Genomic DNA, 91,027 nt, shown 5'->3' on the forward strand with positions numbered 1-91,027 from the left:
GACCAGTTAAGAGAGCAAGAGTCCACTGAACTGGTCTGCTCCGCTTTTGGTATTTCCACGTCCTGTTTCTATGAGTACAAGGCCCGAAAACGTAGTGTCAATCCTGAGCGACTAAAACTCCGAAGTGAGCTTCGTCGCCTATTCAAGGCGAGCCGTGGTTCTGCAGGGAGTCGTTCGCTAAAGTCAATGATGCAGGAGCTGGGGTATCAGGTTGGTCGTTTCAAAGTGCGTAGCCTGATGAAAGAGGCAGGATTGTTGTCTAAGCAACCTGGCTCTCATTCTTATAAATCAGCGCAGATGGAACGACCGGATATCCCGAATCGACTAGAAAGGGAGTTCGACGTTGTCGAACCTAATAAAGTCTGGTGCGGGGATATCACATATATCTGGGCTGGCAGTCGTTGGCACTACTTGGCTGCTGTTATCGACCTTCATACCCGGCGAGTCATAGGTTGGGCGATGTCAGAAAAGCCAGATGCAGACTTGGTTGTGAAAGCCCTAGATATGGCTTACCAGCAACGAGGATGCCCTCGTGGAGTCATGTTTCACTCAGACCAAGGTAGCCAATATGCGAGCCGGAAGTTCAGACAACGGCTATGGCGTTATCAGATAACACAGAGTATGAGTCGCCGTGGCAACTGTTGGGATAATGCGCCAATGGAGCGCTTGTTCCGGAGCTTAAAGACAGAATGGATCCCATCAACAGGCTACATGACTGCTCGAGAAGCGAGACGAGACGTGGGTCTGTTTTTGATGGATTACTACAACTGGCAGCGCCCGCATCAGCACAATGATGGGGTGCCGCCCGCTAAAGCCGAGAATCGGCCTAACAAAGTGTCCGGATTTAGTTGACCACTACAATCCAGCACCAATCAGCATGTCCGGTTGTGCTTCGCGAAGCAGGCGAATAGCCTCTGCTGCTGCATCAGAGCGGAAGGTGATTTCTGCTGCTGGAAGGCCGTTTTCAGCTAACACCTTACCAATTGGGATGATGTCTTCAGCTTTGTCGATTGTGATAACAGGGATGACTTTTAGTGCTTTTAGTTGTTCGTTAATTGTAGACATGATAAATCCTTAGAAATTAATTCTATTTTTGAAGTCACAACATCAGTGGCTGATTTGGGAATGATTGCGCCACGGTGTTGGATTACCACGCCGGCAAGTACATTGCCGCGTTGGCATGATTGTTCTAGGGAGCCTCCTGCTAAGTAGCAAGAGAGGAAACCACCGTTAAATGAGTCACCCGCTGATGTGGTATCGATGACAGTTTCGACTGGTATCGTCGGCACTGTGTAACTGTTGTCATGGCTAGTGTCACCAACAAGACAGCCCTTCTCACCCAGTTTGACCACAACCTTGGTGATTCCAAGGTTATGCAGGCGAGTCAATGTATCTTCAGCTGTTTTATCACCCCAGATCAGCTGTTCATCATCAAAAGTTACCAGCGCTAAATCTGTGGTTTGATACATTGCTTCGTAGTGTTCTTTGACCGTTCTTAGCTTGTCATTTGGCCATAGAGCTGGACGATAATTGCTGTCGAATGATACTTCTACGCCTTGACTGCGAAGATCAGCAAGCAGAGTGACTAGCTTGCTGCGGTCTTCATCAGGCAAAATCGCTAGGCTGATACCACTAACAAACACAATATCCATCTTCGTTAGAGATTGTTTAATACGGTTGAAGTTTGGATGTTGCAGTAGGTAGCGCGCAGGCGATTGGTTACGCCAGTACAAGAACGTGCGCTCGCCTTGGTCATCTAACTGAATGAGGTAAACGCCCGGGGTACGTTTTTCGTCATGCAGTACAAGGTCGGTGTTTATGCCTTCTTGCTGCCAACGAGTAATCATACCTTCACTCAACGGATCTGCGCCGATTGCCGAAACATAAGAAACGGTAATAGCTTGTTCTTTAGTATTGAGTTCACAACCGCGGCTTAGGTAAACCGCAGCGTTAAGTGTATCCCCACCAAAGGTTTGGTGCATTGCGCCGAACGGTTTGCCGTTGAGCTCAATCATGCACTCTCCAATTATTGCGATATTTTTCATAACCAGTTCTTACGCGAAGTAGCGTTTAGCATTGTTAAAGCAAATATCTTCAACCATTGGACCAAGCAGTGATATGTCATTGGGTACTTCACCTTTATCTGCCCAGCGGCCGATCATGTCACATAGGATGCGACGGAAGTACTCGTGACGGGTGTACGATAGGAAGCTGCGTGAATCCGTAAGCATACCAACGAACTGACTTAGTAGACCGAGTTGAGAAAGCTGTTCCATTTGACGCTGCATGCCGTCTTTCTGATCGTTGAACCACCAACCTGAACCGAACTGAATCTTGCCTGCGATACCACCACCTTGGAAGTTACCCATCATCGTCGCCATCATTTCATTATCACGAGGGTTTAGGCAGTAAAGAATGGTCTTTGGCAGCTCGTTGGTATTTTCCATATCATCTAACAGGTGTGCTAGCTCGAATGCGAAAGTACGATCGCTGATGGAGTCAAAGCCAGCGTCTGCGCCTAGTAGATTGAACATACGAGTGTTGTTGTTACGCTGCGCACCAATATGTAGCTGCATTACCCAGCCCAGTTTGGCATAGCGCTTGCCCAGCCATACTTGCACAGCGGTAGAGAACTGTGCACATTCTGTTTCGCTAAGTACTTCACCGTTTAATCGACGAGTAATCAGGCTATCAAGCGTTTTTTCTGATGGAATTTCGGCATAACGAACCACCTCAATACCGTGGTCAGCTGCACGACAGCCGTGAGCGTCAAAGTGAGCTAGGCGGTTATCGAGAGCATGAAGTAGAGCATTAAAGCTCGTGATCTCAATATCAGCAGCTTGACCCAGCAGAGTCATGTAGTCAGCAAAACCATCCAACTCAATCTTGAAGGCTTTGTCTGGACGCCAGCTCGGTAGTACTTCAACATCAAAGCTCTCATCTGCGGCAATGGCAGCATGATGTTCTAATGTGTCGATAGGATCATCGGTCGTTCCCGCCATCACTACGTTCATCTGTTTCATGATGCCGCGTGCAGAAAATTCAGGTGTTTGTAACAGCTCGTTGCATTCATGCCAAATGCTATCGGCTGTTTCCGCGTTAAGCAGCTTGTTTGTGATGCCGAATGGACGGCGAAGCTCAAGGTGAGTCCAGTGGAATAATGGGTTACCTAACGTCATAGGAACCGTTTTTGCCCACGCTTGGAACTTATCATACTCGCTTGCATCACCCGTAATTAGGCGCTCTTCAATGCCCGCAGAACGCATGCCACGCCACTTGTAGTGATCGCCTTCAAGCCAAATTTGACTCATGTTTTCAAACTGGCGGTTCTGTGCAACCTCTGCCGGATTCAGGTGACAGTGGTAATCAAAAATAGGTTTGTCAGCTGCGTGCTCATGGTAGAGACGGCGCGCCGTCTCATTGCTTAATAGGAAGTCATCACATAGAAAGTTTTTCATGTTTGTTTCCTTTTAAAGCGCAGCAACAGTCGCTCGTGCACCATTCTCGATAAGAGATTGGTACGCAGAGCTTACTGCATTGATAACTTGAGGATTTTGGCCGATTTCTGGAGCGAAGACGGCTTCGATAGACAAGAGCGCCGGAACGACAGAAACATTCTGACCATGCTCGTCACATACTGCTTTCAGCTGCTCTGCCATAGGGTCACGAACATCAATCTCGTTACCTTGCTCATCAACTGCTGAAACATAACGCATCCAACCTGCGATACCAGCCGCAAGCCATTTGAAGTCTGAACCTTGCTCTAGGTGGAAGCGCAAGCTGCCGCCCATACGCTGAGGGATCTTCTGACTGCCATCCATCGCAATTTGCCATGTTTTGTGCTTCAAGCTTGGGTTAGTAAAGCGGTCGATCAGTTGCTTCGCATAGCCTTCTAGGTCTGTACCTTCTGGCATGCTTAGCGATGGTGCTTGCGCTTGCGTCATCATGTCGAATGCTGCCTTGCGATAACCCTCGTCTGCCATGGTATCTGAAATGTGTGCGTAGCTGCCCAAGTAACCTAGGTAAGCTAGAAAAGAGTGGCTTCCGTTTAACATACGTAGTTTCATCTCTTCGTATGGCACGACGTCAGCAACAAATTCTGCACCAGCGATATTCCAGTCTGGACGTCCTGTAACGAAATTGTCTTCGATCACCCATTGACGGAATGGCTCACAGGCGATGCCACATGGGTCTTGCACACCAAGCAGTTCGGTAATTTCGTTCAGTGTTTCTTCTGTTGCTGCAGGAACGATGCGGTCAACCATGGTGCATGGGAAAGTCACATTTGCTTCAATCCATGCACCTAACTCAGCATCAAGCAGTTTGGAAAACTCAAGAATTGCCGCTTTTGCTACGTGACCGTTCTCTTGCACGTTGTCGCAAGACATCACCGTGAATGGTGCTAGACCACGCTCACGACGCACTTTTAGAGCCTGAACAATGTAACCTAGAGCCGATTTGGGCTGAGTAGGGTTTTGTAGGTCTGCAACAACGAGCGGGTTGTTCTTGTCTAATCGGCCCGTTGCTGGATCTGCACAGTAGCCTTTTTCAGTGATGGTCATAGACACGATAGCCACTTGCGGTTCTGCCATCTTTTCGATGACGGCATTGATGCCGTCAAAGCTCGGATGAAGAGACTCGTTGACTGAACCAATCACTTTTACGTCTGTTGATTCAGCACCTTTCTCTGCCACGGTGTAAAGATGGTTTTGCTCGCGTAAGGACTTAATGAGCTCCTCACCACCGAATAGGTTTACTTCACAAATGCCCCAATCACTGTCCGATTTACGAGCGACTTCGTCAGTGAACAGACCTTGGTGGGCGCGATGAAACGCGCCAAAACCAAGGTGAACGATTCGAGATTTTAGTTTTGAACGATCGTAAGTTGGTTGGGTTACCGCTTCGTTCAATGGTTGATTGCTAATGTTCGTCATGAATCTGTTCCTTAATTCGCAGCTGTTAGTGGGAAAGTGGCACCGTTATGGTAAGTTTCGCCGTTGATAATTAGCTGACGAGTTTCACCTTGAGGTAGGTTTAGCGTCAGTGCATCGTAAGCGGGTTTGAAATCGCCAGTGCGAGCGATGCTTAGTTCAATTGTGTTGTTGTTACATGTCATTTCTATGTCTAACGTGATGTGCTCACCAGATTGGTAACTATTGGTCTCGCCATCATCATCGAATAGGCTGCAAGTGCTGCAACCCACGCCTTGAATTGGGTAGATATTCAAACCACGGCGGTTATCTTTCTTCGCATCGACGTTAGCTATACGTTCACTGGTTGGGATGATAGAGCCTGCACGAGCAAGCAGTGGGATACGCTCTAGTGGTGCATCAATTGTGACTGTGCTACCAGAGCTGTACCATTGCCCTGTGTAGTAGTCGTACCAACCGTTTTGGTTGTTTGGCAAGTAAACCTCACGCTCGCGCTGACCTTCTTCAACAACTGAAGCAACCAGTAGATCTTTACCTAATAGGTAATCATCATTCTCTGCAAATGTGTTTACGTCGTGCTCATGGTCAAGGAACGTTGGACGAAGTATTGGCTCGTCGTGTGCGTGCGCTTGGTAGAGTGAGTCGTAGATGTATGGCAATAACTGGTAACGGATCTTCATGGCATCACGAATGATTGGTGTGACCGTTGGATGCATCCATGGTTCATTAACGCTGCCGTCATCATTCCAAGAGTGGATGGTGAAGCGAGGGTTCATTACCCCATTTTGTACCCAGCGAGAGAACAGTTCTGGATCCGGTTTTTCACCTGAGAAGCCACCTACATCGTGACCAAGGTTGTACAGACCAGATAGGCTCATACCTAGACCCATCTTGATGTTGTACTTCAAGCTCGTCCAGTTGGTGCGGTTGTCACCACTCCAAGTTTGAACGTAACGGTTCATGCCTGGGCAGCCTGAACGAGAGATTAGGTAGGGACGAATCTCTGGTGCGTACTCAACTTGTGCTTCGTACGATGCACGCATCATCAATAGTGGTTGTAGCGGGCGGATTAAGCTTACAGGGATCTCTTTACCAAAACCGAAGCAGCGAGCGCCTTTGTCCCAGATCTCATATTCGTTGTTATCGTTCCACGTTGAATCGATACCCTTATCTAGTAGCTGCTCTTTAACGTTGTCTTGCCACCATTTCACTGTTTCAGGGTTAGTGAAGTCGAGATGTGAGCCGTCTGAATCCCAGAATACGGAGTTTTCAGGTTGGTCGTACTCAGAATCCTTGATGAAAAGACCTTTCTCTTTCACTTCTTCAAAGCGAGGGTGGCTGTGAAGTAGGCAAGGCTTGATGTTTGCTGCTAGCTTCAAGCCGTTGTTATGGAAGTGATCCGCCATTGCATTTGGGTTTGGCACCTTGTCGTAGTTCCAGTTGAATACATAACGTAGGTCGCCAATCGATGTGTAACCTGAAGATAGTTGGAATGAGTCACATGGAATGCCGTGATCTTCACATTGGTCAACAAAACCCTCTAGTAGTTCTTGAGAGTTTGGTGCATCAGTGTAATGCATAGTTGAACCGCTGTAGCCTAGGCTCCATTTAGGGCCAAATGCGGTGCCACCCGTAAGGCGAACAAACTGCTTAGTCACGCTCTTAATGCTGTCGCCATACATGAAGTACAAGTCAAGATCGCCGTCTTCAGCACGATAGCTACGGTATTTGATGTGGTAGTTATCAAGCTCGTTGCCTAGGTCAAACCAGCAGCTTGCAAGGTTGTCGTAGAACACACCAAAAGAAGCTGCGCTCTCATCGGTGTTTGTCTTGGTGATGTAGAAAGGAACGTGTTTGTATAGTGGGTCAGTCTTGCTTGCATCGTAGCCCATTGCATCTAGGTTACGCATCTCGAAGCGGCGGCCTTCACGGTTCAGGTTGCCTGTTTTTTCACCCAGACCGTAGTAGTATTCGTCGTCGCCTCGGTTCATGAAGTGGCTGATGTCAGGCTCGGTTACACCAAGTTGATAAGCGCCCGTCTTACGGTCCTTCGTTAGCGGTAACCACTCTCCGTTTACCTTGTGTTCCCATTCCATCCATAGTGGTTGGTTTAGCGTAAGACGCAGCTCTTCTGTCTCAACAACCAATATTTCTTCATTATGAGTTAACTCAAAACTTGGTAGTGAGAAACCCTCAGTGGACATGCGGTCGCGACCTTCCCATGGAACATCTTGACCGTCTGGAGCAATCATCCAAGTGCGGTCTAGGCGTAGTTCATTTTTACGCTTGATGAGGACACGGATCAGGTTTGTTTCAAGCACGAATAGGTGCAGTGCGTGCTTTTCATCAACGTTTAGGATGATTTCGTTATTGTTCTGCTGATTGAAGGTCCAGTTTCTTAGGCTTTTCATTGTGAATTCCTGTCGAATGAGAGCTCGATATGAGGACTCTCTGTTTTATTTATTGAGTAACGTTATGTCTGCTAGGCGATTAGTAGCCCAGGAATAGCTGAGGTAGTGTCAGGCTGATTTGTGGGATGAAAGTCACCAGCATCAGCGCTAGTACCAATACCGCGTAGAAAGGCAGTAGAGGCTTGATAACTTTGTCGATCTTCACCTTGGCAACAGAACAGCCGATAAATAGTGCTGAGCCTACTGGTGGAGTACAGATACCGATTGCTAGGTTGAATGTCATCATGATACCGAAGTGCACAGGGTCCATACCTAGGTCCATTGCGATTGGCAAGAAGATAGGTGTGAAGATCAGTAGTGCAGGGGTCATATCCATGAAGATACCAACCACAAGAAGAATGATGTTGATGATCAGCAGAATGATGATTGGGTTTTCAGAGACAGCTAGTAGCGCATCACTGATCATGTATGGGATATCAGCGTTCGCCATTGCCCAAGACATGCCCATTGATGCGCCAATCAGCAATAGAACGATAGAAGTGGTTACCACAGACTCTAGGATGATAGATGGTAGCTGCTTAATCGAGACTTCACGGTAGAACACCACCGCCAGTAGCAAGGTGTAAACCACGGCAATTGCCGACGCTTCTGTTGCTGTAAAGATACCACCAATGATACCGCCCATGATGACGACGATTAAGCTCAGGCTTGGCAGTGCATCCCAAGTTTTCTTTAGAACTTCAGAGCCACTTGGCTTAGGAGAAACAGGGTAGCCTCGACGTTTTGCAATGATGCCCGCAACGATCATAAGGCTTAAACCCATGAGTAGGCCAGGGATGTAACCACCAAGGAAAAGAGCCCCGATTGATGTACCGCCAGAGATTAGCGAGTAAACGATGAAAGTGTTACTAGGTGGGATAAGCAAGCCTGTAGGACAAGAAGTAATGTTTACCGCTGCAGAGTAAGACTCGTCATAGCCTTCTTTTTTCTGTAGTGGCGCCATTGTGCCACCCACGGCTGCTGCAGAAGCGACTGCAGAACCAGAAATCGCACCAAACATCATGTTGGCCAGGACGTTTACGTGTGCAAGTGAGCCCGGCAGACGACCCCCCAGTACTTTAGCGAACTCAATTAGACGAAGTGCAATACCGCCTTGGTTCATGATATTACCCGCAAGAATAAAGAACGGGATTGCTAATAGTGCGAAGCTGTCTAGGCCAGAAGCCATTTTTTGTGAAATTACGGCGATCGCTGCATCAAATGGCAGAGAAAGCATAATAGTAAGTAGGGATGCGATACCAATCGAAAATGAAATTGGTACACCTAACCCTAGAAAGAGGAAGAAACTACCAAATAGTACAATAATGACTTGCCATTCCACGGTGATATTCCTTATTTATTATTCTTAGGATTAAGCTGGATTTTCTAAATTAGAAAGGTTGTCCATGATGTCTTTGATTAAATAAATCATCATGAAGACACCACTTAATGGAATAGCGGCATATATAAAGCCCATCTCTATTCCAAGAGCAGGTGAAACTTGACCGGTTGCGAGAGTTTTGAGCATTAATTTTCCGCCACCGTAAGTCAGAATAACTGAAGCGAAAACCATGCTAATGACATTGATGACTAGCCTTAGTTTTTCGTGTTTTGCCTTGTCGTGTTCCATCTTCATGGCAAGCAAGTCAATCGCTAGGTGACGCTTTTGACCTAGGGTATAAGCTGCGCCCATTAGACCTACCCAGATAAACAGAAAGCGGGCGACTTCATCGGTTATGGTGCTCGGAATATTGAGTACGTAACGAGAAAAGACCTGCCAAACAACACAAGCAACCAAAACACTACTCAGAGAGATACAGAATAAAGAAAGCACTTTATTCATTATCGTAATGAGCTTATTCATAAAGTCTCCTAGGTGACGAAAAATAAAGTTCGTCATGAGTGATATATAAAAGGGAATAATTCTTTAAGTTGAGCGGATTTAAACACAGACTTGTCAATTGGCACGTGATAGGAGTCACAGAAATATTGGTCAGGCCAATTTAATCGGTGAAAGTGTGGCATTGGTCAACCAATTGGTAATGTAGCCTTGAGAATTGAACAGAATTGGTTCAAATTGGATGGGTACTCAATAATAACTCGGCACTGATTAAAATTGGTTAACCGAGACTTACCAATTACTTGAAACAAATCATGGAGAACGAATATGCGTTGGAATAAGAAAGTATTAAGCACTGCGATGACTTGCGCACTAGCAGCGTCAACCAGCTTTGCAGCATCAGCAGCAACTACGCTTAAACTTAGCCACAACCAAGATCGTAACCACCCTGTACACAAGTCAATGCAATACATGGCTGACCAAGTAAAAGAATACACAGATGGCGAAGTTCGCATCCGTATTTACCCGAACGGTCAACTAGGTACTCAGCGTGAATCAATGGAGCTACTGCAAAATGGTGCTCTACACATTGCTAAATCTAACGCTAGTGAAATGGAGTCATTCGAACCTGCTTACGGCGCATTCAATATCCCTTACATCTTCCGCGACCGTGACCACTACTACCGTGCGATGACTGGCGAAGTTGGTGAGCAAATTCTAGCGGCATCTTACGACAAAGGCTTTGTAGGTCTAACTTACTACGATGCAGGCGCACGTAGCTTCTACGCAAACAAAGAAATTAAATCTCCAGAAGATCTAAAAGGTCTGAAGATTCGTGTTCAACCAAGCCCAACAGCGGTTGAGATGATTAAGTTGATGGGTGGTGCACCAACGCCTCTAGCATACGGTGAGCTATACACTGCACTACAACAAGGTGTTGTAGATGGTGCAGAAAACAACCCAACGGCGCTAACTAACTCTCGTCACGGTGAAGTATCGAAAGTGTACAGCCAAGATGAGCATACAATGATCCCTGACGTACTGGTTATCAGTTCTAAAGTTTGGGATGACCTAGGTGATGAATACCAACAAGCTCTGAAGAAAGCAGCGAAAGAGTCAATGATGTACCACAAAGACCTATGGACAGAAATGACGGACAAAGCGGTTAAGAAAGCTCAGAAATCAATGGACGTTAAGTTCGTTGCTGTTGAAAAACAACCATTTGTTGACGCAGTGAAACCAATGCACGATACAGCATTAGAAAACCCAGCAATTGCTGAGTACGTTCGTGGCATCGACGCACTAGCACAATAATTACAGAGATTAACGAAAGAGCGCAGAGATGCGCTCTTTTTGTTGGGAGCAATTAAGATGTTAGAACGTTCTGAGTTGGCTGAAAACGCAATTAACTGTCTGCACGATGAGCAATATGATGTGCCTTTCAACCTACAAAATCTAAATCATAACAATATGTTATTCATGGGCGACCGTGAAACAGAGTCATTAAATGGTCACTGGAACTTTGCGGTAGACCTATTGGATACAGGCTTGCGCCAGCGTTGGTACGAAATGACACCAATGCCAGCGGAAGAGCGCACCGAACCATGGGATTATGACCCTTACGTTGGCGAAACGACGCCGGTTCCCTCTAACTGGCAGATGCAAAAAGAGAAGTGGTATTTCTTTGAAGGCAGCGCTTGGTATACCAAAGCTTGGGACTACAACGAAAAAGAACAAGATGAACGTATATTCTTGCGTGTGGGTGCAGCTCAATATGACTGTAAGGTATTCTTAAATGGAGAGTTTATTGGTAACCACTATGGTGGCTCTACGCCGTTCTTCGCAGAGTTTACCGGTAAACTTCAGCCTGGTCGTAACTGGATTATGTGTTGTGTAAACAATACTCGTACTCTTGATAGAGTCCCAATGCGTAACACAGATTGGTTTAACTATGGTGGTATCTACCGAGATATTGAGATTGTACGAACGCCAACAGACGTACTGCGTGATCTTCACGTCTACCTCGTCCCTAACGGTGAGTATAACCAGATCCATGTTGATATTGAGGTTGAGGGGGAGCAAGCAGAGGTTGAGTTTGCGATAGATGAGCTTGGTATTAAGCAAGTGCTTACTGTAGACAATGGCAAGGCAAGCGCAGATATCATGGTATCTCCAGAGCTATGGTCTCTAGAAAGTCCGAAACTTTACGATATTACAGCGTGTTACGGAAAAGACAGTGTGAGTGATCGCGTTGGTTTCCGTCAAGTAGAAGTCATCGGCACCGATATTTACGTCAATGGTCTTAACACCTTCCTTCGCGGTATCAGTGTGCATGAGGATGATAAGACTCTGGGTAAAGTTGTGACCCCAGAGGACTTGAAGCGTCGTTTCCTGCATGCCAAAGAATTGAACTGCAACTACATGCGCTTTGCACACTATACCCACCATGAATTGGCAACCAAGATGGCCGACGAGATGGGGTTCTTGATTTGGGCTGAGATCCCAGTGTACTGGGCGATTGATTTTGAAAACTCAGCAACGTACGACGATGCTGAAAATCAACTACTTGAGATGATTAAGCGTGACAGAAACCGCGCAAGTATTATTATGTGGTCGGTAGGTAACGAAAACGCTGACACAGATGCGCGCCTTAACTTCATGTCGAACTTGGTTAAAGTAGCGCGTGAAAACGACCCATGTCGCTTAGTTTCAGCAGCCTGTTTGGTCAACCACGCTAAGAACAAGATTGAAGATCGCCTCGCTGAACACCTTGATGTTATTGGTATCAACGAATACTACGGTTGGTATGAAGAGGTGTTTGATGAGTTGATCGAGATTGGTGAGAACTCGAACCCTGGTAAGCCAGTGGTGATCTCAGAAACTGGTGCCGATGGCTTTATTGGAGAAGGTGCTCCGAAAACGGGGTTCTTCAGTGAAGCCTATATGGCTGAGGTGTACCAAAAGCAGATTGAATACCTGCAGCGTTTGGACTATATCAAGGGAATATCGCCATGGATCATGTACGAGTTCCGTGTTGAGCGACGCCAAAACATGTTCCAGCTTGGCTGGAATCGTAAAGGCCTTATCTCGAATGATAAGTTCACTAAGAAGACCTCTTTTTACCTATTGGCGGACTTCTATAAAAAGCTAATGCAAGAGCGATAAGACCTACCTCACAATTGGTCAACCAATTGGTTGACCAATTAAAATTCGCTGTTAAGATAAACTCAAACCTAAACAAAGATGTACTCATGAATATTGCAATCTCAACACCAAAACGCCTATATCAAGAAATCGGTCTTGCGCTGCATGAACGAATCAGGTCGGGTGAGTTTAAAGTGGGAGATCGCTTACCACCAGAACGCGATATTGCAGAAGAGATGAATGTCAGCCGTTCAGTGGTTCGTGAAGCCATAATCATGCTTGAAATACAAGGTTTAGTAGAGGTCCGTAAAGGTTCAGGAGTCTATGTTCTTAATGACTCAGCCGTAAGCACGCTTGGTGGTCCTGAAGAGACCAGCAGCCGTAAATCTTCAGATATCGGTCCTTTTGAGTTGCTCCAGGCTCGTCAAGTTTTAGAAAGTCAGATAGCTAGTTTTGCAGCACAGAATGTCACCAAGAATGATATTTCTAAACTTCGTGAAGCTTTGGATACAGAGCGCAAGCAATTAGAAACAGGTTTTGGTGATTATGATGGCGATGAGATGTTCCATCTTACGATCGCCGAAGCATCGCAAAATAGTGTATTAAGCGATATCGTCCAAGATCTTTGGGCTCGTAGAGACGAAAGTTCAATGTGGCGCCAACTACATGCGAGAATTACTGATATCAATTATAGGAAAGCTTGGTTAGAGGATCATGAGGTTATTTTGAGAGCATTACAACGGCGTGATCCTGAAGGTGCACGTAAAGCTATGTGGCAGCACCTTGAAAATGTAAAGCAAACATTATTTGAATTATCAGATGTAGATGATCCTCAATTCGATGGATTTCTATTTCGATAAAACTACAATTTACTTAAATCACATCAACACTTAACTAAGTATTGGGTTTGGAGGCTACTAAATTAATCTCCAAGTTCAGTAGTGTCTAAAAGTAGGTAGATAAATATGGAACAGACTTGGCGTTGGTATGGGCCAAATGACCCAGTATCTTTAGATGATATAAAACAAGCAGGCGCAACTGGTATTGTTAATGCCCTTCATCATATTCCAAATGGTGAAGTTTGGAGTAAAGAAGAAATTAAAAATCGTAAGGAACTTATCGAAGCGAAGGGGTTTGTTTGGTCTGTTGTAGAAAGTGTTCCTGTACATGAAGAAATTAAAACTCGATCGGGTAACTATGCTCAGTGGATAGAAAACTATAAGAATACGCTTATTAATCTAGCAGAGTGCGGTATTGATACGGTCTGTTATAATTTCATGCCCGTATTAGATTGGACACGTACTGATCTAGAGTACGAACTCGAGGATGGTTCAAAAGCGCTACGGTTCGATCAAATAGAGTTTGCAGCTTTTGACCTGTATATTCTCAAGCGTCCAGGCGCTGATTCTGAATACACAAAGAACGAAAAAGATGAAGCTCGTTGTCGTTATGAGGCCATGACTCAGAATGAAATTGAGAAGCTGACAGCAAATATTATCGCTGGTCTACCTGGGGCAGAAGAAGGCTACACTTTAGAAGAGTTTCAAACACGTTTAGATACCTATAAAGGTATTGATAAAGCCAAGTTGCGTGAGCATATGGTGTTGTTCCTCAATGAGTTGATGCCTGTATGTGAACAGTATGGGCTTAAGCTTGCCGTACACCCTGATGACCCGCCTCGACCAATTTTGGGGTTACCTCGTATCGTTTCTACAATTGAAGATATTGACGCGTTAACTAAAGCGGTACCAAGCCAAATGAACGGTATTACGATGTGCACAGGTTCATACGGTGTGCGCGGAGACAATGATCTAGTTAATATGATAGAAACCTATGGTGATCGTATATACTTTACTCATCTACGTTCAACTCAGCGTGAAGAAAACCCATTAAGTTTCCATGAAGCTGCTCACTTAGAAGGTGATGTTGATATGTATAATGTGATTAATGCTTTATTGAAGGAGGAGTACCGTCGTAAATGCGCGGGTGAAACACGTTTAATCCCTATGCGCCCAGACCATGGTCACCAAATGATAGATGATTTAAAAAAGAAAACTAATCCTGGTTACTCATGTATAGGCCGTCTAAAAGGTCTGGCGGAAATACGTGGTGTTGAGCTGGCGCTATCAAGAGCTTTCTATAGCTAATAGCATCAGATTTACATTTAACAGTTAAAAATCTGTGTAAGTCTATTTTCATATTGTATGAAAAAGCCGCTCTCAATCATATTGGAGTCGGCTTTCATAGTTTTGTTATATCAGCCTACACTAAAGTGCGTTATGTGTCGCATCAACCAGACCGTCTAGCCAATCCTGATGACCATTGGATAGTAAGCTAGGTCTTAGCTTTCAGGTAAATAAGGCGTTATCGCAGTTTGATGAGTCGGTAAGACTAATGAGAGAATTACGAGGAAAAATCACCTAACAGGGCACATGGATTCCCCGGATGTCAATTCTGTCTAAACTCAATCGCCACTACACTCAAATAATTCTTAAAGAAGCAATTGATAAAATGGTTTGTCAGATAAAGTTCACATTAGGCCACTAGAGATTTAGGCCCTAAGTAGAATTTGCTAGACTTAGGTAAAGAGCGCATCATGGTGGACGAATGAACTACTTTGCAGAGGACCCCTTCTAGGTTATGTAAACCAGGAGGGTAAATGAAACAACTTAAGCAACAGTACAGAAGTCATGCCAAAGCGCAAAGGGATTATCTATGGGATGTGTATCCTAGCGTACGTAGTGGAACTCACAAGCATTTTTCAACCAAGCAGGAGAAGAGCTACTATTTCCTCCACAAAGTTGAGTGTCGTGAATATCCCATCAAACTACGAGCAGCTAGAGGAAGATCACTGGCTAACCCGTGGGACGACTACCCTGCACACGTATATGACGTTGCTAAGTGTTGGAAGCATAATTCGAAAAGGCGTCACCAATACTACAAATAAGCATCATCAAGCCTCGCCGATGCGAGGCTTATTTGCGCTCCATCAGTTTGTTCACTAAGGCCCCATTTGGTGTTAACGTAATTAGGCAGTGACAAGTCAGTACCACTGGAATCACCTTACGTTTATACTTGACTTCCAGCAGAGAGGCCGTGACAGAAAACTCCCAAAGCTATTCATAAAACGCTCGTTTCCTTCTGCGGTGAGTATCATGATCAATAATATCCTGGGCAAATAACTTGAACAGATTATTACAATAACAGTTGAATCCTTCATCACTAATCTTATGAAGGTGAAGAATGTAGTTCCTGTCAATTACTATTTTGCACCGTTATTGTCAGCATCATGAGGATTTATCATCATTATCCCCATCATGTGAAATAAGTGAATGAGTAGGTGAGAAGAGCTTTTCGCTTGTTCCGTTTTATTCAAGCGTGTTCTAGGATGTACTAGTTCCAGTCTGACAGAGCCTTGTGATCGTTTACTTCGGCCAACGGAGCGTCGTTCGCAATATGTTGTAATGCTTTTAAGGGCATTGCACCAATCGGATTTTCGTTCGCTAGTGTTTGTGAATTGCGTGGCGGCTCGCCAGTGAGACTTTGGTATAAATAGGTGTGTTGCTTCAAGGAAAGTTATCAGCTGATCTGGTGAGTTAAAGTGAATACCAGAGCGTGAGACACTCACATGATGTAAAGCATAGATGGTCGCGTTTACGATGGCCTGTTGGTTGCGGCTATAGTGATGTTTCAGGTCTCTGATGTACTGATTCTGTGTCTTAATTTCAATAGCTGTCTTGAGCGGAGCAGGGAGGAGTTTCGTAACCCGAGCCGAAGAAAAGTGGCGAGAGTACCGTTGACCAGATGACTCAACAAAAATCTCTTTAATAACCTTCGCATTTGCTATCCACTTTCTCAGTGTGTTCTCCGATATTTGTAGTCTCGAGCAGATATCTTCGTCGTTAAAGCCTTGTTGGTGAAGCTCCAACGCGCGGTAGCAGATTGGTAATGAGATGATTTCTTTGTCTTCGTCGACCTCGATGCTTGGAATTATGCCTTTTTCAATATTGGCTGGTAATAATTCAACAGAGAGACTTTTCATCAGATAGGGGAGAGGGTTTTCTTCTGCTCGTTCTTTGACTCTGACTTTTTTCGGTAGCATGCCGACGAGGCTCATCCCAGCTTTGGACATGGAAAAGTTTGCTTTCTTGAGTTTTTGAGCAACGATCCAGTCTGAAAAATGGAAGTAGTGCTCAAACGTCATGCTGGGGGATTCATGACCAGCCATAGAGGCGATGCTATCATACCCGTTCATTGAGGATTGTCCCCAAATGAGTCTCTTAATACTATCCGTCTGCTTTTTACCATAAGGTGATAGTTGTTGTGGTAACTGGTTTGTGCTATCCATTTCTAGCATAAGCTGAAATCGACTCAGACAGCTATGGCGCAGGTGGTGAAATACGAAATAGTCTAACTGGGTCAAAGCCTTCAATAACTCACCAATAAATATCGATATTCTAATGGCCTCAAGGGGAAGCTTGGGGTCTGCGCCAATCGAAAAGAACGGGTGCTTTTTCCCAAGCCCTTGCTGTTGTTTGAGGCCTTCGTAACGTTTGAGAATGTCAGCTTCATGCGTAAGTAGTAACGGTTTAACGGGCACTTTTCTTAAGCTTGATGCGGTTTTATTTTTCCCAAGGTGCGTATCCCGAACGGATATCCAACCAATATTGGAGGGCTCAATGTCTTTCATCCGTAACTTGATCAACTCGCCCAGCCTTAGTCCACATCGATACGAAATAATGCACATCGACTGAAGACAAAGTTGGTCAGCTTCATTGAGACCTTTCGCCGATGAAATACTGTTAAGAAGGGCGGTAAAAAGTGCTTCATCAACAAACGCCGCTCGAGTGTGTGATTGTGTCGGGTCGGTGTGTAAGTAGTTGCTCGAGATAGCGGGAAGGACACCGTGTTCAACAGCGAAAGCGTGCAAGTCTTGGAGCCGTCCAGCAAAGTATAGTTTCGACTTATTGGTCGTATGACTGTCGATGACTTGTTGATAGAGGTGTTCTAGTTCGTCACCTTTTAACTCGTGGAGTGGATATGTCTCGCACAAGAACAGCCACTTCCGCGTCATCCTTGAATGGTAGGCTTTTAACGTGCTAACACCACAAGTCTGTAGTTTGTGGCGATACCATTGCACCAAAATTCTTTGATGAATGCAGCCTGTGCGCGATTGCTGCGACAATAACTTGTCTAGATCAGCTTTGAGTGCATTTTTGTTTTGGGGTCGGGCAACTTTGGGGCAGAAACACTCTTTAAGTGAGTCCATCAAATCGCTACTGTTGGGATGCCTACGTCTCGAGTGATGAACAGCCTCTCGGTTAGTGGTTACTGGAGAGCGATTGTACTCAACATCGCATACTGGAAAAACTTGTGGGTGACTTAAGCGCGCAAGGTTGCTGGTAGGGATCCCGTAAGACTTTGTTTTACCGATCATGTATTCAATAAGCGCTTGGCTGATTGATAACCCGTTCTCATTTTCTGCTACATAAACTGAAGTTTGGCAAAGTTGACTGAAAGTCAGAGGGCAGTGGCGCCCTACAAGCAAAGTAACAAGTTCGTTCTCATTCTTAGGCGGATCCCAACGCTTACGTCTCCATCTCCGCCATAGACGTAACAACCCGAGTGTGATTGGATGAAGGTAACAGTGAAACTGGGTAATGGATTTGCCTTCGGCAGTGAGGTTTGTATTGAACTTGGCGGACTCAATGTTAATGCTAATAAACGGTGATGACTCCCAGCAACAAACTTGTATCTCTGACGTGGCAACGAGTTGCTGAAATGCATCAACGACATCTGGGTTGGCATGACCACTGTGGTAAATGAAGGAAAGGATGAGATGACGAAATGCTTGTTCTTTTGATTGTGCAGTGTGCGCGCATAAGTCATCGAAATACCAACTTTGGTAGAACGCATAGCCTTGCCATGCCAGTTGCATCCAAGACAGAGTGCGAAGCGGTTTGGGTGATTTTTGAGTGACAATGTAACTTGGTGGGTTGACGGTCCAGTGGTAGTGTTTTCTGTAGTCTAGGACATTTTTGACGCCCAAGTTGAAAGCCCGTCGATAATCTCTGAACTGCCCAAATGTATTGGTTATCTCATCGATGAACTGTCCCCATTTCTTCCAAAAACTCTCTTGTTGAGGGATATGTTCGGGGTTAGGGAAGTACTTGGAGAACACTTGCCGTGCTTTTTTGTCGACTCGCTCTATTTGATTAAGCCGATTTTTATGGCGCGCTTCTATACCAATATCACTCATACGCACTCCTCACACCAATATCGACCAAATGCGCGTTAATTAACGTCGATACAAGACGCATGTCTTGACGTGAAAGCGCACTGTATTCATGAAAGCTGCGTTTTGAATGATTCATGTGTCCCATCCAGGCGTTGATAATTGGGGCGTCGACGTTATTGGCAGTTAACAGAGATCGTATATGGTGTCTCGACCAATTTGCTTGCAAAGGGAGGATAGGGTCAATAAACAGCGAGTAGTTTGATGGCGTACAGGGCATCAGTTGATGCTCCTTTACATAGAAAAACAGGTGATTCTCGCCAGAAAGGACGCCCTGATACTCACGTGATAGCTCAGGGTTGATATTGGCGAGTCGTAAGCCTCTATCTGAACAGTATTTTAGGTAGTCATTCAGTATGTTGACTGCAATTTGGGGGAGTTTGACGACGCGGCTATTATCTCCAACCCCTGATTCTTTGTCTGAGATCCAATAGTCTCCTGTTTGTAAGGAGAGATGAGTGATTTTACCAAACCAACCTGTCACCGGACGATATCCCGAGCCAATCGCCAGCACTAACTGAGTGTAGATAGTGATGTAGTTATGAAATTGCTGTGAATGTTGGTCTGTCGAGCTGAGTTTATCCTGTAATTTGGAAACCAGTGAGGACAAAACATTCACCTCCAAATAAAGTGGTGAACCAAGTGTCAGGGGGAGTGGGTCTTCATCGAACTCGGTAAACACTGAAGAGGTAGACGTTAAGTGAGAGAGAAAATCCAAATAACGGTAGTAGGTGCTCAGAAGTAACTCACTGGACAGTTGAACGTAGAAAAGAGCCGGGACAGTGTTAATTGGAGATCCGCTCAGCAACGCAATGATCGTCGAGTCGATATTTTCATGAGAAAGTTTTTGTTTGAGGTAGGACGACACTTTTCTGAGTGTCAGGCTCGTTTGTTTTTGTTCGTTGATCTTTTGAAGTATCGCTTTGAGCTGTTGCTCTTCTACGTTTCTAAACTTGAGGTTACTAAGCTGTCCGCAGACAATTTGAGGCAAAGGTAACCAAAACTCGTTCGATACGCCAACAAGTAACGGCTGCACCTCAGTACGCTGTGTTTGGGAAGGGAGGCGGTGCTTTCTGTAAAAGCCGACCATACGATTGTTTGCTGATCGCCTACATTTTAATTTTTCTATTTGGTCATATGTATCCCCAGTGATAAGCATGAGAAGTAGAAGTTTAGCCGCCATCAAATCGGGTGATTGTGTTTTGATTTGTGCGACACAAAAGCCAGTCAGCGAGCCTATTTCGTAGTTGGTTGCACTGTCAATATCACAAGCTAGGTACAACTCACGTTTTTCTATTCGAGCTTGGATAGCGCGCGCGTGCAACGCCCCCGTTGCATAACTGTGCTTAGTGTGACTGTACGCGCTGACAATACTCATTGTTCGACTGCGCTCACCGTGATGGTCTTCCTTTTGCCAACTATGACCGCCAGACTTGGGCGTTTCGCTAAACTGTTTCAATTCAAAAACAGTATCTCCAGCCTCTTCGTCAAGAGTTTTGAGCTCACCTGGCTCCAAACGCCCACTTTTTTTGAACTCACTACTGGTCACTGTACGGGTATAACCTTCAGCATTTTTTAAAGTGGATTCGTAAGGACGACGATAGGTATTGAGCTGGCTCACCACTTGACTGGGTGGCCTTGGTTCATTCTCTTCGTCAACAAGAACATTAAATGCTTTCACGAGCCGCGGTAGATTTAGCTGATTGATGTCAGGAAGATAAGCTGCCATGCTTTCTCTTTGTCCATTAGAGAACAGCCTCACGTCATCACAGATTGCTTTGATTTTTGGCTGGTGTGTGCCTAAAAACGAAAGGCGCGCAACACACAAAAAGGTGAGTGCTTTGTATTGGTCAAATTTTTTGTGGTCATAGGATGTAAGCAATAGATCTGATGCTAAGAAAGCGGGCAGAAAATGAACACCAAGCTTCTTATTTTTAGAAATAGACTCAACGACATCATGGAGTCTCTGGTGGTGGTTGCTAATGATGTGTTTCTGGGCTTCGCTAATAAGAAACGTCACTTCAGAAAACTCACTTTTGTATTCACTCCTGATCACGGCGCAAAGCCGAATCACTTCTGAAGCAATGAGAGAGTTTTGCTCTCGCTGAAATGGAAACAACTGCCGAAGGAATCGTTCGATATTTTTCTGCTTAAACCGCTCTCTTATCTCTTCAAACATCTTGTTTTCTCTCTCTTAAGAGTTGTTCGAAGATAGACAGTTCTTTTGGAGGCGTTGTTAATTGTGCGCTCGCCTTTGCATTCTGCTGGGCTAGTGTACTTCTTGAAGAATGAATAATGCCGGCCAACTGCCTTTGGCTGAGCTTATTCGTGTCGAATATCATTTTCAGGATAGGTTTTGGAGTGCACTGATTGAGTGCTCGACGGAAGTCTTCCGCTGAACTGCTGTCGATGGAAGAGAGCAGGGAACGAAGTACAGAAATCCACGCTCGTCGCTCTATATCTTTGTCACTTATCTCGTCGAGAATAATTACATTACAGTCTGCAAGAGAGAGAGTTGCAAGTGAAAAACTGAATGACTCAAAACCAGAAATTATAGCAATTTTGTTTTTTGATGACTTAACGGCATTGAGCATCAGGCCGTAATTAATGTCTGCTAATGCTGAGCGAGAAATGGTCGTTTTATCTGCCCAGAACTTTCGAGAGTGATAGAAAGTAAATGCTGAGAGAGCAGCAGGATGAATCGAAAATTCTAATCGATTTTTCGAACGATTCGATAAAATATGCGGCATTTCAAACATCCATTGAAGTCAGTTTTTGTACAATAACTGTACATCTGCTGAGGCTCAAAATTAAGAAAAGCGGCAAAAAATGTTGAAAAATGGGAGCAATATCTTATGGGGGATTGACAATTTAACTAATTGAAACTAGGAAGTTTTATTGGTTTTAAAGGAGTAAAGATTTGAGTGGGTGTAATACTTCCAAGCTGATGATGCGGGTTCGATTCCCGCAGTACGCTCCAATCATTCCTAAACAATATTTTTATCCTAACCTATTGAATATTAAACGCTTTATAGCGTGTTTTTTCATGTCTGAAATTCAAGATCGGGACGTTGCCTATTATGTCGGTGGCTTAATTTGGTGTCCCCCCTATTGCGAATAGGTCTTAGGTGTCGTTAAAGGTACTATAACCTCACTTTCTTCAGCCCAGCATTGCTTAAATTTATCGATAGGGTAGAAATCATCCCCTCGGCGTAAATTGAAAGCGTCGAGAAACATGTTGGCCATCGGCAAGCTACTATTCATACTGGATCAAGTTGAGTGGTAAGGACGTATGGCTAGAGTGTTGCGATAGCGCACCTCACACCTTTGTTGGATATTATTAGCTAAAGAGAAATTATGACCAAGATCTATTTCGTATGCGGTTTTATCGGCTCAGGTAAAACGACTTACTCCAAGGAACTAGCAAAAAAGTATGGGGCTTTTCGTTTCTCCATAGATGAATGGATGATTCCTTTATATGGTCAGCATATGGAGCGTGAACTCTTCGACAGTCGTTTAGCTGCGCTTCAAGACTTGTTTAAAGATTCTGCTCTTCAGCTTTTTACTCTCGGTGTACCAGCTATTTTCGATTTTGGTTTCTGGCGCAAATTGGATCGAGATACTTTTATTCGCTGGGCATCAGAAAAGGGGATTGAGAGTGAAGTGCATTACCTTGACGTACCTTTTGAAGTATGTCGGCAAAGGGCGCTTTTACGCAATTCAAACTTGGATGCCAAGTCGTATGACTTGACACCTGAAATGTTGGAGTTGTTCTGGTCTTGGTTTGAAATACCACTATCGGATGAAAATGTTGTTTGGGTTTATCGGGATACTCAATCATGCATGGAATAAGTCGTTAAACAGTGACCGGATTTTCAATGCACCCATGTAGGGCTTATGCACCAATATGATCTCATTTAGAGAGGTTGAGTGAAGTTAATCGATTTTAAGTTGTTGATTTTATGTGTCTTAATGGTTGGCATGAGTTTTGTAATACTCGATATCAGTTCACAAGAGCGCATAGTTAGCGGTTAATGTTGTCTGGCTAACATACAATTTGGAAAATAGACATCTAGGGTTCCGGCTGTTGAAACAGTGTCTGGGTCAAGAGTTGTCAACCTCGTAAGAGGTCACACGGAGGGATAGAAGCCCGGGAGATTGAACCAAACTTATTGGTTGCGTCTCTTGTGTTGATATTCAGTGACCTCATGGAGGAGATTCAAATGAAAGCTCAAATCAAAAAAAGCCTACTCGCATCGGTTGTCGGCACTTCGCTACTGGCATCCGCTTTTTCACCTATCGCAGTCGCTCAAGAGAAAGAGAAATTTACGCTGGCTTGGTCCATCTACGTTGGTTGGATGCCTTGGGATTATGCCGATCATGCTGGGATCATAGACAAATGGGCAGACAAATATGGCATTGACATCGATGTCGTGCAGGTGAACGACTATATAGAGTCGATCAACCAGTTCACGACAGGTCAGTTCGATGCCACTGTGATGACCAATATGGATGCATTAACGATTCCCGCTGCAAGTGGTGTGGACTCTACTGCTCTTGTGGTCGGTGATTTTTCCAATGGGAATGACGGTATTGTCCTTAAAGGGGACAAGCAACTTGAAGACCTAAAAGGCCAATCGATCAATCTTGTCGAGTTGAGTGTGTCCCACTACTTGATGGCTCGTGCATTAGAAAGTGTCGGCTTGAGTGAGCGTGATGTGAAAGTGGTGAACACCTCTGACGCTGATCTTGTTGCTGCGTTTAGCACAAGTGAAGTGACATCGGTTGTGACTTGGAACCCCCTTCTTAGCGAAATTACTTCTCAGCCAGACACCTCTTTTGTTTTCGACTCATCTGATATTCCTGGCGAAATCATTGATCTACTCGTCGTCAATACAGAGACGCTACAAAGTAACCCCGCATTAGGTAAAGCATTAACGGGCGCATGGTATGAGATCATGTCAATCATGCAATCACCTGAACAGGGCGATGAAGCCAAATCATATATGGCGCAAGCGTCAGGGACAGATCTTGATGGCTACAAGTCTCAACTCCAAGCGACCAACATGTTCTACTCAGCAGATGAGGCGGTCAGCTTTACGCAAAGCCCTAAACTGGCAGAAACGATGCAAAAAGTCAGTGAGTTTTCGTTTGAACATGGATTACTTGGCGAAGGTGCGCCTGATGCGGGCTTCATTGGTGTAGAAACACCAACGGGTGTGTTCGGTGACCCTAGCAACGTCAAGCTCCGATTTACTTCTGAATACATGCAGATGGCAGCGGACAACACGCTGTAACCTCACCATTCGGTCGTTGTAATTGGAGTCATTATGACCAAAGTAATTAACCGTCACCCGTCTAAACTTGGGCGGGTTTTGCTCGGCGTGATGCCTTTTCTTATCCTGCTTGCCGTCTATGTGACGGCATCGGATGCAAGATTGGCGGCGAACTCCGCAGACAAATTGCTGCCAGCCTTCAGCAGTTTTGCTGATGCAATCGATAGAATGGCATTTACCCCAAGTCGAAGAACGGGCGAATACCTGATGTGGACGGACACCTTTGCAAGCCTAGCACGGCTGGGTTGGGGGATTGGTCTCAGTGCCCTTATTGGTCTGTCATTGGGCATTGCGACCGGGATCATTCCTTTAATGCGCGCGTCGTTATCACCGGTGATCACGGCCGTATCACTGATACCACCTATGGCGATTTTGCCGATTTTGTTTATTTCATTCGGAGTGGGTGAATTGTCCAAGGTTGTGTTGATTGTCATCGGCGTGTGTCCAATCATCATTAGGGACATTCAACTTCGCGTGCAAAGCTTGCCGGATGAACAGCTCATAAAGGCTCAGACTTTAGGTGCGAACAGTTGGCAAATTATCGTACGAGTGATCCTTCCGCAGATTATGCCCAAACTGATTGAAGCGGTTCGCCTAACCTTGGGTAGCGCATGGCTGTTTCTGATTGCTGCCGAAGCGATAGTCGCTACCGAAGGTTTGGGCTATCGTATCTTCTTAGTACGCCGTTATCTATCGATGGATGTGATTCTGCCGTACGTGTTGTGGATTACTCTCTTAGCTTACAGCATGGACTGGTTGCTGCGTCTAGCATCAAAAAAACTCAGCCCTTGGTATCACCAGTCACAAGGAGAGAGCCATGGTTAACTCCACTACGAACAAAGAAAACACCCCTCCGATCATTCAAGTCAAACAGGTTTGGAAAGAGTATGGCGACAACATCGTTTTAGAGCGTTTAAACCTTAGCGTTCATGAAGGGGATTTTGTCAGTATTGTAGGCGCCTCTGGGTGCGGTAAAACCACATTCCTCAATATGTTGCTCGGTACCGAAACACCCTCAAGAGGACAATTACTATTGGATGGCGAACCTTTGACTCAAGAACCTGGAGTCGAACGAGGCATCGTGTTCCAAAAGTACTCTGTATTCCCACACTTAACAGCACTTGAGAATGTCATGCTCGGTTATGAGTTTGAGTCGAATAGTCTTTCTAGCCGCACGCTGGGACGACTGTTTGGCGCGAAGAAGCAGCAGGCCAAAGAGCAGGCATTAAAGATGCTCGAGCAGGTTGGCCTTGTAGCGGCTCAAGATAAATACCCGCATGAGCTATCGGGTGGTATGAGGCAGCGACTCTCCATCGCTCAGGCGCTGATAAAAAGACCAAGAATTCTGTTGTTGGATGAACCGTTTGGCGCGCTGGATCCGGGGATTCGAAAAGATATGCATGTGTTAGTGAAGTCGCTGTGGAAAGAGCAAAATTTAACGGTGTTCATGATCACGCACGACCTGAGTGAAGGCTTCCATCTGGGCAACCGTTTATGGGTGTTTGATCATACTCGTCATGATGAGCAAGCGCCGGAGCGTTTTGGCGCGCAGGTGACATTTGATATCTCAACCGAGCAGTTGGACAACACGCCGCCAGACCAACTTTTTTCCAAAATTGCATAAGGAATAAAATATGTCAGCAAAACAGGATGTGATTTTTTCAGACACTCTGCCAGGGGCCGCGCATTGGTCAATGGTGGTACCCAAAGGGCGAACCGTACGCTTCATAGATATCGAGGGTGGTGCGAATTTGAGTGTGCTGTTCTACAACCCGGCTAATCTACTTGAGCGCTACAATGCGCCCGATACCTTGAAATGCCAACATACGTTTAAGTTAACCCAAGGCCACTGCTTGTACTCTGATATGGGACGCATCTTCTGCTCGATCGTGCGCGATGATACTGGCTGGATTGATACCGTGTGTGGGGTCAGCAACAAACAAAAAGTGGCAGAAAAATGGGGTGAACGGGACTACCAAGCCCAACGCAATCAGTGGAAGCAAAATGGTTATGATGCGCTGTTGGTCGAGGTGGCTAAATACGGTTTAGGTAAGCGTGATTTGGCTGCGAACTTAAATCTATTTAGCAAAGTCGCCACCGATGAGGAGGGTAATCTTAACTACGACCCACAACACAGCAAGGCGGGCGATAGCATTGAGCTGCGATTTGAAATGGATACGTTGGTTGTGATGACCACTTGTCCACATCCACTTAATCCATCAAAAACCTACCCATACCAGCCCGTTGAGGTTTCAGTATGGGAATCTGAGCCAATGCGAGATGACGATAGCTGTCTCACTCATCGGGAAGAGAACGAGCGAGGCTTTGAAAATAACCGCCGCTATGCAGCAACGGCGAATCGAACGTTTGAACCATCAGCCACCCGCCAATGTTGCTAAAGGAGCGAAACATGATTGTAGAGAGCCAATTACCACTTAATGAAGCCCTATATCGTGACACCGTGTCAGCGGGTGATTACTACATGAAAGTCGTCAAAAAAGGGCAGACTGTGCGCATTCTTGATATTGAAGGTAACCAAGCCGCAGATACACTGTTTTACAACGCCAATGATCCTTCAGAGCGTTACAGCGCGATGGATACGATTCGAGAGCAGGGCAATGTTTATCTAACCGCAGGCACGAAGATTTTATCTGATCAAGGCAACGTAATGCTTGAGATAGTGGCGGATACCTGTGGTCGACACGATACCTTGGGCGGCGCATGTGCGACTGAGAGCAACACTGTACGCTACTCGATAGACAAAAAGTGTATGCATGCTTGTCGTGATAGCTGGTTACTGGCGGTGGCTGAAAATGAGCAGTTTGGTATGTCGAAGCGCGACATCACCCATAATATTAACTTTTTTATGAATGTCCCCGTTACAGCCGAAGGCGGTCTGACTTTTGCCGACGGTATCAGTGGTGCAGGTAAATACGTGGAGCTTAAAGCTCACATGAACGTCATTGTGTTGATGTCAAACTGCCCACAATTGAACAATCCATGTAATGCCTACAATCCCACCCCCGTTGAGGTCATTATCTGGGAATAAAGGTTTTGGCGATAACGTCAGCAAGCACGCTGTCGAACATGAGCAAGGGACGACCCTAACGAATGCTCTTTGTTGTTCCGGGACGACCCGGATTTTAGGGACGAAATTATGTTTAGTAAGGTATTGATTGCTAACCGTGGAGCCATTGCCTGTCGAGTTATCCGCACGTTAAAACACCTCAATATTGGCAGCGTTGCGATTTACAGCGAAGCCGATTCACACAGTCTCCATGTCGTCGGTGCTGATGAAGCGTTCTCTCTAGGACAAGGGGGCGCGACCGAGACCTACCTTGACCAAGATAAAATACTCTCCATCGCTAAAGAGTCGGGCGCGCAAGCGATTCATCCTGGCTACGGTTTCCTGAGTGAAAATCCAGAGTTCGTTGAACGCTGCGAACAAGAAGGATTGGTCTTTTTAGGGCCCACAGCAGAGCAAATGCGTGCGTTCGGACTGAAACACTCTGCACGCCACCTTGCCACCCAAGCCGATGTGCCACTTCTCCCTGGTACGGGGTTGCTTAACGACAAGCAGCAAGCACTGCGTGAAGCGGAGAACATTGGTTACCCAGTGATGCTCAAAAGCACGGCAGGTGGTGGTGGTATCGGCATGCAGTGTTGTTTCACAAGCCAAGAGTTGGATGAGGCTTACGACAGCGTTAAACGATTGAGTGAGAACAATTTCAGCAACAGTGGCGTGTTCATCGAGAAGTTTATACAACAAGCACGGCATATCGAAGTCCAGATTTTTGGCGATGGGCAGGGTCATGTCGTTGCCTTGGGCGAGCGGGACTGCTCGGCGCAGCGCCGTAACCAAAAAGTCATTGAGGAAACCCCCGCGCCTAACCTCGACGATGAAACTCGATCTAAGCTACAAGAGACCGCAGTGAAGTTGGCCGCTCAGGTGAATTACCGAAATGCAGGAACGGTGGAGTTTGTATTGGATCAGCAAACACAAGCCTTCTACTTCCTTGAAGTCAACACGCGTCTTCAGGTTGAACATGGTGTCACAGAAGAAGTGTTTGGTGTGGACCTTGTCGAGTGGATGGTTCACCAAGGGGCAGAGCAACTCGAGTTAACAACGCTGGGCGCGCACCTCAAATCACAAGGCCATGCGATTCAGGTTCGTCTCTATGCGGAAGATGCCAACAAGAACTTTCAACCTTGTGCCGGTCTATTGAGCCATGTTGAGTGGGCAGAGCAAGAGAATTTGCGCATTGAACACTGGATTGAAGCGGGCGTCGAAGTATCACCATTTTTTGACCCTATGCTGGCGAAAGTGATCGTTCATGCTGCCGATAGAGACACGGCTCTGGCTGAACTTAAACAAAGCTTAGACAAAAGTACTATTTACGGAATAGAGCACAACAAAGCGTACTTGAGCCAGCTCTTAGCGAGCGAACGGGTTAAGAAAGGCGAGGTGCTGACTCAATCTCTTAATAGCTTTGAGTTCAAGCCCAATACCTTTGATGTGATCAGCGGAGGTACCCAAACCACCATTCAAGACTACCCAGCACGAACAGGCTACTGGGACATTGGCGTGCCGCCTTCAGGTCCGATGGATAGCTTGAGCTTCCGTTTAGGCAATAGACTGCTGGGGAATGATGAATCCAGTGCCGGTCTGGAAATGATTGTTTCTGGTCCAACGTTAAAATTTAACCAAGACACTCGTATAGCTCTAACGGGTGCAACGATTCAAGCGACGCTTGATGATCAAACAGTTGCGATGAATGCGGCCATCGGCATCAAAGCAGGACAAACGCTCAAACTCGGTAAAATACTCGATGGCGCTCGCACTTATCTCGCTGTTCAGGGGGGCATTGATTGTCCTCAATATCTAGGTAGCCGTTCAACCTTCACTTTAGGTCAATTTGGGGGCCATGCTGGGCGCGCATTGCTAGCGGGCGATGTGTTGCACATTCATCCCGTCGTTCAAGCGGGTGGCGCTGAAATTGGCTCACTTCCTCAGCCGATTTTCAACGGCGAGTGGCAGATTCGAGTGATCTATGGGCCGCACGGTGCGCCTGATTTTTTCACTCAGGAAGATATCGATACATTTTTTGATGCGCAGTGGAAAGTGCACTTTAACTCGAGCCGAACCGGTGTACGCTTAATTGGACCGAAACCAAATTGGGCGCGGGCTGACGGTGGCGAAGCGGGCCTTCATCCCTCTAACATTCACGATAATGCGTATGCGGTTGGTACCATCGATTTCACGGGTGACATGCCGGTCATCTTAGGGCCGGATGGGCCGAGCTTGGGAGGGTTCGTTTGCCCTGCCACCATCATCAAAGCCGATCTATGGAAAATGGGACAGCTCAAAGCAGGGGATAAGATTCGATTTATTCCGGTTACGGTAGAAAACGCCGAGTTAGCCGAGCGCGCGCAGCTGGCTCAAATTGAAGTCGGCGCTATTGATGAAATGGCGCTGCCAAGAGCAGATCTCGGCTCGCCCGTCATTAAAACAATACCAGCCAGTCAATATGGAGAACAGGTGGTATATCGACCCAGTGGCGAGGATTACCTGCTGGTGGAATATGGACCACAAAGACTCGATATTCGTCTGCGATTTCGAGTTCATGCTTTGATGCTGAAGCTTCAAGAGCGGCGGTTGCTAGGTGTAGAAGAACTGACTCCGGGGATACGTTCCCTGCAAATTCACTACGATAACCTTATGTTGCCAAGAGCGCAGTTGCTTGAAGAGCTAGAAAAAATTGAAGCAACGCTGGATAACATCGATGATCTCGCTGTCCCTGCTCGCGTAGTGCATTTGCCACTCTCTTGGGATGATGAAGCCACTCGGCTGGCGATACGTAAATACGATGAGATCGTACGTAAAGACGCACCTTGGTGCCCAGACAACATTGAGTTTATTCGCCGCATCAACGGGCTTGATTCAGTCGAGGACGTTAAGCGCATTGTGTTCGATGCCAGCTACTTAGTGATGGGCTTAGGGGATGTGTATCTTGGCGCGCCGGTCGCAACACCAATGGATCCTCGTCACCGCTTGGTCACGACTAAATATAATCCAGCACGTACTTGGACGCCTGAAAACGCGGTAGGCATTGGTGGCGCCTATTTGTGTGTCTACGGCATGGAAGGCCCCGGGGGGTATCAATTTGTCGGTCGCACTTTGCAAATGTGGAATCGCTATCGTCAAACAGAAGCCTTTACCAAGCCTTGGCTATTGCGCTTTTTTGACCAGATTAGGTTCTATGAAGTGAGTGCACAAGAGCTATTGGATATCCGTGAAAAGCATCCTTTAGGTCATTACCCAATCAAAATTGAACAGACAGAGTTTTCACTCGCGGACTATCAATCCACTCTTGATGACCATGCCGATGAAATAAAGCAAAGCAAAGCACGCCAGCAACAAGCATTTGAACAAGAGCGCCAACGCTGGGAAGAGTCTGGACAAGCGAATTTTGTCGCCACTGAAATTGAGCAGTCGAATGTACACACTGAGCTTGCAGAGGGACAAGAAGCCATTGAGAGTCATGTTGCTGGCAACATCTGGCAAGTGCTTGTTAAGCCTGGCCAAACGGTAAAAGAGAACGACGTCGTGATGATACTAGAAGCGATGAAGATGGAGCTTGAGGTGACCGCGAGTGTCTCTGGTGTGATTGACTCGATATGCCACGAGGCGGGCGCACAAGTCCATGCGGGTGAGCCACTGCTTGTCGTCAACACCTGCAAGGCATGATTCGGTTTTTGAGGATAGAAAAGATGACAGATTCAAATACAAGGTGTCAGGCAATGGAAGAACCAACAACGATCGGCCGCTTACTTGAAGCATACCGTAATGGTGATATAGAGGTAGAGATGTTTTTGCGCAGCAAACTGGCGCAAGTGAGAGCGGATCAATCCAATGCCTGGGTGTCAGTGATTTCTGACCAGCAACTGGGGGAGTATCTCGCTCAACTTTCAGGGCAAGAGATTGACCAGCTACCTCTGTTTGGTGTTCCTTTTGCGATCAAAGATAATATCGATTTGCAGGGTTTAGACACCACCGCGGGTTGCGAGGCATACCGCTATCAACCAACGGAGTCGGCTTACGTTGTTCAGCAGTTGATAAAAGCAGGTGCAGTCCCCTTAGGTAAGACGAGCCTTGACCAGTTCGCCACTGGCTTAGTGGGTACACGCAGCCCTTGGGGAGCAGTGAAAAATAGCTTTGATCCTAAACACATCTCAGGCGGTTCGAGCTCTGGCAGTGCGGTTGCGGTTGCGAGCAACCAAGTTTACTTTGCATTGGGTACCGATACCGCGGGTTCAGGACGTGTCCCGGCAGCATTTAACAACCTTTATGGCCTCAAACCGAGCAGAGGGGTGTTGAGCTGCAGTGGCGTTGTTCCGGCCTGCCGTACACTAGATTGCGTGACGTTTTTTACCAAGTGTGCTGAAGACTTAAGCACCCTCTACCAAGTTGGCGCAAGCTACGATGAGAGCGACTGTTATGCGCGCCATGCCCTTAAACAAGGACAAAACACAACGACGCAATTTTCAGGATTGAGGGTCGGAGTTCCAGGTGAAGAGCAGCTTAAATTCTTTGGTAATGAAGAATACCATCAGCTCTATGCTCAGTCGGTTGCTCGCTTAGAGTCTTTGGGCGCGCAGATTATTCCTTTCGATTTGTCACCCTTCTTAGAGGCCGCCAATCTTCTTTACCAAGGTCCTTGGGTTGCGGAGCGATACGCCGCGATTGAATCCTTCTTCAACGATAATCAAGAACAGTGTTTAGAGGTGATTCAAACGATTGTCGGTGGAGCGAAACAACTATCGGCTGCGGATACGTTTAAAGCCATGTATCTACTGCAAGCATTTAAGGTTCAGTGCGATAAATTGATGGAAAATGTGGATGTTGTGCTAACCCCTACCGCCGGCACGATTTACACCATTGATGAGGTGAACAATAACCCAATCGGGCTCAATTCAAACCTTGGTTACTACACCAATTTCATGAACTTACTCGACTACAGTGCGATCGCAATGCCAGCAGGTTTCACCGACGCCGGACTCCCGTTTGGCGTAACTCTGTTTGCCCAAGCATTTCATGACGAAGCCTTGATTACGTTAGCGACCGAGTGGCAGAGAACAATGAACTTACCACTAGGGGCGACCGAAATAGAATTAGAGAGTTGCGAGAGTGTGGACCTATTGGTTTGTGGTGCACACATGAAAGATTTAGCGCTCAATCATCAACTGATTGAGTTAGGTGCGAACTTTAAACGGCGAACCACGACATCTGAACACTATTCTCTTTATTGCTTAGCCGGCGGGCCCCCACTGAGACCGGGCTTAGTGCGTCATTCAAACCAAGGGCAAAAGATTGAAGTTGAAATTTGGCGCGTGCCGAAAAAGCAGCTTGGTTCCCTTTTGATGCTCATTCCCCATCCATTGGGGTTGGGCCGCGTTGAGATTGATTCTGGTGACTGGGTTACAGGGTTCATATGTGAAGGGATTGGCATTGAAGGGGCTACCGACATTACCCAGACTGGAGGGTGGCGGTATTATCTGCAAGAGTTATCTGAACGCTGCTAAAATATGTTTATAACCCCCCATGCCAACATCATGTGGCATAGGGGGTTACAAATTGATGAGAAGGCGTGAATGGACATCAGTATGATCTACGTGCTGACCTATTCAGCCTGCTCACGATTTATCGATGGATCAAGAATCCACTCAGCGCTGTCGTTGAGCACGTCCATTTTTGTAATTTTACCCTTCCTGACTTCAAATCTATCTGTGTAGCGATTGCCATCGAAATGGCGTCCATCTGGCCACTGACCATACAAAAAACCTGTTGAATACACGACGCAGTGGCCCTCTTTTTCCATTGCATCGTATTGCTGAATGTTCTTTTTCACCCATTGGTATCGTTGTTGGTTAAAAGCCGTGATGGCGTGGGTATCCTCCATTTCTCTTCGACCTGTAAAAGTGATTTTAACGTCAGGGTCCATAAACGTCGCGGCCGTCTCCGGATCTGGCTTCATTGATGCTTCTAAAAATTGTTGGACGATGTCTACAGCATTCTCTAGTTCACTCATCGATTCATTTCCTTATGTGGTTTGATTTGGTGCAAAAATGTTAATTTTTGTGCCTTTTTTGTGCAAAGTGCGCCTCTAATCGGCTGAAAACCGCACTTTTTCGTATGGCACCTAAATTGCTAGCAATTATTGTGCAATAGCTAGCAATCAATAAAAAGAGGGATCTTATGAAACATTCAATTATCAAAAAATGGGTCAGACAGGGACTTGGGATAAGCGCTTTGGCCGCTGCGTCTTTGACGGCGTTTTCAACCATTGCGCAGGAGCCGATTAAAGTGGGATTAGTTGCTGCTCTATCAGGCCAGTCGGCGAAATCAGGAGAGGCGATCACTCGTGGGTTAGAAATTGCGATTGATGAGATAAACGAAGGTGGCGGCGTATTAGGTCGACCACTTGAACTGGTGCGACGTGACGATGAAAGCAACCCATCAAAAGGGCTGTTAGCGGCACGCGAGTTGATTCAAAAAGAAGAGGTCGCGGTGTTATTTGGTGGTTTAGACACGCCCGTTTCGCTTGCGATTGTACCTGTCGCCAACCGAATGAAAATGCCCTTCATGGGGGTGTGGGCCGCGGGTACACCCATTACCAAAAATGGCGCTAAGGAGAACTATGTGTTTCGTGTCTCAGCGGTGGATGAGGTGGTCGACGAAGCGCTGGTTCAGTATGCCATCGATAAGTATGCGATGAAAAAGCCAGGCATGTTGCTGATAAACAACCCTTGGGGTGAGTCGAACGAAACAGGTTTTCGCCAAGCTCTCAATAGTCGTGGCATAGAACACACCGGTATTGAGCGTATTGAATCTGGTGACGTTGACTTAGTCCCACAATTGACCCGTTTAAAAGAGAAAGGGACGGACACGCTATTAATGGTAGCGAACGTCGCGCCTTCTGCTCAGGTGGTCAAATCACTTGAACGTATGGGCTGGGATGTCCCTGTAGTCTCCCACTGGGGACCGGCGGGTGGACGTTTCGGTGAGCTAGCTGGTCCAACGGCCGATCGAGTGCACTTTATTCAGACGTTTACCTTTACGGATACCACAACCGGAAAAGGCGGCGAGGTATTTGGCAAGTTGCAAGCGAAATTCCCAGAGATACAAAGTGTTGCCGATGTGACTCCAGCCGTTGGCATTGCCAATGCGTATGACGCGATGCATTTAACGGCGCTCGCAATCAAGAATGCTGGATCTACGGAGGGGAGCGCGATTCGTGAAGGGTACTACCGCATTGATGACTATCAAGGGCTGATCAAGGATTTCAAGCGTCCGTTTACAGAAACACAGCATGATGCGATCGGCCCCAATGACTACGTGTTCACACACTTTGTGAATAACCAAATCGTTCCAGTTCAGTAACGATCGGTTTGGGTTATTCATCCATCACCATGTAAAGGAGAGCGTAGCGCCATGTTAACCGCCGCGATCATAACAGGCCTTGGTCTGGGGAGCATGTATGCTCTCCTTGCTTTGGGTTTCCATATTACCTTTATCGTCAGTAAGACGGTGAATTTTTCTCAGGGCAGCGCGATGATGCTTGGTGCTGTGCTGGCTTACACATTATGTATCACATGGGGTATGCCGTATTGGGTTGCTTTTTCTATCACACTGCTTTTAAGCGCATTATATGGACTGGTCATCGAGCGGTTCTTAGTGCGTCCGTTTGCCAGCAAAGGCTCCGATGCGTGGCTTATGGCGACAGTGGCTGGGGGGATATTGATGGACAACGCGGTTCTGTTCAGTTTCGGCAAAGAGCCAAGGCAGTTCACCAACACGTTCGCGACGACAAGTCTTGAGCTATTTGGTAGCGGTGTTTATGTACTGCAAGTCATGATCCCGGTTGTCGGGGTGGTCATTGCAGGTTTACTTGTCTTGGTCGTAAGGCATACCCAACTTGGTAAGGTGCTGCAGGCGAGCGTTCAAAACCCCAATTCAGCGCAGTTAATGGGGATTAATGTTAGTCGCGTGGTCGCCGTCAGTTTTGCTGTCTCTACGGTACTTGCGGCAATTGCAGGCATTCTCATCGCGCCGCTCTATGCCGTGCATTCGGACATGGGAACATTGTTTGGCTTGAAGGCGTTTGCTGTTGCTATCCTTGGCGGGATCGCGAGTGCCTCCGGCGTATTCAGCGCAGGGCTTATTTTTGGTTTAGTTGAAGCGATTGTCACCGTCTATTTTGGCTCTGCATTTACACAAATTATTACCTTTACTCTGGTCATTATAGCTTTGGCTGTGAAGCCGAATGGCCTGTTTGTTAAAGGTCAGGAGGTGAAGGTATGAGCGCTATCAATACCAAGTCTTGGTTATGGGTGGCGCTGTTCACCCTAGTAGGGGCGATATTGTGTTTCCTACTCGACAGTTATTCTCTGCTGGTTTTTACCCTATGCGTGTTAACGGCTATCGTCGGAATCGGGCTCAACATATTAATGGGGATGAGTGGTCAGATAAGCTTCGGTCACATTGCGTTCTACGCCATCGGTGCTTACGTGAGCGCACTATTATTACTCAATGATGTGCCGTTTGTGCTCGCCTTAGCTGCGGCATGTTTAGTGTGCGCAGCCATAGGAGCATTACTCGCCATTCCAGCAATGCGGGTTACTGGCCCTTACTTGGCAATGGTGACGATCGCTTTTGCCTTTGTGGTTCATCATGGTTTGATGGAGTGGAAGAGCCTCACTGGAGGCGCCAACGGATTGATGGGTATCATGATGCCGCAATTCGGAGAGATGGAACCTGAACGTCTACTTGCCTTGAGCAGCACTGCTATTTTGGGCTTAGGGTTACTCACCTATCAGCTGTTTTATTTCAGTGGTTGGGGCAAAGCGATGCGCGCGGTCAAGTCCAGCCCTATTGCCGCGAGATCGCTAGGATTTAACCCAGTACAGACGCAAACGCTCGCGTTTTCTTTGTCTGCGGCATTTGCTGGTATCGCTGGGGCGATGATCCCTCCGCTAATGATGTACATCAGCCCAAGTGCATTTCCGTTTACCCAGTCAATTTTGTTCGTTCTCGTCGTTATTTTGGGGGGAGTCGGCACGCTATGGGGGCCGGTCATTGGCGCTACTGTGGTCGTGTTATTGCCTGAACTCCTAGCGCCTCTGGCCGAATATCGCCTGCTGATATTCGCTGTTTTGCTATTGGTGGTTCTATGGGTGGCGCCAAGAGGTTTGATTGGAGAAGCCGCAGCGAAATTTCGTCGTTCATTCACCCAACTTCCGCCTAATTCTGTCAATCGTCATCTTATCGCGACGTTTTATGATCGTGCTGACAACGGGTTGAACGCGCTCAAAGTCAATAATATCGGTATCACGTTTGGTGGCGTGGTTGCGGCCAAAGCGGTGAGTTTTGACGCGCAGTTAGGCAAAGTGACGAGCATCATCGGTCCTAATGGCGCGGGCAAAACCACCGTGCTCAATATGATCAGTGGTTTTTATACGCCCGATCAAGGCAGTGTGATGTTGAATGAAGAGGTTGCGGGACTTCCTGCACACCGCATTGCCCGAAGTGGTGTTGCCCGCACCTATCAAACCACACAACTGTTTGAGGATATGTCGGTCATTGAAAACCTGCTTGCTGCAATGCAGCAAGGTACACTCGGTCACCCGTTTTATGCGGAGGGATCCGGTCAAAGAGATCTGGCGTTAAACCTATTGGCTTTGGTGGGCTATCGTGGCTCTATCCACACACCAGCGGAAGACTTGCCGCATGTTGATCGACGCTTGGTCGAGATTGCGCGTGCGTTGGCGACATGCCCGTGGGTGATACTGCTGGATGAACCTGCAGCTGGGCTGAGTAGAGAAGACACCGATCAGCTTGCTCAATTAATTAAGTCGATTGCAGGCTTTGGTATTGCGGTCATCTTGGTTGAGCATGATATGAAATTGGTGATGGGTGTCAGTGATGACATATTAGTACTGGATGCAGGAACGCCCATTGCCTTCGGCAAACCTCAACAGATACAACAAGATCCCAAAGTCATCGCCGCTTATCTTGGCGCAACCAGTTATACCGCACCGCCGCGTGAAAACAGATGGAAAGCGGAAAAAGAAGCCGTGTTGTTTACCAAGCAATTAACGATAGATTACGGTGCCTCACCGGTTGTGCACGAAGTGGACATTGAAGTGAACCCAGGTGAGTGTGTCGCCATCTTGGGCGCCAATGGCGCTGGAAAGAGCAGCATTTTACAAAGCCTCGCTGGTTTGAAAAAACCGCGCAGCGGTACGATTGGTCTTGACGATGCTTATATCCATCACCTCGATGCGAGTCAAATAGCGAAACGCGGATTGGCTTTGGTACCCGAAGGTCGTCAGTTATTTGGTGAGCTCTCCGTCAGAGATAATTTGTTAATGGGAGCACACAGCCGTCTAGATGAAGTGGATAAAGAGTCAGAAATTGAGGCTATTTTGGCGCGATTCCCTCGTCTTCGCGATCGTATCGACAGTCAGGCGGGCCTTCTATCCGGAGGTGAGCAGCAGATGGTGGCGGTAGGCAGGGCATTAATGGCGAAGCCACACATTTTGTTGTTGGATGAACCGTCACTTGGGCTCGCACCTTCGATGATCGCTGAGCTCTATGATGCGCTCGCGCAGCTCAGAGATGACGGCGTGACCATCTTACTGGTTGATCAGATGGCGAACCTTGCCTTGCAGATAGCCGATCGCGCGTACCTGCTTGAAACGGGCACCATTGTACAAACCGGCAGTTCGGAACAGCTACGATCAGATTCTGAGCTAGAAAAAGCGTATTTAGGAGTAAGCTCATGATAGCCGATACTGTAGTGACCAATTGCCGCTTGGACGGCGAGCCACAACTTAACTGCGCATTTATCAACGAGGGGGTGTTTGTTGGCTTTAAACGGCAAGTTGAACTTGAACCCAGTGAACTGAGGGGTAGGAAAGAGATAGACGCACAAGGCAGGTTGATGCTACCCGGTCTGGTAGAAACCCATGTACATCTTGATAAAGCATGCACGGTATCTCGGTGTGCCTTGCAAAAAGGCACACTGCAAGAAGCGATTGAACAGACCTCACGGCTAAAAGCGGAGTTCACTTATCAAGACATCTATCAGCGCGGGAAACAGATACTAGAGAAGGCCATCAAGCATGGTACCAGTTATATGCGTACGCATGTAGAGATTGATCCTGTGATAGGGTTGGTTGGTTTTCAGGCAATCTCAGCGCTCAAAAAAGAGTATGCCTGGGCGATAACGCTGGAGTTGTGCGTCTTTCCGCAAGAAGGCCTTCACAATAACCCGGGAACGTACGAATTACTGGCTGACGCACTCGATCAAGGGGCGGATCTGTTGGGGGGGTGCCCTTATACCGATAGTGAACCAGAGCAGCAGGTAAGGGTGCTGTTTTCTTTGGCCAAGCAATACGATGTGGATATTGATTTTCACCTTGATTTTGACCTTGATACATCCACCATGACATTGCCGTTTGTCATCGAGATGACGCAGGCATTTGATTATCAGGGACGGGTTACCGTTGGGCATGTGACAAAACTATCGGCGCTGCCATCACAAGCGCTCGCGCCCATAGCAGCACAAATGGCTATGGCAGGTGTTCATTTGACGGCGCTGCCGAGCACCGATCTTTTTCTCAACGGTCGTGATTTTGATTGTCTGATACCGAGAGGGGTGGCGCCGCTCAAGCCGATGAGTCAGCGCGGGGTGTGCTGCTCAATATCGAGCAACAACATTGAGAATCCATTTACACCTTATGGCGACGCGTCTCAAATCAGGATGGCGAATCTGTATGCCAACATTGCCCATTTGGCGACAAAAACAGAGTTAGCGCAGTGTTTTGATTGGGTTTGTACGGATTCAGCAAGGCTCATGAAAATTGTTCAGCATGGCATAGGGGTCGGAAAGGCGGCGGACGCGGTGTTTTTTGATGCGTTAGACAAAGCCGATATCGTCGCGAAGATAGCGCTCCCCACTATGGGTATCAAGCGCGGAAACGTCACCTTTACCAGGCCAGAAGTGCAGTTGCATCAATTGGAAAAGGCGCAATAAACGCTGGCTTGACGTCAGTATAGCTTGGGCGTAAGGCTCAGAGAACGAGAAAGAATAAGTGGTAAGCACAATACTGATATCAAAGGTTGAGTGCTTCACTCAAATCGAGTTCTTGCTCTTTGTGACGGCTTAAGTCGAGCTCAGCCTCAAGATGGTCGAGGTGGGCTAACATCACAGAGACGGCAAGGCTTGTGTCGCCAGACTTTAATGCCTCTATAAGCTGCAGGTGTTCATCATGCTGGCAGGTGGGAACGTCGTTACGCTGGTAGAGTGCGACGATTAACGAGCTGCGTACCATCAGGTTGTCAAACATCTCCATCAATACCGTATTACCACAGAGTCGCGCTAAGAGACGATGAAAGTCACACAGCGCGTCGACAATTTCTCGTCGATCATCGGTATGTACAGCAGCATGCTCACGCTCAATGTGTGCAAGAATCTCATGCCAATGGTCGGCCATCAGTTCGGATGAAATACCTTCTACGATACCTCTTTCAATCACCCGACGAGCCGCAAATACTTCTTTAGCTTCGGCTTCACTAGGTTTGGCCACCATCGCGCCACGGTTGGGCTCTATCTTAACGATGTGTTGCAGGGCCAAGCGTTGTAGCGCCGTTTGTACATGGTTACGGTTGGCTTGAAGTGCGGAGACAATTTGCGCTTCAACCAAACGCTGTCCCGGTTTTAGTTTGTGTTGCGCGACAGCAGTTGATAGCGCCGCCATAATTCTCTGCACTTCCTTTTGTTTATGCGTCGATGTGGTGGAACGCGACGTAACCATGTTTTTCAAGCCTTTGTAACCTATTCACTATCGTTAAGTCTAACTCTGTTTTCCCGCTAGTGACAACGTTATACCTTGTTTATATTGTTGATTTTCATCATCGACGACCAGTAAGTCAGTCGTTTTATTTATCGCACTGCTATTCTCACCATGAAACTTTTTCATGTTTAAAGTGAAGTAATACCAATATTCTTCAACTCGTGAACTCCGTATAACTGGCGTTAGGCTTTGACCCACCCAGCAGAGCCTAAATCGTCAGCGTTTTCTTAGGAAATAGGATAATTACAATGAATAACGAGTTCACTTTTAGGATTAAAAGCCTGCGTTTTGATGAGCATTATCAGCCGTCAGACAACACGCGTATTACCACCAACTTTGCAAACTTGGCACGGGGCGAGCAGCGTCAAGAGAACCTGCGAGCGGCGCTGCGAATGATGGACAATCGCTTTAATTCGCTTGCCCATTGGGACAATCCTACTGGTGATCGTTACGCATTGGAGTTGGACATCATCTCCGTCGAGATTGCGTTGGACGGGCAAAGTGACGCTTTTCCCTCGATAGAAGTCCTGCAAACGCATATTTTGGATCGTAAAAACAATCAACGCATTGAAGGTATCGTGGGGAATAACTTCTCTTCCTATGTGCGCGATTACGATTTTAGTGTCTTACTGCTTGAGCATAATAAGCAGACGAGCCAGTTTAGTGTGCCGCCAAAATTTGGTGAGCTGCATGGTCAACTGTTCCAGTCTTTTGTTCGCTCCGCGACATATCACCAATCGTTTAACAAGCGTCCGGTGATTTGCCTCAGTGTTTCTGACAACAAAATCTATCGCCGCACCAGCAATCAACACCCGGTGCTCGGTGTTGAGTATCTGCCGAATGAATCGTCGCTTACTGAGCAGTATTTCAAAAAGATGGGCTTAGACGTACGTTACTTTATGCCGCCGAACTGCGTCGCGCCCCTGGCTTTCTACTTCTTTGGCGACTTACTCAATGATTACACCAATCTTGAACTCATTAGCACGATCAGCACGATGGAGACCTTTCAAAAGATTTATCGCCCAGAGATCTACAACGCTAACGCAGCCGCGGGCGCGGTGTATCAGCCAAAATTGAACAATCTCGATCACTCTCTGACACAAATCGTCTATGACCGAGAAGAACGCAGCCAATTGGCAGTAGAGCAAGGGAAATTTGCACAAACGCACTTTATTCAACCGTATCAAGCGCGACTTGATCAGTGGTCAGAAAGCTACGCGTAACCATGATGAAAATACTGTGAAGGAACAATCGATGAAAACATTACTACCGACATCAACTGCGGGAAGCTTACCTAAACCGTCATGGCTTGCCGAGCCGGAGACACTCTGGTCCCCGTGGAAGTTAGAAGGGGAAGCGCTGCAAGATGGAAAACGCGATGCTCTGCGTGTTGCCTTGCAAGAGCAGCAATTCGCGGGCGTTACTATCGTCAGTGACGGCGAGCAAACGCGCCAGCACTTTGTCACTACATTCATTGAGCATTTGGGTGGGGTGGATTTCGACAATCGTCAAACCGTGACCATTCGTAATCGTTATGAAGCAAGCGTGCCAACCGTGGTTGGCCCGGTAAGTCGCATCAAACCCGTGTTTGTCGAGGACGCGAAATTTTTGCGCCAGCAAACTGACCAACCCATCAAGTGGGCACTGCCTGGGCCGATGACCATGATCGATACCTTGTATGATGCGCACTACAAAAGCCGTGAGAAATTGGCGTGGGAGTTTGCCAAGATCCTCAATCAAGAAGCAAAAGAGCTTGAAGCGGCAGGTGTCGATATCATCCAGTTTGATGAACCCGCGTTTAATGTGTTCTTCGATGACGTGAACGACTGGGGAATCGCCTGCTTAGAACGTGCGATTGAAGGGCTTAAATGTGAAACCGCGGTGCACATCTGCTATGGCTACGGTATCAAAGCCAACACTGACTGGAAAAAAACGTTGGGCAGCGAGTGGCGCCAGTATGAGGCCGTGTTCCCTAAGTTGCAGCAATCAAACATCGATATTATCTCACTGGAGTGCCACAACTCACGTGTGCCGATTGAGTTGTTATCATTGATTCGAGGCAAAAAAGTGATGGTGGGCGCTATTGATGTCGCCACTCATGACATTGAAACGCCAGAAGCGGTCGCAAGTACGCTCAGAGAAGCGCTCAAATATGTCGATGCCGATAAGCTGTACCCTTGTACCAACTGCGGCATGGCACCTTTGCCTCGCGAGGTCTCTGCTGCCAAGCTCAAAGCATTGAGTGACGGCGCCAAAATAGTCCGAGACGAGTTAGTCGCATCGGCGTAACGCATTGTTGAGCTCGGATTGTATGCGCTGGGTTTGACAGCCTCACCACTGAGGTCTATATTCAGCGCGTTATTTCACCTAAAGCGAGGACACAAGATGATTGTAATGATGAACAGCAACTGGGCAGTGAAAGGGTAAACCGCCAAATCGCTCTTTGTGGATAATCCACAGTCCCCCTTCTTTGCCCGGTATCGCCGGGGTCAACTCTATCCGAATTAGACCCTAATGCTCTATGTATTAAGGCGCATTGTTGCGTCTGGGATAATTCAATCATGAATACAAAATTTTCTTTTTTAACCGCGGCCAACAAAAAGCCGAATTTGCTTAAACGTCTCGGTTGGAAGCCATTTTTTCAGCAGCAGATCTCATTAGACGATTACGATGACACCCGCTGGGCTCGCGTCATCGCACATCATCGCAGTGGTTACGTGGTGCTAAGCCAACAAAGTGACGGCTATCAAGAGCATCATTTACCGATCACCCGTTCATTGCCAGCGATGACCGTTGGCGATTGGCTAGTGTTGGATGGTCAGCAACAGTTCTCGTCGCTACTTGAACGCCGAAGCCTGTTTAGCCGAAAAGCCGCAGGGACAAAGGTCGAACAGCAACTGATTGCCGCCAATGTGGACACCGTATTTATCGTCTGTTCGCTTAACTATGATTTCAACCTAAGCCGCATTGAGCGCTACCTTGCCCTTGTTAATGAAGCCAAGGTTGAGCCCGTAGTCGTGCTGACTAAAGCCGATTTGTGCGAGGATGAAGCGGCGCTGCGCCAACAGGTGCAGCAATTGGATCCATTTCTCATGGTTGAGAGTGTCAATGCACTTGACGCCAACAGCGTAAGTCGCTTGATGAGCTGGTGCGGCGAAGGCCAAACGGTGGCGTTTATCGGATCGTCTGGGGTGGGGAAATCCACGCTCGTCAATACCTTGCTAGGTGAGCACGAGCAAGCGACCGGTGGTATCCGAGAGGATGACAGCAAGGGTAGGCACACCACCACTTCGCGCTCTATTCACTTTCTGCCTTCGGGCGCGGTTTTGCTCGATACGCCGGGAATGCGAGAAATTCAACTAGCGGACTGTGAAGATGGCGTGAGTGAGACTTTTGCAGACGTAGCGAGCTTGGCTAAAGCGTGCCGCTTTGGTGATTGTCAGCATCAAAGTGAGCCGGGCTGCGCCGTGCAGCAAGCTATCGCCAATGGCGAGTTAGATGAACGCCGTTTTAACAACTACCAAAAGCTCTTACGTGAGCAGGCCCATAACGGCGCCACGCTTGCGCAGCAACGCGCGAAAAGTAAACAATTTGGCAAAATGGTGCGACGGGTAATGGGAGAAAAGCAAAAACGCAGAAACGGGGTGTAATCTCGATAAGCATCAAGGAGGCGAAATGCCTCCTTGAAATTAGGCAGCGGCCGTTTCATGCTGGTCGTATCGTTATTAAATGGTGATTACACTAAGTTATCACCTCAACTCTATATTGGTGTTATCCATGAAATCTTCACTTGGCTTCTTTCTTTTCAGCAGCGCGTTTTATGTCAGCGCTGATGTGACATTACCGCCGTTTGAGATTAATGACTCAACGTGGCGTGAAAAAGTGTTTTCTGGCAATACTCAATATCAGCCAATGCTAGGTGGTTCAGTGCTGCAAGCAGTCAGTGAAGAGAGTGCGTCTGGCTGGGTAATCGCTAAGCGTGTTGATCTTTTGCAGACACCGATGATCCATTGGCGATGGAAAGTGGACCAAGCACTCACCAGATTAGACGAGCGCAGCAAACAAGGGGATGATTATGCCGCGCGGATTTATCTTGTGATGGAAAAGGGCTTGATGGGACTAAGCTCACAAGCGCTCAACTACGTTTGGTCGAGCTCACAAAGTGAAGGCACTTCTTGGGATAATGCTTATGCAGGTGAAAGGGTCAAAATGTTAGCGGTGAAAGACCACGAGGCAAAACTTGGCTTATGGCATGATGAAAAGCGTAACGTTTATCAAGACTTCATCACCTACTTTGGCGACAAGGGTAGTGATATCGATAACGCCCGCGCGTACCAGTATATTGATGTCATTGCTATTATGACCGATACGGACAATAGTGGCGAGCAAGCCCATGCGTTCTATGGTGAAATAAGGTTTACAGAACAGTGAGTGATGTTTGTCACCATGGAATTTTAGTGATGAATGTTTTTGGGGTTTTATGAGTGATGGATGTCGAATAGAATCGGTTGTTCATAAACGACGAACCTCAGATCTCCCATTTGACCCCAGATGGGTAATCTCCATAATTGACCGAGTAGTGCTATGACTTTTTCTCCTATCAAAACTGCTGTAGTGGGCTACGGCTTTTCTGCAAAAACCTTCCACATCCCGTTTATTACCAGCTTAGAAGCCTTTGATTTTGTTGCTGTCAGCACCAGTAAGGCGGAGGTGGCCCAAGATTGGCCAAACGTCCAGCACTTTACAGACGCCGTGGCGATGCTTACTCAATCTGACGCTGAACTGGTGATTATTACCGCGCCCAACAGTGAACACTTTCCGTTAGCGAAATTAGCATTGGAAAAGGGGAAGCACGTCATCATTGAGAAGCCGTTTGTGACGAATGTGCAAGATGGTCAGGCGTTGATTGATTTGGCGAAACAAAATCAGTGTCTACTCAGTGTTTACCACAATCGACGTTGGGATGGAGACTTTTTAACCGTTAAATCCCTTATTGAAGAGGGCAGAGTGGGTGACGTTAAACATTTCGAGTCTCACTTTGACCGATTCAGACCCGAAGTGCGCGTTCGCTGGCGTGAACAGGCAACCGATGGCGGCGGTATTTTATTCGATCTTGGCTCGCATCTTATCGATCAAGCGCTTGAACTGTTTGGCTTACCAGAGGCGATCAGTGCTCATTGCAAAATGCTACGTCCATCGAGCACCACGGTGGATTACTTCAACGTTATGCTTCATTACCCCAACCGATTAGCAGTACTTCATGGCGATATGTTCAGTGCGGGCCCCAACCATCGTTTTAGCGTTAAGGGCACACAGGGCAGCTATGAAAAATACGGTCTTGATCCGCAGGAGTCTCAGCTAATTTCAGGAATGACACCTTTAGACCTAAGCTGGGGCCAAGAAAGTGAGGCGCACTTTGGGCGTTTTTATCACGGTGAAGGCTCTGAGCGCATTGACACTTTTTCGGGTCAATACCAAACCTATTTTGAGCAAATGGCCAGCGCCATTCGACACAACACGCCAGTCCCCGTCACGCCCGAACAAGCGCTAGTGACGATTCGCCTGATTGAATTAGCGATGCAGAGCAGTCGCTTAGGGCAAACATTAGCACTGGAAGGTGAATGGGAGTGGAATCAATGACTCAAGCGTCAATAGAGGTATTGTTAGAGCAAGAAGCTGAACTTCAGTTTGAACGCTTTAACAATGAGACAGCATGGGAGCTGGGGCTGGCGTTAAAACAGCGTGCCGAAGCGCAGTCGGCGGCTGTGCTGGTTGAAGTGTATGCATTTGAACAGGTCATCTTTCAGTTCGCCATGCCCGGAACCACAGCCGACAATCTAGACTGGGCGATGCGCAAACGCCGCTCTGTGATGCGATTTGGCCACAGCTCCTATTACTTAGGTCAGTACAATGCGCAAAAGCAGCGAGATTTTGAACGCCAAACGCACCTAGATGCGACTCAGTACTGTGCGCATGGTGGGTCATTCCCGATTCGAATTCGAGGTTGTGGCCTTGTAGGTGCCATCACGGTCTCGGGGTTACCTCAAGCTGTCGATCATCAGTTAGTGATTGAGGTGTTGAGTGACTATTTTGCGAATTGTTCAAGAGTCACCTAAATCTAGGTGACCTAAATCTGATGGCGAACAGTCTTGTGCTAGGGCGTTGGGATGCCCAGTTCAGCGCGCATTTGATCAATAATACGCATGTGCTCTAGCGTTGATGAGAGAGGGTGAATCTCACTAAATACTTGGCCACTGCGAATGCATGCCATGGCTTCACGAATCTGGTATTCAAACCCACCGCCGTGATGGGTGACCTGAAAGGTTTCAGGGGCGTTATAGTCAGCGTAGAGCGTGGCAGATTGGGCACCAAAGAAAGGAGCATCAATGACAATGCGTCCATGAGTGCCTGAAATTTGCATCACCATTGGCTCATCCACATGGAAGCTACAATGAAAGGTGGCATGTCGGCCGTCACCATAATCTAAAAGTGCATTAACCGTTTCTTCCACCCCTGTTTGCCCGACATCGCCGCTCAGTTTCCAGTCACACGGCGCTTGACCAAATAGGAGGTTCGATAGCGCGATATTGTAAATGCCAATGTCGTGCAGCGCTCCACCTCCAAGCAAGGGATCAAATAAACGATCATTTGGGTCAACATCCACCTTAAAACAAAAGCTCGAGTGAACCTGTTTCACTTCGCCAATTTGCGCCAACCATGTGTTCATATTTCGCCAAACAGGGAGAAATTTCGACCACAGCGCCTCCATGATGAAAGTGGACTGTTCTAAAGCGAGGCTCGCCAACGCTTGTGATTGCGCGGCATTCATCGTCAATGGCTTTTCACATAACACCGGTTTTCGGGCCAACAAGCATTGTTTTGCTAGCTCAAAGTGAAACGCATGAGGTGTGGCGATGTAGATGGCATCGATGTCGGGGTCGCGAATTAACTCGGCGTAATCCAAATATATGCAATCGATTCCATACTGATCAGCGAACGCCGTTGCGCGCTGTTTATCTCGACTGGCGACGGCTGTGATACAGGCATCGTCGACAACACTGATCCCTTTGGCAAAGTTATGCGCGATGCGACCCGGCGCAATCACGCCCCATTTCATGACGGGTTGAGTGTGGGTGGCTGACATGAGTTCTCCTTTCTCTTTGCAGTCTGCACTATAGCGTATTAATTAGGCAGCTCATGCGAACACAAACGAGAGTGTGAGCACTCTCAACTGCTTACCTTACTCGGTGACCATTTCTGGTGCAGGTTTCATGGTGGCCTCATCACTCACGGAAGTGGTCGTCTGATTGCTGAGGTGATAAATCATCGCAGGTAAGTCATTACGATAGAAGCTGGCAGTATAAGCACTGTTCGCTTTAGGCAGTGAAGCGGCAAATCGCTCAAGATCAGCACTCAGCATGTCCAGTGATGTCTCTTGGGCCGCATCAATTCGCTCATCAATCGTCTTGACCAAGTTGTTTAACGTCTCTTGGTATTGCTCAACCGTGTGACTGTTGACCGGTTGAAAAACGAAGAACAGGTTGGCTAAACGGAGCACGGCCATTTCTGTTTCTGGCGTTAGGGCATCAAGGGCACAAAAGCGTTCTATGTGGCCTTTGAATGTCTGTTTAATGCGTTTGGAGCGCAGCAATAGCGTCTGCTTTGCGTCTTGGCGACTTTTTCTACGTACAGATTCGGAGTGATAGTAGTGCGCCAGCAGCGCGGTAAGGACGATAGCCAACAAAATAACAAGGGTGAGTAACATAAAAAAGGAAAGGCAAGGATAACGTGGTAAAACAATGCATTAGTTTATATATCAATAGCGTTGAAAAGCAAAGGGTTTGATGGTGCAAACCCATTGCGTGTAATGGTTTGTGTGAGGACGGCGTTTTAGAGAAAACAGATCTCCGACGCTATTACCCGACTAATCCCAGATGGGTGCTAACCCATCTGGGTCGACTTCACGCCCATTTCTTTCTAATGCGTCGATGCGTGCCATATTATCATCACTCAGTGTTAGCTTTTGCGCCTCAAGGTTGCTGGCTAAGTTATCGCGCTTGGTCGATGAAGGGATCACAGCGTAGCCTTTGTTTAGCGCCCAAGCGAGTGTAACTTGCGCTGGGGTTGCGTTGCACTCAACCGCGATCTGTTTGATGACCTCATCGTGAAGCACTTTGCCGTAGGCGAGCGTCATGTATGACGTCACCTGAATCCCTTGCTGTTGCATGAATTCAACCAGTTTGTTGTTTTGCAAATAAGGGCTCAGTTCAATTTGGTTAGTGGCAATGTGATCGACACCGACGATATCAATCGCTTGCTGAAGCAGGTCGATATTGAAGTTCGACACGCCAATCTGTTTTGTCAGACCAAGCGTCTTTGCTTCCATCAGCGCCTTCATGTACTCCTCGATATTCTTGTCTGTCCCCGGCCAATGAATCAGAGTGAGGTCGACGTAATCCGTGTTGAGTTTCTTAAGGCTCTCTCGAAGGCTAGCAATAAGTGATGCCTCGCTCATGTTATCCACCCAAATCTTGGTGGTAACAAATAGCGATTCACGAGGCAGATTATTTGCCGCGATCACCTCTCCAATATCCGCTTCATTGCCATAGATTTGCGCAGTATCAATGGCGCGATAGCCCAAGTCGAGCGCGTGTTTGACCGATTGTTTTACTGTGTCTCCTGTCAGACGAAATGTGCCGACACCGAAAGTGGGAACTGCCATATGAACTCCTATTTTTAAAGGAAGGGTTTGTGTGCTGACTAATGTACGGTGTCTATTTCTTGCAGTATAGTTAACAAAAAGAAAATCTAATTTGATAATTTGTAAACAATGAAAGCGACCCTCGATGAGATGAAGACGTTTGTGACTGTAGTGGATGTGGGTTCGATCAGCGATGCTGCACAAGTATTGTCGGTGACGGTCTCTGCTGTCAGTCGCACCGTATCGCGCTTAGAAACGAAACTCGACACGACGCTGCTTAATCGTACAACGCGAAAGCTAGATGTGACGAGTGAAGGGACGATCTACCTAGCCAAAGTTCGGCAAATCTTGGATGCGGTAGAAGCGGCGGAAGCGCAGCTGACCAGCCAAAAAACACAACCATCAGGATTGTTGAGAATCAATGCCGCGACCCCGTTTTGTTTGCATGTGCTGACTCCATTAATTGCTCGCTATCAGCAAACGTATCCTGATGTGGAGATTGAGTTAAATTCCAATGAAGAGAACATCGATCTGGTCGGCAAAAAGACCGACATTGCGTTTCGGATCGGCGAACTAAGAGATTCAACGCTCAGAGCCACGTTTATTGGCCATAGCCGTATACGCATTCTCGCCAGTCCTGCGTATATTGAAGCACAAGGCAAACCTAACTGTGTTCAAGATCTGCTGTCGCACAAATTGCTGGGCTTTAGCCGCCCGGAGTCGCTAAAAGATTGGCCATTGCTTGATGACAGTAACAAGCTCATCAAGATCACGAGTAATCTACGTTCGGACAACGGGGAAACGATTCGTGCCTTAGCACTGCACGGTGCTGGGATCGCGTGCTTGTCAGACTTCATGACTTATCAAGATAGGCAGAGTGGTGCCCTCACTGAATTGCTTACAGATGCTTCACAAGACATTCGTCAGCCCATTCACGCTGTCTATTACCGTAACTCTGCTACGTCACGACGCATCAGTTCTTTTATTGATTTCGTCAAGAAAGAAGTGACAGTGCAAGAGGGACGTTTTTTGTAATGCCGATGCCTACTCGCACCATCAATCACAAGGACAAATAATGCTGGAACTAGGAATGAACCGAGAGCAATGGATGATCAGTGCTATCTTACTAGGTACGGTGTGCCTGTTTTTGCTCAGACGGTGGCGACACGATATGGTGGCTTGTGTAGGTAACGAAACAAAAAAGGGGAGCCATTCGCTCCCCAAGACAGTGTTGACGTGGTGGAATAAAAACTTAGGCCGTAGCGAACTTGTAGGTGCGGTAACCACCGAGTAGGTTGCGCGCCTTAAAGCCGTTGTTGACCAATTGACGGTAGGCCACGTTACCGCGTAACCCTACTTGACAGTAGATGACGATCTCTTTGTCTTTGGGTAGCTCATTCATGCGGTGACGCAACTGGTCGACAGGGATGTTAATCGCACCATCGATGTAACCGACTGATTCCAACTCACCTGGGTTACGCACGTCAAGCAAGACTTGGTCCTCTGTGAGGTTGTCGATTTCATCAAAGTGAATCGCTTTGCTGTCGCCTTTGATTAGGTTGTTGGCAACAAACGCGGCTTGGTTGATGACGTCTTTTGCCGAGCCGTACGGTGGGGCGTAAGTTAATTCAAGGTGCTGCAACTGATCGACAGTCATACCTGCGCGCTGAGCTACCGCCATCACGTCAATGCGTTTATCGACGCCATCTTTACCGACCGCTTGTGCGCCCAAAATCTTGCCAGAGGTTGGGTCAAACAGCATTTTAAACGACACAATTTCCGCGCCCGGGTAGTAGCTCGCATGGCTCGCGGTGTGGACATACACTTTTTCATAGGCGATGCCTGCGCGTTTTAGCTGCTTCTCATTCTTACCGGTAGAGGCGACGGCGAGATCGAAAATCTTACAGATCGCAGTGCCCTGTGTGCCTTGATACTGTTCACTGCGGCCAAGCATATTGTCTGCCGCCATGCGGCCTTGACGGTTGGCAGGTCCTGCAAGTGGGACCAATGTCTGCTCACCGGTCACGAAGTCTTTCTCTTCGACCGCATCACCGACGGCGTAGATGCTAGGATCGCTGGTTTGCATCGCTTCATTGGTGTAAATGCCGCCAAGGGCGCCAATTTGTAGACCCGCTTCTTGTGCGAGCTTGGTTTCTGGGCGCACACCGATAGCCATAATAAGAATGTCAGTGGTGAGCGATTCGCCATTGTTGAGTGACAGTTTCAACTCACCTTCGATGTGTTGATGTTCGACATCCTCACCCGAAGCGATACTTGCCATGTGAACATTGGGTACATATTCGACGGCGCTTAACGCAACACCCAATTTGAGATCGATGCTGCGCTGGCGAATTTCCGCGTGCGCTAAGCCTGCCATTTCACGATCGACGGGCGTCATCACTTGATCGGCCATTTCGATGAGGGTGGTTTTGATGCCGAGCTGGTGGAAGGCTTCCATCATTTCAAGACCAATAAATCCACCGCCCACGACAGTGGCGTGTTCTGGTTTGTTCATCTGAATCGTTTTGATGATGCGATCCATGTCTGGAATGTTGCGCAGTGAATGCGTCAGAGGATTCTTGATACCAGGGATCGGTGGCACAACCGGACCTGCACCTGGGCTTAGTAGCAGAAAGTCATAAGACTCTTGGTATTCAGTGCCATCAAGCAGATTTTTTACCGTGATGGATTTGTCTTCGCGATTAATGCGCACCACTTCATTCATCACGCGGACATCGACGTTAAATCGTGCAAGGAAGCTCTCCGGAGTTTGTAACAGGAGCTTACTGCGGTCGGTAATGTCGCCGCCGATGTGGTAAGGCAAGCCGCAGTTGGCAAACGAAACAAACTCACCACGTTCAAACATGATGATTTGAGCATCCTCGCTAAGGCGACGAGCACGAGCAGCCGCAGATGCACCACCTGCAACACCGCCTACGATAACAATTTTAGTCATGGGTGACTCCGATTAGTGAAAACCAAGTTTTTTCAAAAAGAAAGCGGCAGGGCACAAACCTGTAAACGCGCTTTGAATCAAGTTAACGCCAACAAACACAGTTAGCCAAACAAAGTGGCTACTGACGGTGAAGGTCAGGACCACCGAGAGCAGAACCATACTGCCTGCCAGTACACGAATAGCATTTTCTAACGTCATGATCGTTCTCCCTTCGAATCATTTTCGTGATGAAACCCTCGTACTATAGAACTCTAAATTAGAAAAGTCTAATGTTTATTTACCTAATTGCAAAAATGCTAAATTAGTATTGACTAAATTAGGTTAGAGTTTATTATCAAGCCATTCGTTAGAGAGCATTCCATTGCAAAATAATAGGTGTGTCATGAGTGAACAAACATTGAATCTAAGCCAAATGCAACAAAATGCGGTTGAGGCTTCTGAGCTACTCAAGGTCATGGCTCACCCAGAGCGTTTGATGGTCTTATGTCAATTGACGCAAGGCGAAGTCGGCGTTGGGGCGTTGCAAGAAGGGTCGGCACTGAGTCAATCCGCCTTCTCTCAACATCTTACTGTGCTGCGTAAGCACGGGTTAATACAGGCGCGTAAAGAGTCCCAACAGGTGTTCTACTCCTTGGCAGATGCGCGAGTGATTCAACTTATTCAGAGTTTAGAGACGATTTTTTGCGCTCGATAACACAGGGTAAACCCAACATTAATATATACAACATTTAGAGGTAAATATGGCGTTCACAGTTCCTTGGGAATCGTTAGCAGGAGGCATGTTACTTGGGGTTTCAGCCACGATTTTGTTGCTGATTAACGGAAAAATCGCGGGCATTAGCGGCATCATGACGGGGCTACTTACGCCGAAATCGAACGATTTTTCTTGGCGATTGCTTTTCGCGGTGGGCATGGTCTCGGGCGGTATTCTTGCAGCCTTGCTGTTTGTTGACGATGTGGTGACGGTCTATTCAACCAGTGCGACAGGATTGGCGCTCGCCGGTTTGCTTGTTGGAGTGGGTACACGCCTTGGCAACGGTTGCACCAGTGGGCACGGTATTTGTGGCCTTGGCCGTTTGTCTAAGCGTTCAATGGTCGCGACTGGCGTCTTTATGGGCGTGGCAGCGCTGACGGTATTTGTTCGATTCCACCTTGTATAACCCTAGGATCTTCTCATGAATAAAGTTGTTTTTCGTTTAACGTCACTGTTGGCAGGCGTGTTATTTGGCATGGGAATGGTGGTGTCGGGTATGGCAGACCCAAACAAAGTTCTGGGCTTTTTGGACATCGCGGGTCAGTGGGATCCAAGTTTGATGTTTGTGATGGGCGGCGCCTTGTTGGTGTTTATGCCGAGCTATTTTTTGTTGATTAAACCCAAGAAAAAGCCGCTCGCGGCACAGACCTTTTGCCTAGCAAAAAGTAAGCAGATTGATGGTCGATTGTTAAGCGGCGCTGCGCTGTTTGGCGTGGGTTGGGGGCTAGCCGGCGTTTGCCCAGGACCTGCAATGGCCAGTCTTGGTTTAGGTAACGTGGGCGTGTGGATCTTTTTTGCCAGCATGATGGTTGGTCTAGGGGCCACTAACCTAATGATTTGTTTTAAAAACAGCCGCAAGTCACAGTCTCAACTTGCTTAAGTTTTACACTGATACATAACCCCTCAAAAAAAGGAGCGGCGATCATGAAAAGGACATTTCAACTCTCTGTAGTCACGTCTGCACTGGCCGTGAGCCTGATGGGCTTTTCTTATGTGAGCATGGCTAACCAGAATGACACCTTGTACACGGTCACACGCGCTCCGATGGCGCAGAGTGTCCATTTAGATGGCGTGATTCAACCCTTCAATCAAGGAACCGTCGCCGCTCAGACGTCTGGGCGAGTTGTTAGCCTGCACGTTGATGTCAATGATGTCGTTAAACAAGGGCAAGTGTTGCTTGAAATCAGCGCGGTGCAACAATCGGCCTCGCTCGATGCCGCCAATGCACAACTGGCTAGTGCGATTGCGCTTAATCGTGAGGCGCAAGCTCAGGTTGCCCGGTATCGTCAACTCTTCCCGAAAGGGGCGATTTCTCAAGATCAAATGGACAGAGCAGAAGCGCGTGCGCGCAGCACTGCGGCGTCAGTGAAAGCGGCGCAAGCAAGTGTCGCTCAGGCAAAAGAGTCCCTTGGCTACACCAGTATTCAAGCGCCTTATGACGGCGTGGTCACAGCGCGTCATGTCGAACTGGGTGAAACCGTTGCGCCAGGGTCGCCACTACTCAGTGGCTTCTCTTTAGATCGCCTGCGCGTTGAAACGCAAATTCCTCAGCGCTATCAACCGCTTGTTAAGGATGTCTCTCAATTTGATGTGATGGCACCCAATGGCGAGCGCGTCGCGCCCACCTCCTATAACTTGTTCAGCTATGCCGACACCACGTCTCACACCTTCAAAATTCGTTTGGATTTACCCGACAGCAAAGATTTGCCTGCTAATGCGAGCGCCTTGGTGCCGGGCATGTGGGTGAAAACTGAGTTTCGCTTCGGTGAACGCGTGATACAAATGATTCCCAATGAGGCGGTAATACGCCGAGGCGAGTTAAGTGCGGTTTACCGTCAAAGTGAGAACGGACCGGTACTTAACCCAGTGCGTTTAGGTCAACAAGTGGGTGAGTACGTTGAGGTGCTGTCTGGGTTGGAAGAGGGAGACGCGATCTACGCGACCCTGCCAACATTAAGCCAGCAGCAATAAGGGCAGGGGGAAAGTCGCATGGAACATAAGCTAGGGATCTCAGGCCGTATTGCCGCAGCATTTCAAAACTCAGCCATGACGCCATTGTTGGCGTTGGTGGGCTTATTGATGGGCCTGTTTGCGGTTATCATCACTCCCAAAGAAGAAGAGCCGCAAATCGATGTCACCTTCGCGGATGTGTATATTCCCTTCCCCGGCGCAACGCCCGCAGAAGTGGAGAGCCTAGTCACCACACCCGCAGAACAGATCATTTCTGAAATTCAGGGTATTGATAAAATCTACTCCTTCTCGCAGCCCGATGGCGCGATGATCGTCGCGATCTTTGATGTTGGCGTCAGCCGTAATGACGCTGTGGTACGCATTTATAATAAACTCTATTCCAATAAAGATTGGATGCCGCAGGGCGTGGGTGTCGGTGAGCCCGTCATTAAACCCAAAGGGATTGAGGATGTGCCGATCGTCAGTATCACCTTATCCAGCCCATCGGCGCAGCTTGATCAGCAGCAGTTAACTCAGGTAGCACACGGCTTAGAAACTGAGCTTAAACGCATTGAAGGGACACGAGACATCTATACAGTTGGCATTCACGAGACCATTGTTGACGTGCGTTTAGACCCTGTAAAGATGAACAGTTTTAATATCACCTTGGATCAGCTCAATCAGCATTTGCCCGCCGCGAATCAAAGCTCACCCATGCTGAGCTTAACCCATGAAAACCAACAGTTTCCAGTCCAAGTCGGCCAGTTTCTTTCACGCGTTGAAGAGGTGAAACAGCTAGTGGTCGGGTTGTATAACCAAACCCCCGTCTATTTAGAAGATATTGCTACGGTTAGCTTAGGCACTAACACGCCGACGCAGCAGGTGTGGACGAGCTCAAAAGAGGGCTTGCATCCCGCAGTCACGCTCGCGGTGGCAAAAAAAAGCGGTGAGAATGCAGTCAACGTCGCGAAAGCCGTTGAAGCGCGTTTAGACGCACTTAAGAATCAACTGATTCCCGAAGGCATTAAGGTTGAAATAACACGTGACTACGGTAAAACCGCGGCGGACAAAAGCAATACGTTGATTGGCAAACTGGCGTTCGCCACGGCGGCGGTGGTGATTCTGGTCTTGCTGACCATGGGTTGGCGTGAAGCTATCGTGGTCGGAATCGCCATTGTGGTGACCTTGATGATCACGTTGTTTGCGTCTTGGGCTTGGGGATTTACCCTCAATCGCGTGTCACTGTTCGCCCTGATATTCTCAATCGGTATTTTGGTCGATGACGCGATTGTGGTGGTGGAAAACATTCACCGCCATATGTCGATGGGCAAAAAATCACTCGATGAATTGATCCCCGTCGCCGTCGATGAAGTCGGTGGACCGACCATCTTAGCAACCTTAACCGTGATCGCGGCATTGCTGCCGATGGCGTTTGTGAGCGGATTGATGGGGCCATACATGAGCCCAATTCCAATCAATGCGTCTATGGGGATGTTGATTTCACTGGCGGTCGCCTTTGTGCTCTCACCTTGGCTAGCGCATCATCTACTCAAACACGCCCATCACGAAGACGCTACCGGTGCGAGCTCATCACTGTTTCATCGCATTATGGCCCCTTTTGTCACCGCCAGAGCACAGCGTCGCAATCGTTGGTTGTTATTGTTGGCGATATTGGCGCTGATTGCTGGTTCGGTACTGCTGCCAGTGGTGCAATCGGTGGTGTTGAAGATGCTGCCTTTTGACAACAAATCCGAGTTTCAAGTAGTGCTGGATATGCCAGAGGGTGAGCCGCTAGAGCGGACGCAGCGCGTACTGTTTGAACTTGGACAAGCGCTCGATGAGGTGCCTGAAGTCACTGGCTATCAAGTCTATGCGGGTACGGCGGCGCCTATCAACTTTAATGGCTTGGTTCGTCACTACTTTATGCGCAATCAACCGAATCAAGGCGATATTCAAGTGAATTTGGTGGATAGGAAAGATCGTGACCGAGATAGCCACACCATTGCTGGTGAGGTGCGCCCAGTGCTCAATGAGATTGCATCGCGCTTTGGGGGCAAAGTTAAAGTGGTTGAAGTGCCGCCGGGGCCACCGGTTTGGTCACCGATATTGGCAGAAGTCTACGCGCCAACCGATGCCATGCGTCATCAAGCCGCACAGCAGATACGAGCAATTTTCCGTGAGACAGAGGACATCGTTGATGTTGACATGTATCTGCCCGAACATCACCAAAAATGGCAGGTGGCGATTGATCGAAGTAAGGCCGCGCATTATCAAGTGCCGTATGCGTCGATAGTCGATGCGCTGGCAACGGCGGTGGGTGGCAAGCCTGTGACTTATCTGCACAGCGAGCACAGTAAATACCCAGTGCCCATTATGATTCAAGCCAGTGAAGAGGCTAAAGTGCGCTTAGAGCAAGTGCTGAACATGAAGGTCGGCAGCCAAAATGGTCAAGCGTTTCCGCTCTCGGATCTCGTGAGCGTCAACGTGTTGCCAATGGAAGCCTATATAGTACGAAAAAACATGGTGCCTATGGTGATGGTGGTCGCCGATATGGCTGGCGAGTTGGATAGCCCGCTGTACGGCATGTTCGACTTAGTCGGTAAGTTGGATGAGGCGATGACCCTAGAGCAATACTACGTCGCGCAACCTGATGGACTTAATGGCGTGTCAGTGCGTTGGGATGGCGAGTGGACCATTACCTACGAAACCTTCCGCGATATGGGCATTGCTTATGGTGTTGGTATGATTCTGATCTACTTATTGGTAGTGGCGCAGTTTAAATCCTATTTGGTACCGCTGATCATTATGGCGCCGATTCCACTGACCATCATCGGTGTGATGCCAGGTCATGCATTGCTCGGCGCGCAATTTACCGCGACCTCTATGATTGGCATGATTGCGCTAGCAGGCATCATCGTACGTAATTCGATACTCTTGGTGGACTTTATTAATCAACAGGTCGAAGAGGGCGTTGAGTTTGCAGAAGCGGTGATTCAATCGGCGGCGGTTCGCGCTAAACCCATCATGTTAACCGCACTGGCTGCGATGATTGGCGCGGTGTTCATTCTCGATGACCCGATTTTTAATGGTCTCGCCATTAGTTTGATTTTCGGGATCTTCGTTTCTACCATCTTAACGTTGTTGGTGATCCCCGTGCTGTACTACGTTGCGATGAAACATCGCTTTGCTCGCTAACGACTATTTAAAGCCAAGGGGATAACCAAAATTAGTCGATAATGCGAGTGACCATCGGACAATGATCGCTAAGACGATATTGGAAGAGGTCACTCGTTTTATAGGTGACTTGATAAGGCATGGCCAGAGTAAGCGATGGGCTGGCGATGACATGGTCAATTAGGCTGCGAAACTTATGGGTTTTATTCGTTTGTTTGTTAGAGCGCACGACGCATTGCGCTGCGGTACGATCGCTCGCCAATTGCGCTTTGGTGCCCTCTGTCAAGGTGCGCCAAAGCCAGTCGCCTTTAAACGCTAGATTATGGTTAAAGTCGCCCATGATGAGGTAAGCCTCTTGGTTTGCTTCACGTTCACTGATCCACGCGTTTAAGCTCTCACCTTGAGTGTAAAGAAGGCGACAATCTCGATTATCACGATACGCGCCGCTGCAACCGGCTTTTAAATGCACCGAAAGAAGGTGCAGGGGTTGATGGCCTTGCGGGTTAAGCACCAGATAAGCGGCAAAGCGCAGTCGGCTGCGAGCTTGGTCCACCAGTATGATGTCGTCACGTTGAACGACCTCTATACCCGCTCTCACCGCAAACCCTGTATATTGGTTAATCGCACCAAACTGGGCGTCTTGATGGCGCTCTAACGAGCGATCCGACAACCAGATTTGATAGCCCGAACCCACAACGCTGCGCAGCGCTTGTTCATCATTGACCTCTTGAAAGGCGAGCACGTCGGGATCGATTTGGGCAAAATAACGACCTAAAGCGTCGAAATCTTGCGCAGAACGCAGTGACGCTTCAAAGCGATCGCTAGGGTCAGAGCTAAGCCACTCAATATTCCAACTGGCTAACGTCAGAGCATGACTTGAGCCGATGGAACCAACCAAGGCGACAAGTAGCACGTAAGCTCTGAGTGAGAGAAAAGAGGCGGTCCAATCGCGCATTGTTAGCGTCACCCTATCCATGAATTTGACTCATCCTTTATCCTATAAGTGCTCTGAAAATTGCAAGCGAATTTATCTCAAATCTGAATGTTTTCATCGTTTCCTTCCTAATTTTGATCGGTGCCACTAGAACGCTTTGATCTTACGCTAGGGGCGTTTTTTATTGATCAAAATCAATACTTTCATGGTGCCTATCTCGTTAAATACGCCACAATATATAGTATTGATCGAATAGAAATTAACCCTATACAGTGTGTTTGTGGATAACTCTGTGAGTATGCTGGGTAAGGAGAAAAGGTGAAACCAATCGTAATCAAACGGGATGGCTCAAGAGCGCCATTTAGCCGAGATCGTATACAAGCCGCAGTGGAAGCCGCCGCCGATACCGTTGATAAAGAAATTGCCATCTACGCACTCAATGTCGCGTTAGCGATCGAGCTGCAATTATGCGATCACGATGAAGTCCACATCCATGAAATCCAAACCCTAGTTGAAAACGAGTTGATGCAGGGGCCGTATAAGTCACTCGCGCGTGCTTACATTGAGTACCGCCATGACCGTGACATCGCGCGTGAAAAACAAAGTGCACTGACGCGTGAAATTGAAGGTCTGATTGAAGAGAGCAATGTTGATCTCATCAACGAAAACGCCAACAAAGATGGCAAGGTGATCCCAACTCAGCGCGATCTTTTGGCAGGCATTGTTGCGAAGCACTACGCGAAAACCCACATTTTACCCCGTGATGTTGTTCAAGCTCATGAATCGGGCGACATTCACTACCACGATTTAGATTACGCGCCGTTCTTCCCAATGTTCAACTGCATGCTAATTGACCTGCAAGGCATGCTGACCCACGGTTTTAAAATGGGTAACGCAGAGATTGATACACCGAAATCGATCTCGACGGCGACCGCAGTTACGGCGCAAATCATCGCGCAGGTTGCCAGTCATATCTATGGCGGCACTACCATCAACCGTATTGATGAGGTGCTCGAACCGTATGTGATGACGAGTTATGACAAGCACCTAGAGATCGCCAAAGAGTGGGATATTCATGATCCTGAGGCGTTTGCGCGTGCGCGCACTGAAAAAGAGTGTTACGACGCTTTCCAATCGTTGGAATATGAAGTGAACACCCTGCACACCGCTAATGGTCAAACGCCGTTTGTCACCTTTGGTTTTGGTTTAGGCACCAGTTGGGGCTCACGCCTTATCCAACAATCCATCTTGAAGAATCGCATTGCTGGTTTGGGCAAAAACCGCAAAACAGCGGTGTTCCCCAAATTGGTATTTGGCATTAAAGACGGTCTAAACCACAAAGCGGGCGATCCGAACTACGACATCAAGCAATTGGCGTTGGAATGTGCATCGAAGCGTATGTACCCCGACATCTTGAACTACGAAAAAGTTGTCGAAGTGACAGGGTCATTTAAAACGCCGATGGGTTGTCGTAGCTTCTTGGGCACCTATGAAGAAAATGGCGAGCTGATTCATGAAGGGCGCAATAACTTGGGGGTTGTGAGCCTCAACTTGCCACGCATCGCTATTCAAGCGGGCGGCGATGAGAGCAAATTCTACCAACTGCTGGATGCCAAGCTGAAACTGGCACGCCGTGCGTTGGAAACACGCATCTCACGTTTAGAGAATGTCAAAGCGCGCGTCGCACCTATCCTCTACATGGAAGGGGCATGTGGCATCCGACTAGGTGCCGATGAGCCAATTGCGAACATCTTCAAAAACGGCCGTGCCTCGATTTCACTTGGTTACATTGGTATCCACGAGACAGTGAACGCGCTCTTTGGCCATCAAACCCATGTTTACGATAACAGTGAACTGCGTGAAAAAGCGCTTAACATCATTAAGCATCTCAGACAAGCAGTGAATCAGTGGACACAAGAGTCTGGCTACGGTTACAGCTTATACGGCACACCTAGTGAAAACTTGTGCAGCCGTTTCTGCCGAATCGATACCAAAGAGTACGGTGTGATTGAAGGGGTGACGGATAAAGGCTACTACACCAATAGCTTCCACCTTGATGTGGAGAAGAAGGTTAACCCGTACGATAAAATTGATTTTGAAATGCCATACCCTGAAATCTCAAGCGGTGGATTCATCTGTTACGGTGAGTTCCCGAATATGCAGCGCAACGTCGAAGCGCTCGAAAACGTCTGGGATTACAGCTACAGCCGCGTGCCTTACTACGGCACCAACACGCCGATTGATGAGTGTTATGAGTGTGGCTACAACGGTGAGTTCGACTGTACCAGCAAAGGCTTTACCTGCCCAAGCTGTGGCAACCACGACTCGACCAAAGTGTCAGTGACGCGCCGCGTGTGTGGTTATCTTGGTAGCCCAGACGCCAGACCTTTCAACTTCGGCAAGCAAGAAGAAGTAAAACGACGCGTTAAGCATCTGTAAGTGGTCACCTAGACAAGCTAATAAGTAGCCAGTTTGACTGGCTTCTTTTGTCCTCTGCTTTGTTTCGTGTTTAGTTAGCGGCTTTTGTTTTGGAAAGAGCGATGAATTATCACCAATATTACCCCATCGATGTGGTTAATGGCCCTGGCACCCGATGCACCTTGTTTGTCTCAGGTTGCGTGCATCAGTGTCGAGGCTGCTACAATCAGTCTACTCAGCGTTTGGACTCAGGAGTGTTGTTCACTCAAGAAGCGGAAGATAGAATCATCGCTGATCTTAACGATCCACGTATCAAGCGCCGTGGGTTATCGCTGTCCGGTGGGGATCCGCTCCACCCTGCTAACGTGCCGCACATCCTTAAGTTGGTTAAACGCGTACGCGCCGAATGCCCGGGAAAAGACATCTGGGTCTGGACGGGGTATACCCTAGCAGAGCTTGATGATGCGCAGCGTGAAGTGACGCAGTACATTGATACCTTAATCGATGGCAAATTCATTCAAGAGCAGCGCGATCTTAATCTTGAATGGCGAGGTAGCGCGAATCAAATCATCCACACGTTCAAATTGCAGTAATACCTTGGGGTAGGGCTCATTGTTAACTGTATGTGAAAATTTACAAAAGCAATCGATGAAATTGAACTCTCGCTCACAAAATAGTTTCTAGAAAGTAGGATTAAATGATAAGTTGTCAGCCATCTTGAATTTCAAAGGGTTGTGACTTTCATGTTTTCTCAATTACCAGCACCTATGCTGGATCCGATTCTTTCTCTCTCTGTTGCGTACCGCAACGATCCTCGTGATGAAAAAGTAGACCTTGGCATTGGTGTTTATAAAAACAGCGCAGGTGAAACCCCTGTAATGCAAGCCATTAAACAAGCCCAAGATATTGTCGTCGCGACGCAAACCACCAAATCTTACGTTGGCCTTGCGGGCTGTGAGCAGTTTAACCAGTCGATGATTGATCTGCTGTTGACGGGCACATCGGCAATGGATCGCGTGTCTGCTATTCAAACCCCAGGTGCGAGCGGTGCTCTGCGTATGCTGGGTGACCTGATGAAGGTGGCGCAGCCAAATACAACAATATGGATTTCTGATCCAAGTTATGTGAATCACAAACCTGTGATGGAAGCGGCGGGGCTGAAAGTACGTCACTACCGCTATTTTAGCCGTGACACTAAGCAAGTCGACGTTGATGCGATGATGGCGGATCTGCGCACCGCTGGAAAAGATGACGTCGTGTTATTGCACGGCTGTTGCCATAACCCAACGGGTGCTGACATCGATTTTGACGCATGGCAGGCCATCACCCAGCTGTCGCAGAAAAATGGTTTTACCCCGTTTGTCGATATCGCTTATCAAGGTTTTGGCGATGGGTTAGAGGAAGACGCGAAAGGTCTTCGCTACATGGCAGACAACGTGGAAGAGATGTTGATCACCACGTCATGCTCGAAAAACTTTGGCCTATACCGTGAGCGCACGGGAGCGGCGATTGTGGTTGCAAACACTAAGCAGGAAGCGGACAACGCCAAAGGCAAGTTGATGACCCTCGCGCGTTCCACTTACACCATGCCGCCTGATCATGGCGCGGCGCTAGTGAAAACCATTTTGGGCAGTGACGCGCTGACCCAAGTCTGGAAACAAGAGCTGTCACAGATGCAACAACGTTTGGTTAGCCTACGCAAAGCATTGTGTGATGAACTGAAAAATAGCCACGGAACATCACAATTCGACTTTATTCAGAGCCACAAAGGCATGTTCACTGTGCTAGGCTTTAGCCAAGAGCAAATGACGCAACTTCGTGAAGAATATGGCATTTATGGCGTAGGCGATGGTCGAATTAACATTGCCGGTTTGACGGAAAAAGACATCCCATACGTTGCCAACGCTATCGTTCGTGTCGCGTAAAGACATCTGCGTATTGAAAACTCGCGAGTGCCGCTCAAGATGAGCGGCCATGTTGACAAGATTAGGTGGTCCAATGAATAAAACATGGAAAATCGTCCTGCCGTTACTATTGAGTGGTGGATTGGTGGCGTGTTCAACGACGGGTGAATCAGTGGTTGAGCCTGAGCAAACGCCACAAACGCAGGAGCCGGAAGTGACAACGCCAGAGGTGACGTCACCAGACACCTCGGAGCCAGAGCCGACTGCACCACAAGAGCCTGAGGTCAAACCTGAGCCTAAACCGGAAAAACCAGTGGCACCTAAGCCGACAGAATCGCCGAAGAAAACGGCGGATGGTAAGTTGATGCTTGGTGAACAAGAGTGGGTGTATGTGCCCGGACTAGAAGCGAGCTTTAAAGCGCGTATCGATACTGGGGCGACAACGTCATCAATCAGTGCGGTAGAGGTGTTGCCGTTTGAGCGTGACGGAAAGGATTGGGTCAAGTTCAAAATTGAACACGAGGGTGTAAAAAGCAAAGAAATCGCTTTGCCTGTTCAGCGCTGGGTGAAAATTCGCCAATCCACTTCTGAAGAGTCTGAAAAGCGCGCAGTGGTTGAGGGTTGGATTCAAATCGGTGATGTGAAGGAAAAAACAGAGTTCACATTAGCCGACAGAACGCACTTGACCTACCCAATACTTCTTGGTCGTAGCTTCTTTAAAGACATTGCCGTTGTTGATGTCAGCCGTACGTTTATTCAAGACAAACACAAGTAAGACGCTCTGTTTGTCAGCTGAAAAAAAAAAGCCGCTTAGCGGCTTTTTTATGGATTATCACAAGAAACTCGGTTAGATGACCTTGCCTTAGTCAATGGCCAGCAATTCAACGTCAAAAATGAGTGTCGCTGCGGGTGGGATAGGGCCAGTGCCGCTTTTTCCGTACGCTAATGTGCTTGGAATAAACAGTCTTACTTTGTCACCGACGTTCATGTAAGTCAGTCCTTCTTGCCACCCTTTGATCACTTGACCAAGTTTAAAGCTGATAGGCTCTCCACGCTCGACAGAGCTGTCGAATACCGTGCCGTCAATCAAGCTACCGTGGTAGTGCACTTTTACTGTGCTTGCCATCGTAGGGAATACCGTCCCTTCACCTTTCGTGAGTACTTGGTATTGAAGGCCACTGTCGGTGGTGATAACGCCTTCCTTTTGGCCATTATCAGCCAAAAATGCCTCACCAGCAGCAAGGTTAGCTTCGGCCGCTTTGCCGTTCGTCCAAGTACGATAGACGAAAAACACAGCGAGAACCACGATAACGATAGGAATGATAATTTTAGACATAATAACGTCCTGTCAGAGTTAAGGTTGAGCAAGTAAGAATTGGATCGTATTGGCAATGTCGGCAATATCGCTGTGCGCAGAGGTAAGGATGCGATACTTGCCTTTGACGATGAACATTGGCACCGCATTGATCTGCCCTTGAGTCGTCATCTCATGCGCGCGTTCAATCTTTTTAAACAGCTGACTTTGCTGATCATTATCGAGATTGTAAGGGCTGGTTAAGTTGCGAGTTTCAAACGCAGCATCAATCGCTTGCTTCTTGTCATCTAACGATGCGCCGTCCCCCATTTGCGCAGCGGCAAACAGTTCCGTCATCATTGCGTGATCCGGTGTATGACCAAGCTGCATTTGCGCGGAGTAGTAAATCATCGCTCCCACTTGTGCGCTTTCATTGAACGTGACGTGGACCTTGCCAAACGACTGGCCGACCAATTGTTCAAGTTCAGGTAGCGCCTCTTCCATTTTACGGCAGTGACTACAATGTAGAGAGAACACTTCAATAACGGGTTCCACTCGGAAGGTGGAGAGGTTAACGGGGAGTGGTTCGTAGTGTTTGCCTTCGGTGGGCTCGGTTGACTCACTGCATCCGGCTAAGCCAAATGTCAGTATGACGAGTGTCAGAGTAAGGAGTTTGTTCATTATGACTATCTCTGTATGCGCAGGCTTATCGTTTAACGTGACACCAACTCGATTTAACTCATTGGTTTATCATTGAATTCGCGCTGAGCGTGGAATGTGTTTCGATTCTACTATCGATAAGCCTTGATTCACAAGCTAAGTAGGTGGACGAGCAACCACCCTTAAAGTCTATAGGGTGGTAAGAAATATGCGTTTGGTCACGAGAGAAGCGCTAAAGTTCGCGCAAAATGGTCGATATAAAGAGAGTGTTGAGAAGTAACGAGTGATGACGACCATGACAAAATACATTTTGCCTCTACTGTTACTCCTGTCTGGATGCAGTGCCTCTATTCCCAAGGAGTTTGCTCGACTAGGCGGAGATATGTTGGATACCGCTCCGCAAAGCGACTCTGAATTGCGTTATCCAGATTGGGGTAATGCGCCGATGTTATCATCAAACGCTGGTGTACAAGGCCCGATGGGGCAACAGCGCACTCAAAGCTATGGGGACTTACAGAGCTTTTTAGTCAGCAATGGTGTCGATTACGAAATTCTTCCGGGGAATCATGTGATGGTCAAACTTAAAGATACGATCAAGTTCCGCACTGGCTCATCGAACTTATCACCGGATTCTTTATATTGGGTCGATATGGTGGGGCGTTACTTATCGAAACAACCCGACATCGACATCGTGATTGACGGGCACGCCGATAGTACAGGCAATGCGTCTTTCAATGATCAACTCTCCGTCAAGCGAGCACAAGCCGTAAAAGCGCAACTGGCGCGCAACAACGTATCCATGAACTCTATTTTCACGCGCGGCTATGGAGAACATGTGCCAGCCTGTAGTAATAACACCCCGTCTGGCAAAGCCTGCAATCGACGAGTGGAAGTGCTCTTTATCGTTTCAAATAACTAGCGGGTGATCCCCACCACACGTTATCTCACACTGACCAACCATGAGCCTGACGTTTGTCAGGCTTTTTGTTCGTTCGAAAGTTCTACTTAGGCCTCAGAGTTGCAACTGTGGCTTGCTCTCCGCGATTTCAGCAACAATCTGGCGAAAACTTTCTAACATTTTGTGTTCGAACGCTCATTTGTGGCGGTCGATGCTTTTCTGTGTTCTTGCTTTGTGCACAATGACCTCATAAGACAAAAAGAAAGTAAAGGACCCTACTATGACGGAGCAAAAGTACATCGTCGCTCTCGATCAAGGCACGACGAGCTCAAGAACGGTGGTACTCGACCACGATGCCAATATTGTCAGTGTCTCCCAACGTGAATTCACTCAGATTTACCCGCATGGCGGCTGGGTAGAGCACGACCCGATGGAGATCTATGCCACGCAAAGCTCAACATTGATTGAAGCGCTGACCAAAAGCGGTATTCGCAGCGACCAGGTGGCGGCGATCGGTATCACTAACCAGCGTGAAACCACTATTGTCTGGAACAAAGAGACGGGGAAACCGATTTATAACGCGATTGTTTGGCAGTGTCGTCGCACCGCGAAGATTTGTGAGCAGTTACAAGAGCGTGGATTGTCGGATTACATTCGTGATACCACAGGGCTTTTGCTTGACCCTTACTTCTCGGGCACTAAGGTGAAATGGATTCTCGACAACGTCGAAGGCGCACGTCAACTGGCGCAACAGGGAAAACTGCTGTTTGGTACGGTGGATACCTGGCTCGTGTGGAAAATGACACAGGGTCGAGTGCATGCAACCGACTATACCAACGCCTCACGTACCTTGTTGTTTAACATCAACACCCTAGAGTGGGATCAGCGCATGCTCGACGAATTGGACATCCCGCGTTCCATGATGCCGGAAGTGAAAAATTCGTCAGCGTTGTTTGGTCAAACGAACATCGGCGGCAAAGGCGGTACGCGAATTCCGATTGCTGGGATCGCAGGCGACCAGCAAGCTGCGTTGTTTGGCCAGATGTGTGTGAGTGCGGGCCAAGCGAAAAATACTTACGGCACGGGCTGCTTCTTGTTGATGAATACCGGCAACGAAAAAGTGACCTCGCATAATGGACTGCTGACGACGCTCGCTTGCGGCCCGAGGGGGGAGCCCAGTTATGCGCTAGAAGGTGCGGTATTTATGGGGGGAGCATCGATTCAGTGGCTGAGAGATGAGCTTAAGCTGCTCTCTGATGCGAAAGATTCTGAATACTTCGCAACCAAAGTGGCGACCTCAAACGGAGTGTATGTCGTGCCTGCATTCACCGGTTTGGGCGCACCGTATTGGGATGCGTATGCGCGAGGCACCATCGTCGGACTGACGCGTGGGACCAGCGCGAATCACATTATCCGTGCGACGTTGGAAGGCATTGCTTATCAAACCCGTGATGTGATTGACGCGATGCAAAGTGATTCTGGCATCAAACTCGAAGCGTTGCGTGTTGATGGCGGCGCAGTGGCGAATAACTTCCTGATGCAATTCCAAGCCGATGTGTTGGATGTGGATGTGATGAGACCCAAGGTCACCGAAGTCACTGCGCTTGGGGCGGCGTATCTTGCCGGGCTAGAAGTCGGTTTTTGGGACAGCTTGGATGAGTTGAGTAACAAAGCAGAAATCGATCGCCAGTTTACGCCACATCATGATGAAGAGAAACGCCAACGTCGATACAAAGGGTGGAAGCGCGCCGTCAGCGCTGCGCAGGCGTGGGCTGCATTGCATGAAGAGGACGACGACGAATAAAAAACGCCCTCGCTACAGTGAGCGAGGGCGTCTGTCTAATTAAATCAGAATTAAGCGGCGCTCGTTACTTTTTCAGCGCTGCTTTTTTTTTCGCTTTGCATTTTGGCAAGGAAGTAGACGTTCACACAAGCGATGAAACCGTTGGTGACCACCACTGGCCACGCATCAATCATCAAGCCGTAAGCGGTGAATAAACCACAACCAACGAAGTTTAGAATGCGAAGTTTAACGATATCTTTCATGGTAAGTGAGATTGCGACCATGATAGACGCCGCGTAACCCAAAATTTCAACCATATTCATGTCCATAATTTGACCCTCATAATGTATCTAGGCAGTGTCTGTGCCCGACCCAATTCTTCTCGTCATGAGATAAGTGAGGAAGCTCCGTGCCTCGAATGGTCAGTTGATTAACTGTGGTGGACTATAGCAGGGAGAAATGTGTGACGAAACCCTCAATTTGCGTAACGGAGAAGGTTAGCGATTACGCAAACGTTTTACGTCAAGAGACAAAGGAAAATAACGATTTGTGTTGAACGTCAAAGTCTTTGAGACTAAAAAAGCCCGCAGTTGATGCGGGCTCGATAAGCGGTAAAATGACGCTGAGGGTTATTTCTTCCCTTGTGCCACTTTATCTTCTTCAGTAAGTTCGCGAATACGGCGGCTGATTTCACGGCGTTCTTTTGAAATTTCAGCACTTTTGATGATGTGGTCATCGACGCGATCTTCGTAATCCGCTTTCATGTTTTTGATGATCTGCGTGATTTCTTCGGTGCTCATGGTTGGCTTGATGTAATCCAGTAGGTTATCGAGCAAATCGACACGTTTCTGGTTATCACGAACTTTCTTTTCGTTGTCTAGAAGTTCACGCTTGAGTTTATTTTTACGACGAGCCTGAGCTACGATTTCAAATACACCACTCATAGTAGGTTCCTTTCCTAATTCTCATAAAGACTGACACGATTAAATCACATCATGTCGCAGGTGAATAGTCTTTAGATCAATCATTACAGCATGTTGACGCTTTTATCGCCGGTCACTCTGGGCAAGAGCAACGCAGTGATTGAGCCCATAGGAAAGTTCAGGCTATTATCAGGGAACCTCTTCAAACTGGATTGTTTTCAACATTCACTATGTGTCAATCAATGCTACGTCACTCGTCTATTTTATTTAACCTCGCTTCCGTTGTTGAAGACGACATTGCTACTGCTGTTGAGGCGTCACCTAAGACAGAGAAAGTGGCCAACGCGTATCGCTCTGAACATACGCGTCAAGAGATCACAGAAGTCGAACTCAACCGTAGCAAGATAGTGATGATGGACAACAATGGTAATATCAAAAGAATCCCACTCATTGGTGAGCACTAGCGCATGACATTGCGTGCAAAGTACGACATCAAGAGCCACGTTAAGGATCTAACATGAATATAGAACTGACCCCTTTAGAAGCCCGTGTGATCGGTTGTCTCATCGAAAAAGAAGTCACGACACCGGACTATTATCCGCTGACACTCAATAGCTTGACAGCGGCCTGCAATCAGAAAAGTAACCGTGAGCCCGTTATGGCGCTTAGCGACTCAGAAGTGCGTGACGCGGTCGATAGCTTGATTGCACGCCGTTTGGTCAGTGACGAAAGTGGCTTTAATAGTCGCGCGAATAAATTCCAACACCGTTTTTGCAACACCGAATTTGGTGATTTGAAATTAACCGATCAAGAAAAGGGGCTGGTGTGCTGCCTGTTGCTCCGCGGTGCGCAAACGCCAGGTGAACTTCGCTCTCGTACCAATCGACTGGCTGAGTTTGCAGATGTGAAAGAAGTAGAAGCGCTGCTCGACAGCATGGCGTCACGCGAGCAGGGGCCTCTTGTGGTTAAGCTCCCTCGTGAGCCTGGCAAACGTGAATCTCGTTATCAGCATCTATTCAGTGGCGCTGTCGATATCGACGTTATTCATCAAAGCCCTGTTTTGGCGCCGGCAGCCGGCGATTCTGACGCACTGCAACGCATCGAGCAATTAGAGCACGAAGTCGTAGAGCTCAAAGCCTCCCTTGAGGAACTGAAAGAACAACTTGCGTTATTCACGTCATAAAAAATGACGACAAGCGATAAGGAAGCTCCGTGCTCGGCGTGGTACGTCTATTTTGTCCGTACCCGCTCAAACTCACTGTATTGTGGGATAACCACAGACGTCGAGCGCCGATTCTCCGAGCATTGCGGCGGAAAAGGCGCCAAGGCGCTGAAAGGAAAAGGACAGCTAACCCTTGCCTGGTCGAGCTATGTCGCGGACTCACGCAGTCAGGCCAGCAAGGTCGAAGCGCGGTTAAAAAAACTGAGCAAAAGCAAGAAGGAAGCGATCGTATCTGGTCACTTGTTATTCACTCAGGCGATTGATGCTTGATAAATAAAAGATTTACCTGATGGTTTGTAATATTTTGTATTAACCTTAGAGATGAAATCATACTAAAGGTTGATATGGATATGAGACTAACAACGAAAATTTCATCAGTGGCAATGTTAACAGTACTTTCGTTACCAGCGAACAGTGCGACGTTTGTCGCGGACGCTCGCGGCAACGGTATGGGAAACACAGGCGTCACGAGCGCTGACTACCTGCTCGGAGCGTTTTATAACCCTGCTTTAGTGGCCGTTCATCGTGAAAATGACGACTTTGGTTTATTGCTTCCATCGATTGGGGCAAACGTTCGAGATGGAGACGAATCGCTCAAAGTGATTGACGATTTGCAAGACACGATAGACCGCTTTGACCCGAATAATCCAGATCCTGCAACAGAGGATCAGCTCAACGCCTACTTGGATCAATTGGCGGATGATAAACCATTAGGTGTGAATGGTGGCGCTGGCGCTGCAGTTGCGTTTCCCATCAACACCCTATCAGCAAATGTCTTTGTGCGCGGTTACGCGGATGTAATAGGCAAAACCAACATTGCTGACGATTCAGACACTCAGGCCCGTTATGAGAACTCAACTGTTAATTTGTGGGCCTTTGGTTACACAGAGGTGGGTGTGGCTCTTGCAAAGCGCATCACGCTTGGTGGTCAAGACATTGCCATAGGTGTCACGCCGAAATACCAAGAGTTGAGAACCTATAAAGAGACGATTTCCGTCGAAGACTTCGATATTAGTGACTACGATCAAAGTGAAAACAAGCAGAGTCACTTCAATATGGACCTCGGCTTTGTCTGGTTCTATCAAAACTTGCGTTTAGGCATAGCCGCAAAGGATCTGTTTAGCAAAGATATCGAAACTTTAGATGGCCTCGATAAATACGCTTTTAATACCCAGGTGACCGCTTCGGGTTCTTACGTATCAGACTATTTTGTTGCGGCATTGGATGTTGATCTTACCAAACAAGAGCGTTTCGAAGTATCTGCTCTAGGTGTAGAGGATGATACCCAATTTGTGCGCTTCGGTATTGAAGGCAACGCATTTGGCTGGGCACAACTGCGTTTAGGTTACCAAGTTGATTTAGAAGAGACGTTAGACGATTCAGTGACGGTTGGCTTGGGTATTAGCCCCGGTGATTTAGTCAGTCTTGACCTTGCTGGCAGTTACGCGGGCGACAACCAATTTGGCGCCTCTGCAAACTTGGCATTTACCTTCTAAAATATACCGTTAGGACTGATCAAACAAACGCTTGTTTGATCAGTCTTTGAGGTTAACGTGGCGACAAAAGCGTGTTACTGTACAAAAGCTCGTTAAACGGCGTATTTGGCAACAGTTGGCTAGAGTATAATGAGAAAAAACAATAACCTAATAAAAAAGTTTGGTGTTGGCTTGGTGCTGTTTTCTATGATTACCACAGCGCAGGCCACGCAGGTACTGGATGGGTATTGGCAATATGACCAATACTTGGACGAATTTCCAACACAGCGAGTGCTGACTGAATCTCTTGGGGAGGCAGTGCGAAACGCGCCGGTTCCACTAGCGGCTAAGCAAGAGAAATCGATTTCTATTTCTGTTATCTATCCTGGTCAACAAGTCTCCGATTATTGGGTGCGTAATATCAAAGCTTTTGAAATGCGCTTAGATAGGCTGGGCATTCGTTACGAAATCAATCAGGTATTTACCCGTCCGAATGCGGATGTTCGTCAGCAGAGTTTGTCATTACTCGAAGCAGTACAAAGTAAAACTGACTATTTAATCTTTACCCTTGATACCACTCGACACCGCAAGTTTATTGAACACGTACTGAGTTCGACTGACACTAAACTCATATTGCAGAATATCACTACACCAGTGCGCGCTTGGGCCGATCAGCAACCTTTTTTGTACATAGGATTTGACCATATCAAAGGTACGGAGGTTTTAGAACAACACTATAAAGAAGTCACGGACAAGCAAAGTCGTTACTCAGTGCTTTATTTTTCTGAAGGCTACGTCAGTGATGCGCGAGGTGATACCTTTATCGAGGCGATGAGTCACCATGACAATTATGTGTTGTCTTCATCGTTTTACACTCAAGCGACTCGTGAGTCAGGCTATGAAGCGGCAAAACTGGCGTTAGAACGCGATCCTTCGATTGAGTTTATGTACGCATGTTCAACCGATGTGGCACTTGGCGCATCAGATGCGCTTAAAGAGCAAGGACGAGAGGATATCTTGATCAATGGTTGGGGTGGAGGTAGCGCCGAATTAGATGCGCTTGCCGATGCTCATTTGTCGTTTACTGTAATGCGCATGAATGATGATACTGGCATCGCGATGGCAGAAGCGATCAAATGGGATCTAGAGAGTAAACCGGTTCCGCAAGTATACTCCGGTGATTTTGAATTGGTCACAGCAGGTGACGATTCCGAGCGTGTGCGGTCGCTAAAGCAGCGCGCATTTAGGTACTCAGATCAACCATGAGTAAAACCGTGAGTCGTAGCAAGCACAAACTTGCCACCTTATTGACTAACTCAATTTTCTTGACCATTGTGTTTTTAACCATGGTCATGCTGGTGCAAAACTACCAAGTGAATCAACAGGTGGTTGAGCAAGAAGTTGCGCGTTCCAAGCAGCAAACTCAGAGCCTTGTTCAGGAAAATTTCAATTACCGCTTGAGTGCACTTGAGATCCAGCAAGACAGCTATAGCTTAAACGATGGTTTGTTCGAGGCTGTTGCGCGAAAAGACGACGACGCCGTCATCCGCATTTTTGACGGCATTGACCAACGCACCGCCAGTCTTGCACCGGATTTTCGATTTGTCGCCTCGCGTGATCAAGTGGTCTGGGCGGATTACAATTTTCAATTTTATGGTATCACCCAAGCGCAGATCCAACACCTCCATGATGAGACGGTGGCAAGTCGTGCTTGGCGTTTAGAACAATTGCCCACGCCACTTGGCGTGCGTTATGTCCTGCTTCGGCGCACCGCCATTGTTAACTTAGATACTGGTGAAGTGTTTGGCCACGCATACATCGCTGTAGTGTTGAATGACAACTTCTCCTGGGTCAACTCGATACTTAAAGCAAGTAACGCCAATGATTTGATGTTTGTCGTGGGTTCAGACATTATCGCATCGAGTACAAAAAACAGCGATTTGCGCCATATAGATTGGCTTGCCGCTGCCACAAAGTCATTCAATGCCAGTGAATTTACGGTGTCAAAAACCGATCTAACCATCAACGAGTCGCCCACTTATTTATCGGTTTATACCATTCAGAGCAATGAACACATCATGTTGTTTGTTAAAACACGCTACATCTGGATGGTTGTGATAGCCGTACTCATTGTGGCGATTACGGTATCGACACGCTATTGGATTGGGCGTCGCTTATCGAGCGAACTGCAAACTTTGATGGATTACACCGAAAGCACATCAGAGTCGATGACACTCGAGCCCTTTTCGGGGTCCACAATCAAAGAGTTTGACCACATAGGTCATGCCTTTCAAAGCTCGTTTCAACGTATTCGTCAACAGGAGAAGCAATTCACTGATTTGTTCAACTTCTCCCTCTCTCCAATCATGCTATGGGACGTCAATGGGGAGTTGATTCGTATGAACCCCTCTGCAGAGCGCGCATTTCGAGAGAGCAGTCGCGCTAGTGACGGGGGAGCAAGCATGGTTGAGTGCCTTACCCCTCACATTCGAATGTGCGCCAAAGGCGCAACGCTCACCGGCATCAATACCACCATAGGCACTAAGACGTACCGGTGGAATCTGTCTCCCATTCATGTTGATAACACAGAGCTACAAATCATGGCTCAAGGTCAAGACGTTACGAGCCTGATTGAGGCCGAAGAGCAGAGTAAGCGTGCCCGAGAAGAGGCGCTTGAATCAGCACGTATGCGGGCAGATTTCCTAGCAAAAATGAGCCATGAACTACGCACACCACTCAACGGTATTTTAGGGGTTTCACAGTTACTCAAACATAAACTCAAAGAGCCGAGTAATATCGAGAAAGTCGATGTTTTATGTAATAGTGGCGAGCACTTGCTGGCGGTGTTAGATGATATTTTGGATTTTTCCAAAATTGAGCGTGGAAAATTTAACATCGAACGCATTGATTTTAAGCTGAGCGAACTCACCAGTGCGGTCGACAATATTTTTAGACCACTATGCCAAGAAAAAGGTATCGGTTTTGTTGTGGAAAGCAATTTCTCTGACCAAGTTTGGGCGCACAGTGATCAAGTTCGTTTGAATCAAATACTGTTTAATCTCGCTAGTAATGCGGTCAAGTTTACACATGACGGGCAGGTGACGGTGCGTATTCACCTAGTGGGTGACGAAGACGAGCAGTTACTCGAAATTGTCGTCGAAGATACCGGAATTGGTATTGACGGTGAGCGGCTTAAACACATTTTTGAGCCGTTCGTCCAAGCTGAATCGACGACCACTCGCGAATACGGAGGCAGTGGCTTAGGTTTAGCTATTGTGCATAGCTTAGTGGAAATGCTCGATGGCACCGCGGATATTGAGAGCATCAAGGGCGAGGGGACGATCTTTTCTGTTCAACTGCCTATCCACACTAAAATTGCCGATGAAAAACAAGCACAAAGTGGGTTGCAATTTGATCCGAAAACCTTGTTCGATCGCGCGCTCTCAGTATTGCTTGTTGAAGACAACCATACCAATGCCTTTATTGCCAAAGCCTTTTGTGAAAAGTACGGCATGGAAGTGACGTGGGTAAAAGATGGCTACAATGCCCTTGAGTTGTTGCAAGCTCAGGTGTTTGATTTGGTATTGATGGACAACCAACTGCCTAACCTTGGTGGCATCGAAACGACGGCAAGGATTCGCAGTGAACTCCAATTAACCGTGCCTGTTTTTGCTTGTACCGCAGATGGAATGGAAGATACGCGCAGAGCCTTTGAACAAGCTGGGGCGAATTACGTCATCGTCAAGCCGATCAAAGAGTCGGCATTGAATGTTGCGTTCCACTACTTTAAACAACATTTCTATACCTAGTCGAGGTGAAGCAGCCACCCTATTCATTTGGTAGGGCGTTTAAAACTTCGAATGCAAATGCGCTTGTTCTAGAAACAACGTCTTTAACTCTTCAGTCAGCTCAAGTTCAGGGCTAAATTTTATGCCTAATTTATGACCTGACTTTTCCTTGTTGATACTGACAATGGAGTATTTGGGCGGCTTAGGCAACGTTTTCGATAGGTCATTGTGCAACTCTATGGCGCTGCTGGTGGAGAGTTCGTTTTCACCAGTAATAAACACCGCACAGCCTGAAACAGATACATCGACGATCGTTGCCTGATAGCTGACGTTGTTTGAGCGTATCTCGACAGGCATATGAACAGAGAACCGTTCATGATCGCGGATGGTTTTGGTGGCGAAATGACTAGGCTCACGGACGCACAACATGTGGCAAGGTTGATTCAGCTTGCACATCACAGACGATTTAAACGCAACCACATGGCCGAGTTTACTGGCGGTCATTCCTCGAACAATCACTTCAGTGTTGGTCAATTTTCGCATGATCAGCGCTTCGGCGGCCTTTTGAGGAAAATCTAAAACGAAGAATTGAGATTCTTTATGGCCAATGTAGCTCGATGTAAAGCTAAACTCATCGTTGGGGCCAAAATTGAGTGTGACAGACAGTTTCACGCCGGGTCTAAGCAGTGTGTACAGTTCGTCAAGCGTTTCGTGGGTGTGAGTCATAGGTATCATGTAACCCTGTATCAGGTTTCTTGTTAATCACTATAATGAAACCTGATACATAATAAAGCCGCAATCGCGAAAAATATGACACCGATTTGTGAAGCTATTACACAGCGCCCTCATAAATAGGCGTATCCTGTTTGCAATGACAAATCGCAATATAGTCACTGATGGCGTCAATTTGCTCTTGAGTGCACAATAAATGCAATTTTGAGCGGCGCGTCAGTATGTCGTCTGCTTCATACCCCATCTCTGTGGTGATGAGAAAATCGATTTCTCGTTGATAGACACCTTGCGCAAATTTCATTCCCAAGTCTTGCTCTTTTTGCGCATTACCAAGAAGTAAGAAGACGCGCGAACCATAGGCTCTTAACCAACGCTTGAGTGTATATGAATCGAGATAGGGAGCCTTGGTCTGAAGTGCGGACTTCGCATCTTTCCAATCAAAATCTAAACCACCCGGTAAAGGTGTCTCTGCTGTCCAAGCCGGTAATACCTCCAAATATTGACTCAGCTGCTCCATTGCCGCTTCAGCCAGTTTTCGATAAGTGGTCAGTTTCCCGCCAAAAACGGACAGTACAGGCGCATCGCCATTACGCCCATCGATAGATAGCGTGTAATCACGAGTGATGGCTTGGGGTGAGTCGGACTCATCGTCACACAGTGGTCTTACGCCGCTGTAGTCTGAAATGATGTCTTGAATCGACAGTTGGTGACGAAAATGTCGGTTTACTACGTCGAGGAGGTAATGTTTCTCTTCATCGGAGATCGCGACCTTGCGTGGATCTCCTTGATATTCGACATCAGTGGTCCCTATGATTGAAAATTTCTCCATGTATGGAATAACGAAGACGATACGTTTATCTTCGTTTTGCAGAATATATGCTTGAGGTTCATCGTGAAGTTTTGGCACGATGATATGCGACCCTTTAATCAGGCGGATGCCATAGGGCGAAGTAACGTTCGCTTGCTGAGTGAGAAATTCTCTCACCCAAGGACCTGCTGCATTAACCAGTGTTTTACTTAGACGCTCGTGTGCGACGCCGGTGCGTTTATCGTAGAAAGTGACGCGCCATAAGCCCTTGTCTCTGACTGCCGAGGTTACTTCACAATAGTTGCTGACTTCGGCACCATTTTGTTTCGCGTGGAGAATATTCTCAATTACCAAGCGTGCATCATCCACCCAGCAATCGGAATACTCAAAACCGGTCTTTATGTCGGCCTTGGTAATGTTCTGGTTGTCGAGCATGATCTTTTTGCTCGCGGGTAGGGTGGTTCTTTTGCCAATGTTGTCGTAAAGAAACAGCCCAATTCGGATCATCCAAGCCGGCCTTAAAAATGGTCGATGCGGTAAGCGAAAGCGCATTGGGAACGCGATGTGGGGGGCTTTCTTGAGCAACACTTCACGTTCTGCGAGCGCTTCCGAAACTAAACGAAACTCGTAATGCTCTAAATATCTCAGCCCGCCATGAATCAGTTTTGAACTCGCAGAAGAGGTCGCACCGGCAAAGTCTTGAGCCTCATATAGCCCAACCTTTAACCCACGGCCTGCTGCATCCGCAGCGATGCCCGCACCATTGATTCCGCCACCAATGACGATAACGTCCAATGGTTCATGGGGGGAGTGTGTCAACAAGCTTGCGTCCATAAATTCTCTCCAAAATGCTCATTCGCTCATTATTATGTTCATTTAATCACGAAAAAACAGGTTCGAATAGAGATAAAATGAAAAAAGTTTGAATGTCATCCAATCAGACTATCGAACGAATGAAAAAAAAACCTCGGCTGAGCCGAGGTCCTAAAACTTTTCATCAATGCGTGGCGTTTATTTTCGGGCGAGTTTTTGATGGGCTCTTGAGAAGTGATCCGCACAGAATGCGCCGACAATGGAAAGCTCACCCGCCAGGCAAAGTGCGGCGGCCATTTCAGCGAGCGCTTTTGCGTGGCCCGCACCATACAGCCCGAGAATTTCCAAGCAGGCTCTTTGGCTCGGCAGGCCAGTCCCACCGCCAACGGTACCCACCATCAAGTTTGGCAGTGTGACGCTAGCATAGAGGTCGCCTTGTGAGTTGACTTCCATTCGAGTCATTCCGATGGCGGATTCAGCGACGCAGGCTGCATCTTGACCACATGCGATGTACAAAGCCGCCAGCGCATTCGCATAGTGCGCATTGACGCCAATACTGCCAGACAACGCAGCGCCAGTTGTGGTGACATGTCCAAAGCGAGCCATTTTTTCCGGCGTCGTATGCAAGTAGCGCTCAACCAACGCGCGTTTTATCGTGACTTCTGCGGTCACTTTTTTGCCTCGTACATGGCGTAGAGTGTAGTTATTGGCTTTTTTATCGCCTGACAAATTGCCGTCGAGAAAAGCTTCTTTGGGTTCTATGGGGGTGGTCTTAAGGATGTGGTGATAAACCTCATTGGTCGCGATAGTCACCATGTTTTGCCCACTCGCGTCGCCCGTGTGGTATTCAAACACCAAGTAGACGTGGTTCCCCTCAATATTGACATTGATATCATGCAACTTACCGTGAGAGGTCGTGGTCTCGGCAATGTGTTTGAACTGTTCATATTGGGTGGTGACCCAAGCGACAAACTGGCCCGCCTCAGCCAGTGTTTCAAATACAAACACCGGCGTGCGTGTAACGCCTTCGTTGAGCAGCATTGCGCTGGCCCCGCCCGCCTTAGTGATCAACTGAGCGCCCCGGTTGTATGACGCGACAAGAGCGGCTTCGGTGGTCGCCAGTGGAACCAAATAGTCGTCTTGTGCGTGTAGGCCGTTTACCCGCAACGGGCCGGCGATGCCTACCGGGACTTTTACCGTGCCGATGAAGTGCTCGATATTGCGGTCAAAAATGGCACAATTTTGCTCAGTCTGATCATCAAGCAACAATGAGCGGTCGGTGAGCGCCGAGAGTGTTTTCCACCGTTGGTTTAGCGCTTTCTCGGAGATGTAAGGGCTCGGCGTCAATCGGCGTGACGGTTTTCCTTCTCGAGGCGCAAGTTGTGAAGTTAAGTCATACTCCTCATCTTGCGTCTGGAAAGGCGTGTAGGTGTTCGGGGCGGCGTGATTCATTTTGGGCATAGTGATAAACGTACAAAAATAGTGATAAACGTACAAAAAGTGTTAGGCATTCTAACGGGGTGAGGTTTGAACTCAACACCGAATCAAGAAGCAGCGAAACAGGATAGAAGAAAATGGGCAACTGGCTGCGCGAGTTGGCCTTGGGACAAGGTCTTACACATGGATATCTAATAAGGTTCCAATCATATCTTGATCGCGTTGAATGACATTTGTACCGATTTTGCTGTATTGCTCCGCTTGTGTCAGCTCGGCGAGCGGCTGGATGTGGTCAATTACCGGTGCTTTAAATTCGACCTTATTGAAATCGAGGGATTTGTCTTTAAGTGGGATCGGGGCATTGGTCTGGTTGTTGATCTCGAGCGCAGCCTCTTCAGCCATGCGAGATGACTGGTCGATGATATGATAGCCAGTTTGTATTGCTGAAACAGACATAAGCGCCTCCACTTACTCTAAGCTTAAGGTGTCTGCCTGCATTGAGCAAGTTTGATTACGAAAAGAGGCTTGTGATCATATCTAGCTCATCATCTGAGATAATCGATTCACTAGGATGATCCAATTTGGCGTTGATATCGCCAAGAAGTGCGCGTAACTGCTGAGGTGATAGGCTCTGCAGCTGCGTGCGGATAATCTCAAATTGTTGTGGTGACATATTATTAACCCCACTTAGCATCATGTGCTCAAGTTCAGTTGTGAAAGAGATGTCTCCGTTCATCGTCTTACGCCTGTGCGAAAATTCATACAAATCGTAAGGAATTGTGCTGTTTTTTTGTCCGAGTTTTGTCAGGAAAAGTTAGATGACAGCAATTTCATGACTCTGTATTAGTGGGGCTTATCACTCTTACGCTGAATTTATTAGTCAGTGAATGCAACTCAGGAATCATTCGATAGATTAGGTGCAGCTGTTGCAACACGAGACGCACCGAATTATCGTCTTCTTCACGCCATTCACTTAGCCTAGAGGTAATCGTCGGATCTTCCGTAATCGCCATGTTTTCCGTAATCACAATGTCTTCAGCGTAAGGTTTACGATTTAAACGCATGCGCAGCAGTTCAAGATGCTGGTGAATCAGCCGGTGGGTATCCAGAATCAATACATGCGTTTGTTCGTTGTCGATGCGGGTACGGTGCGCGCCTAACGCTGAGACATAACTCAGCAGCGCATGGTTTAAGGTTAAAAAGCGGAAACTCTCATCTACAGCGCTTCGATAGCGCCCAGGCTCTGCGAGCATGGTCGATATGGCGGCAGTGAGGTTCGCGTCACTATTGTGCGCCGCTCGTCGAGCGATTCGGTAGGCCAGGTTGTCTTTTTTACCCACGCGATATTGGCCAATGATTTGGGCTAAATATGCTTGATTCGCAGCGATAGCTTCGGCCATCACGGTGTGCAATCGTTTAGACTGCCAATCTGGGAGAATATACGCCACCGCGCCAACGGCCAGTAAGCAGCCTATGATCGTATCCGCGAGACGAGGGAGCACTACCGCGTAGCCTTCTCCTAGTTGGTTGAAGCTAAACAGAACTAAAACGGTAATAAAGCCTGTCGCGTAGCCATAATTAGCCAAACGAAAGGCAAAGAAGGCGACACCCGATGCGACAATCAGCACCAACTGACTCTCTTGCGAGGGGAAAAAACTCAGCAGTGGCACACCAACCAAAAGACCAGCAATGGTACCGACCACACGGCCAATCAGTTTTTGTCGAGTCGTGCTGTAGTTGGGTTGGCAAACGAACAAGGTGGTGAGCAAAATCCAGTAGCCATGGTCAATATCGAACGCTTGGATGATGCCGTAACCCACCGTTAATGACAGAGAAAGGCGTAGCGCGTGGCGAAACAGAATCGAGTCACTGTTGAGGTTGGATTGTACCCTCTGCCACATCGATTTGAGCGTGTGCGCTTCGGTGTCATCCAATGCATCTTCTTCGGGTTTTGTGGTGTCTGGGTTGCTGACGTTGGCGAGCAGTTTTTCCACCATGGCTAAGTTGTTAAACAAGTAACCAAGCTGCGCGAGCAGAGGTTTCCATGTGGGGTGATTTTGCGCTTGGAGGTGCGCCAATGAGTTTTGCAGTTCATCCAGTGCGATGACTGAATCCGTATCGTGTTGATACGCTTTGCCAGTCATGATGGCTTGACTGATGCGCTGACATGCCTGTTTTTGCGTGTCAATAAGGTGTTTGAAACGAAACAAAATATCGGAACGCTCAAAGTGTTGCGCTAATTCTTGGTAACGATAGTGGCTCGAACTTAACCGCTCATGGATATCTTGCGCAATAAAGTAGATATTAAGAAAACGGTCGCTGGCACTGTCCACATGGCCACGTTTTGAGCGGCTGAGCAGCGTCGATTTGCACTGATTGAGCGCAGTGACGGTCGCCGCATTGCGTTTGGCCTCTTCGATACGCATCGGTTGTGGATTCAAATTGGTCACTGGGTGAAACAATTGGCTTTTCAGATCCAGGTAATGGCTGAGTTGATAAAAAACGGTAGATAAACTTTGTTGTACCGGTTGCAACGGCCAAATTGCAAACCAAACCATAGAAACCAGGAAATACCAACTCGCACCAGTAAGCAGTAATATCGGTTGGAACCAACTGTCACCACTTTGGTCAATGCCGAGCATGGTGTAGATAGCGATCAATAACGAGCCAAAGGCGATACTTGCGTAGCGACTACCGATTGCGCCAAGCATGATAAAGCCAAATGTCGAGGTGAACAGCCCCAGAGCGAACAGCCAAGGCGTATCAAACAACAGCTCTATTGAGAAGGTGGCGATGGTGAAACAGATCAAAGTAAGGGTAATCGACTTTAACCGCCCAACAAAGCTGTTGTCGGTTTCAGCCAGCGCCGCCGCGATGATGCCAAGAATCAGTGGGACTAATAGCGTCTGCTGCTGCCAATACCAGGCAGGCACTACCGCGCCAAGCAGCGTGATTAAAATCAGTAAACTGTTATTAAACGTTCGGTTCACCCACAGGAGGCGAAGTTGGTGCAAATAGGGCACGGGCGTCTCTTCTTGGTTAGCTTTGGGGTAAACATTACCACCGACTCTATGGTAACTAACTGATCGAGGTAATGAAATAGGTCTGTTCGATGCGCAAATGACCCGCCCAGCCCTTGACTTATGTAGCAAGGTTCTGAAAAGTAGGGGCATCGCATTAACGTTTAGAGTTTGCGAGTTGATTATTGACGCCAAGGAACCTTGTGACATGCAGTTAAGTGCATCCCCATCCGCTACATTTTTTACTCAAAACGAATACCACCACGTCGAACTGGGCGAGCAGGAGTTGATTCTACGATCCGAAACGAAAGAAACACGGGTGCCTTTTCGTGTTTGGGATGGGCGAGTCAAAGTCAAAACGGGGATTGTATGGAGTGGGCTTGAGTTTTACAGCCACATTGATGGCGGTAAAGAGCGTCGTTGGATTGTTCAGGGCCTTAGCCCTAAAGCGTGTCGGCAATTCGCGCTGCACGCGGTGGCCAGTTATGAGCAGTGGCACGCCACTCAGTGCCAGCAGCTCAACCAGTATGTGCCAGAGTGGGAAGAGGCAATCGATCGTCAATTGCGTCGACCTACGTTCTTAAGGCAGTCGATGTTAGCTGCGTGGAATACGAAAGTGATGGACGATTTAGCTTGCATGCGCATGACACTTGAAGAAGCTGAGTTGCGGATGCCAAAGCGCTTAGCGCCACTGCTACCGTGGATTGAAGAGACACAAACGTCACTCCAAGCGCGCAATCATCAATGGATGGAAACCGAACTTGAGAATTGGGAGGTACTGTTTTCACGTATCGAGTCATCGCCGCTTAACCTCTCTCAACGCCAAGCGGTGCTACTCAATGATGACAATAACCTAATTTTAGCCGGCGCGGGTTCGGGTAAAACCAGTGTATTGACGGCGCGAGTGGCCTACTTGCTGCAAAGTCATTTGGCGCAAGCCGATCAGATTTTAATGCTGGCGTTTGGTAAAGACGCCGCGAGCGAAATGAAACAGCGCCTTGAGAGTAAAATTGGTCTGAGCGCTGAAGGGGTGGAAGTCAGCACATTTCATAGTCTAGGACTGAAGATATTAAATGATGCTGAATCCCGTCGCGTTGAGATTTGCCCCGTTGCGGTGGATGATAAGTTACGTCACGGATGGTGTGTCGACTGGTTGAAAAAACACTGGATGACGCCGACCAACTTTAAGCGTTGGCAAAAACATTTGGTCAAGTGGCCCATCGCCTATTTGGCCGGGGATGATGAGTTAGGCAGTCATGTTGAAAACCCTAAACTCATCGCATGGCTAGAGAAACAGTTGAGTCAATTGGCTGCAATGGGTGTATCGAAGAAAGAGCTGCAGCAGCGATTGGTTGAGCACCCTGACTACACTCGTTTGAATAGCGAACTCTCTTTGGTGTGGCCTTGTTATCAAGCTTGGCAGCAGATGCTGAAAGAGCAGCAGCAAGTTGACTTCAATATTATGATTTCAAGAGCCGTCGACTATGTGAAGAAGGGCAAATTCCGCGCGCCTTGGAAATACATCATGGTGGATGAGTATCAGGATGTCTCTCCCGCACGTCTTGCTTTGATTGAAGCACTGTGCGCGCAAGTGGAACCCAATGACGAGGAAGATGGCTGCGCGTTATTTGCGGTCGGCGACGATTGGCAATCCATCTATCAATTTGCTGGATCTGATGTTTCGTTGACGACGGGGTTTAGTGAACGCTTCCAACATGCGACCATTCACTATCTCGACACCACTTACCGTTTTAACAATCAGTTGGGCGCGGTTGCCAATCGATTTGTGCAGCAAAATCCACAGCAGTTGCAAAAATCACTCAATAGCCACAAACAACAAAAGAGCAAAGCGGTGACACTGGCACCTGCAGGTCAAGTGGAAAAAATCCTTGATCAACTGGATCGTAACGCCAAGCAAACAACCCAAGTGATGTTACTCGCCCGAAATCACTATCATCGCCCTGAACTGCTCGACGACTGGCAGAAAAGGTTTCGACAATTGTCGATAGAATTTATGACTTGTCACGCGAGCAAAGGACGTGAAGCCGACTTTGTGATTATATTAAATGTGGATGAAGGGCAGTTTCCAGCTCGAGTGAAAGCGCTCCATTTGGACGGCGCCTTGACACAATCACAAGAAAGCTACCCGTTTGCAGAAGAACGGAGACTGTTCTACGTCGCGCTTACACGCGCAAAGAAAAAGGTTTGGGTAACCTTCAACGGCAGCGGTTCGAGTTTTGTCAAAGAGCTGCTTGAAGAGGATTACCCAGTCAGTATTGCGAAATAGCACCGCGAGGAGTGGCCGATGGAATTTTGTATTGCGCTCACCACCACCAACAGTCAAGCGCTCACTGAGCGAATCATAGATGCGTTACTTAAAGAAAGGCTTGCTGCTTGTATTCAAACCATGCCCATTGAGAGTCACTATGTCTGGCAAGAGCAAGTGTGTCGTGACAACGAAACCTTACTGGTGATCAAAACGACTCAGAGCAACTACGTTGAAGTCGAACAAAAGGTGGTGGAGTTGCACGATTACGACACCCCGCAAGTCGTGCAAGTGCCCATTGTCGATGGTTTCAACCCTTATCTCAGTTGGCTTGAGGCAAACACTCGTCGTTGAACGGACATCAGAGCGAGTGCGCTTAACGCGCCCAAGGTGTCCATCAGCATGTCTTTTTGCGCATCCCATATATCACCTTGGGAACCGAGAAAGGCGATGCCCTCATCGCCACCCGCCAATTCAGCGTACCACCACTCAATGATTTCATAGCCCGCTGCCAGCGACATCATTGAGAATAGGGCAAAACACGCAGACAGCCCCCACGGTAGCTTGCGTTTTCTCATCAGGTATTCCGCTATCGGATAGGCGTAAAGGCCGATAGAGAAATGGGCAACGCGATCAAAGTGATTTCTCTCTGAGCCAATGAGTTGGTTGAACCAGTCAAAGGGGACCTCAGCAAACGTATATTTTGCACCAATCGTGTGTAATACCAGCCAGACGAACATCAGAATGTAGGCCGTATGGCTAAATACGTAGCCCTGGGATAACCACCAAACAATCGCCAGTATCGCCACGGCAGGCACAATTTCAGCCAACCAAACATGAATTGAACTTGGGTTAACAACAGAAAATAGAAACACTGCACTGTAGATTGCAGTGAGAAACTTCAGGGTTTTTAGGTGTGTTGTACGCATGTGTGTTGTACGCATAGTCGCTTACGGTTTGACTGATATGCTACTGTTTTACCATTAAATAAAACACTGTTCAATTGTAACTTTCACTCTGCCGATCTCGCTTTATGTTGAAATCCCGCTTTGCTGCACACTCTTCGTGCAAACACTTACGTTACCTGTAGTCAACATTTGATTTACCTCTAGGAGGCACATAGAATCGAGTCAAATTCTAATAACGAGTAAAGAAAGCATGAAACTGGATACCGTTGATTACCTTGCTGACGATGCCGCAGAGCAATTTGTTCAATCCTTGAGAGAGACCGGCTTTGGTGTGTTAAAAAACCACCCAATTCCGCAAGAGTTGGTCGAGTCAATTTACGAGAATTGGTACCAATTTTTTACCTCAGAGCGCAAAAATGATTTCCACTTTAACGTCGAAACGCAAGATGGTTATTTCCCGCCTAGTGTCTCAGAGGTCGCGAAAGGCCATACAGTAAAAGACATTAAAGAGTATTTTCACGTCTATCCTTGGGGGCAGATTCCTGAGGAGCTCAAAGCGCAAATTCTTGATTACTACCAGCGTGCAGACAGATTTGCCCAAGAACTGCTCGGCTGGGTTGAAGCTCATGCGCCGAAAGAGGTACAAGAGAAATTCTCGATTGCGCTTTCTGAGATGATCAATGGTAGCCAGAAAACCTTGCTACGCATTCTGCATTACCCACCAATGACGGGCGATGAAGAGCCCGGCGCCATTCGCGCAGCGGCTCATGAAGACATTAACTTGTTGACCGTGTTGCCCGCTGCTAACGAACCTGGCTTGCAAGTGAAAAGTAAAGAGGGTGAGTGGATCGATGTGCCTTGCGATTTTGGCAACCTCATCATCAACATTGGTGATATGTTACAAGAAGCATCCGGTGGCTATTTCCCATCGACCACGCATCGCGTGATCAATCCAACCGGCACTCGCCAAGAGCACTCACGCATTTCACTGCCGCTCTTTTTGCACCCCAAGCCTGAGGTTGTGCTGTCAGAGCGTTACACCGCCGACAGCTACTTGATGGAACGCCTACGTGAGTTAGGGGTCATCTAACCCTATCAAGCTGAGAGAATCGAGTCGCCTTTGGTGGCTCTTTTTTTCGCACAGAATAACAGTTGTTATCTGTTTTACTCGACAAATGGTTGAGGATCCATTTAAGTAAAAGAAAAACGGTGAAGGATCCTATGGGTAATCAGCAAGCACTCGCGACGTCGTTTCAGCAATACATGGAAAACCCTCTGCTTTGGCCAATCCTCGAAGTGCTGCGCAAAAAGCCGTCGGGGTGGAAGGTTCACACCTTAGCAGCTCATCTTAGTGAACTCGGTTATATGCCTGAGTTGGATCCTTTGCCAGAAAAAGATCTCTTTAAACGCAATTTCTTGATGATGAACGCCCTGTACCAACTGCAAGAGACGCTTTACCCAGATAATTGGCTGCAAGTCCAGGCGATGAATATTGTGCTTTTACCGACGCTACAAAGTCATGGTTTTGCGATTGATACCGATGATCCTTTGCGAGATTACTACACCCAGTGGTCCAATTATGAAGCAGAAGAGGGCGAAGTGAAGCGTCTGCTGAATGAATTTTGGAGTCGCTATCAGAGGTTTCTTGGGGGCAATCATCATGAAGATATGGACCGCCGCAAAGCACTGTCACTATTTGAACTGCCTCAAGAGGCGACACAGACAGAGATACGAAAAACGTGGCGAAAGTTGGCGCTGAAGTGGCACCCTGATAGAGAGAATGGCAACAGCGAACGATTCCGAGTACTGTGTGAAGCGTGGAACGTGCTTCGCCAGTAAAAAGGGATTCTAAGCAGCCAAACCGTGGACAGCAAACCAAGCGGCTGCTGTCCATATTGTGACCGTGTCACATATTCAACGTTTTATTGACCTTTAAACTGCGATTTGCGCATGCGGTTGAGCGCGGCCATGACGTCCAACACTCGCGGTTTGGCAAGGTCACCTTGATTGGGCATAGTGTGATGCCACTGGTCATTGAGCATTTGTGCCACGTCTTTAGCAGGGTTGGCAGACCAACCAGGACGCTGAGCCAACTGAAACCACAACCAGCCAATCGCGTTCACTTCTGAGCTCGATTCCAACTGCTCAAGAGCCGAAAGATCGGTAAACTCTTTGCCAAAACGCAGTGAATCGACGCCTTTCGCCGCAACGCGAAACTTGCCGTCTGCCAATACCGCTTGCAAAGCAGAGCAATTCAATTTACGAGGACGGAAAGTAGCGAGCGCTGATTCGGCTTCATTTTGACGCGTGGTTGGGTGCTCTTGCGTAACAAGTTTCGCTTTTTCGGTCACGTCGATGGCTTGGTAATCGTGCATTTGAATCACGGTATCCGCCACATCTAGGTAATCGCCTGAGCCCCCCATAACAACGATGGTTGAGATGTCCAATTCATCACGTAACTGGCCAATGCGATCGACCAAGGGCGTGATCGGTTCGTCACCTTTTGCGACCAAAGCCTGCATGCGCTCGTCACGAATCATGAAGTTGGTGGCTGAGGTATCTTCATCAATCAGCATCGCTTTAACGCCAGATTCAATAGATTCTTGTAACCATGCTGCTTGAGAGGTCGAACCGGACGCGTCTTGGGTTGAGAAATGAGCCGTATCTTTGCCCATCGGTAAGTGGTTGATGTAGTTTGACAGGTTCAAGTCATGCACGCAGCGCCCGTCTTCGGCGCGGATTTTCATCGCTTCGCTGCTGGTGACGACCCATTCTCTGCCATCGCCGGCAATGTGGTTGTAAATAGAGCGTTCGATAGCGCTCAGTAGCGTCGATTTGCCGTGAAAGCCGCCACCAACGATCAATGTAATGCCAGCCGGAATGCCCATACCTGACACCGCACCGTGATGAGGGGTATGGAACGTCACTTCAAGCGACGGCGGCGAGACAAACGCGACCGCTTCTTTCATTGGCAAGTCAGAGTTACCGGCCAAACGCGGCAGCACGGCGCCATTACCAATAAAGGCGACTAAGCCACGTTCATCCAGTTGATCTCGAATCGCTTGTTGATCTTCCACACCTTGGCAATGTGCAATCAGAGCGGCTTTATCTAACTCGCGCTCAATCGTGGCACGACGGATAAATTTAGGTAGGTGAAAGGTGAGGAGGTTAAGCGCTTTTTTTCCAAGGACACTGCGTCCTTCTGCGGGTAAATTAACCCGAAAACGCAGCTCTATGCCTTCGTCAGTAAACATCACCGCAGTGGAATCCATCACAGTTTGACCCGTTAGGGCGATGCTGATGAGGTTTTCTTGTTTTGCCAGTTGAGCAAAGGTGCGGGCGATAAAGTCGCGTGCCGCAATTTGATAGACAGCAGATTGCTCACGTAGCCAGTCTAAGCCGGTCAACGACCAAGGGCGGAGTGCGCGCACTCGTGATGCTGACGCATGTGGGTCGGCTTGAACGTAGTCGATGTGAAAGGTGTAATCGCCAAAGTCGTATTGACCTTTGATTTGCTGATAAGCGCGATAGTTCTGCTTTTCGATTTTTTTAAGGGTGGCGGTTAACTGATCCATGACTGGCTCACTATAGAATTTTGAAAGCGTGGATTATAGAAACCTGTCGGCGCAGAGTAAAGGTAAACTACCGACGAATAAGGTGCGTGAGGTCAGTGGAGCATAGCGCACTCGCCGCGCGAGGAAGGCACGGCGAGTAGGGGAAGTTACGCCTCTTTTTTTTCGATAAATGGGGCTAAATCGACATCAGCGTGATAATCAATGGCATCAAATCCAAAACCATTCAAATTGAGAAACTCCTGCTTGTAGCCTTGATAGTCACCAAGCTGTTTGAAGTTATCTTGGTTCATCTCTTTGAGTAGGAGCGCCACCTCATCCTGAACGGGCTTGGCCAATTCTAGATCGTCAATACGTATCAACCGTTCCCCATCAACCTCTACTTTTGCTTGATTGTAGAGCTTACTTGCATAGAGCCGTTGCATTTGCTCGATGCATCCTTCGTGCACGCCTTGCGCTTTCATCACTTTGTAGAGCGCCAAAAGGTAAGGTGTTAAGCCAGGGATAAACACACTTGCCTTAGTGACCAGCGCCTTGCACACACAAGCGAATGCGCCACCATCGAAATTGGCTAATTTCAAATTTAATGAATGGCTAGTCTGATGCAAATCAACTTTGGCTCTTCCAAGGGTGCCATCAAGATAGATAGGGTGGGTGATCTCAGGCCCGATGTAAGAAAAAGCAAGCGTTTGACAACCTTGGGCAATCGATTCTGAGTTGATTAAGGTATCCACCCAGGCTTCCCAATCCTCGCCGCCCATCACTTTTTGTGTATGATGCGCTTCTTCTTCCGTTGCGGGCTCTAATCGGGTGTTGATCCACGCATCGTGCTCGAGATCGATCGTGGCACCGGTAATCGGTTCAAACATTGGCTTAATGGCTGAGCGCCAAACTTCACCGGTGTCAGGGTTAGGTCGCAGGCCGCTGGCGACACTGTAGATAATTAGATCGACTTCGCCTTCAAAATAGGTTTCTATCGCTTCAACGACTTCGTTCTTGATCGCTGAAGAGAACGCATCGCCATGAATATTTACCGCGATTCGTCCTGCCTTTTCAGCATGCTGTTTGAAGAAGTAGTCATTGAAGTAACCTGCGCTGCCTACGCCTTTTTCACTTGGGCTACGCTCAAAGGAGACGCTGATGGTATCAGCTTGAGCCCCGCCAAACGTCAGAGCGATACGCGATGCCAAACCAAACCCTGAAGAGCCACCAATGATTAGCACACGTTTTGGTCCGTTTTTGATCGGCTCTGCTTGTTGTACGTATTGGATTTGACGGAGGAGAGCTTGTTCACAGCCGTAAGGATGCGCACTGCGAGCTACCACACCTTGTATTACTGGTTCAATTATCATGAAACTTTCCTTAGAAACGGACGTTGTCTGATTAACCTAGCGTAAAAATAGGTAAAGTTTATTGAGCCAGACCAATGACAAGTGATTATCTATCGGTATTTACAGAAATTTTAGTTTACAGAAATTTTACCAGCTCGTTGGCGACAAAATCAGCGATCCAAGGTTGGGCTTCAGGTTTAGGATGCAGTCCGTCGTTCATCATCCATTGAGGCTCTGTGATGACGCCTTCAAGAAAGAAAGGCAGCAGTGGCACATTGTGTGCGTCTGCCACTTTGGGATAAACGGCTGAAAACGCTTGCGTATAACGCTTACCGTAATTGGGCAATACATGGATTTGCATTAAAAGCGGCATTGCCCCTTGCTGTTTGACTTGTTCGATGATGGCCGAGAGGTTGTTTTCGACCACGTTAGGTGGAAACCCGCGCAAGCCATCGTTAGCGCCAAGCTCGATTAATACGTAATCCGGCTGATGCTCACTCAGCAGGCTAGGTAGGCGGCTGAGGCCGTTACCTGAGGTATCTCCAGAGATACTGCCATTAATGACCGCAAGATCATGGCCTTTGGTTTTCATTACATTAGGTAACAAGGTAGGCCATGCTTCTTCAATCGACATTTGATAACCTGCACTCAGGCTATCTCCTAAAACCAATAGCTTAGCGCTATATGCGGGTTGAACAAAAACGAGAAAAAAGACCAAGGAAAGTAAACGAATCATGCAAACATCCATCATTCAAGCAACGTCATTATCAAAAATAGTCTCCACTAAACAGGAGCAATTAACAATCCTTGAAGAGGTTAATCTTGAAATCTTTGCCGGAGAGAGCGTGGCGATCGTCGGCACATCCGGTGCGGGTAAGTCCACCTTGATGACGTTGTTAGCCGGTCTCGACACCCCGACAAAAGGCGCAATCCAGCTGCTAGGTAAAACCTTATCAGAGCTGGATGATGAGCAAAGGGCGAAAATACGCAGTGAATCGGTTGGGTTTGTTTTTCAGAGCTTTTTGCTGATACCGAGCTTGAGCGCGTTAGAGAACGTTACTTTGCCATGCTTACTGAAAGGCGAAGACGAAAACATTGAGCGCGCAAAAATGTTGTTAACGTCGGTAGGACTTGAGCATCGAATGCATCACTCTCCCTCTCAGCTGTCAGGGGGTGAACAGCAGCGTGTTGCTTTGGCGCGCGCTTTCATGATTGAACCGAAAATCCTCTTCGCCGATGAACCGACGGGAAATCTGGATGAACACACCGCAGCGAAAGTGATCGAGCTGTTGTTTGAACTCAATAAACAGCACGGGACGACCTTAGTGCTGGTGACCCATGACAGCGAGCTAGCACGTATGTGCGATCGCACCATAGTCATGTCGGCTGGTC

77 protein-coding genes, 1 pseudogene and 1 riboswitch are annotated in these 91,027 nt (G+C 47.7%); of the genes and pseudogenes, 46 read left to right on the forward strand and 32 right to left on the reverse strand.

Translation table 11 applies throughout. From position 1 onward, the window contains the following. Positions 1-852 (forward strand): IS3 family transposase (locus AC6R1A_RS02450; RefSeq protein WP_500646139.1); only part of this gene is annotated, 852 nt, incomplete at its 5' end. 9 nt (positions 853-861) lie between these two features. Here AC6R1A_RS02450 and AC6R1A_RS02455 read toward each other — a convergent pair. The 7 genes and pseudogenes from AC6R1A_RS02455 to AC6R1A_RS02485 form a co-directional block, all read right to left on the reverse strand. After that, positions 862-1,065: pseudogene (locus AC6R1A_RS02455) on the reverse strand (bifunctional 4-hydroxy-2-oxoglutarate aldolase/2-dehydro-3-deoxy-phosphogluconate aldolase); the annotation flags it as partial. Then, on the reverse strand, positions 1,041-2,045 hold the full coding sequence (locus AC6R1A_RS02460; RefSeq protein ID WP_500638682.1) for a sugar kinase: 1,005 nt from the start codon (positions 2,043-2,045) through the stop codon (positions 1,041-1,043). The gene AC6R1A_RS02460 and the pseudogene AC6R1A_RS02455, both read right to left, overlap by 25 nt. 9 nt (positions 2,046-2,054) lie before the next feature. Further along, entirely contained in the window at positions 2,055-3,458 is a 1,404-nt protein-coding gene (uxaC, locus tag AC6R1A_RS02465) for a glucuronate isomerase (protein ID WP_500632758.1), read from the reverse strand. 12 nt (positions 3,459-3,470) lie between these two features. Then, on the reverse strand, positions 3,471-4,934 hold the full coding sequence (locus tag AC6R1A_RS02470) for a fructuronate reductase (protein ID WP_500632759.1): 1,464 nt from the start codon (positions 4,932-4,934) through the stop codon (positions 3,471-3,473). An 11-nt stretch (positions 4,935-4,945) separates the two neighbouring features. Then, entirely contained in the window at positions 4,946-7,342 is a 2,397-nt protein-coding gene (locus AC6R1A_RS02475) for a glycoside hydrolase family 31 protein (RefSeq protein ID WP_500632760.1), read from the reverse strand. A gap of 79 nt (positions 7,343-7,421) precedes the next feature. Beyond that, a complete protein-coding gene (locus AC6R1A_RS02480; RefSeq protein WP_500632761.1) occupies positions 7,422-8,723 on the reverse strand; it encodes a TRAP transporter large permease in 1,302 nt (433 codons plus the stop codon). Positions 8,724-8,753: 30 nt separating this feature from the next. Further along, positions 8,754-9,245, reverse strand: a complete 492-nt coding sequence (locus AC6R1A_RS02485) for a TRAP transporter small permease (protein WP_500632762.1) — start codon at positions 9,243-9,245, stop codon at positions 8,754-8,756. Between the two features lie 303 nt (positions 9,246-9,548). On the opposite strand from AC6R1A_RS02485, the gene AC6R1A_RS02490 reads away from it, so the two are divergent. The 4 genes from AC6R1A_RS02490 (at position 9,549) to uxuA (ending at position 14,512) form a co-directional block, all read left to right on the forward strand. Beyond that, positions 9,549-10,535 (forward strand): TRAP transporter substrate-binding protein, encoded by a 987-nt coding sequence (locus AC6R1A_RS02490; protein WP_500632763.1) that lies wholly within the window; start codon positions 9,549-9,551, stop codon positions 10,533-10,535. Between the two features lie 57 nt (positions 10,536-10,592). Beyond that, positions 10,593-12,386, forward strand: coding sequence for a glycoside hydrolase family 2 protein (locus tag AC6R1A_RS02495; RefSeq protein WP_500632764.1), 1,794 nt, complete (start codon positions 10,593-10,595; stop codon positions 12,384-12,386). 86 nt (positions 12,387-12,472) lie between these two features. Then, positions 12,473-13,225, forward strand: a complete 753-nt coding sequence (locus AC6R1A_RS02500; RefSeq protein ID WP_500632765.1) for an FCD domain-containing protein — start codon at positions 12,473-12,475, stop codon at positions 13,223-13,225. 105 nt (positions 13,226-13,330) lie between these two features. Next, positions 13,331-14,512, forward strand: coding sequence for a mannonate dehydratase (gene uxuA / locus AC6R1A_RS02505; protein WP_500632766.1), 1,182 nt, complete (start codon positions 13,331-13,333; stop codon positions 14,510-14,512). Between the two features lie 1,115 nt (positions 14,513-15,627). Here the strand turns inward: uxuA and AC6R1A_RS02510 are convergent. From AC6R1A_RS02510 to AC6R1A_RS02520, 3 genes are read right to left on the reverse strand one after another with little or no spacing between them, the layout of a single operon-like run. Continuing rightward, positions 15,628-18,624, reverse strand: a complete 2,997-nt coding sequence (locus AC6R1A_RS02510; RefSeq protein WP_500632767.1) for a tyrosine-type recombinase/integrase — start codon at positions 18,622-18,624, stop codon at positions 15,628-15,630. Beyond that, complete coding sequence (locus AC6R1A_RS02515) at positions 18,617-20,839, reverse strand: integrase (RefSeq protein WP_500632768.1); 2,223 nt, start codon at positions 20,837-20,839, stop codon at positions 18,617-18,619. The genes AC6R1A_RS02510 and AC6R1A_RS02515 overlap by 8 nt, the downstream gene beginning before the upstream one ends. Continuing rightward, on the reverse strand, positions 20,832-21,410 hold the full coding sequence (locus AC6R1A_RS02520) for a hypothetical protein (protein WP_500632769.1): 579 nt from the start codon (positions 21,408-21,410) through the stop codon (positions 20,832-20,834). The genes AC6R1A_RS02515 and AC6R1A_RS02520 overlap by 8 nt, the downstream gene beginning before the upstream one ends. Before the next feature lie 607 nt (positions 21,411-22,017). Between AC6R1A_RS02520 and AC6R1A_RS02525 the strand changes: the two genes are divergently transcribed. From AC6R1A_RS02525 to atzF, 8 genes are all read left to right on the forward strand, one after another. Then, a complete protein-coding gene (locus tag AC6R1A_RS02525) occupies positions 22,018-22,512 on the forward strand; it encodes a P-loop nucleotide/nucleoside kinase family protein (protein WP_500632418.1) in 495 nt (164 codons plus the stop codon). Between the two features lie 209 nt (positions 22,513-22,721). Continuing rightward, a riboswitch (guanidine-I (ykkC/yxkD leader) is annotated at positions 22,722-22,819 on the forward strand. A 64-nt stretch (positions 22,820-22,883) separates the two neighbouring features. Beyond that, on the forward strand, positions 22,884-23,957 hold the full coding sequence (locus tag AC6R1A_RS02530) for a putative urea ABC transporter substrate-binding protein (RefSeq protein WP_500632419.1): 1,074 nt from the start codon (positions 22,884-22,886) through the stop codon (positions 23,955-23,957). Positions 23,958-23,990: 33 nt separating this feature from the next. Then, the gene (locus AC6R1A_RS02535) at positions 23,991-24,821 is read left to right on the forward strand and encodes an ABC transporter permease (RefSeq protein ID WP_500638765.1); all 831 of its coding nucleotides are present in this window, start codon (positions 23,991-23,993) and stop codon (positions 24,819-24,821) included. After that, positions 24,814-25,620, forward strand: a complete 807-nt coding sequence (locus AC6R1A_RS02540) for an ABC transporter ATP-binding protein (RefSeq protein ID WP_500634065.1) — start codon at positions 24,814-24,816, stop codon at positions 25,618-25,620. The genes AC6R1A_RS02535 and AC6R1A_RS02540 overlap by 8 nt, the downstream gene beginning before the upstream one ends. A 10-nt stretch (positions 25,621-25,630) precedes the next feature. Then, positions 25,631-26,395 (forward strand): urea amidolyase associated protein UAAP1, encoded by a 765-nt coding sequence (locus AC6R1A_RS02545; RefSeq protein ID WP_500634064.1) that lies wholly within the window; start codon positions 25,631-25,633, stop codon positions 26,393-26,395. A gap of 11 nt (positions 26,396-26,406) precedes the next feature. Continuing rightward, positions 26,407-27,045: an urea amidolyase associated protein UAAP2 gene (locus AC6R1A_RS02550; protein ID WP_500634063.1), complete on the forward strand. Its 639-nt coding sequence runs from the start codon at positions 26,407-26,409 to the stop codon at positions 27,043-27,045. Between the two features lie 108 nt (positions 27,046-27,153). Then, on the forward strand, positions 27,154-30,744 hold the full coding sequence (gene uca / locus AC6R1A_RS02555) for an urea carboxylase (protein WP_500634062.1): 3,591 nt from the start codon (positions 27,154-27,156) through the stop codon (positions 30,742-30,744). Between the two features lie 53 nt (positions 30,745-30,797). Next, complete coding sequence (gene atzF, locus AC6R1A_RS02560) at positions 30,798-32,579, forward strand: allophanate hydrolase (protein ID WP_500634061.1); 1,782 nt, start codon at positions 30,798-30,800, stop codon at positions 32,577-32,579. A gap of 98 nt (positions 32,580-32,677) precedes the next feature. Here atzF and AC6R1A_RS02565 read toward each other — a convergent pair whose 3' ends face one another. Next, positions 32,678-33,085: a nuclear transport factor 2 family protein gene (locus AC6R1A_RS02565; protein WP_500634060.1), complete on the reverse strand. Its 408-nt coding sequence runs from the start codon at positions 33,083-33,085 to the stop codon at positions 32,678-32,680. A 167-nt stretch (positions 33,086-33,252) separates the two neighbouring features. Between AC6R1A_RS02565 and AC6R1A_RS02570 the strand changes: the two genes are divergently transcribed. From AC6R1A_RS02570 to AC6R1A_RS02585, 4 genes are read left to right on the forward strand one after another with little or no spacing between them, the layout of a single operon-like run. Next, positions 33,253-34,437 carry an ABC transporter substrate-binding protein gene (locus AC6R1A_RS02570; protein WP_500634059.1) on the forward strand — a complete coding sequence of 395 codons (1,185 nt, stop codon included), beginning with the start codon at positions 33,253-33,255 and terminating at the stop codon, positions 34,435-34,437. A gap of 51 nt (positions 34,438-34,488) precedes the next feature. After that, positions 34,489-35,358 (forward strand): branched-chain amino acid ABC transporter permease, encoded by an 870-nt coding sequence (locus AC6R1A_RS02575; protein WP_500634058.1) that lies wholly within the window; start codon positions 34,489-34,491, stop codon positions 35,356-35,358. Continuing rightward, a complete protein-coding gene (locus tag AC6R1A_RS02580; protein ID WP_500634057.1) occupies positions 35,355-37,841 on the forward strand; it encodes a branched-chain amino acid ABC transporter ATP-binding protein/permease in 2,487 nt (828 codons plus the stop codon). The genes AC6R1A_RS02575 and AC6R1A_RS02580 overlap by 4 nt, the downstream gene beginning before the upstream one ends. Next, complete coding sequence (locus AC6R1A_RS02585) at positions 37,838-39,094, forward strand: amidohydrolase family protein (RefSeq protein ID WP_500634056.1); 1,257 nt, start codon at positions 37,838-37,840, stop codon at positions 39,092-39,094. Before AC6R1A_RS02580 ends, AC6R1A_RS02585 begins: the two co-directional genes overlap by 4 nt. Positions 39,095-39,173: 79 nt before the next feature. On the opposite strand, the gene AC6R1A_RS02590 is transcribed toward AC6R1A_RS02585, so the two are convergent. Beyond that, on the reverse strand, positions 39,174-39,818 hold the full coding sequence (locus tag AC6R1A_RS02590; RefSeq protein ID WP_500625267.1) for a GntR family transcriptional regulator: 645 nt from the start codon (positions 39,816-39,818) through the stop codon (positions 39,174-39,176). 344 nt (positions 39,819-40,162) lie between these two features. On the opposite strand from AC6R1A_RS02590, the gene AC6R1A_RS02595 reads away from it, so the two are divergent. The 6 genes from AC6R1A_RS02595 (at position 40,163) to AC6R1A_RS02620 (ending at position 46,030) form a co-directional block, all read left to right on the forward strand. After that, positions 40,163-41,137: a DUF1852 domain-containing protein gene (locus AC6R1A_RS02595; protein WP_500634055.1), complete on the forward strand. Its 975-nt coding sequence runs from the start codon at positions 40,163-40,165 to the stop codon at positions 41,135-41,137. Between the two features lie 31 nt (positions 41,138-41,168). After that, entirely contained in the window at positions 41,169-42,203 is a 1,035-nt protein-coding gene (locus AC6R1A_RS02600) for a methionine synthase (RefSeq protein ID WP_500634054.1), read from the forward strand. 272 nt (positions 42,204-42,475) lie between these two features. Continuing rightward, positions 42,476-43,564 carry a ribosome small subunit-dependent GTPase A gene (gene rsgA / locus AC6R1A_RS02605; protein ID WP_500634053.1) on the forward strand — a complete coding sequence of 363 codons (1,089 nt, stop codon included), beginning with the start codon at positions 42,476-42,478 and terminating at the stop codon, positions 43,562-43,564. A 127-nt stretch (positions 43,565-43,691) separates the two neighbouring features. After that, the gene (locus AC6R1A_RS02610; RefSeq protein ID WP_500634052.1) at positions 43,692-44,345 is read left to right on the forward strand and encodes a DUF3047 domain-containing protein; all 654 of its coding nucleotides are present in this window, start codon (positions 43,692-43,694) and stop codon (positions 44,343-44,345) included. A 153-nt stretch (positions 44,346-44,498) separates the two neighbouring features. Next, positions 44,499-45,554 carry an oxidoreductase gene (locus AC6R1A_RS02615; protein ID WP_500634051.1) on the forward strand — a complete coding sequence of 352 codons (1,056 nt, stop codon included), beginning with the start codon at positions 44,499-44,501 and terminating at the stop codon, positions 45,552-45,554. Further along, positions 45,551-46,030 (forward strand): heme-degrading domain-containing protein, encoded by a 480-nt coding sequence (locus AC6R1A_RS02620; protein WP_500634068.1) that lies wholly within the window; start codon positions 45,551-45,553, stop codon positions 46,028-46,030. Before AC6R1A_RS02615 ends, AC6R1A_RS02620 begins: the two co-directional genes overlap by 4 nt. Positions 46,031-46,068: 38 nt before the next feature. Here the strand turns inward: AC6R1A_RS02620 and AC6R1A_RS02625 are convergent, their stop codons facing one another. The 3 genes from AC6R1A_RS02625 to dkgB form a co-directional block, all read right to left on the reverse strand. After that, positions 46,069-47,058: a Gfo/Idh/MocA family protein gene (locus AC6R1A_RS02625; RefSeq protein WP_500634050.1), complete on the reverse strand. Its 990-nt coding sequence runs from the start codon at positions 47,056-47,058 to the stop codon at positions 46,069-46,071. Between the two features lie 96 nt (positions 47,059-47,154). Continuing rightward, positions 47,155-47,679, reverse strand: coding sequence for a hypothetical protein (locus AC6R1A_RS02630; RefSeq protein ID WP_500628321.1), 525 nt, complete (start codon positions 47,677-47,679; stop codon positions 47,155-47,157). A gap of 159 nt (positions 47,680-47,838) precedes the next feature. Further along, positions 47,839-48,636, reverse strand: coding sequence for a 2,5-didehydrogluconate reductase DkgB (gene dkgB / locus AC6R1A_RS02635; protein ID WP_500634049.1), 798 nt, complete (start codon positions 48,634-48,636; stop codon positions 47,839-47,841). A 108-nt stretch (positions 48,637-48,744) separates the two neighbouring features. Between dkgB and AC6R1A_RS02640 the strand changes: the two genes are divergently transcribed. After that, positions 48,745-49,650 carry a LysR substrate-binding domain-containing protein gene (locus AC6R1A_RS02640; protein ID WP_500634048.1) on the forward strand — a complete coding sequence of 302 codons (906 nt, stop codon included), beginning with the start codon at positions 48,745-48,747 and terminating at the stop codon, positions 49,648-49,650. A 217-nt stretch (positions 49,651-49,867) separates the two neighbouring features. Here AC6R1A_RS02640 and AC6R1A_RS02645 read toward each other — a convergent pair whose 3' ends face one another. Then, complete coding sequence (locus AC6R1A_RS02645) at positions 49,868-51,571, reverse strand: FAD-dependent oxidoreductase (protein ID WP_500634047.1); 1,704 nt, start codon at positions 51,569-51,571, stop codon at positions 49,868-49,870. Between the two features lie 12 nt (positions 51,572-51,583). Continuing rightward, a complete protein-coding gene (locus tag AC6R1A_RS02650; protein WP_334551801.1) occupies positions 51,584-51,769 on the reverse strand; it encodes a YgaP family membrane protein in 186 nt (61 codons plus the stop codon). Positions 51,770-51,953: 184 nt separating this feature from the next. On the opposite strand from AC6R1A_RS02650, the gene AC6R1A_RS02655 reads away from it, so the two are divergent. Genes AC6R1A_RS02655 through AC6R1A_RS02675 form a run of 5 tightly spaced genes read left to right on the forward strand, consistent with a single transcriptional unit; the run spans position 51,954 to position 57,470 of the window. Continuing rightward, the gene (locus AC6R1A_RS02655; RefSeq protein WP_500631956.1) at positions 51,954-52,265 is read left to right on the forward strand and encodes a metalloregulator ArsR/SmtB family transcription factor; all 312 of its coding nucleotides are present in this window, start codon (positions 51,954-51,956) and stop codon (positions 52,263-52,265) included. A 46-nt stretch (positions 52,266-52,311) separates the two neighbouring features. Then, positions 52,312-52,731, forward strand: coding sequence for a YeeE/YedE family protein (locus AC6R1A_RS02660; protein WP_500631955.1), 420 nt, complete (start codon positions 52,312-52,314; stop codon positions 52,729-52,731). Positions 52,732-52,746: 15 nt separating this feature from the next. Then, positions 52,747-53,205: a DUF6691 family protein gene (locus tag AC6R1A_RS02665; protein WP_487902882.1), complete on the forward strand. Its 459-nt coding sequence runs from the start codon at positions 52,747-52,749 to the stop codon at positions 53,203-53,205. Positions 53,206-53,249: 44 nt separating this feature from the next. Continuing rightward, a complete protein-coding gene (locus AC6R1A_RS02670) occupies positions 53,250-54,296 on the forward strand; it encodes an efflux RND transporter periplasmic adaptor subunit (protein WP_500634046.1) in 1,047 nt (348 codons plus the stop codon). Between the two features lie 18 nt (positions 54,297-54,314). Then, positions 54,315-57,470: an efflux RND transporter permease subunit gene (locus AC6R1A_RS02675; RefSeq protein ID WP_500634045.1), complete on the forward strand. Its 3,156-nt coding sequence runs from the start codon at positions 54,315-54,317 to the stop codon at positions 57,468-57,470. 31 nt (positions 57,471-57,501) lie between these two features. Here the strand turns inward: AC6R1A_RS02675 and AC6R1A_RS02680 are convergent, their stop codons facing one another. Next, positions 57,502-58,404 carry an endonuclease/exonuclease/phosphatase family protein gene (locus AC6R1A_RS02680; RefSeq protein ID WP_500634044.1) on the reverse strand — a complete coding sequence of 301 codons (903 nt, stop codon included), beginning with the start codon at positions 58,402-58,404 and terminating at the stop codon, positions 57,502-57,504. 297 nt (positions 58,405-58,701) lie between these two features. Here AC6R1A_RS02680 and nrdD point away from each other — a divergent pair, with 297 nt between their 5' ends. The 4 genes from nrdD to AC6R1A_RS02700 all read left to right on the forward strand — a co-directional run bounded on the left by nrdD (position 58,702) and on the right by AC6R1A_RS02700 (position 63,480). Continuing rightward, positions 58,702-60,822 (forward strand): anaerobic ribonucleoside-triphosphate reductase, encoded by a 2,121-nt coding sequence (nrdD, locus tag AC6R1A_RS02685; RefSeq protein ID WP_500634043.1) that lies wholly within the window; start codon positions 58,702-58,704, stop codon positions 60,820-60,822. A 101-nt stretch (positions 60,823-60,923) separates the two neighbouring features. Then, complete coding sequence (gene nrdG, locus AC6R1A_RS02690) at positions 60,924-61,394, forward strand: anaerobic ribonucleoside-triphosphate reductase-activating protein (protein WP_500634042.1); 471 nt, start codon at positions 60,924-60,926, stop codon at positions 61,392-61,394. A gap of 150 nt (positions 61,395-61,544) precedes the next feature. Then, positions 61,545-62,726 carry an amino acid aminotransferase gene (locus AC6R1A_RS02695; protein WP_500625286.1) on the forward strand — a complete coding sequence of 394 codons (1,182 nt, stop codon included), beginning with the start codon at positions 61,545-61,547 and terminating at the stop codon, positions 62,724-62,726. A 73-nt stretch (positions 62,727-62,799) separates the two neighbouring features. Next, on the forward strand, positions 62,800-63,480 hold the full coding sequence (locus AC6R1A_RS02700) for a putative ATP-dependent zinc protease (RefSeq protein WP_500634041.1): 681 nt from the start codon (positions 62,800-62,802) through the stop codon (positions 63,478-63,480). Positions 63,481-63,567: 87 nt separating this feature from the next. On the opposite strand, the gene bamJ is transcribed toward AC6R1A_RS02700, so the two are convergent. Together bamJ and AC6R1A_RS02710 are read right to left on the reverse strand one after the other, a co-directional pair. Then, entirely contained in the window at positions 63,568-64,041 is a 474-nt protein-coding gene (gene bamJ, locus AC6R1A_RS02705; RefSeq protein ID WP_500628311.1) for a BamJ family beta-barrel-assembly machinery protein, read from the reverse strand. Positions 64,042-64,059: 18 nt separating this feature from the next. Next, positions 64,060-64,680 carry a thiol:disulfide interchange protein DsbA/DsbL gene (locus AC6R1A_RS02710; protein WP_500628310.1) on the reverse strand — a complete coding sequence of 207 codons (621 nt, stop codon included), beginning with the start codon at positions 64,678-64,680 and terminating at the stop codon, positions 64,060-64,062. Positions 64,681-64,954: 274 nt separating this feature from the next. Here AC6R1A_RS02710 and AC6R1A_RS02715 point away from each other — a divergent pair, with 274 nt between their 5' ends. Together AC6R1A_RS02715 and glpK are read left to right on the forward strand one after the other, a co-directional pair. After that, entirely contained in the window at positions 64,955-65,578 is a 624-nt protein-coding gene (locus AC6R1A_RS02715) for an OmpA family protein (protein WP_487902891.1), read from the forward strand. A 259-nt stretch (positions 65,579-65,837) separates the two neighbouring features. Further along, a complete protein-coding gene (gene glpK, locus AC6R1A_RS02720) occupies positions 65,838-67,361 on the forward strand; it encodes a glycerol kinase GlpK (RefSeq protein ID WP_487902892.1) in 1,524 nt (507 codons plus the stop codon). Positions 67,362-67,411: 50 nt separating this feature from the next. Here glpK and AC6R1A_RS02725 read toward each other — a convergent pair whose 3' ends face one another. Further along, positions 67,412-67,669, reverse strand: coding sequence for a YgjV family protein (locus AC6R1A_RS02725; protein WP_334551815.1), 258 nt, complete (start codon positions 67,667-67,669; stop codon positions 67,412-67,414). A gap of 300 nt (positions 67,670-67,969) precedes the next feature. After that, positions 67,970-68,284: a DUF496 family protein gene (locus AC6R1A_RS02730; RefSeq protein ID WP_334551816.1), complete on the reverse strand. Its 315-nt coding sequence runs from the start codon at positions 68,282-68,284 to the stop codon at positions 67,970-67,972. A 221-nt stretch (positions 68,285-68,505) separates the two neighbouring features. Between AC6R1A_RS02730 and AC6R1A_RS02735 the strand changes: the two genes are divergently transcribed. The 6 genes from AC6R1A_RS02735 (at position 68,506) to luxQ (ending at position 74,769) form a co-directional block, all read left to right on the forward strand. Then, a complete protein-coding gene (locus AC6R1A_RS02735; RefSeq protein WP_500634040.1) occupies positions 68,506-68,727 on the forward strand; it encodes a hypothetical protein in 222 nt (73 codons plus the stop codon). A 53-nt stretch (positions 68,728-68,780) separates the two neighbouring features. Next, positions 68,781-69,446, forward strand: a complete 666-nt coding sequence (locus tag AC6R1A_RS02740; protein ID WP_500634039.1) for a YceH family protein — start codon at positions 68,781-68,783, stop codon at positions 69,444-69,446. A gap of 3 nt (positions 69,447-69,449) precedes the next feature. Further along, positions 69,450-69,755, forward strand: a complete 306-nt coding sequence (locus AC6R1A_RS02745; protein ID WP_500625292.1) for a GIY-YIG nuclease family protein — start codon at positions 69,450-69,452, stop codon at positions 69,753-69,755. Between the two features lie 80 nt (positions 69,756-69,835). Next, complete coding sequence (locus AC6R1A_RS02750) at positions 69,836-70,981, forward strand: conjugal transfer protein TraF (protein ID WP_500634038.1); 1,146 nt, start codon at positions 69,836-69,838, stop codon at positions 70,979-70,981. Between the two features lie 186 nt (positions 70,982-71,167). Then, positions 71,168-72,226, forward strand: a complete 1,059-nt coding sequence (locus AC6R1A_RS02755; protein WP_500628399.1) for an autoinducer 2-binding periplasmic protein LuxP — start codon at positions 71,168-71,170, stop codon at positions 72,224-72,226. Then, positions 72,223-74,769: a quorum-sensing autoinducer 2 sensor kinase/phosphatase LuxQ gene (gene luxQ / locus AC6R1A_RS02760; protein ID WP_500634037.1), complete on the forward strand. Its 2,547-nt coding sequence runs from the start codon at positions 72,223-72,225 to the stop codon at positions 74,767-74,769. The genes AC6R1A_RS02755 and luxQ overlap by 4 nt, the downstream gene beginning before the upstream one ends. A 39-nt stretch (positions 74,770-74,808) precedes the next feature. Here luxQ and AC6R1A_RS02765 read toward each other — a convergent pair whose 3' ends face one another. The 6 genes from AC6R1A_RS02765 to yccS form a co-directional block, all read right to left on the reverse strand. Continuing rightward, entirely contained in the window at positions 74,809-75,474 is a 666-nt protein-coding gene (locus AC6R1A_RS02765; protein ID WP_500634036.1) for a PilZ domain-containing protein, read from the reverse strand. A gap of 106 nt (positions 75,475-75,580) precedes the next feature. Beyond that, a complete protein-coding gene (glpD, locus tag AC6R1A_RS02770; protein WP_500628302.1) occupies positions 75,581-77,122 on the reverse strand; it encodes a glycerol-3-phosphate dehydrogenase in 1,542 nt (513 codons plus the stop codon). Between the two features lie 177 nt (positions 77,123-77,299). Then, positions 77,300-78,562: a hydroxymethylglutaryl-CoA reductase gene (locus AC6R1A_RS02775; RefSeq protein ID WP_500634035.1), complete on the reverse strand. Its 1,263-nt coding sequence runs from the start codon at positions 78,560-78,562 to the stop codon at positions 77,300-77,302. Positions 78,563-78,715: 153 nt separating this feature from the next. After that, the gene (locus AC6R1A_RS02780; protein WP_500634034.1) at positions 78,716-78,994 is read right to left on the reverse strand and encodes a hypothetical protein; all 279 of its coding nucleotides are present in this window, start codon (positions 78,992-78,994) and stop codon (positions 78,716-78,718) included. Between the two features lie 55 nt (positions 78,995-79,049). After that, positions 79,050-79,274 (reverse strand): hypothetical protein, encoded by a 225-nt coding sequence (locus tag AC6R1A_RS02785; protein ID WP_334551826.1) that lies wholly within the window; start codon positions 79,272-79,274, stop codon positions 79,050-79,052. Positions 79,275-79,368: 94 nt separating this feature from the next. Next, a complete protein-coding gene (gene yccS / locus AC6R1A_RS02790) occupies positions 79,369-81,561 on the reverse strand; it encodes a YccS family putative transporter (RefSeq protein WP_500634033.1) in 2,193 nt (730 codons plus the stop codon). A gap of 205 nt (positions 81,562-81,766) precedes the next feature. On the opposite strand from yccS, the gene helD reads away from it, so the two are divergent. Both helD and cutA read left to right on the forward strand, forming a co-directional pair. After that, on the forward strand, positions 81,767-83,845 hold the full coding sequence (gene helD / locus AC6R1A_RS02795; RefSeq protein ID WP_500634032.1) for a DNA helicase IV: 2,079 nt from the start codon (positions 81,767-81,769) through the stop codon (positions 83,843-83,845). Between the two features lie 18 nt (positions 83,846-83,863). After that, positions 83,864-84,178 (forward strand): divalent-cation tolerance protein CutA, encoded by a 315-nt coding sequence (gene cutA / locus AC6R1A_RS02800; protein ID WP_487902905.1) that lies wholly within the window; start codon positions 83,864-83,866, stop codon positions 84,176-84,178. Here cutA and AC6R1A_RS02805 read toward each other — a convergent pair. Next, positions 84,142-84,753 carry a DUF2238 domain-containing protein gene (locus AC6R1A_RS02805; protein ID WP_500634031.1) on the reverse strand — a complete coding sequence of 204 codons (612 nt, stop codon included), beginning with the start codon at positions 84,751-84,753 and terminating at the stop codon, positions 84,142-84,144. The two genes, cutA and AC6R1A_RS02805, sit on opposite strands and share 37 nt — an antisense overlap. Positions 84,754-84,982: 229 nt before the next feature. Between AC6R1A_RS02805 and AC6R1A_RS02810 the strand changes: the two genes are divergently transcribed. Then, complete coding sequence (locus tag AC6R1A_RS02810; RefSeq protein ID WP_500634030.1) at positions 84,983-85,822, forward strand: isopenicillin N synthase family dioxygenase; 840 nt, start codon at positions 84,983-84,985, stop codon at positions 85,820-85,822. A gap of 131 nt (positions 85,823-85,953) precedes the next feature. Continuing rightward, entirely contained in the window at positions 85,954-86,571 is a 618-nt protein-coding gene (locus AC6R1A_RS02815; RefSeq protein ID WP_500634067.1) for a DNA-J related domain-containing protein, read from the forward strand. Positions 86,572-86,654: 83 nt separating this feature from the next. Here the strand turns inward: AC6R1A_RS02815 and AC6R1A_RS02820 are convergent, their stop codons facing one another. The 3 genes from AC6R1A_RS02820 to AC6R1A_RS02830 all read right to left on the reverse strand — a co-directional run bounded on the left by AC6R1A_RS02820 (position 86,655) and on the right by AC6R1A_RS02830 (position 90,371). After that, positions 86,655-88,307 carry a P-loop domain-containing protein gene (locus tag AC6R1A_RS02820; RefSeq protein ID WP_500634029.1) on the reverse strand — a complete coding sequence of 551 codons (1,653 nt, stop codon included), beginning with the start codon at positions 88,305-88,307 and terminating at the stop codon, positions 86,655-86,657. A gap of 146 nt (positions 88,308-88,453) precedes the next feature. Continuing rightward, complete coding sequence (fabV, locus tag AC6R1A_RS02825) at positions 88,454-89,656, reverse strand: enoyl-ACP reductase FabV (RefSeq protein ID WP_500634028.1); 1,203 nt, start codon at positions 89,654-89,656, stop codon at positions 88,454-88,456. A gap of 115 nt (positions 89,657-89,771) precedes the next feature. After that, positions 89,772-90,371 carry an arylesterase gene (locus AC6R1A_RS02830; protein WP_500634027.1) on the reverse strand — a complete coding sequence of 200 codons (600 nt, stop codon included), beginning with the start codon at positions 90,369-90,371 and terminating at the stop codon, positions 89,772-89,774. Here AC6R1A_RS02830 and AC6R1A_RS02835 point away from each other — a divergent pair. Continuing rightward, on the forward strand, positions 90,370-91,027 hold a 658-nt coding region (locus tag AC6R1A_RS02835; protein ID WP_500646140.1), incomplete at its 3' end, for an ABC transporter ATP-binding protein. The two genes, AC6R1A_RS02830 and AC6R1A_RS02835, sit on opposite strands and share 2 nt — an antisense overlap.

Source organism: Vibrio sp. R10-SG3-ISO3 (assembly GCF_059834225.1).

What these genes read in the sequence shown, in the direction of transcription:
- AC6R1A_RS02625 (WP_500634050.1), bottom strand. Translation starts at nt 47,058, where the DNA reads ATGTCAGCCACCCACACTCAACCCGTCATGAAATGGGGCGTGATTGCG.
- AC6R1A_RS02550 (WP_500634063.1), top strand. Translation starts at nt 26,407, where the DNA reads ATGATTGTAGAGAGCCAATTACCACTTAATGAAGCCCTATATCGTGAC.
- uxaC (WP_500632758.1), bottom strand. Translation starts at nt 3,458, where the DNA reads ATGAAAAACTTTCTATGTGATGACTTCCTATTAAGCAATGAGACGGCG.
- AC6R1A_RS02580 (WP_500634057.1), top strand. Translation starts at nt 35,355, where the DNA reads ATGAGCGCTATCAATACCAAGTCTTGGTTATGGGTGGCGCTGTTCACC.
- AC6R1A_RS02540 (WP_500634065.1), top strand. Translation starts at nt 24,814, where the DNA reads ATGGTTAACTCCACTACGAACAAAGAAAACACCCCTCCGATCATTCAA.
- AC6R1A_RS02460 (WP_500638682.1), bottom strand. Translation starts at nt 2,045, where the DNA reads ATGAAAAATATCGCAATAATTGGAGAGTGCATGATTGAGCTCAACGGC.
- AC6R1A_RS02600 (WP_500634054.1), top strand. Translation starts at nt 41,169, where the DNA reads ATGAAAACATTACTACCGACATCAACTGCGGGAAGCTTACCTAAACCG.
- bamJ (WP_500628311.1), bottom strand. Translation starts at nt 64,041, where the DNA reads ATGTCTAAAATTATCATTCCTATCGTTATCGTGGTTCTCGCTGTGTTT.
- AC6R1A_RS02525 (WP_500632418.1), top strand. Translation starts at nt 22,018, where the DNA reads ATGACCAAGATCTATTTCGTATGCGGTTTTATCGGCTCAGGTAAAACG.
- cutA (WP_487902905.1), top strand. Translation starts at nt 83,864, where the DNA reads ATGGAATTTTGTATTGCGCTCACCACCACCAACAGTCAAGCGCTCACT.
- AC6R1A_RS02575 (WP_500634058.1), top strand. Translation starts at nt 34,489, where the DNA reads ATGTTAACCGCCGCGATCATAACAGGCCTTGGTCTGGGGAGCATGTAT.
- AC6R1A_RS02700 (WP_500634041.1), top strand. Translation starts at nt 62,800, where the DNA reads ATGAATAAAACATGGAAAATCGTCCTGCCGTTACTATTGAGTGGTGGA.
- AC6R1A_RS02665 (WP_487902882.1), top strand. Translation starts at nt 52,747, where the DNA reads ATGAATAAAGTTGTTTTTCGTTTAACGTCACTGTTGGCAGGCGTGTTA.
- AC6R1A_RS02695 (WP_500625286.1), top strand. Translation starts at nt 61,545, where the DNA reads ATGTTTTCTCAATTACCAGCACCTATGCTGGATCCGATTCTTTCTCTC.
- AC6R1A_RS02650 (WP_334551801.1), bottom strand. Translation starts at nt 51,769, where the DNA reads ATGACGTTAGAAAATGCTATTCGTGTACTGGCAGGCAGTATGGTTCTG.
- AC6R1A_RS02630 (WP_500628321.1), bottom strand. Translation starts at nt 47,679, where the DNA reads ATGTTACTCACCCTTGTTATTTTGTTGGCTATCGTCCTTACCGCGCTG.
- AC6R1A_RS02490 (WP_500632763.1), top strand. Translation starts at nt 9,549, where the DNA reads ATGCGTTGGAATAAGAAAGTATTAAGCACTGCGATGACTTGCGCACTA.
- AC6R1A_RS02545 (WP_500634064.1), top strand. Translation starts at nt 25,631, where the DNA reads ATGTCAGCAAAACAGGATGTGATTTTTTCAGACACTCTGCCAGGGGCC.
- AC6R1A_RS02485 (WP_500632762.1), bottom strand. Translation starts at nt 9,245, where the DNA reads ATGAATAAGCTCATTACGATAATGAATAAAGTGCTTTCTTTATTCTGT.
- AC6R1A_RS02780 (WP_500634034.1), bottom strand. Translation starts at nt 78,994, where the DNA reads ATGTCTGTTTCAGCAATACAAACTGGCTATCATATCATCGACCAGTCA.
- AC6R1A_RS02710 (WP_500628310.1), bottom strand. Translation starts at nt 64,680, where the DNA reads ATGAACAAACTCCTTACTCTGACACTCGTCATACTGACATTTGGCTTA.
- AC6R1A_RS02815 (WP_500634067.1), top strand. Translation starts at nt 85,954, where the DNA reads ATGGGTAATCAGCAAGCACTCGCGACGTCGTTTCAGCAATACATGGAA.
- AC6R1A_RS02830 (WP_500634027.1), bottom strand. Translation starts at nt 90,371, where the DNA reads ATGATTCGTTTACTTTCCTTGGTCTTTTTTCTCGTTTTTGTTCAACCC.
- AC6R1A_RS02680 (WP_500634044.1), bottom strand. Translation starts at nt 58,404, where the DNA reads ATGCGCGATTGGACCGCCTCTTTTCTCTCACTCAGAGCTTACGTGCTA.
- AC6R1A_RS02510 (WP_500632767.1), bottom strand. Translation starts at nt 18,624, where the DNA reads ATGAGTGATATTGGTATAGAAGCGCGCCATAAAAATCGGCTTAATCAA.
- AC6R1A_RS02670 (WP_500634046.1), top strand. Translation starts at nt 53,250, where the DNA reads ATGAAAAGGACATTTCAACTCTCTGTAGTCACGTCTGCACTGGCCGTG.
- fabV (WP_500634028.1), bottom strand. Translation starts at nt 89,656, where the DNA reads ATGATAATTGAACCAGTAATACAAGGTGTGGTAGCTCGCAGTGCGCAT.
- glpD (WP_500628302.1), bottom strand. Translation starts at nt 77,122, where the DNA reads ATGGACGCAAGCTTGTTGACACACTCCCCCCATGAACCATTGGACGTT.
- nrdG (WP_500634042.1), top strand. Translation starts at nt 60,924, where the DNA reads ATGAATTATCACCAATATTACCCCATCGATGTGGTTAATGGCCCTGGC.
- AC6R1A_RS02660 (WP_500631955.1), top strand. Translation starts at nt 52,312, where the DNA reads ATGGCGTTCACAGTTCCTTGGGAATCGTTAGCAGGAGGCATGTTACTT.
- helD (WP_500634032.1), top strand. Translation starts at nt 81,767, where the DNA reads ATGCAGTTAAGTGCATCCCCATCCGCTACATTTTTTACTCAAAACGAA.
- AC6R1A_RS02755 (WP_500628399.1), top strand. Translation starts at nt 71,168, where the DNA reads ATGATTACCACAGCGCAGGCCACGCAGGTACTGGATGGGTATTGGCAA.
- AC6R1A_RS02500 (WP_500632765.1), top strand. Translation starts at nt 12,473, where the DNA reads ATGAATATTGCAATCTCAACACCAAAACGCCTATATCAAGAAATCGGT.
- AC6R1A_RS02590 (WP_500625267.1), bottom strand. Translation starts at nt 39,818, where the DNA reads ATGGCGGCGCTATCAACTGCTGTCGCGCAACACAAACTAAAACCGGGA.
- AC6R1A_RS02640 (WP_500634048.1), top strand. Translation starts at nt 48,745, where the DNA reads ATGAAAGCGACCCTCGATGAGATGAAGACGTTTGTGACTGTAGTGGAT.
- rsgA (WP_500634053.1), top strand. Translation starts at nt 42,476, where the DNA reads ATGAATACAAAATTTTCTTTTTTAACCGCGGCCAACAAAAAGCCGAAT.
- AC6R1A_RS02620 (WP_500634068.1), top strand. Translation starts at nt 45,551, where the DNA reads ATGACTCAAGCGTCAATAGAGGTATTGTTAGAGCAAGAAGCTGAACTT.
- AC6R1A_RS02810 (WP_500634030.1), top strand. Translation starts at nt 84,983, where the DNA reads ATGAAACTGGATACCGTTGATTACCTTGCTGACGATGCCGCAGAGCAA.
- AC6R1A_RS02735 (WP_500634040.1), top strand. Translation starts at nt 68,506, where the DNA reads ATGCTACGTCACTCGTCTATTTTATTTAACCTCGCTTCCGTTGTTGAA.
- AC6R1A_RS02585 (WP_500634056.1), top strand. Translation starts at nt 37,838, where the DNA reads ATGATAGCCGATACTGTAGTGACCAATTGCCGCTTGGACGGCGAGCCA.
- AC6R1A_RS02530 (WP_500632419.1), top strand. Translation starts at nt 22,884, where the DNA reads ATGAAAGCTCAAATCAAAAAAAGCCTACTCGCATCGGTTGTCGGCACT.
- AC6R1A_RS02740 (WP_500634039.1), top strand. Translation starts at nt 68,781, where the DNA reads ATGAATATAGAACTGACCCCTTTAGAAGCCCGTGTGATCGGTTGTCTC.
- uxuA (WP_500632766.1), top strand. Translation starts at nt 13,331, where the DNA reads ATGGAACAGACTTGGCGTTGGTATGGGCCAAATGACCCAGTATCTTTA.
- AC6R1A_RS02805 (WP_500634031.1), bottom strand. Translation starts at nt 84,753, where the DNA reads ATGCGTACAACACACCTAAAAACCCTGAAGTTTCTCACTGCAATCTAC.
- AC6R1A_RS02820 (WP_500634029.1), bottom strand. Translation starts at nt 88,307, where the DNA reads ATGGATCAGTTAACCGCCACCCTTAAAAAAATCGAAAAGCAGAACTAT.
- AC6R1A_RS02535 (WP_500638765.1), top strand. Translation starts at nt 23,991, where the DNA reads ATGACCAAAGTAATTAACCGTCACCCGTCTAAACTTGGGCGGGTTTTG.
- AC6R1A_RS02595 (WP_500634055.1), top strand. Translation starts at nt 40,163, where the DNA reads ATGAATAACGAGTTCACTTTTAGGATTAAAAGCCTGCGTTTTGATGAG.
- AC6R1A_RS02475 (WP_500632760.1), bottom strand. Translation starts at nt 7,342, where the DNA reads ATGAAAAGCCTAAGAAACTGGACCTTCAATCAGCAGAACAATAACGAA.
- AC6R1A_RS02765 (WP_500634036.1), bottom strand. Translation starts at nt 75,474, where the DNA reads ATGACTCACACCCACGAAACGCTTGACGAACTGTACACACTGCTTAGA.
- AC6R1A_RS02655 (WP_500631956.1), top strand. Translation starts at nt 51,954, where the DNA reads ATGAGTGAACAAACATTGAATCTAAGCCAAATGCAACAAAATGCGGTT.
- atzF (WP_500634061.1), top strand. Translation starts at nt 30,798, where the DNA reads ATGGAAGAACCAACAACGATCGGCCGCTTACTTGAAGCATACCGTAAT.
- AC6R1A_RS02785 (WP_334551826.1), bottom strand. Translation starts at nt 79,274, where the DNA reads ATGAACGGAGACATCTCTTTCACAACTGAACTTGAGCACATGATGCTA.
- AC6R1A_RS02495 (WP_500632764.1), top strand. Translation starts at nt 10,593, where the DNA reads ATGTTAGAACGTTCTGAGTTGGCTGAAAACGCAATTAACTGTCTGCAC.
- AC6R1A_RS02725 (WP_334551815.1), bottom strand. Translation starts at nt 67,669, where the DNA reads ATGGACATGAATATGGTTGAAATTTTGGGTTACGCGGCGTCTATCATG.
- AC6R1A_RS02610 (WP_500634052.1), top strand. Translation starts at nt 43,692, where the DNA reads ATGAAATCTTCACTTGGCTTCTTTCTTTTCAGCAGCGCGTTTTATGTC.
- AC6R1A_RS02615 (WP_500634051.1), top strand. Translation starts at nt 44,499, where the DNA reads ATGACTTTTTCTCCTATCAAAACTGCTGTAGTGGGCTACGGCTTTTCT.
- AC6R1A_RS02565 (WP_500634060.1), bottom strand. Translation starts at nt 33,085, where the DNA reads ATGAGTGAACTAGAGAATGCTGTAGACATCGTCCAACAATTTTTAGAA.
- dkgB (WP_500634049.1), bottom strand. Translation starts at nt 48,636, where the DNA reads ATGGCAGTTCCCACTTTCGGTGTCGGCACATTTCGTCTGACAGGAGAC.
- AC6R1A_RS02745 (WP_500625292.1), top strand. Translation starts at nt 69,450, where the DNA reads ATGACGACAAGCGATAAGGAAGCTCCGTGCTCGGCGTGGTACGTCTAT.
- AC6R1A_RS02750 (WP_500634038.1), top strand. Translation starts at nt 69,836, where the DNA reads ATGAGACTAACAACGAAAATTTCATCAGTGGCAATGTTAACAGTACTT.
- AC6R1A_RS02645 (WP_500634047.1), bottom strand. Translation starts at nt 51,571, where the DNA reads ATGACTAAAATTGTTATCGTAGGCGGTGTTGCAGGTGGTGCATCTGCG.
- glpK (WP_487902892.1), top strand. Translation starts at nt 65,838, where the DNA reads ATGACGGAGCAAAAGTACATCGTCGCTCTCGATCAAGGCACGACGAGC.
- AC6R1A_RS02715 (WP_487902891.1), top strand. Translation starts at nt 64,955, where the DNA reads ATGACAAAATACATTTTGCCTCTACTGTTACTCCTGTCTGGATGCAGT.
- AC6R1A_RS02775 (WP_500634035.1), bottom strand. Translation starts at nt 78,562, where the DNA reads ATGCCCAAAATGAATCACGCCGCCCCGAACACCTACACGCCTTTCCAG.
- uca (WP_500634062.1), top strand. Translation starts at nt 27,154, where the DNA reads ATGTTTAGTAAGGTATTGATTGCTAACCGTGGAGCCATTGCCTGTCGA.
- AC6R1A_RS02675 (WP_500634045.1), top strand. Translation starts at nt 54,315, where the DNA reads ATGGAACATAAGCTAGGGATCTCAGGCCGTATTGCCGCAGCATTTCAA.
- AC6R1A_RS02730 (WP_334551816.1), bottom strand. Translation starts at nt 68,284, where the DNA reads ATGAGTGGTGTATTTGAAATCGTAGCTCAGGCTCGTCGTAAAAATAAA.
- AC6R1A_RS02470 (WP_500632759.1), bottom strand. Translation starts at nt 4,934, where the DNA reads ATGACGAACATTAGCAATCAACCATTGAACGAAGCGGTAACCCAACCA.
- AC6R1A_RS02515 (WP_500632768.1), bottom strand. Translation starts at nt 20,839, where the DNA reads ATGTTTGAAGAGATAAGAGAGCGGTTTAAGCAGAAAAATATCGAACGA.
- AC6R1A_RS02520 (WP_500632769.1), bottom strand. Translation starts at nt 21,410, where the DNA reads ATGCCGCATATTTTATCGAATCGTTCGAAAAATCGATTAGAATTTTCG.
- AC6R1A_RS02570 (WP_500634059.1), top strand. Translation starts at nt 33,253, where the DNA reads ATGAAACATTCAATTATCAAAAAATGGGTCAGACAGGGACTTGGGATA.
- luxQ (WP_500634037.1), top strand. Translation starts at nt 72,223, where the DNA reads ATGAGTAAAACCGTGAGTCGTAGCAAGCACAAACTTGCCACCTTATTG.